The organism is Vibrio sp. JPW-9-11-11 (assembly GCF_013369335.1).
Classification (GTDB): Bacteria; Pseudomonadota; Gammaproteobacteria; order Enterobacterales; family Vibrionaceae; genus Vibrio.
The window spans coordinates 689,693-805,035 of record NZ_SZQJ01000005.1; the positions used below are offsets into that span (position 1 = coordinate 689,693).

General features: G+C 47.0%; 99 protein-coding genes and 2 tRNA genes (1 of these 101 cut by a window edge). 28 read left to right on the forward strand and 73 right to left on the reverse strand.

What is annotated here, in order from left to right; all coding sequences use genetic code 11:
• On the forward strand, positions 1-2,068 hold the 3' portion of the coding sequence (locus FCU94_RS08825; RefSeq protein ID WP_176288167.1) for an error-prone DNA polymerase. It extends 1,004 nt beyond the left edge of the window; only the last 2,068 of its 3,072 coding nucleotides appear in the window; its start codon lies beyond the left edge, outside the window; its stop codon occupies positions 2,066-2,068.
• Positions 2,069-2,108: 40 nt separating this feature from the next.
• Here FCU94_RS08825 and FCU94_RS08830 read toward each other — a convergent pair whose 3' ends face one another.
• Together FCU94_RS08830 and mlc are read right to left on the reverse strand one after the other, a co-directional pair.
• Positions 2,109-3,053 carry a chemotaxis protein CheV gene (locus tag FCU94_RS08830; RefSeq protein ID WP_176288168.1) on the reverse strand — a complete coding sequence of 315 codons (945 nt, stop codon included), beginning with the start codon at positions 3,051-3,053 and terminating at the stop codon, positions 2,109-2,111.
• A 133-nt stretch (positions 3,054-3,186) separates the two neighbouring features.
• Positions 3,187-4,404: a sugar metabolism global transcriptional regulator Mlc gene (mlc, locus tag FCU94_RS08835; protein ID WP_176288169.1), complete on the reverse strand. Its 1,218-nt coding sequence runs from the start codon at positions 4,402-4,404 to the stop codon at positions 3,187-3,189.
• A 343-nt stretch (positions 4,405-4,747) separates the two neighbouring features.
• Between mlc and pyk the strand changes: the two genes are divergently transcribed.
• Positions 4,748-6,190, forward strand: a complete 1,443-nt coding sequence (gene pyk, locus FCU94_RS08840) for a pyruvate kinase (RefSeq protein WP_176288170.1) — start codon at positions 4,748-4,750, stop codon at positions 6,188-6,190.
• 53 nt (positions 6,191-6,243) lie between these two features.
• Here the strand turns inward: pyk and FCU94_RS08845 are convergent, their stop codons facing one another.
• Together FCU94_RS08845 and cydH are read right to left on the reverse strand one after the other, a co-directional pair.
• Positions 6,244-7,398: a patatin-like phospholipase family protein gene (locus FCU94_RS08845; protein WP_176288171.1), complete on the reverse strand. Its 1,155-nt coding sequence runs from the start codon at positions 7,396-7,398 to the stop codon at positions 6,244-6,246.
• A gap of 8 nt (positions 7,399-7,406) precedes the next feature.
• Positions 7,407-7,499 carry a cytochrome bd-I oxidase subunit CydH gene (cydH, locus tag FCU94_RS08850; RefSeq protein WP_176288172.1) on the reverse strand — a complete coding sequence of 31 codons (93 nt, stop codon included), beginning with the start codon at positions 7,497-7,499 and terminating at the stop codon, positions 7,407-7,409.
• Between the two features lie 129 nt (positions 7,500-7,628).
• On the opposite strand from cydH, the gene FCU94_RS08855 reads away from it, so the two are divergent.
• Positions 7,629-8,222, forward strand: a complete 594-nt coding sequence (locus FCU94_RS08855; RefSeq protein ID WP_176288173.1) for a porin family protein — start codon at positions 7,629-7,631, stop codon at positions 8,220-8,222.
• Between the two features lie 37 nt (positions 8,223-8,259).
• On the opposite strand, the gene FCU94_RS08860 is transcribed toward FCU94_RS08855, so the two are convergent.
• The 15 genes from FCU94_RS08860 to yceD all read right to left on the reverse strand — a co-directional run bounded on the left by FCU94_RS08860 (position 8,260) and on the right by yceD (position 21,336).
• The gene (locus tag FCU94_RS08860) at positions 8,260-8,664 is read right to left on the reverse strand and encodes a hypothetical protein (RefSeq protein WP_176288174.1); all 405 of its coding nucleotides are present in this window, start codon (positions 8,662-8,664) and stop codon (positions 8,260-8,262) included.
• Between the two features lie 152 nt (positions 8,665-8,816).
• Positions 8,817-10,247, reverse strand: a complete 1,431-nt coding sequence (ptsG, locus tag FCU94_RS08865; protein WP_176288175.1) for a PTS glucose transporter subunit IIBC — start codon at positions 10,245-10,247, stop codon at positions 8,817-8,819.
• A 443-nt stretch (positions 10,248-10,690) separates the two neighbouring features.
• Positions 10,691-11,458, reverse strand: coding sequence for a TatD family hydrolase (locus FCU94_RS08870; RefSeq protein ID WP_176288176.1), 768 nt, complete (start codon positions 11,456-11,458; stop codon positions 10,691-10,693).
• Entirely contained in the window at positions 11,449-12,411 is a 963-nt protein-coding gene (gene holB / locus FCU94_RS08875) for a DNA polymerase III subunit delta' (protein WP_176288177.1), read from the reverse strand. The genes FCU94_RS08870 and holB overlap by 10 nt, the downstream gene beginning before the upstream one ends.
• A 3-nt stretch (positions 12,412-12,414) precedes the next feature.
• Positions 12,415-13,044 carry a dTMP kinase gene (gene tmk, locus FCU94_RS08880; protein WP_176288178.1) on the reverse strand — a complete coding sequence of 210 codons (630 nt, stop codon included), beginning with the start codon at positions 13,042-13,044 and terminating at the stop codon, positions 12,415-12,417.
• On the reverse strand, positions 13,041-14,057 hold the full coding sequence (gene mltG, locus FCU94_RS08885) for an endolytic transglycosylase MltG (RefSeq protein ID WP_176288179.1): 1,017 nt from the start codon (positions 14,055-14,057) through the stop codon (positions 13,041-13,043). Before mltG ends, tmk begins: the two co-directional genes overlap by 4 nt.
• Positions 14,054-14,857: an aminodeoxychorismate lyase gene (pabC, locus tag FCU94_RS08890; protein WP_176288180.1), complete on the reverse strand. Its 804-nt coding sequence runs from the start codon at positions 14,855-14,857 to the stop codon at positions 14,054-14,056. Before pabC ends, mltG begins: the two co-directional genes overlap by 4 nt.
• A 106-nt stretch (positions 14,858-14,963) precedes the next feature.
• A complete protein-coding gene (gene fabF, locus FCU94_RS08895) occupies positions 14,964-16,205 on the reverse strand; it encodes a beta-ketoacyl-ACP synthase II (RefSeq protein WP_176288181.1) in 1,242 nt (413 codons plus the stop codon).
• A 90-nt stretch (positions 16,206-16,295) separates the two neighbouring features.
• The gene (gene acpP / locus FCU94_RS08900) at positions 16,296-16,529 is read right to left on the reverse strand and encodes an acyl carrier protein (RefSeq protein WP_004406112.1); all 234 of its coding nucleotides are present in this window, start codon (positions 16,527-16,529) and stop codon (positions 16,296-16,298) included.
• A gap of 304 nt (positions 16,530-16,833) precedes the next feature.
• Complete coding sequence (gene fabG, locus FCU94_RS08905; protein WP_176288364.1) at positions 16,834-17,568, reverse strand: 3-oxoacyl-ACP reductase FabG; 735 nt, start codon at positions 17,566-17,568, stop codon at positions 16,834-16,836.
• 22 nt (positions 17,569-17,590) lie between these two features.
• Positions 17,591-18,514 carry an ACP S-malonyltransferase gene (gene fabD / locus FCU94_RS08910; protein ID WP_176288182.1) on the reverse strand — a complete coding sequence of 308 codons (924 nt, stop codon included), beginning with the start codon at positions 18,512-18,514 and terminating at the stop codon, positions 17,591-17,593.
• Between the two features lie 74 nt (positions 18,515-18,588).
• Positions 18,589-19,569, reverse strand: a complete 981-nt coding sequence (locus tag FCU94_RS08915) for a beta-ketoacyl-ACP synthase III (RefSeq protein WP_176288183.1) — start codon at positions 19,567-19,569, stop codon at positions 18,589-18,591.
• A 5-nt stretch (positions 19,570-19,574) separates the two neighbouring features.
• Complete coding sequence (gene plsX / locus FCU94_RS08920) at positions 19,575-20,600, reverse strand: phosphate acyltransferase PlsX (protein WP_176288184.1); 1,026 nt, start codon at positions 20,598-20,600, stop codon at positions 19,575-19,577.
• Positions 20,601-20,609: 9 nt separating this feature from the next.
• Positions 20,610-20,780, reverse strand: a complete 171-nt coding sequence (gene rpmF, locus FCU94_RS08925; protein ID WP_004414666.1) for a 50S ribosomal protein L32 — start codon at positions 20,778-20,780, stop codon at positions 20,610-20,612.
• 31 nt (positions 20,781-20,811) lie between these two features.
• Positions 20,812-21,336 (reverse strand): 23S rRNA accumulation protein YceD, encoded by a 525-nt coding sequence (gene yceD, locus FCU94_RS08930; RefSeq protein WP_176288185.1) that lies wholly within the window; start codon positions 21,334-21,336, stop codon positions 20,812-20,814.
• A 148-nt stretch (positions 21,337-21,484) separates the two neighbouring features.
• Here yceD and FCU94_RS08935 point away from each other — a divergent pair, with 148 nt between their 5' ends.
• On the forward strand, positions 21,485-22,066 hold the full coding sequence (locus tag FCU94_RS08935) for a Maf family protein (protein ID WP_176288186.1): 582 nt from the start codon (positions 21,485-21,487) through the stop codon (positions 22,064-22,066).
• A 134-nt stretch (positions 22,067-22,200) separates the two neighbouring features.
• On the opposite strand, the gene rluC is transcribed toward FCU94_RS08935, so the two are convergent.
• The gene (gene rluC, locus FCU94_RS08940; protein ID WP_176288187.1) at positions 22,201-23,145 is read right to left on the reverse strand and encodes a 23S rRNA pseudouridine(955/2504/2580) synthase RluC; all 945 of its coding nucleotides are present in this window, start codon (positions 23,143-23,145) and stop codon (positions 22,201-22,203) included.
• A gap of 573 nt (positions 23,146-23,718) precedes the next feature.
• Between rluC and rne the strand changes: the two genes are divergently transcribed.
• Entirely contained in the window at positions 23,719-26,703 is a 2,985-nt protein-coding gene (gene rne / locus FCU94_RS08945) for a ribonuclease E (RefSeq protein WP_176288188.1), read from the forward strand.
• 291 nt (positions 26,704-26,994) lie between these two features.
• Positions 26,995-28,554 (forward strand): SulP family inorganic anion transporter, encoded by a 1,560-nt coding sequence (locus tag FCU94_RS08950; protein ID WP_176288189.1) that lies wholly within the window; start codon positions 26,995-26,997, stop codon positions 28,552-28,554.
• A gap of 48 nt (positions 28,555-28,602) precedes the next feature.
• Here the strand turns inward: FCU94_RS08950 and rnd are convergent, their stop codons facing one another.
• The 8 genes from rnd to FCU94_RS08990 form a co-directional block, all read right to left on the reverse strand.
• Complete coding sequence (gene rnd, locus FCU94_RS08955) at positions 28,603-29,718, reverse strand: ribonuclease D (protein ID WP_176288190.1); 1,116 nt, start codon at positions 29,716-29,718, stop codon at positions 28,603-28,605.
• Between the two features lie 99 nt (positions 29,719-29,817).
• On the reverse strand, positions 29,818-31,515 hold the full coding sequence (gene fadD, locus FCU94_RS08960) for a long-chain-fatty-acid--CoA ligase FadD (protein ID WP_176288191.1): 1,698 nt from the start codon (positions 31,513-31,515) through the stop codon (positions 29,818-29,820).
• Between the two features lie 113 nt (positions 31,516-31,628).
• Positions 31,629-32,483 carry an alpha/beta fold hydrolase gene (locus FCU94_RS08965; protein WP_176288192.1) on the reverse strand — a complete coding sequence of 285 codons (855 nt, stop codon included), beginning with the start codon at positions 32,481-32,483 and terminating at the stop codon, positions 31,629-31,631.
• Positions 32,480-33,034, reverse strand: coding sequence for a Slp family lipoprotein (locus FCU94_RS08970; protein ID WP_176288193.1), 555 nt, complete (start codon positions 33,032-33,034; stop codon positions 32,480-32,482). The genes FCU94_RS08965 and FCU94_RS08970 overlap by 4 nt, the downstream gene beginning before the upstream one ends.
• 19 nt (positions 33,035-33,053) lie before the next feature.
• Positions 33,054-33,356: a chromosome partitioning protein ParA gene (locus FCU94_RS08975; RefSeq protein WP_176288194.1), complete on the reverse strand. Its 303-nt coding sequence runs from the start codon at positions 33,354-33,356 to the stop codon at positions 33,054-33,056.
• Positions 33,357-33,382: 26 nt separating this feature from the next.
• Positions 33,383-34,084 (reverse strand): tRNA (adenosine(37)-N6)-threonylcarbamoyltransferase complex dimerization subunit type 1 TsaB, encoded by a 702-nt coding sequence (tsaB, locus tag FCU94_RS08980; protein WP_176288195.1) that lies wholly within the window; start codon positions 34,082-34,084, stop codon positions 33,383-33,385.
• 26 nt (positions 34,085-34,110) lie between these two features.
• On the reverse strand, positions 34,111-36,018 hold the full coding sequence (locus tag FCU94_RS08985) for an ATP-dependent DNA helicase (protein WP_176288196.1): 1,908 nt from the start codon (positions 36,016-36,018) through the stop codon (positions 34,111-34,113).
• 93 nt (positions 36,019-36,111) lie between these two features.
• Positions 36,112-36,315 carry a hypothetical protein gene (locus FCU94_RS08990; protein WP_176288197.1) on the reverse strand — a complete coding sequence of 68 codons (204 nt, stop codon included), beginning with the start codon at positions 36,313-36,315 and terminating at the stop codon, positions 36,112-36,114.
• 198 nt (positions 36,316-36,513) lie between these two features.
• On the opposite strand from FCU94_RS08990, the gene purU reads away from it, so the two are divergent.
• Positions 36,514-37,347, forward strand: a complete 834-nt coding sequence (gene purU, locus FCU94_RS08995) for a formyltetrahydrofolate deformylase (protein WP_176288198.1) — start codon at positions 36,514-36,516, stop codon at positions 37,345-37,347.
• Positions 37,348-37,402: 55 nt separating this feature from the next.
• Here the strand turns inward: purU and FCU94_RS09000 are convergent, their stop codons facing one another.
• Positions 37,403-39,415 carry an NADPH-dependent 2,4-dienoyl-CoA reductase gene (locus FCU94_RS09000; RefSeq protein WP_176288199.1) on the reverse strand — a complete coding sequence of 671 codons (2,013 nt, stop codon included), beginning with the start codon at positions 39,413-39,415 and terminating at the stop codon, positions 37,403-37,405.
• 201 nt (positions 39,416-39,616) lie between these two features.
• Here FCU94_RS09000 and sppA point away from each other — a divergent pair, with 201 nt between their 5' ends.
• Both sppA and ansA read left to right on the forward strand, forming a co-directional pair.
• On the forward strand, positions 39,617-41,467 hold the full coding sequence (gene sppA, locus FCU94_RS09005) for a signal peptide peptidase SppA (protein ID WP_176288200.1): 1,851 nt from the start codon (positions 39,617-39,619) through the stop codon (positions 41,465-41,467).
• A 143-nt stretch (positions 41,468-41,610) separates the two neighbouring features.
• Positions 41,611-42,627: an asparaginase gene (ansA, locus tag FCU94_RS09010; RefSeq protein WP_176288201.1), complete on the forward strand. Its 1,017-nt coding sequence runs from the start codon at positions 41,611-41,613 to the stop codon at positions 42,625-42,627.
• Positions 42,628-42,704: 77 nt separating this feature from the next.
• Here the strand turns inward: ansA and FCU94_RS09015 are convergent, their stop codons facing one another.
• The 6 genes from FCU94_RS09015 to FCU94_RS09040 form a co-directional block, all read right to left on the reverse strand.
• Positions 42,705-44,213, reverse strand: a complete 1,509-nt coding sequence (locus tag FCU94_RS09015; protein ID WP_176288202.1) for a M28 family metallopeptidase — start codon at positions 44,211-44,213, stop codon at positions 42,705-42,707.
• Between the two features lie 181 nt (positions 44,214-44,394).
• On the reverse strand, positions 44,395-45,831 hold the full coding sequence (locus FCU94_RS09020) for a serine protease (RefSeq protein ID WP_176288203.1): 1,437 nt from the start codon (positions 45,829-45,831) through the stop codon (positions 44,395-44,397).
• A gap of 188 nt (positions 45,832-46,019) precedes the next feature.
• The gene (serS, locus tag FCU94_RS09025) at positions 46,020-47,327 is read right to left on the reverse strand and encodes a serine--tRNA ligase (RefSeq protein WP_176288204.1); all 1,308 of its coding nucleotides are present in this window, start codon (positions 47,325-47,327) and stop codon (positions 46,020-46,022) included.
• A 95-nt stretch (positions 47,328-47,422) separates the two neighbouring features.
• Positions 47,423-48,769 carry a replication-associated recombination protein A gene (locus tag FCU94_RS09030; RefSeq protein WP_176288205.1) on the reverse strand — a complete coding sequence of 449 codons (1,347 nt, stop codon included), beginning with the start codon at positions 48,767-48,769 and terminating at the stop codon, positions 47,423-47,425.
• Between the two features lie 2 nt (positions 48,770-48,771).
• Positions 48,772-49,368, reverse strand: coding sequence for an outer membrane lipoprotein chaperone LolA (lolA, locus tag FCU94_RS09035; protein ID WP_176288206.1), 597 nt, complete (start codon positions 49,366-49,368; stop codon positions 48,772-48,774).
• 84 nt (positions 49,369-49,452) lie between these two features.
• Positions 49,453-50,067: an SEC-C metal-binding domain-containing protein gene (locus FCU94_RS09040; protein WP_176288207.1), complete on the reverse strand. Its 615-nt coding sequence runs from the start codon at positions 50,065-50,067 to the stop codon at positions 49,453-49,455.
• Positions 50,068-50,308: 241 nt separating this feature from the next.
• Here FCU94_RS09040 and dusC point away from each other — a divergent pair, with 241 nt between their 5' ends.
• The gene (gene dusC / locus FCU94_RS09045) at positions 50,309-51,262 is read left to right on the forward strand and encodes a tRNA dihydrouridine(16) synthase DusC (RefSeq protein WP_176288208.1); all 954 of its coding nucleotides are present in this window, start codon (positions 50,309-50,311) and stop codon (positions 51,260-51,262) included.
• Here dusC and FCU94_RS09050 read toward each other — a convergent pair.
• The 6 genes from FCU94_RS09050 to cysB form a co-directional block, all read right to left on the reverse strand.
• A complete protein-coding gene (locus FCU94_RS09050) occupies positions 51,259-52,719 on the reverse strand; it encodes a GGDEF domain-containing protein (protein WP_369597239.1) in 1,461 nt (486 codons plus the stop codon). The genes dusC and FCU94_RS09050 overlap by 4 nt on opposite strands.
• Positions 52,720-52,838: 119 nt before the next feature.
• Entirely contained in the window at positions 52,839-53,633 is a 795-nt protein-coding gene (locus FCU94_RS09055) for an ABC transporter ATP-binding protein (RefSeq protein ID WP_176288209.1), read from the reverse strand.
• Entirely contained in the window at positions 53,630-54,574 is a 945-nt protein-coding gene (locus tag FCU94_RS09060) for an ABC transporter permease (protein ID WP_176288210.1), read from the reverse strand. Before FCU94_RS09060 ends, FCU94_RS09055 begins: the two co-directional genes overlap by 4 nt.
• Positions 54,575-54,638: 64 nt before the next feature.
• Positions 54,639-55,604, reverse strand: coding sequence for an ABC transporter substrate-binding protein (locus tag FCU94_RS09065; RefSeq protein WP_176288211.1), 966 nt, complete (start codon positions 55,602-55,604; stop codon positions 54,639-54,641).
• Positions 55,605-55,792: 188 nt separating this feature from the next.
• Positions 55,793-56,986 carry a methyltransferase gene (locus FCU94_RS09070; protein ID WP_176288212.1) on the reverse strand — a complete coding sequence of 398 codons (1,194 nt, stop codon included), beginning with the start codon at positions 56,984-56,986 and terminating at the stop codon, positions 55,793-55,795.
• A gap of 51 nt (positions 56,987-57,037) precedes the next feature.
• Complete coding sequence (cysB, locus tag FCU94_RS09075) at positions 57,038-58,012, reverse strand: HTH-type transcriptional regulator CysB (RefSeq protein WP_176288213.1); 975 nt, start codon at positions 58,010-58,012, stop codon at positions 57,038-57,040.
• A 297-nt stretch (positions 58,013-58,309) separates the two neighbouring features.
• On the opposite strand from cysB, the gene FCU94_RS09080 reads away from it, so the two are divergent.
• Together FCU94_RS09080 and miaE are read left to right on the forward strand one after the other, a co-directional pair.
• A complete protein-coding gene (locus FCU94_RS09080; RefSeq protein ID WP_176288214.1) occupies positions 58,310-59,074 on the forward strand; it encodes a DNA repair protein in 765 nt (254 codons plus the stop codon).
• 71 nt (positions 59,075-59,145) lie between these two features.
• The gene (gene miaE / locus FCU94_RS09085; protein ID WP_176288215.1) at positions 59,146-59,928 is read left to right on the forward strand and encodes a tRNA isopentenyl-2-thiomethyl-A-37 hydroxylase MiaE; all 783 of its coding nucleotides are present in this window, start codon (positions 59,146-59,148) and stop codon (positions 59,926-59,928) included.
• Between the two features lie 86 nt (positions 59,929-60,014).
• Here miaE and pyrF read toward each other — a convergent pair whose 3' ends face one another.
• From pyrF to tig, 13 genes are all read right to left on the reverse strand, one after another.
• Positions 60,015-60,713, reverse strand: a complete 699-nt coding sequence (gene pyrF / locus FCU94_RS09090) for an orotidine-5'-phosphate decarboxylase (protein ID WP_176288216.1) — start codon at positions 60,711-60,713, stop codon at positions 60,015-60,017.
• Between the two features lie 89 nt (positions 60,714-60,802).
• Positions 60,803-61,972 carry a lipopolysaccharide assembly protein LapB gene (lapB, locus tag FCU94_RS09095; RefSeq protein WP_176288217.1) on the reverse strand — a complete coding sequence of 390 codons (1,170 nt, stop codon included), beginning with the start codon at positions 61,970-61,972 and terminating at the stop codon, positions 60,803-60,805.
• A 28-nt stretch (positions 61,973-62,000) separates the two neighbouring features.
• On the reverse strand, positions 62,001-62,279 hold the full coding sequence (locus FCU94_RS09100) for a LapA family protein (protein WP_176288218.1): 279 nt from the start codon (positions 62,277-62,279) through the stop codon (positions 62,001-62,003).
• A gap of 141 nt (positions 62,280-62,420) precedes the next feature.
• Positions 62,421-62,702 carry an integration host factor subunit beta gene (ihfB, locus tag FCU94_RS09105; RefSeq protein ID WP_176288219.1) on the reverse strand — a complete coding sequence of 94 codons (282 nt, stop codon included), beginning with the start codon at positions 62,700-62,702 and terminating at the stop codon, positions 62,421-62,423.
• A 212-nt stretch (positions 62,703-62,914) separates the two neighbouring features.
• Entirely contained in the window at positions 62,915-64,585 is a 1,671-nt protein-coding gene (gene rpsA / locus FCU94_RS09110) for a 30S ribosomal protein S1 (protein WP_176288220.1), read from the reverse strand.
• Positions 64,586-64,688: 103 nt separating this feature from the next.
• On the reverse strand, positions 64,689-65,369 hold the full coding sequence (gene cmk / locus FCU94_RS09115; protein WP_176288221.1) for a (d)CMP kinase: 681 nt from the start codon (positions 65,367-65,369) through the stop codon (positions 64,689-64,691).
• Between the two features lie 141 nt (positions 65,370-65,510).
• Entirely contained in the window at positions 65,511-65,804 is a 294-nt protein-coding gene (locus FCU94_RS09120; RefSeq protein ID WP_176288222.1) for a ComEA family DNA-binding protein, read from the reverse strand.
• A 137-nt stretch (positions 65,805-65,941) separates the two neighbouring features.
• Positions 65,942-67,798, reverse strand: a complete 1,857-nt coding sequence (gene ppiD, locus FCU94_RS09125) for a peptidylprolyl isomerase (RefSeq protein WP_176288223.1) — start codon at positions 67,796-67,798, stop codon at positions 65,942-65,944.
• Between the two features lie 173 nt (positions 67,799-67,971).
• Complete coding sequence (locus tag FCU94_RS09130; protein ID WP_004414742.1) at positions 67,972-68,244, reverse strand: HU family DNA-binding protein; 273 nt, start codon at positions 68,242-68,244, stop codon at positions 67,972-67,974.
• A 193-nt stretch (positions 68,245-68,437) separates the two neighbouring features.
• Positions 68,438-70,789 (reverse strand): endopeptidase La, encoded by a 2,352-nt coding sequence (lon, locus tag FCU94_RS09135; protein WP_176288224.1) that lies wholly within the window; start codon positions 70,787-70,789, stop codon positions 68,438-68,440.
• 129 nt (positions 70,790-70,918) lie between these two features.
• On the reverse strand, positions 70,919-72,202 hold the full coding sequence (gene clpX / locus FCU94_RS09140) for an ATP-dependent protease ATP-binding subunit ClpX (protein WP_176288225.1): 1,284 nt from the start codon (positions 72,200-72,202) through the stop codon (positions 70,919-70,921).
• Positions 72,203-72,267: 65 nt separating this feature from the next.
• Positions 72,268-72,894, reverse strand: coding sequence for an ATP-dependent Clp endopeptidase proteolytic subunit ClpP (clpP, locus tag FCU94_RS09145; protein WP_045975254.1), 627 nt, complete (start codon positions 72,892-72,894; stop codon positions 72,268-72,270).
• Between the two features lie 102 nt (positions 72,895-72,996).
• Positions 72,997-74,304 (reverse strand): trigger factor, encoded by a 1,308-nt coding sequence (gene tig, locus FCU94_RS09150; RefSeq protein ID WP_176288226.1) that lies wholly within the window; start codon positions 74,302-74,304, stop codon positions 72,997-72,999.
• A 500-nt stretch (positions 74,305-74,804) separates the two neighbouring features.
• Between tig and FCU94_RS09155 the strand changes: the two genes are divergently transcribed.
• From FCU94_RS09155 to FCU94_RS09170, 4 genes are all read left to right on the forward strand, one after another.
• The gene (locus tag FCU94_RS09155; protein WP_176288227.1) at positions 74,805-76,586 is read left to right on the forward strand and encodes a sensor histidine kinase; all 1,782 of its coding nucleotides are present in this window, start codon (positions 74,805-74,807) and stop codon (positions 76,584-76,586) included.
• 18 nt (positions 76,587-76,604) lie between these two features.
• Positions 76,605-77,948: a sigma-54-dependent transcriptional regulator gene (locus tag FCU94_RS09160; protein WP_176288228.1), complete on the forward strand. Its 1,344-nt coding sequence runs from the start codon at positions 76,605-76,607 to the stop codon at positions 77,946-77,948.
• A gap of 155 nt (positions 77,949-78,103) precedes the next feature.
• Positions 78,104-79,681, forward strand: a complete 1,578-nt coding sequence (locus tag FCU94_RS09165) for a tetrathionate reductase family octaheme c-type cytochrome (protein ID WP_176288229.1) — start codon at positions 78,104-78,106, stop codon at positions 79,679-79,681.
• The gene (locus FCU94_RS09170) at positions 79,681-80,283 is read left to right on the forward strand and encodes a cytochrome b/b6 domain-containing protein (protein ID WP_176288230.1); all 603 of its coding nucleotides are present in this window, start codon (positions 79,681-79,683) and stop codon (positions 80,281-80,283) included. The genes FCU94_RS09165 and FCU94_RS09170 overlap by 1 nt, the downstream gene beginning before the upstream one ends.
• A 67-nt stretch (positions 80,284-80,350) precedes the next feature.
• Here FCU94_RS09170 and FCU94_RS09175 read toward each other — a convergent pair whose 3' ends face one another.
• The 10 genes from FCU94_RS09175 to FCU94_RS09220 form a co-directional block, all read right to left on the reverse strand.
• Entirely contained in the window at positions 80,351-81,712 is a 1,362-nt protein-coding gene (locus tag FCU94_RS09175) for a TRAP transporter large permease (protein WP_176288231.1), read from the reverse strand.
• Positions 81,713-81,715: 3 nt separating this feature from the next.
• Positions 81,716-82,384 (reverse strand): TRAP transporter small permease, encoded by a 669-nt coding sequence (locus FCU94_RS09180; protein ID WP_176288232.1) that lies wholly within the window; start codon positions 82,382-82,384, stop codon positions 81,716-81,718.
• 105 nt (positions 82,385-82,489) lie between these two features.
• On the reverse strand, positions 82,490-83,485 hold the full coding sequence (locus tag FCU94_RS09185; RefSeq protein WP_176288233.1) for a TRAP transporter substrate-binding protein: 996 nt from the start codon (positions 83,483-83,485) through the stop codon (positions 82,490-82,492).
• Between the two features lie 411 nt (positions 83,486-83,896).
• Positions 83,897-85,012 (reverse strand): ABC transporter ATP-binding protein, encoded by a 1,116-nt coding sequence (locus FCU94_RS09190; RefSeq protein WP_176288234.1) that lies wholly within the window; start codon positions 85,010-85,012, stop codon positions 83,897-83,899.
• Between the two features lie 5 nt (positions 85,013-85,017).
• Positions 85,018-85,875 carry a carbohydrate ABC transporter permease gene (locus tag FCU94_RS09195; protein WP_176288235.1) on the reverse strand — a complete coding sequence of 286 codons (858 nt, stop codon included), beginning with the start codon at positions 85,873-85,875 and terminating at the stop codon, positions 85,018-85,020.
• The gene (locus FCU94_RS09200) at positions 85,872-86,795 is read right to left on the reverse strand and encodes a carbohydrate ABC transporter permease (protein ID WP_176288236.1); all 924 of its coding nucleotides are present in this window, start codon (positions 86,793-86,795) and stop codon (positions 85,872-85,874) included. Before FCU94_RS09200 ends, FCU94_RS09195 begins: the two co-directional genes overlap by 4 nt.
• Before the next feature lie 112 nt (positions 86,796-86,907).
• A complete protein-coding gene (locus tag FCU94_RS09205) occupies positions 86,908-88,155 on the reverse strand; it encodes an ABC transporter substrate-binding protein (protein ID WP_176288237.1) in 1,248 nt (415 codons plus the stop codon).
• 143 nt (positions 88,156-88,298) lie between these two features.
• The gene (locus FCU94_RS09210; RefSeq protein WP_176288238.1) at positions 88,299-89,759 is read right to left on the reverse strand and encodes an ATP-binding protein; all 1,461 of its coding nucleotides are present in this window, start codon (positions 89,757-89,759) and stop codon (positions 88,299-88,301) included.
• The gene (locus tag FCU94_RS09215) at positions 89,752-90,474 is read right to left on the reverse strand and encodes a response regulator (protein WP_176288239.1); all 723 of its coding nucleotides are present in this window, start codon (positions 90,472-90,474) and stop codon (positions 89,752-89,754) included. Before FCU94_RS09215 ends, FCU94_RS09210 begins: the two co-directional genes overlap by 8 nt.
• A gap of 133 nt (positions 90,475-90,607) precedes the next feature.
• Complete coding sequence (locus tag FCU94_RS09220; protein WP_441351738.1) at positions 90,608-92,080, reverse strand: protein adenylyltransferase SelO; 1,473 nt, start codon at positions 92,078-92,080, stop codon at positions 90,608-90,610.
• Positions 92,081-92,526: 446 nt separating this feature from the next.
• On the opposite strand from FCU94_RS09220, the gene FCU94_RS09225 reads away from it, so the two are divergent.
• Positions 92,527-94,524: a methyl-accepting chemotaxis protein gene (locus tag FCU94_RS09225; RefSeq protein WP_176288241.1), complete on the forward strand. Its 1,998-nt coding sequence runs from the start codon at positions 92,527-92,529 to the stop codon at positions 94,522-94,524.
• 47 nt (positions 94,525-94,571) lie between these two features.
• Here the strand turns inward: FCU94_RS09225 and FCU94_RS09230 are convergent, their stop codons facing one another.
• Positions 94,572-95,183: a DUF2913 family protein gene (locus FCU94_RS09230; RefSeq protein WP_176288242.1), complete on the reverse strand. Its 612-nt coding sequence runs from the start codon at positions 95,181-95,183 to the stop codon at positions 94,572-94,574.
• A 313-nt stretch (positions 95,184-95,496) separates the two neighbouring features.
• On the opposite strand from FCU94_RS09230, the gene FCU94_RS09235 reads away from it, so the two are divergent.
• Positions 95,497-96,357 (forward strand): helix-turn-helix domain-containing protein, encoded by an 861-nt coding sequence (locus tag FCU94_RS09235; protein ID WP_176288243.1) that lies wholly within the window; start codon positions 95,497-95,499, stop codon positions 96,355-96,357.
• Positions 96,358-96,383: 26 nt separating this feature from the next.
• On the opposite strand, the gene FCU94_RS09240 is transcribed toward FCU94_RS09235, so the two are convergent.
• On the reverse strand, positions 96,384-97,625 hold the full coding sequence (locus FCU94_RS09240; protein WP_176288244.1) for an alpha-L-fucosidase: 1,242 nt from the start codon (positions 97,623-97,625) through the stop codon (positions 96,384-96,386).
• A gap of 235 nt (positions 97,626-97,860) precedes the next feature.
• Positions 97,861-97,937, reverse strand: a tRNA-Arg gene (locus FCU94_RS09245).
• A gap of 202 nt (positions 97,938-98,139) precedes the next feature.
• Here FCU94_RS09245 and folD point away from each other — a divergent pair.
• On the forward strand, positions 98,140-99,003 hold the full coding sequence (folD, locus tag FCU94_RS09250) for a bifunctional methylenetetrahydrofolate dehydrogenase/methenyltetrahydrofolate cyclohydrolase FolD (RefSeq protein ID WP_176288245.1): 864 nt from the start codon (positions 98,140-98,142) through the stop codon (positions 99,001-99,003).
• 80 nt (positions 99,004-99,083) lie between these two features.
• On the opposite strand, the gene FCU94_RS09255 is transcribed toward folD, so the two are convergent.
• The gene (locus FCU94_RS09255) at positions 99,084-100,055 is read right to left on the reverse strand and encodes a lytic murein transglycosylase (RefSeq protein WP_176288246.1); all 972 of its coding nucleotides are present in this window, start codon (positions 100,053-100,055) and stop codon (positions 99,084-99,086) included.
• 45 nt (positions 100,056-100,100) lie between these two features.
• Positions 100,101-100,388 (reverse strand): YcgL domain-containing protein, encoded by a 288-nt coding sequence (locus FCU94_RS09260; RefSeq protein WP_176288247.1) that lies wholly within the window; start codon positions 100,386-100,388, stop codon positions 100,101-100,103.
• Positions 100,389-100,549: 161 nt separating this feature from the next.
• On the opposite strand from FCU94_RS09260, the gene minC reads away from it, so the two are divergent.
• Genes minC through minE form a run of 3 tightly spaced genes read left to right on the forward strand, consistent with a single transcriptional unit; the run spans position 100,550 to position 102,315 of the window.
• Positions 100,550-101,212, forward strand: coding sequence for a septum site-determining protein MinC (minC, locus tag FCU94_RS09265; protein ID WP_176288248.1), 663 nt, complete (start codon positions 100,550-100,552; stop codon positions 101,210-101,212).
• A 20-nt stretch (positions 101,213-101,232) separates the two neighbouring features.
• Positions 101,233-102,045 (forward strand): septum site-determining protein MinD, encoded by an 813-nt coding sequence (minD, locus tag FCU94_RS09270; protein ID WP_176288249.1) that lies wholly within the window; start codon positions 101,233-101,235, stop codon positions 102,043-102,045.
• Positions 102,046-102,051: 6 nt separating this feature from the next.
• Complete coding sequence (gene minE / locus FCU94_RS09275; RefSeq protein ID WP_176288250.1) at positions 102,052-102,315, forward strand: cell division topological specificity factor MinE; 264 nt, start codon at positions 102,052-102,054, stop codon at positions 102,313-102,315.
• A gap of 314 nt (positions 102,316-102,629) precedes the next feature.
• Here the strand turns inward: minE and adhE are convergent, their stop codons facing one another.
• On the reverse strand, positions 102,630-105,329 hold the full coding sequence (gene adhE / locus FCU94_RS09280) for a bifunctional acetaldehyde-CoA/alcohol dehydrogenase (protein ID WP_176288251.1): 2,700 nt from the start codon (positions 105,327-105,329) through the stop codon (positions 102,630-102,632).
• 632 nt (positions 105,330-105,961) lie between these two features.
• On the opposite strand from adhE, the gene FCU94_RS09285 reads away from it, so the two are divergent.
• Both FCU94_RS09285 and FCU94_RS09290 read left to right on the forward strand, forming a co-directional pair.
• Entirely contained in the window at positions 105,962-106,600 is a 639-nt protein-coding gene (locus FCU94_RS09285; protein WP_176288252.1) for a YchE family NAAT transporter, read from the forward strand.
• 50 nt (positions 106,601-106,650) lie between these two features.
• Positions 106,651-107,499, forward strand: a complete 849-nt coding sequence (locus FCU94_RS09290; protein WP_176288253.1) for an ion transporter — start codon at positions 106,651-106,653, stop codon at positions 107,497-107,499.
• 67 nt (positions 107,500-107,566) lie between these two features.
• Here FCU94_RS09290 and asd read toward each other — a convergent pair whose 3' ends face one another.
• Positions 107,567-108,682, reverse strand: coding sequence for an aspartate-semialdehyde dehydrogenase (gene asd, locus FCU94_RS09295; protein ID WP_176288254.1), 1,116 nt, complete (start codon positions 108,680-108,682; stop codon positions 107,567-107,569).
• A gap of 430 nt (positions 108,683-109,112) precedes the next feature.
• On the opposite strand from asd, the gene nhaC reads away from it, so the two are divergent.
• On the forward strand, positions 109,113-110,549 hold the full coding sequence (gene nhaC / locus FCU94_RS09300) for a Na+/H+ antiporter NhaC (protein WP_176288255.1): 1,437 nt from the start codon (positions 109,113-109,115) through the stop codon (positions 110,547-110,549).
• 36 nt (positions 110,550-110,585) lie between these two features.
• Here the strand turns inward: nhaC and FCU94_RS09305 are convergent, their stop codons facing one another.
• Together FCU94_RS09305 and yejK are read right to left on the reverse strand one after the other, a co-directional pair.
• Positions 110,586-111,788, reverse strand: coding sequence for an Hpt domain-containing protein (locus FCU94_RS09305; RefSeq protein ID WP_176288256.1), 1,203 nt, complete (start codon positions 111,786-111,788; stop codon positions 110,586-110,588).
• 103 nt (positions 111,789-111,891) lie between these two features.
• Positions 111,892-112,893: a nucleoid-associated protein YejK gene (gene yejK, locus FCU94_RS09310; RefSeq protein WP_176288257.1), complete on the reverse strand. Its 1,002-nt coding sequence runs from the start codon at positions 112,891-112,893 to the stop codon at positions 111,892-111,894.
• Positions 112,894-112,977: 84 nt separating this feature from the next.
• On the opposite strand from yejK, the gene FCU94_RS09315 reads away from it, so the two are divergent.
• From FCU94_RS09315 to FCU94_RS09325, 3 genes are all read left to right on the forward strand, one after another.
• Positions 112,978-113,202: a YejL family protein gene (locus tag FCU94_RS09315; protein WP_176288258.1), complete on the forward strand. Its 225-nt coding sequence runs from the start codon at positions 112,978-112,980 to the stop codon at positions 113,200-113,202.
• Positions 113,203-113,230: 28 nt separating this feature from the next.
• Positions 113,231-115,036, forward strand: a complete 1,806-nt coding sequence (locus FCU94_RS09320) for a DUF3413 domain-containing protein (RefSeq protein ID WP_176288259.1) — start codon at positions 113,231-113,233, stop codon at positions 115,034-115,036.
• A 54-nt stretch (positions 115,037-115,090) separates the two neighbouring features.
• Positions 115,091-115,167 (forward strand) — tRNA-Pro (locus FCU94_RS09325).
• The last annotated feature ends 176 nt before the right edge of the window (positions 115,168-115,343 follow it).

Consider the following 115,343-nt stretch of genomic DNA (forward strand, 5'->3'; position numbering starts at 1 on the left):
CAATTCTGTGGTGTGCTATTGCCTTGAAATTACCTCTGTCGATCCAAGACAAATTTCAGTGTTATTCGAACGCTTTATTAGCAAGGAACGCGATGAGCCGCCCGATATTGATGTCGATTTTGAGCATGAACGCCGCGAAGAAGTGATTCAATATATCTACCAAAAATACGGCCGAGAGAGAGCGGCTCTAGCCGCGACGGTGATTTCGTATCGCTTCAAAAGTGCCGTACGCGATGTCGGCAAAGCGCTTGGCATCGAAGAGAGTCAACTCGACTATTTTATTAAAAATGTGAACCGCCGCGACCGTACGCAAGGCTGGCAGTCGCAAATCGTGCAACTCGGGCTTGAGCCAGATTCACTCAAAGGTGAACAATTTATCCACCTGGTTGATGAATTACTCGGCTTTCCTCGTCACCTTTCTCAACATGTAGGGGGCTTTGTTATTGCCGCTGGGCCACTCTACGAGCTGGTCCCAATCGAGAACGCCGCAATGGCTGACCGGACAGTGATCCAATGGGACAAAGACGACTTAGAAGCGCTCAAGCTCCTCAAAGTTGATGTGTTGGCCCTAGGAATGCTCACTGCGATTCGTAAATGTTTTGCTTTGATCGCGCACCACCACCAGCGCTCGCTCTCCATTGCCGATATTACCCGCCTGCAAGACGATCCTAAGGTTTATCGCATGATTCAACAGGCCGATACCGTGGGGGTGTTTCAGATTGAGTCGCGCGCTCAGATGAGCATGCTACCGAGACTCAAGCCCAAAACCTACTATGACTTAGTGGTGCAAATTGCCATTGTTCGCCCAGGTCCGATTCAAGGCGATATGGTGCATCCGTTTTTAAAACGTCGTGATGGTATTGAGCCTGTCACCTACCCTTCTAAGGAAGTCGAACAGGTGCTTGAGCGCACTATGGGCGTGCCTATTTTTCAAGAGCAAGTAATAAAACTGGCGATGGTTGCCGCTGGCTTTAGCGGAGGTGAGGCAGATCAATTACGCCGGGCGATGGCGGCTTGGAAAAAAAACGGCGATCTAGTCAAGTTCAAGACCAAACTGATCGACGGTATGCTCAGTCGCGGTTATCAATTAGATTTTGCCGAGCGTATTTTTGACCAGATTCTCGGTTTTGGTGAATATGGCTTTCCTGAAAGTCATTCAGCCTCCTTTGCGGTGCTTGCCTACTGCTCTGCATGGTTAAAGTATTACTATCCTCATATCTTTTACACCTCGTTACTGAATAGCCTCCCTATGGGGTTTTACAGCGCATCACAACTCATCCAAGATGCGCAGCGTCATAAGGTCTCTATCCTGCCCATTTGTGTCAACGCATCAGGCTACCACCACCAAGTAGTAGGCGAACCAGGTCAATGGTCGATTCGACTTGGTCTTCGCCAAATTAAAGGGTTAAGCCAGCAGAGCGCCAAACAGCTGCTGCGAGCTCGTCAGGGTGGAGCATTTCAGCACATCAACCAGCTCAAGCAATGCGGTCTAACACGTCGAGATATTGAGCTGCTAGCCTCAGCGAATGCAATGCATAGTTTCAGCGACAATCGTTACCAAACCCGCTGGGCAATGATGGACACGCTCTCAGAGTTACCGTTATTTCAGCAGCTTGAAGAGACGCCACAACCAGCGCTTCGCCCGCCAAGCGAAAGCCAGACTCTCCTAGAAGATTATGCCTCAACCGGCCTCTCACTCGCCAAGCACCCCATTACATTACTGGATGAAGCGGGTATGCTCGGCCGTTTTACCCGGTTACGAGACTTAGCCCAGCAGCGCGATAAAGCTTTGGTGACGGTCACCGGCGTAGTCACCGGCAAACAATCTCCTGGCACCGCTGCCGGAGTGACCTTTTTTACTCTCGAAGACGATACCGGAAATATTAATGTTGTAGTTTGGAAAGCGACCGCTCGCGCGCAGAAAGAGGCTTATCTGACCGCGAAAATATTGCAAGTAAAAGGGATTTTGGAGAAAGAAGGCGAAGTACAACACGTGATTGCCGGACGACTTGTCGACATAAGCGATAAACTGCATGGACTGACTAGTAAATCGAGAGATTTCCATTAATAAAAAAGAGAGCCGAAGCTCTCTTTAGAATCTAACCCTGTTAGCTGAGCACATCTCTCAATCTATCTTGTGCGACCTCGACCAAGAGATCTGGCTGGAACTTGGAAATAAATCGATCACAGCCGACTTTCTTCACCATGGCTTCATTAAAACTACCACTGAGTGAAGTATTGAGAGTGACAAACAGATCTTTCATTCTTGGATCGCTACGAACTTCATGGGTCAGCTTGTAGCCATCCATTTCCGGCATTTCAGCGTCAGTGATCATCAGCAGCAAGTCCTCGACCACATTTTTTCCTTCGTCACACCAAGATTTGAGTAACTTGAGCGCTTCAAGACCATCTTCACATTCAATAATGTTCAAACCAAGTTGGGAAAGTGTTCCACGTACTTGAGCACGCGCCGTAGACGAGTCATCGACGATTAGGACATTACGCCCCACCATTTCATTGACAAGATCTTGGTCCAATACCCCTTCAGAAATTGAAATGTCATAATCGATAATTTGTGCCAACACCTTTTCGACATCAATTATTTCGACGATCTCACTTTGTTTCCCGTCTTTGACTTGAGTGATCGCGGTCAGGTAGTTGGCGCGTCCGGCCGTTTTCGGCGGCGGCTGAATTTCGGTCCATGCGGTATTGACGATATTTCGCACTTGACCAACCAAGAACCCCTGAATAGTGCGGTTATATTCAGTGATGATGAGGTTTTCTTCCTGATTTTCTAACCGGGAAGGTGGGAAACCAATCGCCGCACGCAAATCAATGATAGGCACCGATACTCCACGCAACGAAGCCACTCCGGTAATGTGATGGTGCGAGCCAGGCATCTTAGTCAGTGGCGGAACTTTAATCACTTCGCGGACTTTAAACACGTTAATCGCGAATAGTTGTCTGCTGTTGAGGCTGAATAACAACAACTCTAGGCGGTTTTCACCCACCAAATTTGTTCGTTGGTCGACGGTATTTAAAACTCCAGACATACTATTTCTCAACCAGTGTAGATATAACAAAAATAGTCTATCGCAAGACTAAGATAAAAAAATAAACCCATATATCGTTTAAGATTATATGGGTTTATTGCAAAGATAAAGGAGAGCTACTGCTAAGAAAGCATTATCCTTCGATAACCTTCATTAATAGCAAGCCATCGTAGAGTGCTTGTTTAATCAAAGCAGCGCCTGGCATTGTCGCCTGTTTATAAAAACGAGACTCAACCAGCTCTAAATCTTGATGATAAACAGGCAGACTCTGCTCTTCGATACAGGTTTGAATCGCAGGATAGAGGATCGCTTTCGCTTGGTTGATGACCCCGCCGATAAGCACTTTCTCAGGGTTAAATAGATTGATCACTATCGCAATCGCTGAGCCTAAATAGCGGCCAAGCTTTTCTACCACGTCGACAGCCAAAGGATCGCCATTCGCGGCGGCTTCACAAATATCCTCAACCGAAATTTCTTCAATTTCAGCCAACGATGAGGGCTCGCCTTGCGCGATACGCTCACTGACTTCATTGCGGATCGCCTGTGAACTGGCGACGGTTTCTAGACAGCCTCGGTTACCACAGTGACAGAGCTTACCGTTCGGGTCGATTTGAATATGCCCAAGTTCACCGATGTTACCGTGACGCCCTTGTAAAACGCGGCCATCGAGCACAATGCCTGCACCTAAACCATGGTGTATTGAGATCAAGACCGAGTTTTCGTTTTCTTGTGAATGTCCAAACAACTTTTCGGCCAGCGCCCATGCTCGGGTGTCATTGGCAATAAAAACCGGTAAGCCAGTGGCTTTATAGATTTCAGGCCCTAAGTGTAAATTCTCAACATTATAGTGCGGCATCTGTAATACCACGCCCTGTTCCGAATTCACCAAACCTGGCAGAGTAATCGCAATACTGGTAACGCGATCGAGCTGATCAGAATAGGTTTGAAAAAATTCATCAATCTCATGCAGAAGGCGTGCTAGTACGTCGTCTTGGTCTACTTCGTGAATATCGATTTTCGTGTCGATCAACACATCGCCACCAAGTTCGTGCAGTGCGATGGTGAGGTAACCACGCCCTAAGCGCATAGAGAGAAACTGCCAGCCTTCGTTATTGACTTGTAAGCCAACCGCTGGTCGGCCACGACTGGTCGCCTCTTGCACCGTCGTTTCGTGGATCAGGTGCGCCTCGATGAGCTCACGAGTGATTTTGGTGATACTCGCCGGGGCAAGCTCACTTTGCTTCGAGAGATCTATTCGAGAAATAGGACCTTTTTGATCAATGAGTTTATATACACGGCCAGCATTGACCTGCTTGATGTGATCAATATGGCCAGGTTGAGCCATGTACATAGAGTGCTCCGAATATCAATAACCTGGTAATTTTTTTACTTTGCGAAGTAATTGTGAAGAGCTTTGATGAATCGCCGTGACAAGGGTCACGTATAAACATGTTTGTTTGTGTTCCGAATCAAATAGCGGACGCTTAGTCACAAATCACATTGTATTTTTTTGCGTAAATAATTATGTCTCAAATCACGCTTCTCACGCTTAAACAGCGCTCATCGGCCATTTACAAAACGAGATGCGAACGCGGGTATATACTTAAGCGTATCGACACGTTTCACTCGCTAGACAACACGGTGTACGTCGGAGCGCGACTGACACTGCGCAGATTCATATCAAGGAGAACCGAATGACTGCCATCCAAAGAAGAACAAAAATTGTTTCAACACTTGGGCCTTCAACCGACAAACCGGGTGTACTTGAATCTATTCTCGAAGCTGGCGTGAACGTCGTACGCATGAACTTTTCCCACGGCACAGCCGACGATCATCGCCAGCGTGCCACTCGCGTGCGCAATATCGCCGCTAAGCTCGGCACACATGTGGCTATTTTGGGCGACCTTCAAGGGCCTAAAATTCGTGTATCAACCTTTAAGGAAGGCAAAGTACAACTCAACATCGGCGACATTTTTACCCTAGACAGTGCATTACCCGCAGGACAAGGAGATAAAGATGCGGTCGGCCTCGACTATAAAGCGCTACCAGACGACGTTTCAACAGGCGATATCCTGCTGCTCGATGATGGACGCGTGCAGCTTCAAGTCGTGGGTGTCAGCGGCAGTCAAGTTAGGACAAAAGTAACCATTGGTGGTGCGTTATCTAATAATAAAGGCATCAACAAAAAAGGCGGCGGCCTCTCAGCCGAAGCACTCACCGAAAAAGATAAGCTCGACATAAAACTCGCCGCCGAGTTGAAAGTCGATTATTTGGCCGTCTCCTTCCCACGCAATGGCGAAGATATGAAATACGCCCGCCGCCTAGCAACCGATGCTGGTTTACAAGCCCGTCTAGTGGCTAAAGTTGAGCGCGCCGAAACCGTCGCGACCCCTGAAAATATTGATGACATTATTCTTGCCTCTGATGCCGTTATGGTGGCACGAGGCGATCTTGGAGTCGAGATCGGCGATCCGGAGTTAATTGGCGTCCAAAAACAACTGATCCGCCGAGCTCGTTCACTCAACCGTACTGTGATCACAGCGACTCAAATGATGGAGTCGATGATGGAAAACCCCATGCCGACACGCGCCGAGGTTATGGATGTAGCCAATGCGGTACTCGACGGCACAGACGCGGTTATGCTGTCGGGGGAAACCGCCGCGGGTAAATACCCGCTCGAAACCGTACGTTCCATGGCTGAGGTGTGCTTAGGCGCTGAGAAAATGGCCGCGATCAACCGCTCTGGTTATCGAATGGACTCGGTATTTGAAACTGGTGAAGAAACCATTGCGATGTCGACGATGTTTGCAGCCAATCATATGCGCGGCGTAAAAGGCATAGTCACACTCACAGAGTCGGGACGCACCGCACTAATGATGTCGCGTCTCAGCTCTGGTCTTCCTATTTTTGCTCTATCACGCAACGAAAGCACTTTGAATCTCTCTGCGCTCTATCGCGGGGTATTTCCAGTCTTTTTCCACGACAAATCGGACACAGGGCTTGCGACGGCGCAAGCGGCTGTCGCCACACTCAAACAGCGTGGGTTACTTGATGACGGAGACTTAGTCATCATTACTCAAGGGGATGTGATGGACGTGGTGGGCTCAACCAACTGTATGCGGATACTTGCCGCCTAATGACCGCCATAACTCGTCCAAAATAAAGGGAGCCGTCGCTCCCTTTTTGCTGACTACCAGTCGTGGGTCATCAACACTGGCGGAGGCGCACACTGAGAGAAGACGTCGACAAAACGATACCCGGCATCAAGACCAAGCTGATAATCGTGCAGTAAATCGGCCTTGTCACTCATGAGAGAGCTAGATTTCAGTGCCTGTTCGGGACGAATCTGAATAATGTAACAATCATCTGGCGGCGAATTTAGGAAATCTTGAGTCAAGGAATAGGTTTGATAATGGACCATCAACATATCCGCTAAAGTAGAATCAAATTTGTCACCCAGCAGATGGCTCAGGCGGTATATTTCATCAGCGCCAAATAACCAACGCCCTCCGTTCAGTGACTCCACTTTACTGCCTTGACTCTTCTGTTGAACCGCTCGTTGCATCTGGTAGTTAAAAAAAGCCCCCCAATCCTGCTTCCATTGGCCAATTTTCTCTTGCCACTGCTCCTGGATCACATTGAACGAATCTCGTAACCAGGTCACAGGAGGCTCTTGATTGACCTCGACAGTTCCTGTTGCCAAGTCGTGCCCTTCAGTACGGATGACAACAATACAGCGCGCTTCACGTCGCCATGCTTCCTGTACTGGGATAGAAGCGGAGACACCACCATCGACATACTCGCCATGCGAAAAGCGAACTGGCTCGGCGTACAGGCGTGGTATGGCGCACGTTGCGACCAACACCTGTTTCCAATCTTGCTCCAACATCGGCAAATAGTGATCATGCAATCGAGTGGTATCCGTGACTGCCGCGAAAGCCTGACGACCCTCCAGCATTTTCCGTCCCATATCAATGTCGAGGCGGTAGGGGTAATCGCTGATCTTATCCAACGCCCAATCTAAACCAAGGAACTGCTTACGCCTGATATAACGGAATAATTGAAAGAACTTGGGATCAGTCGTCAAATCGAGAATAAACGAACGGCCGATACCGCGTTGACGGCATAGAAAAGCGCATAAATTAAGTGCACCTGCTGAGGTGCCATAGAAAGAGTGAAAAGGGTCAAAGTTAGAAAGGAGAAACGCATCAAGTACGCCTGCGGTAAAAATACCCCGCTGGCCACCCCCTTGAGCGACTAGAGCATTTTTTCCGCCAGTGTACTTCTTCAGACGTTCAGTATCGAGTTGTACAGCAGCGTCGCTAATAACACCGCAGTTTTTCATACGATTACCTAGGCTGAGATGACCGCGGTAATGGCAAAACCAAGGATTACCGCAAAAGCGGTTGCTGTGATAACAAGTGCAAACTTAAGGTCGTTATTCATAATGCTCTCCTTTTATGTAACAAAGTAATAACATCAGCGTGAGGCATCTTCAATATATAGCCTTTTTTCGTGCGAAATTATCGCGTTAGCGTCACAATTAACAACATGTTTACCGCTGGAGATCTTAAGATGAACAGGTTCACTCAGCTATCAATAGTGTTGGCTATGCCGATTATTCAGCCAGCAATGAGTGCTGAGCTCTATCTGACGCCTTGGTTCGGTTACACCGTCGGCGGTAGCGTCGAAGATCAAGGTCAAAATGAGTTTGATTTGCAAGGTTCACAAGGCTTGGCTTTATCTATCGAACGTTCGTTTGAAACCGGCAGAGTTGGACTGTTTTACGCCGGACAACATACCGATGTCGAGCAGCTAAATTCGAATGCTTCGATGCATTACTTTCATTTTCAAAGCAGTGTCTACTATCCAATACAAGATAAGTTCAACTCTTATCTAGGTATTGGCCTCGGCGGCTCTTATATCGAAGCGCACTGGGTAAGTAAAGAGTTAGGGTTTTCGTCAAGCATCTTTGGCGGCTTCGAGTACCAAATTAATGATACTCTTGCGCTAAACTCCCAGCTGCGCTGGTTAGGTACTGTCGTCGACAACGATACTAGCGGTGCTTGCAACCTGTCAGCCAACGGTGGCGACTCGTGCATTGTGAAGTTTAAAACCGATTGGATGAATCAATTTTCTGCCAATATCGGGCTAACCCTTCGCTTTTAAGAGTTAACGTTTAGATGGAGCCGAAATAGGTGGGGCGCTAGAAAGAGTAGATTACTCCGAAAGCTGCCCCGATTTGCAATTCTGGACCGCGATACAAGTTAAGCTCCGGATGCAATTGCCCATAAATTCGCCAGCCTTGACTCATATTCCAGTTAAGTCCTAACGGAACACGTGCGCCAAACGCCTTTCCTTCCCATTCACCCCACGCTCCTGCACCGGCATACCAAGTGAAAGGGGTCTGGGTATCAAACTGGCCTCGAGTGAAAATGTAATCAAACGCACCGCCATCATTACCCAGTGTGAAACGGTATTGGCTGTCGAGTTCAGCAACCGCACTCAAACCTTGATCTAGCGCCATGCCCAACGAAATATCGGGTGATTGCTGAGCCAATACACTGCTGCTCGCAACGATACTTAGGATGACACTCAACGGCTTAATCATGACTCTGGTTCCTATGAATAATAAACAGCACCAAATTATCCTGATATCCCAAATTACCATGTCATCAATAAGTCAACAGCAAGAAAAACGACCATCAATAAACGCCAAAAAGGAGGCCGAAGCCTCCTTTCAATAGAATGAGTAGGTGGGAATTAACCGTGGTTACGGATCCACTCATCCATTTCAGTTTTTAAGTTATCAGACTTAGTACCGAAAATCGCCTGAACACCACCTGATACAACCACCACGCCTGCTGCGCCAAGTTGTTTCAGTTTGGCTTGGTCAACGTCAGCGGTTTCAGCGACAGAGACACGAAGACGAGTGATACATGCGTCTAGACCAGTGATATTTGCTTTGCCGCCAAATGCTGCAACCAGTTCACCTGCCATGTCAGAACCCGAAGTCGCAGCCGCTTCTTCCGTTTCATCTTCGCGACCTGGTGTTTTCAGATCCATCGCCTTAATTACTGCGCGGAATACCACGTAGTAAACCACAGCGTAAACAAGACCTAGGCCAACCATCAGTACCATGTTTTGCGCATTACCTGAAAGAACAGTGAAGTCGATTAGGCCGTGCGAGAAAGAAGTACCGTGTACAATGCCAAGCGCGTTAGTTAGGAAGAACGCAGAACCCGCTAGTAGCGCGTGTAGAGCGTAAAGCACAGGAGCTACGAATAGGAATGAGAATTCGATTGGCTCAGTGATACCTGTTAGGAACGAAGTCAGTGCCGCAGATGCCATGATACCCATTACTTTGGCGCGGTTTTCTGGCTTAGCAGAATGAGCGATAGCAATAGCAGCAGCTGGTAGACCAAACATCTTGAACATGTAACCGCCTGCAAGTTGACCGAAGCCGTTGCCTGCAGCGCGAGACGCATCGTCTGCTGATAGGTAACAAGTTAGGACACCGTTTAACGCCTCACCGTTAGCATTTACACAAGAACCCGCTTCAAAGAAGAAAGGTACGTTCCAGATGTGGTGTAGACCGAATGGGATCAGTGAACGCTCAACAACGCCGTAGATAGCAAACGCAAGTTGTGGGTTTTGATCTGCCGCCCAGTGAGAGAAAGACGAGATCGCGCCGCCGATTGGTGGCCATACTACTGAAAGCAAGATACCAAGACCGATCGCCGCAAAACCAGTGATGATTGGCACTGCACGCTTACCAGCGAAGAAGCCAAGGTACTCTGGAAGTTGGATTTTGAAGAAACGGTTGAATGCCCAAGCAGCCAAACCACCGACAAGGATACCACCTAGGACACCAGTGTCGATTTTTTCAACACCCATGACACCTGCCATAACGCCTAGCGTTGCAGTCATGATACCGTAACCAACGATAGCAGCAAGACCTGCTACGCCGTCGTTATTGGTAAAGCCAAGTGCTACACCAACTGCAAACAGCAGTGACATTTGACCGAACACTGAACCACCGGCTTGTTCCATTAGGTTAGAAACAATTTCTGGAATGAAGCCAAGGTCGGCAGCACCGACACCAAGTAGGATACCCGCAACAGGAAGTACTGATACTGGAAGCATCAGAGACTTACCTACCTTTTGCAGGTTTGCAAAAAGGTTCTTAAACATGTTTATGCTCCTGATAAGTTATAAGAATTATTGGGTTCTAACGGCACACCCCCGTAGCCTATAATGTTAGCACCCAAAGAAAATGTAACCACATATGACAGTATATTTTCTGCCTCTAAATATATATTGCGTAGAATCGAACTTTCTAGCTAGTTACGAAATTTAGTTTCAAACTAATAGATAGATCACAATACAACTCCAACTGTGAAATGCTTTTCATTGCATTAAACTAATGATTTTATTGATATTAATATTCTTATCGATTAATTTTGATGGGTAAATAAAATAGGCTGGGTTGTTATTTTATGTAACAAACTTACATTCATCGTTTTTTTGCTCTCAACTTCAACAAATTTAGTAAACAACCGCTATTTTTTGACTTACAGTGATTTTGAACACAAAAAAAAGGAGCAATTGCTCCTTTTCTACCCAGAAGTCATTTTCTATCTCAAAAAAAGATTTCTAAAGTTTTCGCTGGTTTTCTGCCCGACCTCGTGTAAAGAACATCCTTTGAGCTGAGCAATATAGGCTGCGACCTCAACTACATAGGCAGGTTGATTTTGTTTCCCACGGTGAGGTACGGGAGCTAGATAAGGCGAATCGGTTTCAATCAACAGGCGCTCAAGCGGTAGAGACTTGACGACTTCCTTTAGCTCTGTTGCTTGCCTAAAAGTCACAATACCGGAGATTGAAATATAGAAGCCCAGTTCCATCGCGGCTTGAGCAAACGGCAAATCTTCGGTAAAGCAATGAATCACTCCACCGCAGCGTTGGGCCTGACCACTGCGTAAAATGTCGAGCGTATCTTCACGCGCATTACGAGTGTGGATGATCAAAGGCTTGTTCAGTTTTACCGCTAACTCGACGTGTTGCTCGAAGCGTAATCTCTGTAACTCCGCAGTTTCAGGCTGATAGTGATAATCGAGGCCTGTTTCTCCTATCGCCACGACCCGTGGGTGCGACGCATATTCTTTAAGGGTGTCCAATGCAAAGTCACTGTCGACGTCGAGCGGATGAACACCGCATGACGCATAGACATTGTCATACGGCTCGATCATGTCCAGCATATTGGGAAAAGAGTCTAAGGTTACCCCAACTGAGAGCAACTCCGTCACGTTTGCCGCTTTCGCTTTGGCAATGACATCATTTACGTCGTGGTGAAGTTCTTGGTAGTCGAGTTTGTCTAGATGACAGTGAGAATCTACGAACATGTGTCCCCGTGAAAGTTAAATAACCAATCTAAGATTAGCAGCTCTGCATTTAACCCGGTGTGCAACCGAAGCTGCTCTAATAAGGTAAGCAGTGCCTGTGATTGAGAGTATAGTCGTTGATAGTCGAGCGAGTGGCAAAGAGTCTGTGCTCCCGGCGTGAAAAACGGCATCATTAACCCATGGTGTGCTTTCTGCGCATCGGTCAGCAAATACCACAGCCACTGAAGTTGCTTAACAGGGTCGCTCGCTAGGCTTTTGGCAAGTTTCAAAGCATCTCCACGTTGCTGGCACCAATCGAGAAGTTGAGACTCTAATTTTTGGTACTGGCTCATGTGGTCTTGTTGAATAAATTCCAACGTCGAGATCGGGGCATTGCCATTAATATGCGCCGCGTATGCAGGTACTGGGCCTTCTACCTGCTCACTTAACCAACTCGCCACTGACTCAGACTCGGGTGCCGTTAAGTGCCACTGCTGACATCGGCTAGTAATGGTCGGTAACAAACCATTCGAACGATGGCTGACTAATAAGAACAAGCAACTGGCAGCGGGTTCTTCGAGCGTTTTCAATAACGCATTGGCCGCCGACTCGTTCATCGCTTCGGCGGGCTCGATAACAAACAGCCTCAATCCAGATAGTTGTGACGACTCCTGCGCTAAACGATTACACTGTCGAATCTGCTCGACCGTGATCGCTTTGCCCTCTTTCTCTGGTTGTACGAGATGGAAGTCGGGATGACTCGCCGAGGTCATAAGCTGGCAACCATGACAAAAACCGCACGCCTCTGCAGGATAGTTTTGACACATCACCGCACGACTGAAATGCGTCACCAGTTGCTCGGAGCCCATGCCTTGCTCTGCGATCAGTAGCGAGGCATTGGCAAAGCGTTCAGCCTCTAAGCTCGCCTGCCACTCTTGCCATAGTGGTTTAAGCCAAGGATACAACTCACTCATTATTTACCCATTTAACCATTGACGAATCACTTGTCGAATATCGTCTGCAACTTGTTCAATCGACTGCTCCGCATTGACCACGACAATCGAGTTGTCTTCATTCGCGAGTTCAAGATAGCGATCACGCGTGCGGTCAAAAAAGCTCATGTCCATTTTTTCAATTCGATCGAGTTCGCCTCGCCCTCGAGCACGCTCTAACCCAACTCGAGGATCAAGATCTAGGTAAATGGTTAAGTCGGGCTTAAATTTGCCCAGCGTGGTGTGCTTTAGCGCCAGCATAGTCTCGCGTGGAATTTCTCGCCCCCCGCCTTGATAAGCTTGTGAAGACAAATCGTGGCGATCTCCGACGACCCAAACACCATTTGCCAATGCGGGTTTGATAACGTTCTCTACGAGCTGAACCCGTGCGGCGTACATCAACAGTAGTTCGGTCATGTCTTGCAGTTGTTCACCTTCATGCTCTTGCTTGACAAGTGTACGTAATTGTTCGGCCAATGCCGTACCACCAGGCTCGCGAGTGTGCTTAATCTTCTCAATTCCCGCTTGGCGTAAGGTGTCTAATACTGCGTTGATAGCGGTGCTTTTCCCCGCGCCCTCGAGGCCTTCGATAACGATAAATTGTGCGTTTTTCATTGATTACTTCTTAATGCTTTAAGGTAGGAGCGAACCGCTCGATTGTGCTCGGCCAATGTTTTAGAAAACACGTGTCCACCATTGCCGCTCGCGACAAAATAGAGATAGCGACTCTGCTCTGGATTAACCGCTGCCATAATCGAGGCCTCTCCGGGCATAGCGATTGGCGTTGGTGGTAGCCCGAAAATCGTGTACGTATTATAAGGGGTTGGGGTGCGCAAGTCCTTTTTACGGATATTGCCGTCGTACTTATCTCCCATCCCGTAAATCACCGTCGGGTCTGTTTGCAGGCGCATGCGTTTATTCAAACGGTTAACGAATACTGAAGCAACACGCTCACGCTCTGACTCCACTGCCGTTTCCTTCTCGATAATTGACGCGAGAATCAGTGCTTCATAAGGCGACTTGAGCGGCAGGTCTTGTTGACGCTCTGCCCAGTGCTTATCTAACACGCTTTGTAACTTGTCGTTTGCACGCTCAAGGATATCAAGATCCGATGTGCCAAATGTATAATGATAGGTTTCTGCCAGAAATAGTCCTTCCAACTTCTGTTGCTCTAAAGCCAGCTTTTGACCTATTTCCGCTTCGCTTAAGCCTTGCAGTTCATGCTGTAAATAAGGAGCACTGGCCAGGATCTCTAGCCACTCCTTAAAAGTTGACCCTTCGACAAAGGTAATCGCAAATTGGTGCTCTTTGCCCTGTTTAAACTGCTCTAGAGCCTCATTGAGTTGAATCCCAGGTTGCAATAAATAAGTCCCGGCGCGCAATTGGGTTAATTCTGGATAAAAGCGACGCACAAGTTTGACCCAGTCACTCGAACCAAGCCACTCTGCTTGCGTCAAGTTAACTAGCACGCGGTTAAAGCTGGTCCCCGGCTCAATAGTGAAAATTTGCTCCTGATCGAGCTGAAGAGGTTGAGTTACATACTGCTCAACTTGTTTGGCGACATAGGAGTAGCCAGCCGTAAGCATCACGGCAACAAAGAGCAACAAGAGAGCGATTTTTTTTATCACGACGCGATCATCTCCTGGATTCGTGTTGTTATTGTTCCAATTTCAAAACTTTTCTTACCTACTTGGCATATCGGCGCGACGCCAAGTAAGCTATTGACCATAAACACCTCATCGGCGTTCATCATTTCAGGTAGCTGATAATCATCCACACATACTGGAATGCCAAGCTGTTGTGCGATATCGAACACCAGCCTACGCATCACCCCGGCGACTCCACAACGGCTGAGATCTGGAGTACACAAGGTACGATTATTGAGCCAAAATAGATTGGCCATCGTGGTTTCGATGACACGGCCATCAAGATCAAGGGCTATACCGTCAGCCAATCCTAGCTGATCCATCTCGGCTTTTAGTATCACCTGCTCCAGGCGGTTATTGTGCTTGTGGCCTGCTAATAGAGGGTTATGGCCTAACCGAGTGCTACACAACCCGATAACCACTCCCTGTCGCCTCCATTGCTCATAATGAACAGGGTAGGTAAAGTCGCTAATGGTAACATTGGGTGACGTTACATGAGTAGGACTATAACCTCTCCCACCTTCACCACGGCTTATGTGTAGCTTTAGACCTGCTTTCGACACTGGCTGCGCCGCACTGAGTAACCATTGATGCACTAAAGGCCAGTCGGGTTCAGGAATCTTAAGCACCTTTAAGCAAGCGTTCATACGTTCTATATGCAACGGCCAGTGTTCAATCTCACCATCGCGCGTCAACATAGTGGTAAAACAACCATCACCATATTGAAACGAACGATCGGTTAAACCAATAGAATCAGCTGGAACACCATTAAGTAGCATCATACTTCCTTACGCCTTAGCTCCGTGAACAACCACAGAGGCTATTAAATAACAAAACGGCTTAATGCCAAAGCAGTAAGCCGTTTTTTATCTTGCTGATGAAGTCTGGTTAAATCTTCTTGAATACGAGCGAGCCGTTAGTACCACCAAAACCGAATGAGTTACAGATAGCGTATTCCATCGATACCTCTTTCGCAGTGTGCGGGACCAGATCGATACCTAACCCTTCTTCTGGATTGTCCAGGTTAATTGTCGGCGGAACGATTTGATCAACCAAAGACATCACCGTAATAATCGCTTCAACCGAGCCTGCAGCACCCAGTAAGTGACCTGTCATCGACTTAGTTGAAGAGACTTTAACTTGCTTCGCCCCTTCTTCACCCAAAGCACGTTTTACGCCTTTGATTTCAGCCACATCGCCTGCAGGTGTTGAAGTACCATGGGCATTCACGTAACCAACTTGGGTACCAGTGATAGCTGCATCACGCATCGCCGCTTCCATCGCCAGAGCACCACCAGAGCCATCTTCTGATGGAGAGGTCATGTGGTAAGCGTCACCAGACATGCCAAAGCCAACCAGTTCAGCGTAAATCTTCGCGCCACGCGCTTTAGCGTGTTCGTATTCTTCCAGAACCATCATGCCAGCGCCATCGCCTAGAACGAAACCGTCGCGGTCTTTGTCCCAAGGACGCGACGCTTTTTGCGGATCATCGTTACGAGTCGATAGTGCTTTCGCGGCGCCAAATCCCGCCATACCGAGTGGTGTAGACGCTTTTTCAGCACCACCTGCAACCATAGCGTCTGCATCACCGTAAGCGATCATACGCGCCGCATGGCCGATGTTATGCAGACCTGTCGTACACGCCGTCGAGATCGCGATATTTGGACCGCGGAGACCACGCATAATAGATAAGTTACCTGCAACCATATTGACAATAGTTGAGGGGACGAAGAATGGGCTCACTTTACGCGGGCCTTTTTCAACCAGCGCAGTATGGCCAGTTTCGATAAGATCAAGGCCACCAATGCCTGAACCGATTGCCACACCAACTCGTGCGGCATTTTCTTCGTTAATTTGTAGACCTGAGTCATCTAGAGCTTGAATACCTGCCGCGATACCGTACTGGATAAATAAATCCATTTTACGCGCATCTTTTTTGGACATGTATTCAGTACAATCAAAGTCTTTAACTAAGCCTGCAAAGCGAGTAGAGAAATTTTCGGTGTCAAAATGCTCGATATTCACGATACCACTTTGACCAGCTAGCAGGGCTTTCCAAGATGATTCTACAGTGTTGCCTACCGGTGACAACATACCCATGCCAGTGACAACAACACGACGCTTGGACACGATTTTATTCTCCGGAAATGAAATGATTCTATGGAAGGATAGAAGGGTTTAAAAGAACACAGGCGGCCAGAAGGCCGCCTGGGAGAGATATTACTGAGCGCTGTTTACGTAGTCGATTGCAGCTTGAACAGTAGTGATTTTCTCAGCTTCTTCGTCTGGAATCTCAGTGTCAAATTCTTCTTCTAGAGCCATTACTAGTTCAACAGTGTCTAGAGAATCAGCACCTAGATCATCAACGAATGAAGCTTCGTTTTTAACTTCAGCTTCGTCTACACCTAGCTGTTCAACAATGATTTTCTTTACGCGTTCTTCGATGTTGCTCATTTTTCTTTTCCTTTACAGATTTCGCTCAATGCGATGATTCCGTAGTTTATTAGAACTACTGAAAGTTGCAAGAGGGACCTTGCTGGTCAAACCACAATTTTAGCGATTTTAACCGAAATTCAATACATTTTTGACTTAAATCATGCACAAATGTTGCGCATTTCTCTGTCAATTATCACAAACTATAGGTTATTTTTATGACAATAAATAGCCCAGTCCGCGACATTATGGGGAAATTCGCTGCAGTTGCAGAAATTTGAGTGAAAACTAATGAAAAAGTTCACCATTTCTGCACAAAAGCGATTTACACCATGTACATACCGCCATTTACATGCAAAGTTTCACCGGTAATGTACGCCGCTTCTGGAGAAGCGAGGAACACAACCGCAGAGGCAATCTCACGTGGATCACCTAAACGACCCGAAGGTACGTTAGCTAACGTTGCCGCACGTTGCTCATCATTCAGCGCTTTCGTCATATCCGTTTCGATAAAACCAGGTGCCACAGTGTTTACTGTTACACCGCGAGAAGCCACTTCGCGGGCCATTGATTTAGTAAAACCGATCACGCCCGCTTTCGCTGCTGCGTAGTTAGCTTGACCTGCGTTACCCATGGTTCCCACAACAGAGCCAACGTTAATGATGCGACCTGCACGTTTTTTCATCATGCCACGCAACACCGCTTTTGACATGCGGAAAATCGGCGTAAGGTTAGTATCAATGATGTCATTCCACTCATCATCTTTCATACGCATTAGAAGGTTATCGCGTGTGATACCTGCGTTGTTCACTAGGATATCGATAGCGCCAAACTCATCGTTGATGGTTTTTAGCGTCGCTTCGATTGACTCAACGTCTGTTACGTTCAGTGCAAGACCTTTACCATTCTCGCCTAAGTACTCACTGATCGCAGTAGCACCGCCTTCTGATGTCGCAGTACCAATTACTGTCGCGCCGCGTTCTACAAGAAGCTCAGCGATAGCACGGCCAATGCCGCGGCTTGCGCCAGTGACTAAGGCAATTTTGCCTTCCAGATTCATCATGATTGTTGTTCCTTAAAGTTTACTTAGCCGCATCTAGTGAAGTGATGTCGTTCACTGCCGCGCCACTTAGTGTCTTCACAATACGTTTAGTTAGGCCAGTGAGTACTTTTCCTGGGCCAAGCTCTAATAGTTTTTCAACGCCTTGCTCGCTCATTAGCTGAACGCTCTCAGTCCAACGAACTGGGCTGTATAGTTGACGTACTAGTGCATCTTTAATTTTTGCAGGGTCTGTTTCAGCAGCAACGTCTACGTTGTTGATTACAGGCAGCTGAGGTGTATTGAACTGAATCTCTTCAAGTGCAATCGCAAGCTTGTCAGCCGCTGGCTTCATTAGCGCACAGTGAGACGGCACAGAAACAGGCAGTGGCAGAGCACGCTTCGCGCCCGCTTCTTTACACAATGCACCCGCACGCTCTACTGCGTCTTTGCTACCCGCGATAACCACTTGGCCTGGCGAGTTGAAGTTAACTGGAGACACAACATCACCCTGTGCGGCGTCTTCACACGCTTTCGCAATCGCGTCATCGCCAAGACCGATGATTGCATACATTGCGCCCGTACCTGCAGGTACCGCTTCTTGCATTAGGCGACCACGTAGTTCTACCAGTTTGATCGCTTGTTTAAAGTCGATAACGCCAGCACAAACCAATGCTGAATACTCACCGAGGCTGTGACCTGCTAGGTTTGCTGGTTGTTCTAGACCTAGCTCTTGCCATACACGCCAAATAGCAACAGAAGATGCAAGCAGAGCAGGTTGAGTGCGGAATGTTTGGTTTAGATCTTCTGCTGGGCCGTTTTGAACCAATGCCCAAAGATCGTAGCCTAGTGCGTCAGACGCTTCCGCAAAAGTTTGTTTAACGACTTCATACTGTTCGCCTAGCTCTGCAAGCATACCTACAGCTTGTGAGCCTTGACCTGGAAATACGATAGCAAACTTGCTCATAGTTTTTTCCTTTAACCAAAGTAAGAAAGAAAAGATGCCTAAAAAGGCACCTTAATTTAAATGTGTTGCTGGGGTTAGAACTTAACCAGTGCAGAGCCCCAGGTAAACCCGCCACCAAATGCTTCAAGAAGCAATGTTTGGCCACGTTTGATTCGACCATCACGTACGGCTTCATCTAGTGCAGTTGGTACAGTCGCTGCCGACGTATTACCGTGTTTATCAAGGGTTATCACCACTTGATCGAGCGACATTGACAGCTTTTTCGCTGTCGCAGAGATGATCCGATAATTCGCTTGATGTGGCACTAACCAGTCCAACTCAGACTTGTCCATACCATTTTCTTTCAGTGTTTCTGTTACAAGACGGGATAGCTGTGTCACCGCGACTTTGAACACTTCATTGCCAGCCATATGCAGCCAACTATTGATATCTTCGTTGTGTTCAAAGCTGCCCGCCTGATCGTCAACGCGATGAGGGTGTTTAAGGCTAAGCAAATCACCAAATCGGCCATCGGCATTGATGGTTGTAGAGAGAATGCCTGGTTCTTCGCTGGCACCTAAGACAACCGCCCCTGCAGCATCGCCAAATAAAATGATCGTCGAACGGTCATTAGGATCACAAGTTTTAGACAATGCGTCTGAACCGATCACCAATACATTTTTACAATGACCGGTCTTGATGTATTGATCGGCAACAGATAAAGCATAAACGAATCCCGAACATGCCGCCGCCATATCAAATGCCGGGCAATGCTTGATTCCAAGCAGCGCTTGAACTTGACATGCCGCGGACGGGAACGCGTGAGAACCACTCGTGGTTGCAACCAGAATCATGTCGATATCGTCTTTATCGATACCAGCCATTTCAATCGCATGTTTTGCCGCGATATAGCCCATGTCGGCAACTGTCTCGTTCTCAGCAGCGATACGACGTTCTTTAATACCCGTGCGAGCGACAATCCACTCGTCACTAGTATCTACCGTTTTCTCTAGGTCTGCGTTGGTACGCACCTGAGATGGCAGGTAGCTGCCAGTACCTAAAATTTTGCTATACATGAAGACTAATAATGCCTCTCGAGTAAAACCGCTTCCAAACGATCACTAATACGGGTGGGTACTTGTCGTTTGACCTCATGCAGTGCTTCACCAATCGCGTTGATGACTGCGTCTACATCAGCACTTCCGTGGCTTTTTATGACAATGCCGCGCAATCCTAGCAAACTTGCACCATTATACTGGTCGGGGTTCAATGTTTTTAGCTCATTAAATAACCCAGAAAATAATTTTCTTGCAATCCAGCCCTTTATCGAAGAAGCCATCATGCTCGATTTCATCTTTTCAATAAAGAGCTGAGCCGTACCTTCGCAAGCTTTTAAACAGACATTGCCCACAAAACCATCACAAACAACCACATCTGCGGCATCGTGGAGTAATTGATTACCTTCAATATAGCCAACAAAGTTGACTGACTGGGTCTGAGATAGCATTTCTGCGCAGCGTTTGACTAGGTCGTTGCCTTTGATTTCTTCAGCACCAATATTGAGAATCGCCACACGAGGAGCTCTTTGCAAATACTGCTCAGCCAGAGCGCTGCCCATTACCGCAAACTGAAACAGAGAGTCCGCATCACTCGAAACATTTGCCCCTAAATCCAGCATCCATGTCCGCCCGCCAGCAGCGGTAGGTAAGGCAGAAATCAACGCCGGGCGTTCGATACCAGGTAGCAATTTTAATTTAAAACGAGACAGCGCCATCAATGCGCCTGTATTACCGCAGCTCACACAAGCATCTGCTTGGTTATCTGCCACCATTTCAATAGCGGTCCCCATGGAGCTACCATGACTGTTTCTAAGTGCGAGAGAAGGTTTTTCGGAGTTGGATATCACTCGGTCAGTATGTTCAATACTCAGCCGAGCATCTGGCTGATAACCAAGGGAGGATAATTGAGTCGTGATCGCGTTTTGATCACCAATTAGGGTCACTTTTAGCTCTGGGAAATGCGACAGTGCCTGCACGGCGGCAGGCACTGTGACGCGAGGACCGAAGTCCCCGCCCATTGCATCAAGTGCAACGGTTATATTATGCAAAGGTCAACCTTACTTGTTGATAACCTTTTTGCCACGGTAGTAACCTTCAGCAGTTACGTTGTGACGTAGGTGAGTTTCACCTGAAGTTGCGTCTACAGATAGTGCAGCTGTAGTTAGGGCATCGTGTGAACGACGCATACCACGCATTGAACGTGATTTCTTGCTCTTTTGTACGGCCATTGACCCTACTCCTATGTAAGTCGTTAAAGAATTACTTCTTTAAGCTTTTTAAAACATCAAATGGATTCGGCTTGTCTTCCACAATTTCTTCTGGGATCTCACCAAACACCATATTATCTGAATCAACGCTACAATCCGCTTCGTCATGCATTGCAATTTGAGGCAAGTTTAGAATGAACTCGTCTTCAACTAACTGTATTAGGTCTACTTCACCGTACTCGTTCAGATCTACCAAATCGTACTCTTCCGGTGCTTCCTCTTCAGTCTTCTCGCCGCGGTACGGCGTGTAGGTGAATTGGACATCGCACTCGTGTGCGAAAACCTCATTACAGCGTTGACACTCTAAATCGACTACGATGTTAGCTTTACCAGAGATAACAACGAGTCGCTGCTCATCTAAGTCAAATGACAATGACACTTGAGCGTCGCGTTTTACGCCTTCGACTGACTCCTCCAAGCGCTTAAAGAGACTAACTTGAATAATACCTTCAAAGTCGAGTCGCTTCTGAGCAGCGCGTGCGGGATCAACCGTTCGCGGTATTTTTACCTTTTGCATAGGGCGCGAATTCTATCTTCCAAATCGTTTATAGTCAAAGAAAAAGGGCAAAAAGTTGTACTTTTTTTCCTTATCAGCGAGAGAGCTAGTATCACAACCATAATATCGATTAAGCTCACACTAACCCGCCGTTAGATTGTAAATTAAAATGCCAAATTACCAACTAGTTTTAGCTTCTACCTCACCATACCGCAGACAACTGCTCAATAAACTGGCAATGGAGTTCGTGACTGCATCACCCGAATTTGATGAGACGCCTTTAGAAAATGAAAGCCCAGTTGAACTGGTAACCCGTCTCGCCAAGGGTAAAGCGCAGTCGTGCCCAGTTTCAAAACCCAGTTTAGTCATAGGTAGTGATCAAGTTTGCGTGATCAACAATAAAATTATCGGTAAACCTCACACGCGCGAAAAGGCCATCGAGCAGCTCACGCAGCAAAGCGGTCAGCCGATCGAATTTTATACCGGCTTAGCGCTGTATAATTCGCACACAAATGAAACTGAGGTAAAAGTCGATACTTTTACGGTGCATTTTCGTCATCTGACACACAAACAAATCACCAATTACGTCGATAAAGAACAGCCGTTTTTTTGCGCGGGCAGCTTCAAAAGTGAAGGGTTAGGTATCGCCCTATTAGAACGACTGGAAGGTAAAGATCCGAACACTTTGGTAGGTCTGCCGTTAATTGACCTAATTGACATGCTAGAAGCACAAGGGGTTGAGGTGCTTTGACTGAGTAGACTAGCTAACCGACTTTCGTCGTCTTTTTTACCGCGAAAAGCCAGCACGTTGAGTAACTCTTGAGGCGAGTCGAGAACCTAAAGGGGTTCCTGACTCGCTCACTCATCACACCAAGGAATGATGCTTTATAGCTGACGCAACCCTGCCAAAGCCTTTTCTAACTTTGGTTCCATCGGCGCATTGATTTCCATCCACTCATCATTGGCTGGATGCTGAAACTTGATGTTAGCGGCGTGGAGAAATAATCGGTCAAGCCCCACTTTTGCGGTGTAGGCGTCAAAGCGACGGTCACCGTAACGATCGTCCCAGGCAATCGGATGACCGGTATATTGAGTATGAACACGAATCTGATGTGTCCGGCCAGTGATTGGGCTAGCCTGGATTAAGGTCGCGTCAGCAAACTTTTCCAGAATTTTAAAACGAGTTTCTGACGCTTTTCCTTTCGGGTTAACACGAACAATACTGTTCACTTCGTTTTTCAGCAGCGGCGCGTCCACTTTTTTGCAACTCGCTTTCCACTCCCCCATTACCAAAGCAAAGTAATATTTTTGTACTGTCTTCTCACGAAACTGCGCTTGCAGATGACGCAGCGCAGAACGCTTCTTGGCAACCAACAGGATACCCGAAGTATCCCGGTCGATACGATGGACAAGCTCCAAAAAACGTGCCTGTGGCCTGAGCGCACGAAGCGCTTCAATTGCGCCAAACTTCAAACCGCTGCCACCATGTACGGCAGTGCCCGAGGGTTTATTGAGCACCAACATATGATCATCTTCATAGATAATCATATGTTCTAGTTCTGCGACTTTGTTGAGTTTGGTACTTGGCGCAACTTCGTCTGCTTTTTCTTCTATGGTCACTGGAGGGATTCTGACCAAGTCACCTGCTTTTAGTTTGTACTCGGCTTTAATCCGCTTCTTATTTACACGTACTTCACCTTTACGCAAAATACGGTAAACCATACTTTTTGGGATGCTTTTCAATTGGTTGCGTAAGAAATTATCAATACGCTGACCTGCCATATCTTCGTCGATGTCGACAAACTGGACTTTTGTTCTAATTTCACTCATGCATTTATTCTAACATTCAAAGGTGCGCACAATCACATTTTATGCGCAACAAATTGGAAAATCGGCTTATAAGAATGGTTTGCAAATCCGCTACGAATAAAAATCCATCAATTTTCTTACAAATCTCAAAAACATCTCCAATTAAACCTATAAAACAGTCACTTATAAAAAATAAAATCGGCTTTTTTAGCGATTTATTATAAAGCAGATTGCTGAGTTTAATGGGTGCTGCTATAGTTCACACCTGCAATATATGATTTGGTTGCATTTTAAACAAACCATCTCATATCAGAGCATGAAATCGAGTAGCCCGTTAATTTAACAAAATGCAGCACACGGCGTAAGACATTTTCACAATTAACACTCTTATCGTCCTACTCATCGCTCATCATGTTGAGTGTTTACCGCCACTAATGCGGCTCACAAGCGACACGAGAAACGCTTGTGAGACTGAAGTGCCCGAGAGCATCCCTCCAGCCGGGAGGCTGCACAGATTAAGCCATGGGATCAGGCACCATGACAGCGATAACAACGATAAGAACCAAAAACAAAGAATGACAACGAGATTTATCAATGAAAAGAATGTTAATTAACGCAACTCAAAAAGAAGAGTTGCGTGTTGCTTTGGTTGATGGTCAGCGCTTATATGATTTAGATATCGAAAGCCCTGGTCACGAATCAAAGAAAGCAAATATCTACAAAGGACGTATCACTCGCATCGAACCAAGCCTAGAAGCGGCTTTTGTTGACTACGGTGCAGAAAGACACGGTTTCCTCCCTCTCAAAGAAATTGCCCGCGAATACTTCCCTGAAGGTTATACTTACCAAGGCCGTCCAAGCATCAAAGAAGTGCTTACGGAAGGTCAAGAAGTCATCGTACAAGTTGAAAAAGAAGAACGTGGCAGCAAGGGCGCAGCTCTGACCACATTCATCTCACTTGCAGGCAGTTACCTCGTTCTGATGCCAAACAACCCTCGTGCCGGTGGTATTTCACGCCGCATCGAAGGTGATGAGCGAACTCAACTTAAAGCGGCACTGAGCACCCTTGAACTGCCACAAGGCATGGGTTTAATTGTGCGCACAGCTGGCGTTGGTAAGAGTGCTGAAGAGCTTGAATGGGATTTAAACGTACTGATCAATCACTGGGGTGCGATCAAGCAAGCGTCAGACGCCAATGCAGCGCCTTTCTTGATTCACCAAGAAAGTAACGTCATCGTTCGCGCGATTCGTGACTATCTACGCCGTGATATTGGTGAAATCCTTATTGATAGCAACACGATTTACGAGCGTGCTCTTGACCACATCCGTCTGGTTCGTCCTGACTTCGTCAATCGAGTCAAGAAGTACGACGGTGAAGTGCCGCTATTTAGTCACTACCAAATCGAAAGCCAGATTGAGTCCGCTTTCCAACGTGAAGTTCGTCTTCCTTCTGGTGGTTCAATCGTGATTGATCCAACAGAGGCACTGACTTCTATCGATATCAACTCAGCTCGCGCAACCAAAGGCGGCGATATCGAAGAGACAGCACTCAATACCAACCTTGAAGCGGCAGAAGAAATTGCACGTCAATTGCGTCTGCGCGACTTAGGCGGTCTGGTCGTTATCGACTTTATCGATATGACACCAGTGCGTCACCAACGCGAAGTTGAAAATCGCTTGCGTGACTCAGTAAGAATGGATCGCGCTCGCGTTCAAATTGGCCGAATTTCTCGTTTTGGTCTGCTTGAAATGTCGCGTCAGCGCTTGAGCCCATCTCTCGCTGAGGCCAGCCATCATATCTGTCCTCGCTGTACAGGCACAGGTGTGGTTCGTGATAACGAATCACTCGCATTGTCGGTATTACGCTTGATTGAAGAAGAAGCACTGAAAGACAACACCGCGCAAGTCGTTGCGGTTGTTCCTGTACCCATTGCCTCTTACCTGCTTAACGAAAAACGTCGTTCAGTTAATCACATTGAACGTATTCAAGAAGTTAAGATCACGGTCGTACCGAATTCAGAAATGGAAACGCCTCATTTTGACGTTATCCGTGTCAGAGATGGTGAGCAGTTCGATCTTCTCTCTTACCTATTGCCACAGAAACTAGAGGCAATGAAAGAGGCTGAAGGCAAAGAGCCATTAGAAAACGAGGCGAAACCGAAAAAGATTGAAGAGCCAGCTCTGAAAGGGTTCGCTGCGCCATCGCAATCAGCGCCAGCGCCAAGTGCTCCGGCAACGCCAAAAGCGGTTGAGAAAAAGCCGAAAGTGGTTGAATCTCAAGGTTCACAACCTGGCTTAATGAGTCGCTTCTTCAAAGCATTAGGTAGCTTCCTGTTTGGGTCTTCAAAAGAAGAAGAGAAACAAGAAGAACAGCAACCTAAAGAGCGCCGCGAAGGCAACCGCAACAATCGCAATCGTCGTAATCGCAATGACAACCGTCGCCGCAATAATCGTGATAATCGAAACGAGAACCGTGACGATAAACGCGATAATAAGCGCAAGCACGCACGTGATGAAGCGTCTAACGAAGCGAAGCCAAACGAACGTAAGCAACAAAACCGTAAGCCTAAGCAAGATCGTCGTAATAAACGTGATGAAGTAAAGGCAAGCAAAGTTGCTGAAGAAGGGTTAAAACTAGCCGCCGACGCACAACAGAGCGACAAGCCAGATACGCGCAAGGAACGTTCGGAAGAGAAAGCCGCCAAAGTGAAAGAGCGTCGTCAACGTCGCAAGCTTTCCAAACAAGTTCGCGTCAAGGACCAAGCCGCTCAAGCTAACGCTGATGAAAAAGCGAAACAAGTTGCAACAGAAGCAAAGGCAGAATCTTCCGAAGAGAAAGCCGTTGAGACTGTCGAAGAGGGGACAGAGGAACAGCCTAAACAACGTCGTAACCGTCGCTCTCCTCGTCATCTGCGTGCAAGTGGTCAACGTCGCCGTCGCGGTCGTGATCGTCGCCCTAACCCATTCCGCCTACGTAAAGGTGGTGTAGCTTCTCCAGAGATGGCAATGGGTAAAGTAATGCCAAGCTACGGGATTACTAAACCAACGCACAAACCGAAGAAACAAGAAACTGCAGCGCAAGCGACCTCGACTCAAGTGACACTTGGTGGATTCGCCTGCCCAGAGATGGCGATGGGTAAAGTGATCATTCGTCGTGAGCAACCTGTTATTGAAGCACAGGTAGCACCCACTATAGAACAACCGAAAGTCGAAGCTTCAGTCATTGAAACGCCTGTTGAAAGCAAAACGACTCGTGTTGATTCAGTACAGGTTGAAGAACCAGCCAAAGTGGTGACTGAAGAAGTAGCAGTTGACTCAGTTAATACTGAAGCTTCTATCGAGATACCAGAAGCGAAGGCGCACCAGCGTCAGGTCGCTGAGGATAATACTGAGATAGTCGTTCCAGCATTCAAAGGTCACGCGTGTGCGCCTATGGCAAAAGCACCAGGTTCATCAGAGCTAAAAGAGATCACTGTGAACGCAGCACCTCTTCGCACTGAACGTTACCAAGCAAAAGGTGCAGGAAGCCAAGTGGCTCGTAACCAAGCGGGCGCGGCTATGACCAAACCTCAGTTCTAATGAGCCTTTAAGTGAAAAAAGCCTCTACCTCGGTAGAGGTTTTTTTTATCTGTAGCACCGCGACTCAATCAACAGATAAGTGATAGCAACGCTTTCACTGTGATTGATTCATCACAAATATTGTTCAAAACTTGTATCAATCTTGAACTTAATCACACTTTTCGGTAGCATGCGCCGTCTCGATCTGAATTGCTATATTTAGTCTACCCTGCTCTTTTACATTGCATTCTGCCCTTTGGCGACTAAATACCATTCAGAACTCTTTTAAACTCTTAGCCAAACTGAGCAAATATGTTTGAATTTCCTCAATTTTCTAAACACTCTGTTAAGAACGACCTTCTTTCGGGTCTGACCGTAGCCCTAGCGTTAGTACCAGAAGCCGTCGCATTCGCTTTTGTTGCTGGTGTCGACCCTATGGTTGGTCTTTACGCCGCATTTATCGTTGGTCTGGTCACATCTATCTTCGGTGGTCGACCTGGTATGATTTCAGGCGCAACGGGAGCGATGGCCGTCGTAATGGTGTCGTTGGTTGCCATGCACGGAGTGCAATACTTGTTTGCTGCAGTGTTACTCGCAGGTATCTTGCAAGTCGCTGCTGGCCTATTCAAGCTTGGTAAATTTATCCGTATTGTCCCGCATCCGGTAATGATTGGTTTCGTTAACGGGTTGGCGATTGTTATCTTCCTTGCTCAGCTTGGCCAATTCAAAGCCCCCGACATCAATGGCATGCTAACTTGGCTTCCACAAGACCAAATGATGTTAATGCTTGGGTTAGTCGCACTCACCATGGCAATCATTCACTTCTTGCCTAAGTTTACTACCGCGGTACCTTCATCACTGGTTGCGATTGTGACCGTCACGGCACTCGTTGTTGGGCTGGATCTCGAAACCCGCACCGTTGTGGATTTCTTACGTACTATGTCGGGTAATGAAGCGGCTACCCTAGCAGGTTCACTGCCTACATTCACAATTCCGGCCGTTCCACTGACACTTGAAACGCTGCAGATTATTTTGCCTTATGCAATTATCCTAGCCGCTATTGGTTTGATTGAATCTCTACTGACTTTGACGGTTCTTGATGAGATGACCAACACCCGCGGGCAATCTAACCGTGAATGTATCGGTCAGGGCATGGCGAACATGACCTGCTCTGTATTTGGAGCTATGGGTGGTTGTGCGATGATTGGTCAGTCCATGATCAACGTTAACTCTGGTGGTCGTGGTCGCCTGTCTGGAATCGTTGCCGCCGTCGCCTTGTTGATGTTTATCTTGTTTGCATCTTCTCTCATCGAGATGATCCCACTGGCAGCTCTAGTCGGTGTAATGTTTATGGTCGTGATTGGTACCTTTGAATGGGCGACTTTCAAGCTAGCACGCCGTGTTCCTAAACAAGATTTCTTTGTGATTGTTTTAGTGACCGTGGTAACAGTACTCACCGACTTAGCCATTGCCGTATTTGTGGGGGTTATCGCTTCTGCCTTAATGTTTGCTTGGCAGCACGCGAAGCATATCTACGCGGATACACGTATCAACGACGAAGGCTCTAAAGAGTACAAAATTCATGGCCCCGTATTCTTTGGCTCTGTTGCTAACTTCCTAGAGATTTTTGACGCTCATGGCGATCCACAAGATATCATTGTTGATTTTGCTGACTCTCGCGTTACCGACCACTCTGCGATTGAAGCGATTGAAACCTTGGCTGAACGCTACACTGCGCAAGGTAAGACACTGCACTTGCGCCATCTAAGCCAAGACTGCCGTAAGCTACTAGATAAAGCAGGCAGTTTAGTCGAGATTAACGTTAAAGAAGACCCAAGCTATAAAGTCGCGACAGACGTATTGGCAGGCTAAGCAATCACGTAAACAGAAAAAGGGCTTCCTAGTGGAAGCCCTTTTTTATCACAATAGTTTATTGAGTTTTTCACCCATCAGATCCAAACGCCACCCTTGCATCACATCTGGGAGTTTGGCCGGATCCCTATCTTTTTTCCACACCCAACTGATCAACTGATTCAGTTGCTTTTTCGAAGCCAGAAACTCTGTGGCCAAGCCGCTCGCTTGAGAGGCTTTCTTGACTTCATCTTTCAGTACTTTAAAGACCTGCTTGTATCCAGGAAGATCCATCAGACGCTCAATCTTATCTGGGTAATCGTCCACCGATGTCATTTTAGCGGATTTAACCAAAGCGATAATACGTGTACTGTGACGCTGAACAGCACGCAGATCCATGCCTTCCTGTTCCATCGCCTGACGGCTTTGAATCCCTTTTTTGGCGATGGTTAATAGATCATTTTCTTTGAAGACGAAGTTCAGTGCGAGATCACGACGCAGCGCCTCTTTCAAACGCCAACTAGCCAGCGGTTTTAGTATAGCCAGCTCTCTTGGTTTGAGCTGCCACGCCCCCTTTATGTCCAGGTAAGCATTCTCAGGGTGGTTTTGTTTAATGCGTTTACTCGCTAACAAATCGCTCTCTTGCTGAGCAGCTTGCCACCAGCCCGCTTGAGTGACTTTTTCATGCAATTGCTGGTACAAAGGCTCAAGGTAGTACACGTCTGCCGCTGCGTACTCTAACTGCTTTTGTGATAATGGCCTAGCTAGCCAGTCAGTTCTTGATTCGCTCTTGTCCAGCTCAACACCAAGGTACTCTTCGACCAGAGCAGCAAAGCCCGTCGATAAGCCATGACCAAGGAATGCAGCGATGAGCTGAGTATCTACCATCGGATATGGTAAACAGCCAAAGCTATTGTGAAACACTTCCAAATCTTCACCGCATGCGTGCAATACTTTGAGTACCGAAGTGTCTTGCAACAATTGCTTAAACGCACTCATGTCTTGAATCACTGTCGGGTCAATCAAGCTGAGCTCTTGGCCGTCAAATAACTGAATAAGCCCCAATTGCGGGTAGTAAGTACGGGTACGAACAAACTCAGTGTCTAACATCACGACATCCGCTTGACGAGCACGAGCGATAACACTGTTCAGTTGTTCCGATTCGGTAATAATTTGATAATTCACTAACTTCTCACTATGAGCGATTTGGGCATTAGATAAAAAATGCCGACTTGTTAGCCGGCATTCTATCACTATTCCTACCCAGTTGTTGAACGAACTTGATTAAGCTTGCTCTGCTGGCTTGGCTAGGTTGGCGTCGTTTTCTTCACGTAACACACGGCGCAAAATTTTACCGACATTGGTTTTTGGTAAATCCTCTCTAAACTCAACTAATTTGGGCACCTTGTAGCCCGTTAAGTGCTGACGGCAGTGAGCGATCACTTCATCTTTAGTCAAGCTTGGGTCACGTTTCACCACATACACCTTAACCACCTCACCCGATACTGGGTGTTCTTGGCCAATCGCGGCGACTTCTAGCACCTTGCCGTGCAAGGCGACCACATCTTCAATTTCGTTCGGGTAAACGTTGAAACCAGAAACGAGGATCATATCTTTTTTGCGGTCAACAATATGAATCAAGCCTTCCTCATCAAACTTCACGATGTCCCCTGTCGATAACCATCCTTCGGCGTTAATCACCTCTTTAGTCGCTTCTGGGCGTTGCCAGTAGCCTTGCATCACCTGCGGGCCACGAACTTGTAACTCTCCGACTTCAGTATTGGCTAGTGGCTGCCCCTCATCATCGACGATACGCACTTCGGTTGACGGGACAGGCAGACCAATCGCTCCGGTATAGTCTGTGAGATCATAAGGGTTGCCAGTCACCAGCGGAGAACACTCCGTTAAACCGTAACCTTCAAGTAGATGGATACCGGTAGTTTTTTTCCATTGCTCCGCGACCGCTCGTTGCACAGCCATCCCTCCGCCAACTGCGAGTTTGAGGTTAGCGAAGTTTAGTTCGTGGAAGTCTTCGTTGTTAACCAAAGCATTAAACAAGGTGTTCACCCCAGTAATCGCGGTAAACGGATACTTTTGTAACTCCTTAACGAAGCCAGGAATATCCCGAGGGTTAGTAATGAGTAAGTTCTGGCCGCCCATTTCGATAAACAGTAAGCAGTTTACCGTTAACGCAAAAACGTGATAGAGCGGCAGTGCCGTCACGACCAACTCTCGACCTTCAGACAACACGGGCCCATATGCGCCCTTCGCTTGCAGAACGTTAGCAATCATATTGCGGTGAGTCAGGATCGCCCCTTTTGCGACACCAGTCGTACCGCCAGTATATTGCAAGAAGGCAATATCATCGCCCGACATAAAGGGTTTCACGTATTGTAAGCGTCGGCCTTTGTGCAACGCCTGACGCATAGAAATCGCGCCCGGAAGGTCGTACTTCGGCACCATGCCTTTCACATACTTAACCACAAAATCGACTAAGGTGCCTTTCGCGCGTGGCAGCATTTGACCCAGACTGGTCAGTACCACGTGCTTCACTGGCGTGTTGTCGACGATCTGCTCAAGCGTACTAGCGAAATTAGATACGATAACGATAGCCGTAGCATCAGCATCGTTAAGCTGATGTTCGAGCTCGCGCGGCGTATACAAAGGGTTCACATTGACCGCAATCAGCCCCGCACGCAGCACGCCAAACAGGGCCACCGGGTATTGAAGAAGGTTAGGCATCATTAACGCAACGCGGTCACCCTTCTTTAGTTTGAGTTCGTTTTGTAAATAAGCAGCAAAAGCACGACTGCGCTCTTCCAGTTTACGGAAAGTCATTACCGAGCCCATATTCATAAATGCAGGCTGGTCAGCGTACTTGTGTACCGACTGTTCAAACATCTCAACTAAAGATGGGTATTGATCTGGGTTGATGCGCTCAGGCACATCACTTGGATAACGCGATAACCAAGGTTTATCCACGGTGAAACTCCTCGAAATTAACTGGCTGTCATCGACGTGAAAAGCTCTATTTTTATAACTCGACTATTACAGCACAGGGCGGCACTTTGAGCACGAAACACTCAAACACTTGTTTAAATTTTGTTAACTAAGCCAAAAATTAGGTTAGATACTCTAGAAGGGGACTGCAGGTGGCAGTGATGTCCGCCATTGACCCGAACAATTTGGGTACAACTTGGCACATCTACTTGGATTGACTGTAAATATTCAAAACCCTGTTCACCAAGAATGGTCAGTTGAGGGCACTCTACCCGTTGACGAAAGCTCTCTGCATGCTGAAACGACATTCGATACAATGACTGACTTTGCAACTTGCTGTCATGACGCCATTGCCAGCCGTTCTCTCGTTGAACGATGCCACGCTGAACGATAGGAGCAATTAAATCTACGTCGATTTGGTTCACTTTCGCGCGCCGTTGCAGCGCATCTTGTAGTGAGTTCATCGCTCGCACAGGTTTGCGACGAATTCTTTGACGACTTAACACTCCCTCACGTAAACGCGAGACAGTGAGATCACTGCTTTCAGCTAACGGTCCGTATCCTTCTATCTGAACGAGTCCACTGACTTGCTCAGGAAAGGCGGCACTATAGCAACTTGCAATCAAAGCACCAAGCGAATGACCTACCAACACCAGTCTGTTTGGCGATAAGTTAGCCAAAAGTTGGTAAACATCATCAATATAGTCGTGAAATGGGTAAAAATTGTGGCTATCTTTATGGCTAGACAGGCCATGCCCGGGTAAATCGATTGCGCAAAGGTGTAGATCGGGCGCGAGTGCATGTAGCTTAGCCATTAACGTCGTAAAGCTGGCCGCGTTATCTAACCAGCCATGGAGGAATAATAATGTGGTCTCACAATCCACGCTGCCGTACTCAAGTGCTGCAACATAGCCGGTCCCAAGTGAATACCGATTCTCAACTGGCTTCATTTGACTTCTTTAATAACCTTGCCGTGAGTGTTGTTCAAATTTGAACGCCGACAGTGGAGCCCAAAACAGGGTTCGAGATAACTGTGAGTTTCATGCACTATCACGCGCTCTTCAATACGCCATAAATGGAAGCCCGTCACGTTCATGACCGGAAAGTCATATTGATATTGCCCGACTAAACCTTGTTCGCGCCCTTGGCTATTACCAATGAATGAAATCAAGCGGCCTGGCGCCAGCGTCACCGGATCAGCAAATCCATCAATGTAAGCGACAAAACGCCCTTGTGGCTCTTGATTGATATCTGGTTTTCCTGCTGAACTTATAGGGAGGTTCACCACCTCGACCCGAGTGCGTTGTTGCAGGTTGGCAACACTGGCCACCACGCCGCCCAAGCGGACTTGATTGGATGCTTCAGTATTGGCTTGCCAAACCGAGTATTCGGTAATCAGATCGGGATTATCAGACTTGAGAGGGTCTGGAAGGCTACTGCACCCGGCGAGCATAATAAGCGCAGCGGACAAGAGAATACTGTTGAAAAGAGGCTTGTACATGAGAGTGTGAACTATCGATTTAGATGTAAATATCGACACCGAGCATCTGGGAAAGTTCATCACGTTTGGCTTGATTGAGTACATCCATATACTCCTGCATGGCTTTGCGCCCACGCCCTTCGGGCAAGTCATACTGCACCTGCGCTTGATGCAGTTCAGACTCGCTCACATGACGAATAGAATGGGCAACCGCGTTTGCCACCTTGCTGGGTTGGCTAACCGGTGTTTTATCTTGGGATTGATTGGCTTGATTCTTTTTACTGGCCTTGTTTGCGCGATTGGGGCCAGGAATCGAAGCAGGTAATCCGTTAATTGAAACCATACTGTCCGCTTTTGGTTAAGGGTATATTATTCACGACCCGGCAACTTTTTCCACGCGACCGTATCACGCAGATAAACAGGGCTCGCTTGCTCGACATCGACCGTATTGCCATTAATAAACTCGACGCGAGCCAACTGGACGATGTCTTGTGCATCAGGAAACAACACCTCACTCGGCTGAGTCTCAAATGCAACGCCTTCAAGCTCATCAGAATAGGCTTGCCAGCCAGTGCCCACTCGGTACCAAGATAGCGTATCAGCTTGACTGTTTTGTGCCACCAACTGAGGAGGCATCACACACTCTTCGTCTTGTGCCGCCCAACTGCCATCTTCTTGACGCACATAACGAGCCCAATACACTTCACTCATTCGCGCATCAATGGCTGTTGCGACCTGCTCTGCACCATGCAGACGGTATGCTCCTTGTGCCATCGCGGCTAACGTTGAGACGCCAATCATGGGTAAATCAGCACCAAACGCTAAACCTTGTGCAATACCAATGCCAATACGCACACCAGTGAAACTACCAGGGCCACGGCCAAAGGCTAATGCGTCAAGCTCAGCGAGCGTTAATCCTGCCTCTTTGAGTACTTCATCCACCATAGGTAGAACTTTTTTGGTATGGTCACGCGGCGCAACTTCGCTGCGCACATAGACTTTGTCGTCGACTAAAAGCGCGACCGAACAGTTTTCGGTCGCCGTATCTAGAGCAAGAATCTTTGCACTCATTGGGATCTCTAATTTTTGATGGGTCATTAATGTTCAAGGAATTCTTGTACCACAGCCAAATCTCTTGTGCGTGGTATCGGTGGCAAACTCGCCAAGAAAACACCGCCGTATTCACGGGTGACTAAACGGTTGTCACAAATGATCAACGCGCCTTTGTCCTTTTTATCACGAATCAGTCGCCCAACGCCTTGTTTTAAGGTGATCACAGCATCTGGGATCTGCACTTGAGCGAATGGGTCGCCCCCTTTTAGCTGGCAATCTTCAATCCTTGCTTTGAGTAAAGGGTCGTCAGGCGCTGTAAACGGCAGTTTGTCGATGATAACACAGCTAAGGGCGTCACCTCTAACATCGATCCCCTCCCAAAACGCTCCAGTCGCGACCAAGAGCGCATTGCCTAGCTCCATAAACTCTGCCAACGTTTTCTGTTTGCTGGTTTCACCTTGCATCAAAACCGGAATATTCAGTGTTTGACGAAAGCGTTCACCAAGCTCCTTCATCATGCTGTGAGAGGTACACAAAAAGAAACAGCGCCCCTGGTTTTTCTCAATCACAGGGCTAAGCATGGACACAAGCTTATTGGCCATTCCTGGGTTATTGGGCTCGGGCAAATATCTAGGCACACACAATCGCGCTTGGCTTTGATAGTCAAACGGACTCGGTAGTGACATTTGAGCTTGTGGCTTGAGTCCAAGACGCGAAGTAAAGTGACCAAAGTCATTGTTGACCGCTAACGTTGCCGAGGTGAAAATCCACGCGCCTTGCTTGAGCTCAATCTGCTCATGAAACTTGTCTGCCACACTAAGCGGGGTAATATGCAGGCTAAAATGCCTCGGCGTGGTGTCGTACCAGTACGAGTAACCGGTAATCGATACATCGCACACTCTATCTAGTCTTGCCTTGATGGTGTTTGCGCGCTCAAAGGCGCTATCGAGCAATTGACTACGGCCGAGCGCTAGTTTAAGCACTTCAATCACAAACTCTAGGGCTTCTTCAAGCCTGCGCAACTCACGTCCTATCGAGGGAGACGTTAAAGCCTCGCGCCAGTTGCCGCGAAACCCTGGTTCACCAAGAACAATTCTCAGATCCATAGCGGTTTGCAGTAGCTTCTCACCTGCTTTTTGCAACTGACGCATATCTTTCGCTTCGGTCCGATAGGCGATCTCAATGTCTTTGCTTAGCTCTTGTATTTGACGACTCGACAGCGACTGACCAAAGTATTGACTGGCAATGTCGGGGAGCTGGTGGGCCTCATCAAAAATGAACACTTCGGCTTCTGGAATTAACTCACCAAAACCGGTCTCTTTTATCGCTAAATCGGCCAAAAATAAGTGGTGGTTAACCACGACGACGTCTGCGTCCATGGCCTTTTTCCGCGCTTTTAGCACGAAGCAATCTTGATAACTGGGACACTCTTTACCCAAGCAATTATCATTAGTAGAGGTGATGGTGGGAATAACCGGGCTGTCTTCAGCAATCGCATCGCACTCGCCCAAGTCACCGCTTTTGGTTTCAGACACCCAACTCCGTACTTTAACTAGTTGACTCAATAACGTTGGATCAGCGCTCTGATTATGGCTCTCAACCATCTGGCGACTCAACCTATCCAAACACAAGTAGTTAGCTCGCCCCTTGAGCAATGCGACCTGACCATAAAAGCCTAGCGCGTCAGTCATCAAAGGTAAGTCGCGATGAAACAATTGCTCTTGTAGGTTTTTCGACCCGGTACTAATGATTATTTTTTTGCCACTAAGTAGCGCTGGCACTAGGTAAGCAAATGTTTTTCCGGTTCCGGTTCCGGCCTCGACAACGACTTGGGTCTGCTCTTTAATCGCTTTGGCGACCGATTCTGCCATATCGACTTGCGCCTGACGCGGCTGGAAACCTGCAATGGCTTTGCCCAGCGCGCCTTGCGCTGAAAAGGTCTTTGAGATCATGGGGCTGTATAAGTTGGGACAAGAAAGGGGTAATTATGGCAGTTTTCACACAGCGGCGCGAATAGGATTTTCGCGCCGCTGTGAGCGAAGAGGTTAACGTTTATTGAGATACCGGTTGAGCCAAGCGGGGCCTGAGAAACCGTCTTGATCCGTGTCTGTCATCGCGCGAGCGGCTTCACTAGGAGACGCTTTGTTCTCCCACATTTGATCGAGAATGTCCTCATCTAATTCTTTGCCACCAGTGAGAGCGCTCACACGCTCACCATATAACTTACGGGCTAATAGCTCTTTATCCATAAATACCACCTAGAAACACGCTAAACAGAGCAACAACTTCAATCAAATCGCTGAGCCAAACGGTTAACTCAGATTATTTGTTGAAACCATTTCAATATTAGTTTAATTGTAGCTTCAATAATGCGGGTGAGCTCACCGTTCGGGTTACCCCAAAAAATTCATCATACGAAAAAAATAATTCACGGAAGTTTTAATAAAATGGAAAAGAAAACACTATTGACACACTGTACAGACGCACCGGGATTGATTTCAAAGATCACCAACATCTGTTACAAACACCAACTCAACATCATCCACAACAACGAGTTTGTCGACAACACCAGTGGCCATTTCTTCATGCGCACCGAGCTAGAAGGCTACTTCAACGATGACACATTACTTGCCGACTTAGATCAAGCGTTACCGCAAGGCGCCAAGCGCACACTCAAAGGGTCTGACCGTAAACGAATCGTTATCTTAGTCACCAAAGAAGCCCACTGTTTAGGCGATATACTGATGAAGAACTATGACGGCAGTCTAGATGTTGAGATCGCAGCCGTGGTGGGCAACTACGACACCTTGCAAAGCCTGACCGAAAGGTTTGATATTCCTTACCATCATGTGTCACATGAAGGACTCAATCGTGAGGAGCACGAAAAAGAGATGCTCAAAGTGATTGACCAATATCAAGCAGACTACCTGGTACTTGCGAAGTACATGCGCGTACTAACACCTTCTTTTGTCGAGAAATATCACCATAAGATCATCAACATTCACCACAGTTTCCTACCTGCATTTATCGGTGCCAAACCGTATCAACAAGCGTATGAACGTGGCGTCAAAATCATCGGCGCAACCGCCCATTTCGTGACCAACGATCTCGACGAAGGCCCGATCATCAAACAAGATGTGATTCCTGTAGACCACAACTTTAGCGCCCAAGATATGGCGCAAGCAGGACGCGATGTCGAGAAGAACGTGCTCAGTAAAGCGCTCAACAAAGTACTCAATGACCATGTATTTGTTTACGGGAACAAGACCGTCATTCTCTAATCGCATCGATTAAAAAGGCCTCCACGTTGGAGGCCTTTGTTTCATTTCCATGTGGCTAGAGTTTTACCGCCAACTCAACGCCCTGCTTGATGGCCCGCACAGCGTCAAGTTCTCCGGCGTAATCCGCCCCGCCTATCACGTGTAGCTTGTCGCCCAGCAGATGCCATTGGTCTTCAAACGGCCTTACCGACTCTTGCCCAGCACAGATAACCACGCTATCGGCCTCTAGCAATTGCTGTTTGTTGTCGAGGCTAATGTGCAAACCCCGCTCATCAATTTTATCGTAGCTCACGCCCCCTAACAGGTGCACACCGCGCTTTTCTAGAGTACGTTTGTGAATCCAGCCTGTGGTTTTACCGGGTCCTTTACCCACTCGCCCTTTACGGCGCTGCAACACCCATACTGTTTTATCACTCACTGAGTCAGGATACGGATAAAGGCCGCCTGGGTGGGCAATCTCTTTGTCGATACCCCATTCATGTAGCCAGTCGTCAAGATTGTGCCCAGCGGGTTCGGTTAGCATGGTTGCGACATCGACACCAATGCCCCCCGCACCCACAATCGCTACCTTGTCACCCACAAAAGTCTTCTCTTTAATTAGCGTTTGGTAATCGACCACTTTTTCTGGTGTGTCGATACCTGGAATAGCCACTTTACGCGGCTCAACCCCCGAAGCCATCACCACTTCATCATATTCCGCCAGCAAGTCATAATTAGCGTCAGTTTCTAAATGCAGCTTAACGCCAGTCTCATCGATGCGATTGGCAAAATAACGAATCGTTTCTCTAAACTCCTCTTTACCAGGAATCTGCATCGCCAAACGGAACTGACCGCCAATACGGTCATTGCGCTCGAACAAGTCCACATCATGGCCTCTCTCCGCCAGAGTGGTGGCACAAGCCAGGCCAGCAGGCCCAGCACCGACCACCGCGATGTTTTTCTTCACTTCAGCAGGGGTAACAACCAGTTCGGTTTCGCGACACGCCAACGGGTTTACCAAACACCCTGCACGCTTACCCTTGAACACATTGTCTAGACAAGCTTGATTACACCCAATACAAGTGTTGATCATCTGCGACTGATCCTGCTCAGCTTTAATAACGAAATGCGGGTCGGCTAAGAAAGGACGAGCCATGGATACCATATCGGCTTGACCACTCGCCAAGATTTTTTCGGCTTCTTCTGGGGTATTAATTCGATTACACGTAACGATGGGAACGTTGACATGCGGACGAACTTTGTCGGTGACCCAAGTAAACGCGCCGCGAGGCACTTGGGTCGCGATGGTCGGAATACGAGCCTCATGCCAGCCGATCCCAGTATTAATGATAGTAACGCCTGCTTTTTCTAGCTCCTTAGCGAGTGTCACCACTTCGTCAAATGTACTGCCTTCTTCGACTAAGTCGAGCATAGAGAGACGGAAGATGATGATAAAATCTCTGCCTGCCGCTTGACGAATTGCCTTAACCACCTCCAAAGGAAAGCGGATTCGGTTTTCGTAACTGCCACCCCATTCGTCGTAACGGGTATTGGTACGCTTACAAATAAACTGGTTGAGCAAGTAACCTTCAGAGCCCATCACTTCTACCCCATCGTAGCCCGCTTGCTGGGCAAGAGTGGCACTGTTGGCAAACGCTTCGATGGTGTTGTTGATTTGACGCGTGCTCATTTCACTCGGTGCAAAACGCGCGATCGGAGCTTTAATCGACGAAGCGCTTTGTGCGAAGGGATGCATGGCATAACGACCCGCATGCAACAATTGAAGTGCAATTTTACCGCCATGCTTATGGACAGCTTGTGTAACGACTTGATGCGCTTTGGCGTGTTTAGGCTTGCTAAACTCGGCACTGAATGGGTGTAAGCGACCGCGTAGATTCGGAGAAAAGCCGCCTGTGACAATTAAGCCCACACCACCTTTGGCGCGCTCTTCATAGAAAGCCGCCAGCTTTCCTAGCCCCTCTTTATGCTCTTCAAGACCGGTATGCATTGACCCCATCAACACTCGATTACGTAATTGAGTAAATCCAAGGTCCAATGGTTTAAGTAGATTTGGGTACATGGCAGACATCACTAAACTCTTTTTTATTATCGTGGTCTGACCAGAATAAAATCAACGTAATTAAAAATCAAACAACCGTTTACATTTTTGTAACACCGATCAATCTCCGGTTGTTTGGGTATACGAGTTTAAGTAGGATGTAACTTATCTGAATTTATAAGGTCTTACAGCGAATAAGCCTTTAACTGCGGCAAACGCAGCGGAGACACAATGAAAAATATGTTTAAGTTTATCGGCATGCTGTTCAAAGGAGTTTGGAAACTACTCTCCTTTATCCGTGTGGCGCTCGTCAATTTGGTTTTTCTGGCGAGTATCGCCGCTATCTACTTTATCTACACCAGTGCCGATACGCCGGTGCCTACCGTGTCAACTAAATCGGCGCTTATTCTCAATATCACAGGTCCGATTGTCGAGCAGTCGAGTTATGTGAATCCGATGGACTCTGTCACCGGGTCGCTATTTGGTCAAGACTTACCAAAAGAGAACGTTTTGTTCGATATCGTCGACACCATTCGTCACGCTAAACAAGACGACAACATCAGCGGTATTGTCTTAGCGCTGCGAGATATGCCCGAGACCAACCTAACTAAGCTGCGTTATATCGCCAAAGCGCTGAACGAGTTTAAGGCGACGGGTAAGCCTATCTACGCGCTTGGTGATATGTACAACCAGAGTCAGTATTATCTCGCAAGTTACGCCGACAAAATCTACTTAGCGCCCGATGGTGCCGTGATGCTCAAAGGGTATAGTGCGTACTCTCTCTATTACAAAACCTTGCTAGAAAACTTAGACGTCAATACGCACGTATTCCGTGTCGGCACATACAAGTCTGCGATTGAGCCTTTTGTGCGTGACGATATGTCGAACGCCGCTAAAGAGTCTGCCTCACGCTGGTTAGGACAATTGTGGGGCGCATACATCGACGACGTAGCCGCCAATAGACAGCTGCAACCTGACGCCTTAACGCCCGACATGGATGAGTTCCTCACTCTACTGAAACAAAACAACGGCGATTTAGCCGCCCTATCGCTCAATGTCGGCCTTGTCGATGCGCTCGCGACGCGCCAGCAAGTCCGCAAAGAGCTGGTTGAAGTGTTTGGCAGTAATGGCGAAGACAGTTACAACTACGTCGATTACTACGAATATCAAACTACCATGGTGCCAAAACTGAAACTCGCCAGTGATGATATCGCTGTCGTGGTCGCCAGTGGTGCGATCATGGATGGCTCTCAGCCACGTGGGACTGTGGGTGGCGATACGGTGGCCGCTTTGCTGCGCCAAGCACGCACCGACAATAACGTCAAAGCGGTCGTTCTCAGAGTCGATAGCCCTGGCGGCAGCGCGTTTGCTTCAGAAGTAATTCGCAATGAAATCGATGCGTTGAAAGCAGCAGGCAAACCCGTGGTCGCCTCCATGTCTAGCTTGGCGGCCTCCGGCGGTTACTGGATTTCGATGAGCGCTGATAGCATCGTCGCGCAGCCAACAACCTTAACTGGCTCGATTGGTATCTTCAGTGTGATCACGACGTTTGAAAAAGGATTAAATAAACTCGGGATCTACACCGATGGTGTCGGCACCTCGCCATTCTCAGACGTCGGCCTGACCACAGGCCTATCAGAAGGCGCCTCGCAAGCGTTTCAAATGGGGATTGAGCACGGTTACCAACGCTTTATTAGCTTAGTCGGTCAATCGCGAAATATGTCTTTAGACCAAGTTGACGACGTTGCACAAGGCCGTGTTTGGACCGGACAAGACGCGCTGAAGTTTGGCCTGGTCGACAAGATTGGAGATTTTGACGACGCCGTATCCCTCGCTGCAGAGCTTGCCAGCCTTGAAGACTATAACTTGTACTGGGTTGAAGAGCCGCTGTCGCCTGCACAGCAGTTTATCCAAGACTTTATCAATCAAGTTCAGGTCAAGCTTGGGGTGGACGTTAGCTCGTACCTACCTCCTTCGCTGGCGCCACTGGCGCATCAAGTTCTGGCTGATGCCGACCTATTGCAAAGCTTTAACGACCCTAAAGGCCATTATGCCTTTTGTCTCAACTGCCAAATGCAATAGTCGTACTTAAATTCAGCGCTTAGCGCTTATGTTAAGTGACAAATACGAGGGGGGATTCCTGTGCGAGATCCCCCTTTTTATTGGCTTCGATTAAGCTATAATCCCTCGCTCTGTTCCCCCTACACAACAACTGGTTTCAAGCAATGGCAAGAAAACATATTTATATCGCCTACACAGGCGGTACCATTGGGATGCAAAAATCCCATGATCACGGCTATGTTCCAGTCGCTGGCTTCATGGAAAAACAGCTCGCGAGCATGCCAGAGTTCCATCGGCCGGAAATGCCGGAATTTACCATTCATGAGTACGATCCTCTGATCGACTCGTCCGATATGACACCCGCCGATTGGCAGCAAATTGCTGATGACATTCGTGATAATTACCACAACTACGACGGTTTCGTTATCTTGCATGGCACCGATACCATGGCTTACACCGCCTCTGCTCTGTCATTTATGCTGGAGAACCTCGGTAAACCGGTCATTGTAACTGGCTCACAAATTCCTCTTGCCGAGCTGCGCTCGGATGGCCAAGCCAATTTACTCAATGCCCTACATATTGCCGCTAATTACCCCATTAACGAAGTGACGCTGTTCTTCAACAATAAGTTAATGCGCGGTAACCGCAGCACTAAATCGCACGCCGATGGTTTTAACGCTTTTACTTCGCCAAACCTACCGCCACTGCTGGAAGCAGGCATCAACATCCAAATTAGCAGCGATGTGCGAGTAGACGAAAAACCACAAGGCGAGTTCAAAGTGCACGACATCACACCACAACCGATTGGTGTGATCACCATGTACCCTGGCATTTCGCATGAAGTGATTCGTAACACCTTACTGCAACCCGTCAACGCCATGATTCTATTGACCTTTGGCGTGGGCAATGCCCCGCAAAACCCAGAACTGTTGGCGCATCTAAAAGATGCATCACAGCGGGGTGTGATTGTAGTTAACCTGACTCAGTGCTTGGCCGGAAAAGTCAATATGGGTGGCTACGCTACCGGCTGTGCATTAGCCGAAGCTGGGGTAATCAGCGGTTACGATATGACGCCTGAAGCGGCGCTGGCCAAACTGCATTATTTGCTCAGCCAAGGCTTAAGCTATGAGCAAGTAAAAGTAAAAATGCAGCAAGTGTTGCGCGGTGAGATGAGCATTTAAAACCTGCAGTTAGCTAGAGAGGAACCTCTCAACCACTAGACGCGATTCAATGAGGCGGCCAAGTTGGCCGCCTTTTTTTAGTTAGACGAGGCGGTCAAAGTGACATCACTGTATGTTGAATACGCATCAAGCATCACGTAATAGGTCCCCGTTTGAGCTTGATCAAGACGACATGTCTCTGTATTCCCGTTACGATAAGGCCTGCAGTCCCAGTTGGATTTTGTTGCTGGCGAACCATACTTCACGTACAGATCAACGTCCCCACTTCCTCCTTGTGTCGTAATAGTAAGATCTTTGACGTCGTTCAACTCGAACGTATAACTCTGCTGACTAGAACGCGCCCCTGAGAGCCCAGCTTTGGGAACGCCATCCACAAGCGCGTTATCATTCGGATCGTCAATCGCATTGGCCATTTCAACCACATAAGACAAGCCCAGCTTGGTAAACTTCACAGCGTGAGCACCTGTTGGGTCGGAGTTTTCCAATGTGTCTTGCGACGTGTGAATGTTGGGGTTGTAGTCGTTAAACTTGGACTCAAATGGCATCGCTGCTGAATAACCCACTTTGTGCCAAGACGCATGGTCAGAGCAAGCGTAACCACATTGGTCATAGCCATAAGTCAACTCGGGAATGTATTCATCAATTAGGCTTGCTAAAAATTGAGTTAGATTGCTGTCGGTGTAATCTGTAATAAATACAATGTCTTCTGTTGAACCTTGGTAGTTAGTCATATCCAATTGAAGAACAGAGACAACGTTTTTCCCCTCTGATTTGTAGCGATTCGCTATATCTTGAGAGCCTCTTAAACCAACTTCTTCAGCGGCATAGGCCATAAAAGCAACGGAACGTTTGGGCTGAAAGTTGTTTTCTGATAAAACACGAATCAGTTCACTGACGCTGGCGATCCCAGAGGCGTCATCATCCGCACCAGGCGCTATAGACTGTTCGTTGGTACGCGAACCAATTGTTGAATCTAAATGGCCCCCTACCACGACCCATTCATCAGGTTTCTCAGTACCCTCAATGGTTAACACTACCGATTTTTGATTGTAGCCGCTGTGAGCAATCTGCTCTACGTTGGCTTGAGCCATACCAGAAGTCAAACTACGCCACTCATTCGCAATCCAGTCCGAAGCTTGTGCGCCCGATGTAGTGGTGTAAAAGCGGTTGTTGAAACTGGTTAAGGAACGAATGGTGTTGGTTAGCTGACTAGCACTAACATAGGGTAACCATGTATTAAGCGTTGTCTGCTGGGTAAGCTTAGGTATCGAAAATTGAGAAAGGCTTTGTGGCATGACACTAGCGGCCATCGCACTTTGTGCCGATGCGTGAACCATGTAACCACCACAGCGATGATGCTCTTCATGCATATTATGCGAAAGCTGTGCAAGTTCCTCGACGTTAACTTCGCCGACCCATACATCACCACTACTTGCTAGTGATTGAGGCAGCACCGATTGGGCTCCCGATTTGGAAACCGTTTGAGCGGCATCAGCGCCAATCGATATCCAGACCTTATCTTCTGCATAGGCATTGTTATATGCGGACATTAAAGCGATTGCCAACAACGTTTTGGTATATTTCATTATCCTCTCCATGGGGTTATAAGCCCTTACAAGTTAGAATAATTATTCCAATAACGAGAATTATTCGTTTTACATCAAGGTGTATCTAAAATTTGTCATTAAGTCATCAATAACAAACTATATAGAATATAATCAAGGAGATAAGTGGTCAGAAAACGAGATCGTTCTCTGACCATTTCGGTTAGTTTCTTGTCGCGCTGAGCTCTACACCTGAAAAGCTATTGTAGGCTCTCAACATAATGTACAAGTCTTGATTTGAGGCTATTGCGGTGCAGGATTCATTGTTACCTGAACGATACGGTCGGCAATCGAACTCGCCCGTTGTCGGCTGTGAACCAGAACGAACATATAAATCCGCATCCCCCGCACCTGAGCTTATGGAGACCGTAATCGGCGTGCTTCTATGTTCCGCTTTCAAAACCAGCATGGTCTGTTCGCCTTTAGCGAGCGATAAATCACTTATCGTTTGACCTGGGGTTAGCTCTTGAATCGCTGGCGGCGTTTGATCTATAGACCCGTCAGGTAAAGTGTTATTAAAGAACGTCGCGACTTGTGGCCAGATTTTACTGATTTTTACCCCTTGATTTTCGCAGCCGCCGAAGTGATGCAGTGCAATCGCTTTGTTGTCGGAGGTATTAAGCACCGGCGAGCCAGAAGAGCCGCCTATCGTGTCACACAAATAACCAGTGTCTGTATTTGAGCCACGGCCATTCGCTGAAGCGACATCAATTTGACATAACCCAGAGCCATTTTTGTCACTTTCAATCGCCAGCTCTTTAGGGTTACCCGCACCATGTTGAGGAATATAAATACCCTGCCCATATACCGGTTCGCTTGCATCAAGCCCCAAATAACCAAATGACTCTATCTTTCCAAAGTCATCAACTGAGAAGAGTGTGTAGTCGAGGGTATAGTCAGTACTAAACAGCTCATTGCCCATCACCTTAACCGTGGCCGACAGTGAACCATTGCAGGTGCTACGCTGATAGTTGAACCATACTTCGGTCTGCTTTAATTCTGATTCAGTACTCACACAGTGATTATTGGTAAACAGCTTGTTGTCCGGACCTACACGCCAAGCTGTACATAAGCTTCGGCCGTTAATCAGCAACCTAGCAACAGGGCTTGACCAAGCCACTTTCTCTGGGTAGGAATCTTGCCAACATGCTACGTCCTTGCGCTCATTGATGCCACATGTAGAGAGCGACGAGACGCTATCCTCAAACACAGCGCTATCTTCATCTCCTGCGGTGTAAAAATCTATGTGGAACCGCCCTATTTCACCTTTTGAGTTCGGCGTAAGTTCAATATCGACACTCTCACCAAATATTGATTGCGCGTACCAATTGGTCTGGCTTTCTGTATAGATCACGCTTTCATGCCCATCTGCAGAGCGTAATGTTAAAGCGCTGCCTTTGGGTAACACCAGTGATGCAAAATGAAGCTTAATGAACTGAGCGCCTTTATACTCGACACGGTGTGTTGAACGCTCAGACTGTATCGACGACAAGTCAACTTTCACTTCCTTTGCAATAACAGGAAGCTGAGTTTGTGAGTAGGCAACGGGTGTTAAGAGAAAAATTGAAGCCAAGCCAATATAACGTAGTAAGTTTTTCATTGTGTTTCCTTTTGTAATTAAGGTTCCATAAAAACTTACGCACTAAACACAAATATGCAAACAAGTTCATATCAGTGTTTGAGTAAAGCATTCTTGACAGGGCGTGAACTGTTCTATTAAATCAATAAGTTAAAAAAAAGGCGACTCGTTGAGTCGCCTTTTATCTATGCTTCAAACACGCGATTCGATTAACCGATGTGCGTTGCGCCGCCCATGTACTTCTGAAGTACTTCAGGGATTGCGATGCGGCCATCTGCTTCTTGGTTGTTCTCTAGAATAGCGACCATTGTACGACCAACTGCTAGACCAGAGCCGTTTAGCGTGTGTACTAGCTCAGGTTTCTTCTCGCCTTTACGACGGAAACGCGCTTGCATACGACGAGCTTGGAAATCCCACATGTTTGAACAAGATGAGATCTCACGGTAAGTCTCTTGCGCTGGAACCCAAACTTCTAGGTCGTAAGTCTTACGTGCACCGAAGCCCATGTCGCCTGTACATAGCACCACTTTGCGGTAAGGAAGCTCTAGAAGTTGTAGCACCTTCTCAGCGTGACCAGTGAGCTCTTCTAGTGCGTCCATTGAATCTTCTGGACGAGTGATTTGTACTAGCTCAACTTTGTCGAATTGGTGCATACGAATCAAACCACGAGTATCACGGCCGTAAGAGCCTGCTTCAGAACGGAAACATGGCGTGTGAGCGGTCATCTTAAGTGGTAGGTCCGCTTCGTCAGAGATCGTATCACGCACCATGTTAGTTACTGGCACTTCAGCAGTCGGAATAAGAGAGAGTTTACGCGGCTCTTCGTCGTTGACTTTCTCTTCTAATGGCTCAGTGTGGAACAGGTCTTTACCAAATTTTGGTAGCTGACCTGTACCAAATAGGCTGTCAGAGTTCACTAGGTACGGTACGTACATTTCTGAGTAACCGTGCTCTTCAGTGTGAAGGTCTAGCATGAACTGGGCAATTGCACGGTGTAGACGAGCAAATTGACCTTTCATCACGATGAAACGTGCACCAGTGATTTTAGTCGCGCTCGCGAAATCAAGACCGCCACCCATTTCACCCAGATCAACGTGATCTTTAAGTTCGAAGTCATAAGTTTTTGGCTCACCCCAACGAGAAATCTCTACGTTGTCTTCTTCATCTTTACCGTCTGGTACATCGTCAGCAGGTAGGTTTGGCACCGATAGCGTGATCTCTTCAAGCTTTGCCATTACTGCATCAAGTTCCACTTTTTTCGCGTCTAGATCGCTACCAAGTGTACCTATTTGCTTCTTAATCTCTTCTGCGCCTTCTTTGTCGCCAGCCGCCATTTTTTGGCCGATCTGTTTGGAGATGGAGTTACGCGTGGATTGTAAATTTTCAACTTCTACTTGAATCGACTTACGTTGCTCTTCAAGTGTACGGATTGTCTCTACGTCTAGCTTAAAGCCGCGACGTGCTAGTTTTGCAGCTGTTTCATCCAGCTCTGTACGAAGTAATTTAGAATCCAGCATTGTTAATCCTATGCTTTTTAGTGGTGAAATCGCACTCAACCAAAGAGCTTGAGCGCTAAAAGTGTTAACTGGATAAATGTATCTAAAATGGCCGCTTATTCATAGCGCTTTTGTGGGCTTTTTGCGTCTAAACTAGCCAAGTAATCTAACTTTTCGCCAATTTTCGTTTCTAAGCCTCGGTTGGTCGGTTGGTAATAGCGAGTCTCGGCCATTTCTGGGGGAAGATACTGCTCACCAGCGGCGTATGCGCCGGGCTCATCATGCGCATAACGATATTCAGCACCATAGCCAAGGTCTTTCATCAACGAGGTCGGTGCGTTACGCAAATGCGGCGGCACTTCGTATTCAGGCAGATTGTGAGCGTCGCGCAGAGCTTGCTTCCAAGCGGTATAGACAGCGTTGCTCTTTGGCGCGCAAGCAAGATAAACAATGGCTTGAGCAATGGCTCTTTCTCCCTCAGCGGGACCAACGCGAGTAAAACAATCCCAGGCAGACAATGCCACTTGCATGGCTCTCGGGTCCGCATTGCCTACATCTTCAGAGGCAATGGCGAGTAAACGCCTAGCGATATAAAGCGGGTCACAGCCAGCCGCAATCATTCGCGCCGACCAGTAAAGGGCGGCATCTGGGTTAGAACCGCGAATCGACTTATGGACTGCAGAGATTAAGTCGTACCAAATATCGCCTTTGTTATCGAAGCGAGAGACTTTCTCACCAGCGACCTCTGCAAGTAGTGGTAAGGTAATCACCTTGACACCTTGGGCGTCTTCTTCCGCCATATCGTAGAGTAGTTCAAGATAATTAAGCGACATCCGCGCGTCACCATTGACTAACTCTGAAAGCCTATCGAGGACCCCTTCAGCAAAAGATGCTTCAACCTTACCTAAGCCTCGTTGTTCATCATTGATCGCTTGTTGCAGTGCCAAACCAATATCTTGCTGAGAGAGCGAGGTGAGTTTGTACACGCGGGCGCGTGACAGCAATGCGTTATTGAGCTCAAAGGATGGGTTTTCTGTGGTGGCACCAATGAAGGTCACGGTGCCATCTTCGATATGAGGAAGAAAGGCATCTTGCTGCGATTTGTTGAAGCGATGGACCTCATCCACAAACAAAATTGTGCGGCGCCCCGCTAACTTGTTCTCGCGTGCTTTTTCAATTGCGGCTCGAATCTCTTTGACGCCAGAAGTGACAGCAGATACACGTTCAACTTCTGCGTTGGCGTAGTTTGCAGCCACTTCAGCCAGTGTCGTTTTCCCTGTGCCTGGTGGCCCCCATAAAATCATGGAGTGAACATGACCCGCTTCCAACGCTCGTCGCAGCGGTTTACCGACGCCGAGAATATGCTGTTGACCAATATATTGGTCGAGCGTTTCTGGGCGCATTTTAGCAGCTAAGGGACGAAAGTCTTCGTCCCCTGAAAAATCAAATGAGAAATTACTCACTTCTAATTCCTTTGGTCATCAACCTCGACACCTTGTGGAATGGCAAAGGTGAAACGCTCGGCTTTCGGTTTGTTCAAATCAATGTTGGCGAACTCGAACGCACTCTGCTGGCCGTCTTGTTCAATCACACTAAACCCTTTCACTGCGCCTTTTGCGTCTATCTCGAGCTTAAATTGACCTTGATTTGAGTCTACAGCGGTGGGGACAAGCGTAAACACATCGTCCTGTTGAGATACATTGTAGTTCTCCCAGTCACTCGCGCGATTTCGAGTCAATAAAACGAACGGCGTTTGCTCAGTCGCTTGCTCTTGCCAATAGATGCTGACTTGTTCGATAAACGGGCTGTAATACCAAAGGCTTGTACCATCTGAGACCAGCACGTTTTCATCTGGAAATGTGGTTGTCCAACGAAACAAGCTCGGGCGAGAAATTTCCACCGTGCCCTCGCCTTCCATTACCAGCTCGCCATCAGGGCTTATTACCTGCTGCGTAAAGTCAGCACTAAAACCTTCTGTTTGTTGCAAACGTTGATTTAGTTCGTCTTTTGGCGCTGCCAATACAGAAAAACTCATAAATAGTAATGCGGCCAATTTTTTCATCAATCTTTTGTCCTATAGAGTCGCAATAACTCTCTTTATATTCGTGTTTCGAACTTGGTTTGACCGAAAAAAGTTAACTTTGTTCTATTTTCCACAGCACTGCTTGAACTTTTTACCGCTACCACACAAGCATGGGTCGTTACGTCCCAACTGTTTGTACGGATTGACACTTTGCGACTTAGCGCCAACCATGGCTTCGTCGGCGGCTTGCGCGACTTCAATGATCATAAGATCAAGTTGGTCAATAAAATCTTCCAATGACGGCGGTGTTACAATGCCCGCTTCTCGCATTTGAGCCTGAGCCTGCTCTTCATCAATCGCCAGCATAAACGAAGTCAATAAAGCTTGCAGCATGCGCAGTGTCCCATCGCCGATTTGCACTTCTTGCCACTGCTCTTCTACTGTTGGCCAGAGCGTCATAAAGCCCTCTGCCATATCAGCTAGCTGCTCTCTCTTTGAAGCCTCGTCAAGTAGTCCGAGTAGAGAGTACTCATTCGCCTTCAAATACGTGTACTGCTGGGTAATGTGCGCTTCAATCGGCGTTTTCACGTGACTCGCGTTGGCAGAAAACACGTTTTCCAACCACGCTTCCGGTGCTAGAGGCTGCGTTGCCATGTTGGCAGCAAGGGTTAACCCTTCGACAAAATAAGGAGACTCATTAGTGAATGAATCTGGCAGTGTCAGTAATTGATAGGTCATTATTCATTTCTAGTGTTTAACTGATAACCCTTGCATTATAACCCCATCCAAGGCTTGAGGTCACTGCAAGACTCCCCTAGCCTCAAGCCTGCACCTTTTGGTCATTACAGCGTCATAGTTTCAGCGAGTTGTTGAAAGTTAAAACTCGCCTTCTCGTTCCCAATCGCGCAATCTTATCAAAGCAGTGACTTTTGTATCACTTGCCACTAAAATCACGCCTCCATAAATAGAGGCGTTTTTTATGCGATTAGTTCTTGGCCCGATGGAGGGCGTGTTGGATCATTTGATGCGTGAGATCTTAACCGACATCAATGATTATGATTTGTGCGTCACTGAGTTTGTTCGAGTGGTCGATCAGCTCTTGCCTGATCATGTCTTCCATCGCCTTTGCCCAGAGCTATTGCAAGGTTCTCAAACCAAATCGGGCGTCCCTGTTCATGTTCAACTGCTTGGCCAAGACCCTATTTGGATGGCAGAAAATGCCATTAAAGCGGCAGAATTGGGGGCAAAAGGCGTTGATCTTAACTTTGGCTGCCCTGCGAAACTCGTCAATAAAAGCAAAGGTGGTGCAGCCCTTTTGCAACATCCAGAGCTGATTCATCAAGTCGTCAAAGCATGCCGTGAAGCAGTGCCAAGCCATATTCCGGTGACAGCCAAAATTCGCCTTGGCTGGGACAACCCAGAAGACTGCTTCGAGATTGTCGACGCAATAGAAAAAGCAGGCGCCAATGAGTTGACCGTCCATGCGCGTACCAAAGCAGGCGGCTACAAAGCAAGCGAAATTAAGTGGGAGTACATCGGGCAACTTCGCGAGCGTTTCACGATTCCACTGATTGCCAACGGTGAAATTTGGAATTACGAAGATGGTCAAGCCTGTATCGAAACAACGGGCGTAGATTCTTTGATGGTATGCCGCGGTGCGTTCAATGTTCCCAACCTTGGAAATGTGGTTAAACACGACCACGCGATTATGCCTTGGTCCGAGGTGGTCGAGTTGCTGCTTGTATATTCTCAGTATGAAATGAAAGGCGATAAGGGCCTTTACTACCCGAACCGAGTTAAACAGTGGTTCTCTTACTTACGCCAACAATACCCTCAAGCGGCAGATTTGTTTCGCGAGATCCGTACCTTTAATAAGGCAGCGCCAATCGTTGAGCATATAACACGCTATCGTGACGCGTTAGCCACCCACTAAAACACTATCTGGTTTTTGCCATGGGTTTTCGCATAGTAGAGCTTTTCGTCGGCAGCTTTAAACAGTCGTTCAAAGCTGGGAGGAGTGTCGCCGTTCACAATCTCAACGCCACCAGAAATGGTAAAGCCCGACTCGAGTACCTGTGTCGAGTCATCTCGCACGGCGTTTAGTACTCGCTGTAAGCCGAGTTTGAGCGGTTCAATATCGCTACTGGTCATAAAAATAACGAACTCTTCACCACCAATCCGCGCGGCCGCATCACTATTACGAATGCAGCGACTGACTTTATCGGCCATGTAGATAATGACTTGATCGCCCACGTCGTGACCATAGGTATCGTTGATCGCCTTAAAATTATCGATATCAAATACCGCCAGCGCTAAATAGTCATCTCGCGCAACTTTGTCGAGGTAGCTTTCTAATCCCCGTCGGTTGAGCAACCCTGTCATTGGGTCTTTCGCTGCCAACTGTTTGAAGTGATGTCGCTCCGCTCGCATGTTGATAATGATCAACAAGGTCACGCTAAAAACATAAACAAACGCAGCAACTAATAAACCATAGCGTTGTAAATAGAAGAAGTTGAATAGTTCGCTTTTTACATCAGGGCGATAATATAGACGGTAGTGACCCGCGAGCCCTTCAATATTTAAAGGCTCGATACGTATCGCCGTTTCAGGAGGAGATTGGTCAGCAAGGTTATAGAGCCCGATCTCCCCAACCAAGCGCTGTTGACTCTGCAACAGGCCATGATAGGAAAGATCGAGTGATAACATACCTTGATGTTCACCCTGATTAAACACGGGCATGGACAAGCTCATCACCATGTCGCTACTCGACGCCATCGGTACTGGGGCATTGATAGTAATCAAATCCCTATTTTGCGCCGTGATCTGCCAAAACGGCCGGGCTTTAATGGTGTCAAGTAACTCTGAGGTAATGCTTTTAGCATACGTATCTGGGGACGACATCACGTACCCTTCACTATCGATATAGTGAATACCGAGTAAAAAGCTGTCTATATCGTGAAGAAAAGAGAGCAAAGGCGCCAAAGAGACTTGACTGGATGCTCGCTGATATAGAGCGCTGTCAGGGTCGCACAACTCGACGCCGCCGACCAACATATAGTTAATATCGATAGCGGGTATCGCGCCTTTACCCTCCGCTCGGAGCAAAGCATCTATCGGCCACATTTGGCACAGCTCATCGTCCACTTTGCGATTATGATCCACCAACCAGATAAAATTCGGTTTAGAGTAATTTGAAAAGCTATAGTCAATGGCTGAAAGAACTTTGGTGGTCCGTGCTAGCGCTCGATGCACCCGGCCGTACTCGTCATCGATTTCTCTGCCTACTGCGTCGAAGTAATTTTTTGCCGTGAGCGCAACAATTAATAACGAGACAACCAGAGGCATCAAAAACACGTACGCTAAACTAAAATGCCGAGTTACTTGCATCATCACCCTTAAAAGAGAAAAAGCCTATCGCTCACCGATTCAGCAATAGGCTTAGTTACAATATCATGGTCCATTATGTCACAAAGTGACCGTAACACATCGGCCATTACCTGGTGGCGCGATCAATTTAACAACAAGCTGTCATCCGCTAGCTCTTCACCACGCACTTTGGAGAACATTTCTAGTAAATCAGGTACTTGCATATTAGCGCGCTGAACACCATCAACATCGAGTACGATCTCTCCTTGATGGAGCATAACGGTACGATCGCCACAAGCTAACGCGTCTTTCATCGAGTGAGTGACCATCATGACCGTCAAGTTGAACTCAGCCACGATTTTTTTGGTCAAATCGATGATAAACGCCGCCATACGTGGGTCTAGTGCAGCGGTGTGCTCATCTAATAACAAAAGTTTGCTGTCAGATAAGGTTGCCATGACCAAACTCACTGCTTGACGCTGTCCACCCGAGAGTAAACCAATACTGTCGCTGAGCCTATCCTCAAGACCTAGTCCAAGAATACTAATACGTTCTTGAAACAGCTTACGTCGTTGACTCGACAAAGATAAACTCCAACCTCGAGACTTACCACGCATATAAGCCAACGCCATATTTTCTTCTATGGTCAAATCGCCACAAGTTCCCGCTAACGGATCTTGAAATACGCGCGCGCATTGCTTCGCACGCTGATCGACAGATTGCTTAGTCACATCGAGTTCGTCGATGATAACTTTTCCGCCCACCATCGGCGTCTCTCCGGTTACCGCCCCTAGCAGGGTGGACTTACCGGCACCATTTGAGCCAATTACCGTTAAAAACTGGTGTTCTGGCACCTCTAACGTGACTCCACGTAACGCTCGGTTTTCTAAAATAGTCCCTGGATTAAACGTCACTTGAATATCTTCTAAACGGATCATGCGGTCTCTCCTGACTCACTCGACTGCTTCTGTGGACCTTTACCTTGAGCAGGAGCACTACGCTTTTTTGCTTTTAGGTTTCCTTTAATTTTGGGCGCGATCAAGGCGATAGCCACCAGCACAGCCGTCACTAGATTGAGATCGGAGGCTTGCAAGCCAAACATACCTGTACTGAGCGCGAATGCCACCGCCAGACGATACAACACCGAGCCAACGATCACCGCCAACACTGCGACCCAAATCTTCCGTCCTGGGATGAGCGTTTGTCCTAAAATGACCGCAGCGAGACCCACGACTATGGTCCCCACCCCAGATGTCACATCGGCAAAACTGTTGGTTTGCGCAAATAACGCGCCAGCAAAGCCAACAAAGCCGTTCGATAACGCTAAACCAAAATAGGTATAAAATGCGGTGCTCGCCCCCTGAGCTGAAACCATACGCGCATTTACGCCAGTAGCCCGCAAGCCGAGTCCAAAATCACTGTTCAAAAGACGGACAACCAACCATGCAGACACCAACACTAGTAACCCAACAATCAAAGGACGAATGAGCATAGGATCGCCGACAGTTTCAAACGGCGTTAAGATGGTTTCTTCGCCAAGGAGGGCCAAATTGGGGCGGCCCATAATACGGATATTGATGGAAAAAGCTGCAATCATGGTCAGAATCGACGCTAGCAAATGCAATATGCCACAGCGAACCGCGAGAAACGCCGTTACCCAGCCAGTAGCCGCGCCGGCAATGACAGCCATGAAGGTTGCCAACCAAGGATTGATTCCGGCAACGATAGCGGTAGCCGCTACCGCAGCCCCCATAGGGAAACTGCCATCAACACTTAAATCGGGAAAATCAAGCACGCGAAAGGTTAAATAGACGCCAAGAGCAACCAGACCATACAGCAAACCGATCTCTAACGCGCCAAAGAAAGCAAAAGCAGACATAACTACTCCCTAACTGTGAACAACATAGCCCCAAGCCGAACAGAGTTCGGCTTGGGGCGGGAGATTATTTAACGCTCGTCGCGCGATCGAGAACGGATTGAGGGATAGCAATACCAAGTTTCATTGCTGCACTGCTATTAACGACCAAATCAGACCCTTTGGCGACCTTAACATCTAGACTACCTGGCTCGGTGCCTTCGATGATAGCCGCTACGTAGTCGGCTGTTTGCACACCGACTTGGTAGTAATCAAAACCTAAGCTGGCAATGGCTCCTTTGTCAACGTAAGAAGTCGCACCTCCAAGCACGGGGGTTTTTGCCTGATTTGCGGCAACGATCATGCCTTCAATTGCGCTCGCGACCGTATTGTCAGTGGGGGCGTAAATCACATCAGATTTCGCTGCAATCGCTTGAGTAGCAGACTGGACGTCTGCGCTCTTAAGCGCGGTCGCTTCGACGACTTCTATCCCTTGCTCTTGAGCGCTTTGCTTGAGAAGTTCGACCAAAGTCACCGCGTTAGCTTCACCCGGGTTAAACACCACACCAATAGACTGCACATCCGGCATGATTTCCTTAATCAACTCAACATGTTGACTCACTGGAGAGAGATCCGACAGACCGGTCACGTTTTTTCCGGGCTGCTGCATTGTTTTGACCAACTTGGCCCCAACAGGGTCGGTGACCGCAGTGAACACGACTGGAATTGAACGAGTCGCGGAAACTAAAGCTTGTGCAGTGGGTGTCGCAATACCGACTAGAACATCCGGCTTTTCACCGACGAACTGGCGCGCAATCTGAACCGCTATCGCTGGGTTTCCTTGCGCCGTTTTGTAATCAAACTCAAGGTTTTTGCCCTGCTCATAACCCTTTGCTTTTAAACCATCGAGCAAACCTTGACGAGCAGCATCCAGCGCGGGATGTTCGACAATCTGCGATACAGCTACTTTGGCGGTTTTGGCCATAATACTCGTTGAAGAGAGTAACGTGACACCTGCGAGTACGGCGGTGGCTATAACTTTTCCTGCTTTCATCTTAACTCCTTGATGTAATACCCATTCCTTTGAGTGACTTTGGTCAGGTATAAGCAAATTGATGTGGTGTTTTAATCATCATTATCACTGCACATTTTGTGTGCATAACAAATATTATTACCAGTTAGCTGTACAAAAGAAAAGCAGGTTTTAACATCAAAGTAACAAAAAGAGAGACTGGTGACTGTTTAACCTTTCACCGCGTGGATCAGTATGTTACGTGGAGTCGCGTCGCGTGAGCAAAACTCAGACAGTGAAACGCGATAGCCGGCGCGCTCCAAGTAGAGTGCTTTGTCCAACACCAACCAAAGCTCTAGCGCTCGACGAAAAGGTTGCTGAACCAAACTAAGCCGTTCCATGTGCCAATAGCGCTCAATGCCCTTTTGATGGTAATGGTCATAGTCAACCTCAGGTAAAAACCAGCCTTTTTGCTCACAAGCCCATCGACAAAACGCTTTAAAACCTTGAGATAGCTGTGATTTTTTAATACTCGGCATGGGTTGGTAATCCGTCTGACCCAAGGACTCACGCAATAAAACATCCAGCCCCAACCGATAGCTCATCTCATCGATGCGGTGGCGTTTGACTCGCTCTCCCCCAGTGACGGTTTCTTGCAGAGGAATCCTGAGCTCTTGTTTGGTCAAACGCAATCTCGATAGCTGTCCAACTTCAGAAAGTGCTTGGTATTGGTCATCGTTAATCAGGTGATAACAGCAGGGGGAGAAAGTGATCGCAGGCAATTGGTGCTGCACCGAGTGCTGGATCAACGCCACGTGTAAATCACCACAAGCATGAAGAGCCACGGCATGTTGATGTGGACGAAACACTGCACTCGCCTGCGGTGAAAAAGCATCCCCCTGAACAAAGTGCATCGGGAGGTCGAGTCTATCAGCCTCGTTCTGTCCGGTTTGACACAAGGTCGCCTGAAACTCAAAACTAGTGACAGGCTGGCGGGTTTGGCTGGCCAGCACTCGTCCCAAGAATCCTTTGCCAGAGCACCACTCCAACCACTCATTTCCATGATGATCATGGAGCAAAGCTTCACCAATTGCACAAATTTGTTCAAGTTTACGCCCTGGAACCCCACTATCGAGCCCACGAGGCAAAGTCAGCGCCTGCTTAGGACTCGGAGACAGGTGTGTCCAGTGACAGACTCGCGTCAATTGGGGTAGGAAGCTCGTCAACGCCTCGATGAGCTGGTGCGTATTTTGTTTGTAGTATTCAATTTGATTTTCACTTAGACAAGCTAACCAGTCACATAACGGTGCATCATGCTCTTGCCATGGAAAAGGATTCTGTTGGCTAACAAAGAATGGTTCGAATCGCCAGTAGGCTTGGTTATCGAGTAAAAACTGATTGAGTGCTTGGAACTGATTGAGCATGACTTCCCCCCTGAGCGTAGTGTAGAGGGAAGTCAATCAAGATGGTAGCGGTTAACGCACTGGCAAGTCGATATCCTTAAACATCTCTTCAATCTCAGCATTAGATTTAAGAGATAAGGCCTGTTCAACCACAGGTCGAGTTAAATGCGGAGCAAATCGCTCCATAAAATCAAACATGTAAGAGCGCAAGAAGGTACCACGTCTAAAACCAATACTCGTCGTGCTCGCACCAAAGATATGACTAGCATCAATCGCCACTAAATCAGTATCTTGTTCTTGGTCGATCGCCATACTTGCAATAACACCAACCCCAATTCCCATCCTAACATACGTTTTAATAACGTCAGCATCGGTGGCGGTAAACACGACTCTTGGCGTCAGACCGTATTTATTGAACGCGGTATCTAGCTCTGAGCGCCCCGTAAATCCAAAGACGTAAGTCACCAAAGGATAAGACGCCAAATCTTGAATCGACACCTGCTCTTTTTGCGCGAGTGGGTGGTGTTTCGGTACGACGATTGATCGGTTCCAGTGGTAGCATGGCAACATGATGGCGTCTTGATACAGGTGCAATGCCTCGGTGGCGATAGCGAAATTTGCCGTTCCTTTAGCAATCGCCTCCGACATCTGTGAAGGCGTGCCTTGGTGCATATGCAAAGAAACCTTCGGATATCGCGCAGTAAACCCTTTGATGACGTCTGGTAATGCATAGCGCGCCTGAGTATGAGTGGTAGAAATATTAAGCGTTCCCATTTCTGGATGGGTGTGTTCTCCGGCGACCGCTTTGATGCTCTCAACTCGAGCAAGGATCTCTTGCGAGATACGAATAATGTCCTGACCTGCTCCCGTCACTTGAGTCAAATGCTTGCCACTGCGTTCAAAAATTTGAATACCCAACTCATCTTCAAGCAAACGAACCTGCTTGCTGATCCCCGGCTGCGAGGTGTACAAGCTTTCCGCAGTAGCGGACACATTCAAGTTATGGTTGACGACCTCAACAATATACTTCAATTGTTGTAATTTCATTCTTGACCTCGTAATCCCTTATCAACGCCATACAGCGAGCAGACATAGTTTATAATATTTAGTTATAACGTCTCTATGGTCAAATTGATAGTCCAATCGCATTTAGGCTCCAGAAAAGCGAAGGACTTTTCCCTTGAGTGATGTTTTTGCAATCAATTACTCAGAAAAAGCGTTGTATTGCTGTTTTTGATTAATAAAATTGATCTGTTAGGCGATAATACAAATTAGGTGCAGGGACTTTTACTAATCATGTATGCTAACCTGCTAACCATTAAGAAAACATAAGATACGGAATTTATGAATATTGGGTTAATCATAGCTTTAGTTGCCATCTTACTCGTCTTGGTTCTTGGCTATAACATTATGCTGCAGTATAAAGTTAAAGCGGAAACCGCTCGCAAGCAGGAAAGCTCGCGCTATCTACAAATCATCGATGCGACTGAAGAACTGATCGGTCATGCACACCACCTACCCTTCAGTAAAGAGCTGTTAGTCTGCCTTAACACCCGTATCTTGGATGCTTTGCAGAACATGTATGAGCTAGATCCAAAGAATAAACAGCTTGAGCAGCGCGTCATTAACATGAAACAGCAGATCAAACAGCTCAACGACAATCATCAAGGCAACGAAAGTACTACTTTTAAAGTCCCTAGCAGTGACAAACAAGCGATTGTGATGCTGAAGTTAGTTAAACGCTTAAGAGACACTATTCGCAGCGAACACAATAAGGGACGTTTTGAGACCCAGGCCTATGTGGCAGAGAATGCCCGTTTGGAGACAATACAGATTCGTATCAACATCGAAAACGTGATCAAACGTTCAAATGATGCAATCGTTCGTGGTCAACCTGGCACAGCTATCCAATTGCTTAAAAAAGGCCTAGATGCCTTATCAACCAAAAACGATAGCTACTCCAACCAAGCACGCGAGAAGCTACAAACCATGTATGACGAGTTGGAATCTAAACGTCAGTCCAAAAACGCAGAAGATTTGCATCAGATTGAAGAGGACCAACGTAAAAACGATATGGATGAACTCTTCGGTGAAAAGAAAAAGTGGTAATATAGCCGCCCAATATATTCATACAAAGGTCGCGTTTGCGGCCTTTTGTTTTTAATCTCGTTATAACCACCATGATTGAACTTAAACAATACCAAACACTACTCGACCCGATAAATCAGTTTCTCCATTGCACAACCCCTGATGAGTGGGTTGTCGAGGCTGCTAAAGCGGAAAACCTCAATGTTATCCTCATCGATCATTTACTTTGCGAGCTGAAAGCTGGCCAATCAGCGATGTACTTGATTCGTAAGTACGCGGTGGATAAAGCCAGTGCCCATAGTTTATTAGACTGGTTCAAGCCGTATGAGGATTTTGCCTATCGCAAGACAGGGAACTTGCAAACACTCAAAGGCAAGAGCAGCATTTCTAAAACGATTATGGCTAAATCTGACTCGCCTTACAGTCAAGATCTCATCGATAAAATGGTATTGCTAATAAAAGAAGAACTGCATCATTTTTACCAAGTGCTTGAAATTATGGAGCAGCGAGGCATCGCTTATGAGCCTGTGCAAGCGAGTCGGTACGCGAAAGGGTTGATTAGTCATATGGCGACCCATGAGCCACAGACCTTAATTGATAAGCTCATTATCGGTGCCTACATTGAGGCTCGATCGTGTGAGCGCTTCGCTAAATTGGCCCCTAATATGGACGATGATATCGCCAAATTTTATATTTCGTTGTTACGCTCTGAAGCTCGACACTATCAAGACTATCTCACTCTAGCAGAGGAAATCGCAGGTGAAGAGATCACGGAACGAATTGATTACTTCGGCCGATTAGAAGCCGAACTAATATCATCGCCAGATTCTGACTTTAAGTTCCACAGTGGTGTCCCAGTTGAAGCTAGAAGCTAGAAGCTAGAAGCTAGAAGCTAGAAGCTAGAAATATTAAGAAGTTGATGTTTAAAGCATCAACCTCTTTCACTTTTAAAAACCGAAAATTAAACATTCAGTGTTGCGTTTATTTCGGCCAGAATCGCTGCTGGGTCAGTCGCTTGAGTAATCGGGCGACCAATAACCAAGTAATCTGAACCCGCTTGAACCGCATCAACAGGCGTCATAATACGCTTCTGGTCACCTACCGCGGCGCCTGCAGGGCGAATGCCTGGAGTGACAAGCTTAAACTCTTTACCGAGCTCACTCTTGAGCATAGAAGCTTCTTGCGCTGAACATACCACACCATCTAGACCCGCGTTCTTAGTCAGGCTCGCCAGACGAATCACTTGCTCTTGTGGTGCTAGATCTAGCCCAATACCAGCCAAATCGCTCTGCTCCATACTGGTCAATACCGTTACGCCGATAAGTAGCGGACGATCTTGTCCATAAGGCTCTAGAATCTCACGCGACGCAGCCATCATACGCTCACCACCACTCGCGTGTACATTCACCATCCAAACGCCCATTTCTGCCGCTGCCCGGACCGCTTTAGAACAGGTATTCGGAATATCGTGGAACTTAAGGTCAAGGAATACGGAGAAACCACGTTTGTGTAGCTCTTTAACGAAATCAGGACCAAATAGCGTGAACATCTCTTTACCTACTTTTAAGCGGCAAGAGCTCGGGTCAATTCTATCAACAAAAGCGAGTGCGTCTGCCTGGTTATCATAATCCAGTGCAACAATAACTTTTTGGTCGGTCATTTCATCTCCTAACTTACTTTAAACAAATCGAAAAAAAGCAGCGGGATCGCCGCTGCCATTTGCTATGGGATATACCCTGTCTTGTAAAATCATTCGCCATCCAATCCACGAATTGGCTTAATTGTTCCCCACCCTTTACAGGAAGGACAATGCCAATACATTGAATGGGTCGAGAAACCACATTTACGGCATCGATAATGGGGTTTGACTTTGAGCTGCTCTCCCACTAGCTTCTGTAGCGTTCCCAAGCTTGCTTTCGCTCGCCCTTCTTCCGCTTCCGCAAGATGATAGTCCATCAAGCGATAAAAGCCTTTCATCGTCGGGTTCTTAACCAATTGACGAGTCAGCAATTCTTGAGCCGCACCTACCCCATCATGCTTAGCTACCATCTGAGCGAGCATTAATTCTGCCGATACGCCCACTTTACTGACGATGCACTGGCGTAAAAAATTGAGCAGTTCGTCTTCTTGATCAAGATGGTGGTAACACTCGGCCAATGTCGGCAGTACTTCGCTAACAAAATCGCTATCTTGCTCAAGTACTTGCTCCATATATTTAATCGTATTTTGGTAATCTTCAGAGTCGAGATAGAGCTTTCCGAGCGCAATACTTGCACGAACACACTTAGGATCTTCAGCTAGCGCTCGCTTAAAGTGTTGTATCGCCACGCTGTCGTTGCCGTCTGCTTTTTCTTGCATCGCCAGTTCACACCAAAAGTGCGCAATACTCGTGCGCATGCGTTTACGCCCCATCTTCACCAGCAAACTGGCATAATGGATGGCTTTACTCCACTCTCGAGTTTGCTGGTAAATGGCGACGAGTTGCTGCAAGGCCGCTTCTTTGTGATCTGGCTCTTCGACTAACTGTTCAAAAATCCTCTCGGCTCGGTCTAAAAAACCTGAAGCCATATAATCTTTAGCTAGTTGTTGCAAAGCGATATTCTTCTGATCGATAGTCAAACCAGAACGAGAAATGAGATTTTGGTGGATACGAATCGCACGATCGACTTCGCCTCGTGACCGGAAAAGATTACCAAGTGCTAGGTGAGTATCGATGGTTTCATTGTCGACTTGTAGCAATTCTATGAAGTGATCGACAGCTTTGTCAGATTGATCAGACAATAGCAGGTTTAACCCCGTTACATATTGTCGCGAAATCTGATGGGACTGTTTCTGCTTGTCTTGCTGGGCACTTCGATTACCCATATACCAGCCGTATGCAGCGGCAATTGGCAATAACAAGAAGAGAATTTCTAACATCGAGTAATAGCCTACCTAAATACGCCTGTTAAGCTTTACCTTGAGTTGGTTCACTTGTTGGAGGAGAAAGTTTATTGATTTGCTTCTTGAGTTTTCGCACTTGAAGTTGAGACTTAAGGTGTAAGCTGCCAAATATTAACCAAGCAACAGCGAAACCAGCGATAAACACGCCACCAAGCAAAGTCGACAAATGGAAGTCACCCTGTGCGAGCAGGTAGTTAAACGTCACCACGGCTTGGTTTTGAGAGCCTAGAGCCAAAGCAACTAAAAATAGGGCCAGTACAAGAACGATTTTTATAATTTTCATAGTCCATCACCTAAGATAAATTCCGCCGTTACGATTATGCAGGAAAAGCGCTAAACAAACCATGGTTATATCGGTTATTAGGATGATAAAAAAGCGGCATACTTAGAGTATGCCGCTTTTTTATCAATATTTTAAAGCTAGTTAACCGAGATTAACGCGCTCACGTAATTCTTTGCCAGGTTTGAAATGAGGAACAAACTTGCCTTCAAGTTCCACTTTTTCGCCCGTCTTGGGATTACGACCCACTCGAGGCTCTCGATAGTGTAAAGAGAAGCTACCGAAACCACGAATCTCGATTCTGTCACCATCCTCTAGTGTTGACGCCATATGCTCTAAAATATCTTTTACAGCATCTTCTATCTCTTTTGCAGAAAGGTGCGTCTGTTCAGCACAGAGTCTTTCGATCAATTCAGACTTAGTCATAGTTGCCCTCATAGAGTAATTTATCACTTATTATAGTAAGTAATACCAGTTCCAACAAACACTTGCTTTAAATATTAGACAAAATTTGACCAACATGTGCAAAGAAAAAAGGCTTTTTTCACAATAGTTTGTAGAGATTGGTATTACTACTCACTCAAACTGGAAACATAAAAAAGGAGCCTTGCGGCTCCTTTTTCTTAAAAGCGAATAAATTACTCGCCTTTAGCTGCTTTGAAAGCGTCCGCCATAGCGTTACCGAATGAAGCATCGTCTGCTTTGTTCAGTGAAGCCATTGCTTCTTGCTCTTCAGCTTCGTCTTTAGCTTTGATAGATAGGTTGATTACGCGGTTCTTACGGTCTACACCTGTGAACTTAGCTTCAACACTGTCACCAGCGCTTAGGATTAGAGAAGCGTCTTCTACGCGGTCACGAGAAACTTCAGAAGCGCGGATGTAACCTTCTACGCCTTCTTCAAGCTCGATAGTTGCGCCTTTCGCGTCTACTGCAGTTACAGTACCGTTAACTAGAGCACCTTTCTTGTTGTCTGCAACGTAAGCATTGAATGGGTCGTTTTCCATTTGCTTAACGCCTAGAGAAATACGCTCACGCTCTGCGTCTACTGCTAGAACAACTGCTGAGATCTCGTCGCCTTTCTTGTACTCGCGTACTGCTTCTTCGCCAGCAACATTCCAAGAAATGTCAGATAGGTGAACTAGACCGTCGATGCCGCCTTCTAGACCGATGAAGATACCGAAGTCAGTGATAGACTTGATCTTACCAGTTACTTTGTCGCCTTTAGCTTGCGCTTCAGCGAAAGACTGCCATGGGTTAGCTTTACACTGTTTCAGACCTAGAGAGATACGACGACGCTCTTCGTCGATTTCAAGAACCATAACCTCAACTTCGTCGCCAACATTAACAACTTTAGATGGGTGGATGTTCTTGTTAGTCCAATCCATTTCAGAAACGTGTACTAGACCTTCAACGCCTTCTTCGATTTCAACGAAACAGCCGTAGTCAGTTAGGTTAGTAACACGACCAGATAGTTTGTGGCCTTCTGGGTAACGCTTAGCGATTGCTACCCATGGATCTTCGCCTAGTTGCTTAAGACCTAGTGATACGCGAGTACGCTCACGATCGAACTTAAGAACTTTAACTTGGATCTCATCACCAACGTTTACGATCTCAGATGGGTGCTTAACACGCTTCCAAGCCATATCAGTGATGTGTAGTAGGCCGTCTACGCCACCTAGGTCTACGAACGCACCGTAGTCAGTAAGGTTCTTAACGATACCTTTAACTTCTGCGCCTTCTTGTAGACTTTCTAGAAGCTCATCACGCTCAACGCTGTTCTCAGACTCGATTACTGCACGACGAGATACAACTACGTTGTTGCGCTTCTGGTCAAGTTTAATAACTTTGAACTCTAGCTCTTTGTTTTCTAGGTGAGCAGTGTCACGGATAGGACGTACGTCAACTAGTGAACCAGGAAGGAAAGCACGGATACCGTTTAGTTCAACAGTGAAACCGCCTTTAACTTTACCGTTGATGATACCAACAACAGTTTCAGCTTCTTCGTAAGCCTTCTCAAGTACGATCCAAGCTTCGTGACGCTTAGCTTTCTCACGAGAAAGTTGAGTTTCACCGAAACCATCTTCAACAGCGTCTAGAGCAACGTCTACTTCAGCACCAACTTCAACTTCAAGTTCGCCAGCAGCGTTCTTGAACTGTTCAGCAGGGATAGCAGATTCAGACTTAAGACCAGCGTCAACAAGAACGAAACCGTTCTCGATAGCTACTACAGTACCTTTAACGATGCTGCCTTGTTGGAATTCTGTTTCGTTTAGAAACTCTTCAAAGAGTTGAGCAAAAGATTCAGTCATTTAATTAATCTTCAATAAATTAAACGTCCACGGGTATCCTACCGCGTGGGGTTATTAAATTCGCCGGTCATCATCCTTGCGACCAACGCTCTGACCTAGCCGCCTATGCGACTAGCTTAGATTCGATATATTGTAGTGCCTTTTCCACCACTTCGTCGATACTCATCGTGGTAGAATCTAGCAATAGCGCATCCTCAGCGGGGCGTAAAGGCGCCACTGGGCGGTTACGATCTCGGTCGTCACGCTCTTGGATCTCGCTCAAAAGGTCGTCAAATTTAACATCTAACCCCTTGCCTTGCAACTGTTTCAATCGGCGATTCGCTCGCTCTTCAGCGCTGGCATCGAGGAAAATTTTCGCCTCGGCTTGTGGAAAAACGATCGTCCCCATGTCGCGACCGTCAGCCACTAACCCGCGCCCTTCTGCAAACGCTCGTTGACGTCGCAAGAGCGCTTCTCGCACTCGAGGTAAAGCGGCTACTTTTGACGCTGCCATACCGGTTTCTTCTTTGCGTAGCTCGCCCGACACGTCTTCACCTTCTAAGATAACTTTCACTAAGTCACCTTCAGCGATAAATTGGACATCTAAATGAGTCGCTAACGGCACAAGCGCATCTTCAGACTCTAAATCAACACCGTGATGAATCGCGGCTAGTGCCAGCACTCGATAGATAGCACCAGAGTCTAATAAGTGAAAACCTAGCTTTTTGGCTAGCAGCATACAAAGCGTACCTTTACCGGCACCACTTGGTCCATCAACGGTTACCACCGGTGTATGAGACGACATGTTTTACTCCAGGTTAGTTGCTGGTCTAGGCTTAACAACCTGACCTTGTTCGGCGAGAAATTATAGAGGTAAACGGAAAGAGGTTCTAGGCGGGATCGAAACGAAATAGAAAAAAGAGTGCCTTGACACTCTTTTACGGGACTACAGCTGGATTCGGCTGCGATTCTTCTCTACGGTTACAAGGCCAATGCCTTTCACAGACGTTAAACTTTCTGCGCTAGTAAAATCGCCGTGTTGTTCGCGATAAGTCACGATCGCTTGAGCCTTTTTTAAACCAATGCCTTGTAGTAAGTCAGCGATCTCTTCCGCACTGGCCTGGTTAATGTTAACAGTGATCTCTATCCCTTCATATTTTGCGTTGGTGGTTTCCTGTTGAGCGAAAACGGTTGGCGCAAGACAAAGTAGAGCAAGGGTCAAAAGTAGTTGTTTTATCATCACATGTTCCTATTTGGTGTTAAGTCCTTTGAGCCTAAACCGATTGACGAAACAGAAAACCTATCAGTCATAAAAACAAAACGGACTGCCTAAGCAGTCCGTTGTGACACATATATCAGTTACATCTGGAGCAATACTTAGTTCACGACGTAATACTCGATATCTGTTGTTTTACGCAAAATACTGACCAATCCAGACAAATCCTGCTGCGCATTAACTTGCGTGATCTGAGAGCCGATCTGCTGGTTGTATTGTGGGTCAAACTCTGAAGCTACATTAACAAGCTCCACGATAACAATGTCCCCATTGATATCTTTAGCCTGAGCGTATTGCGCTTGCTCTTGAGTGGGTTTTGCCATCGAGAATACTACATCGGCTAACGGCGAACTGCGGTCGAGCGTTTCAGTGTCAGAAAAAGCAAGACCATTGTCGTTCAGTGATGACTTTTCACCTTGTTTTAGATCTGCTATTAGCGTCTGTGCGAGTTCAATCGCCGCCTGTTCACCCTTGACGTTTGAAAGAGCTTGCGTGACTTGATCACGAACTTCAGCAAGTGGAAGCACAGTTTCATCGCGGCTTTCTTCAACACGAACGACGATAACGTGTTCTGGCGCAACCTCGATCACTTCTGAGTTCAAACCATCTTCTTTAACTTCAGGACTGGTAATCGCTTGCATAACAGCAGGCGTTTTCAGTAGCTCGGGGGCATCAATTTGAGAGATGAAATCTGTGGTTTGAATCTTGGCATCAATCGCTTGTGCAGAGTCATCAAGAGAATCAGGGTACTCAAACGCGACTCGCTCTAGTTCGCTCTGCAACTCATAGAATTTGTCGACCGCTTGTTGGTCTTCAAGTTCTTGTTTAATGTCGTTTACCACCTCTTGATAAGGCTTAACAACCGAGTCTTTTAGTTCATCAAGCTTAATGATGTGATAACCAAAGTCAGACTTTACTAACCCCGTCGTATCACCGACGTTTTCCAGCGCGAACGCCGCTTCTTCAAACGCAGGATCCATCACATCGCGCTCAATCCAACCTAGAGCGCCACCTTCTGATGCACTACCAAAGTCGTCTGACTTTTCTTGCGCCAGAGTGGCAAAGTCAGCGCCTGATGTCAGTTCATCTAAAATAGCTTGCGCTTTGGCTTCATCATCACCTTCAACCAAGATATGGCTAACACGACGTTGCTCGTCTGAAGAGTACTTATCTAAGTTCTCCTGATAGTACTGCTGAGCCTCCTCGTCGGAAATGGACAGGCTTTGCTTGAGTTGCTGCGCTGACAATTCAACATACGCGACTTTTACTTGCTCTGGGCGAGTATAGCGTTCAGCATTTTGCTGATAAAACTCTTCGATTTCTTGCTCAGAAAGCTCTGCTTGCGCGGCAAAGTCAGCCAAAGAGAGCGTGATCTTGTTGATATCGCGAGTTTGAGTCAGTAGTTTGCTTTGTGTTTCAACTTCACCAGGAAGAGAAAAATCACTCGCTTGAATCGCGGTCAGAAGCTGATTGCGCACTAAATCGCGACGAAGGTATTCAGCAAAGCTTTCTGCTGAAAAACCCGCACGGCGCAAAGCAGACTGATAAATTTCTTGATCAAACTGCCCATCGACTTGGAACTGAGGCATATCGAGAATCATTTTTCGCACTTGAGCGTCGCTGACACGAAGCCCCAGTGATTCAGCATGCTGCTCGATCAACAAATCATCAACCATACGATCGAGTACCGACTTGCGGAAAGACTCAACATAGCTTGGATCGGCAAGCAGATTAGCGAAGTAATCACCAAGCTGTGCTTGCATACGATTACGTTCATTCTGGTAAGCTTGCTCGAACTCACCACGACCAATCTCAACATTGCCTACTTTTGCTGCCGAATTGTTTGAGCCACCGACAATGTAGCTACCAACACCAGCAAAAACAAAAGACAGGATGATAAGCCCTAGGATAATTTTAACCGCGATGCTATTCACGCCTTCGCGTAATCGGTCCATCATACTTAAACTACTCTCCGCTTATACAACTCACATGAGCGCTATCGCTCGCTAGCTGTACATTACTAAATTAAAATCTGGATAACGCGATAATATCAGAAAAAGAAATGCGCATCAGTATGATGCGCATAATTTAAAAAGGTTCGAAAAAATACGCCTAAGTGGCGATTTTTTGATTAGTTGCAGGAATCTTTTAGTGCTTTACCTGCTTTGAACGCTGGTACTTTTGCTTCAGCGATTTGGATCTCTTCACCCGTCTTAGGGTTACGACCTGTACGAGCTGCTCGAGTACGAACGCTGAAAGTACCAAAGCCAACTAGAGCAACTTGGTCACCAGATTGAAGCGTATCGCCCACTGCTTCGATAAATGCGTCTAGAGCACGACCCGCAGAAGCTTTCGATAGATCTGCATTTTCTGCGATTTTTTCTACTAATTGTGTTTTATTCACTGTGATTCCCCTTTGCGCCACCTGGTTATTTTTTTATAGGTAGCTATACGTTCCATTTCGTTTCAAATTAGCGACAAACCCTTGTCATACAAGGCTTGAAGCTATAGTCGCTAACGTTAGCGCCCAAAAAAAACGCTGACAAGCCTTTTTGTGCTTATCAGCGTAATCTTTTACTTATTTTTGCTGCACATCACTATTTTTCGACGGCAAACTCAACACCTGACGGATCTTTTTCTAACGCCACTTTCAGTACATCGTCAATCCAACGCACGGGAATGACCTTGAGATCGGCAATAACATTGTCAGGAATCTCTTCCAAATCACGCTCATTGTCTTTTGGAATCAACACCGTTTTAATACCACCACGATGCGCTGCAAGTAGCTTCTCTTTTAGGCCACCAATAGGTAATACCTCACCGCGAAGTGTGATTTCACCGGTCATTGCTACATCCGCTTTTACTGGATTACCCGTGAGGCTAGAAACCAACGCTGTGCACATAGCGATACCCGCACTTGGGCCATCTTTAGGTGTCGCCCCTTCTGGTACGTGAACGTGAATATCACGCTTCTCGTAAAAGTCAGAGTTAATACCGAGCTTCTCAGCACGAGAACGTACAACCGTCATCGCCGCTTGAATCGACTCTTGCATCACGTCACCCAAAGAACCCGTTTGGGTCAGCTTGCCTTTCCCCGGCATCGCTTGCGTCTCGATTGTCAGCAAGTCGCCACCGACTTCAGTCCAAGCAAGACCCGTGACTTGGCCAATACGGTTGCTGTCTTCAGCTTTGCCGTAATCATGACGTTGAACACCAAGATATTCCTTTAGGTTGTCCATCGTCACGGTGACTTTCTTAAGCTCACTATCAAGCAAGATGTTCTTCACCGCTTTACGACAAATCTTCGAAATTTCACGCTCTAGGCTACGAACACCAGCTTCACGAGTATAGTAACGAATAATACCGATTATCGCCGAATCTTCGATCTCAATCTCACCCGTTTTCAAGCCGTTGCGCTTAATTTGCTTATCGACTAAATGACGCTTAGCGATATTGAGTTTTTCATCTTCGGTGTAGCCTGACAGACGGATCACTTCCATACGGTCAAGCAGCGGACCGGGAATGTTCATCGAGTTAGACGTCGCGACAAACATTACGTCAGATAAATCGTAATCCACTTCCAAATAATGGTCGTTAAAGGCGTTGTTCTGCTCTGGGTCAAGGACTTCAAGCAGCGCTGACGATGGATCGCCACGCATATCCGAAGACATCTTGTCGATTTCATCAAGCAAGAACAGTGGGTTTTTCACCCCCACCTTAGACATTTTTTGGATTAATTTGCCCGGCATCGAACCAATATAAGTACGACGATGGCCACGAATTTCGGCTTCGTCACGAACGCCGCCTAGCGCCATACGTGTGTATTGACGCCCGGTTGCAGCTGCAATTGAGCGACCAAGTGAGGTTTTACCCACGCCAGGAGGCCCCACTAGGCAAAGAATAGGGCCCTTGAGCTTGTTAATACGATTTTGCACTGCGAGGTATTCTAGAATGCGTTCTTTAACGCGCTCTAAACCATAATGGTCTTCGTTAAGTACTTCTTCAGCCTTGGCTAAATTCTTTTTGACCTTAGAACGTTTGTTCCAAGGCACACCCAACATCCAATCGATATAACCGCGCACTACCGTTGCTTCAGCCGACATTGGCGACATCATTTTCAGCTTCTGCAGTTCTTGTTCGGTTTTCTCACGCGCTTCTTTAGGCATCTTGGCATCGACGATTTTTTGCTGAAGCGCTTCAAACTCGTCAACACCATCTTCGCTTTCACCTAGCTCTTTCTGAATCGCTTTCATCTGCTCGTTCAGATAGTACTCGCGCTGCGATTTTTCCATCTGTTTTTTAACGCGTGTACGGATGCGTTTCTCGACCTGCAGCAAGTCTATTTCAGACTCCATCTGCCCCATCAAGAACTCGAGACGTTCAGTCACATCCAGCAACTCAAGTACAGTTTGCTTATCGGCCAACTTGAGAGGCATATGCGCAGCAATGGTATCGGCTAAGCGTGCTGCTTCATCGATACCATTGAGCGAAGTCAGTACCTCTGGTGGAATCTTCTTATTGAGTTTTATAAAACCTTCAAACTGATTGATGGCGCTGCGCACAATGACTTCTTGCTCGCGCTCATCAAGCTCAGAGGTCGTTAAGTACTGAGCCTCAGCGTAGAAGAAGTCATTTTCAATAAAGTGATTAATCTTGGCGCGCTGCTGGCCTTCGACTAACACTTTAACTGTGCCGTCGGGTAATTTGAGCAATTGTAGGATGGTCGCAACGGTACCCACTTCAAACATATCCGCCTGAGTTGGCTCATCAGTATCCGCTTCTTTTTGCGCTACTAATAACACTTGCTTGTTGTTGTCCATCGCTGCCTCAAGACAAGCGATGGATTTTTCACGGCCAACAAACAAAGGAATTACCATATGCGGGTAAACGACTACATCTCTTAGAGGTAGTACGGGGATCTCGATACGTTCGGAACGTTCCAAGTTCATATGATTCTCTCTTCCGCTTAGTCTTATGAGCAGTATATGGGGGCTAATTGGTTGGATTCAATGGAAGAATAAAAAAAAGGGAGTAATTGATTACCCCCTTTCTATTCGGTTCTAAATCTGTGGTTTAGATTAAGACTCAGCGCCAGCAGCTTGATTGTCTGAGTTGCTGTAAATCAACAATGGATCAGATTCACCTTTAATCACCGACTCATCAATCACGACCTTGCTTACGTCGTCCATTGAAGGCAGCTCATACATGGTTTCAAGTAGCACGCCCTCTAGAATCGAACGCAGGCCACGAGCTCCTGTTTTACGCTCCATCGCTTTCTTCGCAATAGCACGCAGAGCATCTTCACGGAACTCAAGCTCAGCATTTTCGAGCTCGAACAGAGCCGCATATTGCTTAGTCAATGCGTTCTTCGGTTCACATAGAATCTGAATCAACGCATCTTCGTCTAGCTCAGTCAGCGTCGTGGTCACTGGTAAACGACCAATAAACTCAGGAATCAGACCGTACTTAACTAAGTCTTCGGGTTCTACTTGAGTAAAGAGCTCGCCGACGGTTTTGGTTTCATCTTTTGAGCGCACTTCCGCGCCAAAGCCAATCCCTGTCCCGGTGGCTACACGCTGTTCAATCACTTTATCTAGGCCGGCAAAGGCACCGCCACAGATAAACAAGATCTTCGACGTGTCAACTTGAAGGAACTCTTGTTGAGGATGCTTACGACCACCTTGTGGCGGTACAGAAGCAACTGTGCCTTCTATTAACTTCAATAGCGCTTGCTGAACACCTTCGCCCGATACATCACGAGTAATTGAAGGGTTTTCTGCTTTACGAGAGATCTTGTCGATCTCATCGATGTACACAATACCACGCTCTGCTTTAGCGACGTCGTAATCACATTTTTGCAGCAACTTCTGAATGATATTTTCAACATCTTCACCTACGTAGCCCGCTTCAGTCAGCGTGGTGGCATCGGCCATGGTGAATGGTACATCGAGGAAACGAGCGAGCGTCTCGGCGAGTAGAGTTTTACCGCTACCTGTCGGGCCAATTAGCAAGATGTTACTTTTACCAAGTTCAACACCTTCGCTCGTTGTATCTCCATTTCGTAAACGCTTATAGTGGTTATAAACGGCTACTGCTAGCACTTTTTTCGCGTAATCTTGTCCGATCACGTAGTCATCAAGGTGTTCGCGAATCTCGCGCGGCACGGGTAGTGCTTCTGATTGCTTCTTCGGTAGAACATCTTTAATTTCTTCACGGATGATGTCGTTACATAGATCGACACATTCGTCACAAATATAGACTGACGGACCAGCGATTAGCTTGCGAACTTCGTGCTGGCTTTTGCCGCAGAAAGAGCAGTAAAGAAGCTTACTACTACCGCTCTCTTTGCTTTTATCTGTCATTCGCTAACCTCTTAGCCTTTACTGATATGAATTGAGTGTATATCAAGATACCCCAATCTTGCTAGTTATTCGCCGCGATGAGTAAGAACTGCATCGACAAGGCCATACTCTACAGCTTGCTCTGCCGCCATAAAGTTATCGCGATCGGTATCGCGTTCAATCACTTCCAAAGGCTGACCAGTATGTTCAGCAAGAAGTTTGTTTAGTTTTTGCTTAATTGTAAGGATTTCCTGAGCGTGGATCTGAATATCCGACGCTTGACCTTGGAAACCACCTAACGGCTGATGAATCATCACGCGTGAGTTTGGCAACACGTAGCGCTTACCTGGCGCGCCACCTGCAAGCAAGAAAGCGCCCATTGAGCACGCTTGGCCCATACATACCGTGCTCACATTCGGTTTGATAAACTGCATGGTGTCATAAATTGACATACCCGCAGTGACGCTACCACCTGGAGAATTAATGTAAAGGAAGATGTCTTTATCAGGGTTTTCCGACTCAAGGAAAAGCAACTGTGCCACCACAAGGTTAGCCATGTGGTCTTCCACTTGACCGGTTAGGAATATGACACGTTCTTTAAGCAAACGAGAGTAAATGTCGTAAGAACGTTCGCCTCGGGAAGTCTGCTCAACCACCATGGGTACCAGCGCGTCTAAAATTGGCGACATTGCATTTTTTTCTTGGTAGCTCATATTGTTATGTCCCTAAAATAAATGGCCCGGATGAAGTATTTCATACGGACCATTGTTAGCAGAATAGTTAACGCGAAGTCAACCTTCTAAGCACTATATTGCTTATTGTGCAGCTGGCTGCTGGTTCATTAGCTCGTTAAAGCTCACTTCTTTTTCAGTCACCTGAGCTTTAGCAATGATAGCGTCAATTGCTTGCTCTTCTAGAGCAACGTTGCGCATGTTGTTCATCATTTGCTCGTTTTGCTCGTAGTAAGCAACCACTTCTGCTGGATCTTCGTAAGCAGTCGCCATCTCTTCGATAAGCGCCTTCACTTTCTCGTCGTCTGCTTTTAGCTCTTCAGACTTGATCACTTCACCAAGTAGAAGGCCAACAACTACGCGACGTTTAGCTTGCTCTTCGAACAACTCACGTGGAAGCTGCTCTGCTGCTTCAGGGTTACCGCCAAAACGCTGAGCCGCTTGCTGACGTAGTGTACCAATTTCTTGGTCAACCAATGCCGCTGGTACGTCGATGTCGTTCTCTTTCACAAGGCCGTCAAGCGCTTGCTCTTTGATGCGGTTCTTCACCGCTTGCTTAAGTTCACGCTCCATGTTTTTGCGTACTTCAGCTTTCAGTGCATCGATGCCGCCTTCTGCAACACCAAACTTAGCAACGAACTCATCGTTCAGCTCAGGTAGTTCACGCGCTTCAACTTTGTTTAGTTTGATCGCAAACTTGGCTGCTTTACCTTTTAGGTTTTCAGCGTGGTAGTCTTCTGGGAAAGTCACATCGATTTCGAATTCCATACCAGCAGTCTTACCTGCGATACCGTCTTCAAAACCAGGAATCATGCGACCTGCGCCCATTTCTAGTGGGAAGTTTTCAGCTTTACCGCCTTCGAACTCTTCACCGTCGATAGAACCGACGAAATCGATAGTCGCGCGCTTGCCTTCTTCCGCTGCTTCTTCAACTTCAGTCCAAGTTGCCTGCTGCTTACGTAGCGTATCGATCATCTCTTCAACGTCTGCATCTTTTACTTCAGTTGTTGGCTTTTCAACAGAGATGCTTTCTAGGCCTTTCAGCTCAACTTCTGGGTAAACTTCAAAAGTTGCAGTGAACACTAGATCTGCGCCTTCTTTGTTCTCTACTGGAGCAAATGTAGGCGCGCCTGCTGGGTTGATTTTTTCTTTTACGATCGCTTCGATGAAGTGACGTTGCATCACTTCGCCCATCACATCTTGACGTACTGCTTTGCCGTACATCTTCGCAACCATTTTTAGAGGCACTTTGCCTTTACGGAAACCATCGAAACGACGGTTTTTTGCGATGTTGCGTAGTTCCGCTGTTACAGCATCTTCGATGTTTGCAGCAGGAACAGTAATGTTTAGACGGCGTTCTAGGCCTTCTAGCGTTTCAACAGTAACTTGCATTATTCATTAACCTCAAAACTGGCTCAGATTACTGAGCTTATGTGCCCACTCTGTCGAGGGACCCATCCTTGTTTGTACTCTATGAGTACTCTTCATAAATCGAGTATCGGCCGCCGAGCATTTTCAGTGGCCGGACTAATCAGCGATATCTTCGCAACGTTTGAGTCGTAAAAGGTATCTCCGATTAGCCTCAGGATTAAAAATTTAGACGCAGCATTCTACCGAGCTGATCGATAGCTGTCGAGCCGAACCCTAAGATCGCTCCGTGATAATCCTAAAAACTCACTTAACTGCTAAAAAAAACACCAATCTAGTATTCTTTGTTCTCAGAAATGGGGACATTAATGCCTTTTTCAAGAGAAAATAACGTTTTTTTTGAGTTTAAAGATAAAAGTCGATCTAAGTCCGGTTTTATCCCTCAAATTGCTAATATCACTAAACACATTTGTAACAAAACCCTTTACGCTATAGCGAGTTAAACAGGGAGTTCAGGGATAGAGATGTTAACGTTTCGACGCAGTAAGTTTTCTCTGCTGGTGCTGTACGTTTTTGTGGTTATTGGGGGCTCCAGTTGGTTTTGGCAAGCAAGCGAAAGCCGCCAGTTCGCCAATCACAAAGAGCAACTAGAGCGTTTTGCCGAATATATTTCGAGCAAGCTCGATAAATACGCACATTTGCCACAACTGATCGCTCAAGACCCTTCTCTAATAGCCGCCTTACAGGCACCACATAACACTGCCCAAATAGAACTGACCAACCGTTACTTGGAAGAGGTCAATCAGATCATTCAGTCAACCGACGCTTACCTACTTGACGAGTTCGGAAACACTATCGCCTCAAGCAACTGGAACTTAGAGCGCTCATTTATCGGTCGTAATTATGCTTGGCGCCCATATTTTTCAAACGCGGTTCAAGGCCAACCGAGCCAATATTTCGCTCTGGGATCTAGCTCGAAACAACGCGGCTACTACTTTTCCTACCCCGTGACTTACGCCGCTGAGGTCATAGGTGTCATTGTGATCAAAACTGATTTGACCGCTATCGAGGCCAATTGGCAAAATCGAACCAATATTTTTGTCGCAACGGATTCACACAACGTGATATTTATGTCGAGTAACGACGAATGGCTGTTCAAAAGTCTCACCACTCTTTCAGAGGTGCAGCGTTTAGCCATTCTTAATAGTCGCCAATACCTCGATAAGCCGATACGTTCGATGAACCTAACTGGCGACCTCTCCAAGGAGCATAGTGAACTGCGAAATCTCAATACCTCAGGGTTTGAGAATGACTATTTGCTGTCGTCGCGTGCTTTAACGAAACACGATTTAACCCTGAGGGTGTTAACCTCCAAATCCATCTTGGTTTGGAACTCGCTCAGTTTCGCCCTTGTTACTAGCTTGCTGTTCGTTATAGCCTACCTTTCCTTACAACTGGGCTACCATCGCCAATTAAAGCAACGTCAGTTTGAGCAGCTTCAGTCAGAAGCAAGGCAGAAGCTCGAATTTCAAGTAATGGAGAGAACCTCAGAGCTGCAAGCCGAAATTCACGAGCGAGTCAAAACTGAACAGGCGCTGCGCCAAACTCAGAACGAGCTGATTCAAACCGCCAAGTTGGCCGTGCTGGGCCAAATGTCTGCCAGTATCAGTCATGAGCTCAATAACCCACTCGCCGCAATTCGCAGCTTTGCTGACAACGCCAAGCGCTTTCTCGCCAGACAGAGTTATGAACGAGTGGATGACAACCTGTCGCGTATTTCTTCGCTTACAGACCGCATGGCCAAGATAAGTAACCAGTTACGCTCATTTGCAAAAAAGAGCGACAGCAACGAAGTCAGCTTACTCGCAATCGAACCGCTGATCCTTGCCGCCAAAGAACTGCTCGCGCCGCAGTTTAAGGCGAAAATGACCGAACTGACACTGGCGATCGAGCCCTCACTGCCTCAGGTTGAACTTAACCCAATTCAATTTGAGCAAGTCTTGATCAATTTAATCACTAACGCGCTGCAAGCGGTTGCTGAACAAGACAACAAACACGTCATGATTTCAACCCATATCGACCAACAGTGGCTGTCTATATACGTCGATGACAATGGCCCTGGCATCCCGTTTGACCAGCGTGCGCAACTGTTTGAACCCTTCTATACCACTAAGAAAAATGGCTTAGGTTTAGGGCTGTCAATCTCTCAACAAATCATGCAAGCGATGAACGGCCGCCTGCAAGTCAGTGAATCTCCGCTTGGCGGTGCGCGTTTTATTATTTCCTTAGCGTTAAAACAAGAATAGAGGCCACAAGGAATCCCCATGTATGACGTAATATTTATCGATGATGAGAGCGATATTCGCCTCGCTATTGAACAAAGCTTTGAACTCGAAGAGATATCGGCACGATTTTTCGCGAGTGCCGAAGACGCCTTATTGGCCATCAAATCCGACGGTCTACCGAAAGTGGTGGTAACAGATATTTGTCTGCCTGGTCTTTCCGGGGAAAATATTTTGTCGAGCATTTTGCATCAAGACCCGGATATTCCCGTGATCCTAATTACCGGCCATGGCGACATTTCGATGGCCGTTAATGCGCTGCGCAATGGTGCCTACGACTTCATCGAAAAGCCCTTTCCTATCGACCGTTTGATTGACACCACTCGCCGCGCTCTTGATAAACGCGAACTCACTATAGAAAACCAGGAACTCAAACGCAGCTTAAAAGCCAGTCAGGCGCTTGGGCCGCGAATTATCGGCGATACCCCATCTATTCAACAGCTACGTGACACCATAGTCCACATTGCCGATACCCATGCGGATATTCTACTGTTCGGTGAAACGGGGACAGGTAAAGAGTTGTTCGCCCGCTCCATCCACGAACAGAGTCCGAGGCGCGACAACAACTTTGTGGCTATCAACTGCGGCGCCGTGCCTGAAAACCTGATTGAGAGCGAACTTTATGGTCACGAAAAAGGCGCATTTACCGGCGCAGAGAGTCAGCGCATAGGTAAATTTGAACACGCAAATGGCGGTACTCTGTTTTTAGATGAAATTGAATCGATGCCTATGCAAGCGCAGATCCGTCTGTTGCGCGTACTGCAAGAGCGAGTGATTGAGCGAGTCGGCTCCAATGAGCTAGTGCCAATTGATATTCGTGTGATTGCGGCGACCAAAGTCGACTTAAAACAGGCATCCAGTGAAGGCAACTTTCGTGAAGATCTTTACTACCGACTCAATGTTGTCACCCTCGATTTACCGCCGCTTAGGCAACGTAAAGAGGATATCCCTACCCTGTTTCACCACTTTTTACTGGTAGCGGCTTCCCGTTATGGCAAATCGGCACCAGCTATTGAGTCAAAGCAAATTCATCAACTTATGAGCCATGATTGGCCCGGTAATGTTCGCGAACTAAGAAATGCGGCTGAGCGCTTTGTACTGCTTGGCAGGCTATCCCAATTTGGTTCAGAAGATGCTGTTAGCGTCAATAAGGAACTCGGTTTAGCCCAACAAGTTGCTGAGTTCGAAAAAAGTCTGATTGAACAGTCACTCAATCAAAATGAAGGTAGCATTAAGAAGACGATGGATCATTTGCAACTGGCGCGTAAAACCCTGTACGACAAAATGCAGAAATACGACCTAAACAAAGATAACTACAAAAGCTAACTCACACCTTAAATTTGAACTATATCTCATATTTATAGTTATTTTTGACACCGATTGATTAAGCTCAATTAACCACTCATTTTTTGTGGACATCATCGCCATGCTCACTATATTAGCAATATCTAATCAATAAAAAGCTTAATTAAGGTGTTTATATGAAAAGGATATTGCTTCTCACCTTGAGTATTGTGCTTGCTGGCATATGGCCCTCAACCAGCCTTCTTGCACAGTCAACGGCTGAACACTCTGCCTTTGAGCAACTTCAAGGTCCTTTTAAGTCAGGCCCTGAAGTCACAGCAGCCTGCCTTGACTGCCATACCGAAGCAGCTCATCAAATCCAACAAACCACTCACTGGACGTGGGCTTTTGATGTTGGGCTCGAGGACAAAATTGTTGGCAAGAAAAATGTCATCAACAATTTTTGTATCTCTACCGCATCAAACGAACTACGATGTACCAGTTGCCATGTTGGCTACGGATGGAAAGACAGTAGTTTCGATCATTCAAAACAAGACAACGTCGACTGCTTAGTTTGTCATGACAATTCTGGTCAGTACTCGAAATTCCCAACAGATGCAGGTCACCCAAACTATGTGGCAAAAGAGTGGCCAAAAGGATCGGGAAAAATGCGCCCGCCGGTCAATCTAACCAAAGCGGCACAAAGTGTTGGCGACCCATCGCGAGAGACCTGTGGATCCTGCCACTTCTACGGAGGTGGCGGCGATGGTGTGAAACATGGCGATATGGACTCAAGCTTAGCTAAACCAAGTTATGACCTAGATGTTCATATGTCGAGTGAAGGCGCCAATTTTGCCTGTCAGGACTGCCATACCACTAGTGGACACCAAACTGCAGGTTCACGTTACCTTGTCAATGCAAAAGACCTCGATGGTATTGATTTTCCCGGCCATGGAGACCAAAACCGCGCTTCATGTGAGTCATGTCATGGGCTTGAACCTCATCAAGAGGGTCGTCTCGCCAATCGACTCAATGAACACGTCAGTAGCATCGCCTGTTCTACATGCCACGTACCAGAATATGCCCGAGAAAGGAAAACCAAAACAGCTTGGGACTGGTCCACAGCTGGAGATAAATCTCGACCAACCGCTAAAGATGATGAAGGCTACGTTACCTATACCGCCAAAAAAGGTGACTTTGTATGGGAAAGAAACGTAACGCCTGACTACGCCTGCTTCAACGGACAAATGAGTTACACCACTATTGGTGAACAAGTACAGCCCAACGAGCAAGGTATCGTTGAGTTGACCAAGCCTCAAGGCAACTGTGGAGACGAAGATAGTCGAGTGTGGCCATTTAAGATTATGCGTAGCACTCAACCTTATGATCCGGCGAACCAAATCATGGTGACACCTCACCTGTTTGGTAAAGACAACAACGCCTATTGGAAAACTTATGACTGGGATAAAGCAGCAGTGGCGGGGATGAAGGCTGCGGGTAGTAGCTATAGTGGCGAGATGACGTTTGTCGATAGCGAATATCACTTTCCAATCGTACATATGGTAGCACCAAAAGACCAAGCTCTTGAATGCGCTGCATGTCACGCTGAGAATGGACGATTGACGAAACTGTCTGGTTTCTATATCCCATCACAAACCTCAATACCTTGGCTAGACAACATTGGCTGGCTAGTCGTCCTTGTTACTCTGTTTGGCGTGATTGGTCATTCTCTTATGCGATTGAAAGGAACTTCACCTGACCAAGGAGATTCGTAATGAAAGTGATTATCTATAAGCGATTCGAACGCTTCTGGCATTGGGCACAAGCATTGCTGATGATGGCAATGCTAGTCACTGGATTTGAAATCCATGGGTCATTCAGCTTGTTAGGTTTCGGTCAAGCTGTGTTGTGGCATGAGTACTGTGCCTTTGCTCTAATGACATTATGGGTATTTGCCATATTCTGGCATTTCACTACTGGTGAGTGGCGGCAATACATTCCCACCACAGACAAACTCGAAAAAGTTATTAACTTCTACCGTCGAGGGATCTTTATTGGTGAACCTCATCCATTTCATCCAACAGCAGAAATTAAACTCAACCCGCTACAGCGATTTGCCTATTTGGGCTGGAAGTTGATCATGGCACCACTTATCTGGGTCACAGGATTATTGCTACTATTCTATCCCCAGTGGGAAAGCCTTGGACTTGGTGGGTTATCCCTTGGCTGGGTCGCAACTCTACATATTGTCGCCGCATTCATGATCTTAGCGTTCCTAATTGGCCACGTTTATATGACCACGACTGGCGAAACGCCAACGGCTCATATCAAAACGATGCTGCGTGGTTATGAAATAAAAGATCACAGTAATCGCTAACCAACAAAAGAAAACCCCAGGGCAATCCAATTCCCCTGGGGTTTTCTTTCCATAATGAAACTTCAAACTATTTAGTAATAATCTCAGGCCCCATAAGCATGGTCGGCAACCAAGTTGATACCCAAGGTACGTAAGTCACGATAATCAGGAACAGGAACATCACGGCCACCCATGGCAGCGCGGCTTTGACCACCTGCATCATCGACATCTTCGCGACCCCTGCGGTGACAAACAAGTTGAGACCGACTGGCGGTGTGATCATACCTATCTCCATGTTCACCACCATCATGATACCTAGGTGAATTGGGTCGATACCCAGCGCGATAGCGATCGGGAACACCAATGGGGCGACGATGATCAACAGGCCCGATGGCTCCATAAACTGCCCACCAATCAGCAGCAACACGTTGACCACAATCAGGAAGGTGATCGGACCAAGCCCTGCCGACAACATGGACTCAGTAATCATTTGCGGAATGCGCTCTTCGGTCAGTACGTGTTTAAGGATCAACGCGTTGGCAATAATGAACAGCAGCATAATCGTCAGCTTGCCCGCTTCATACAAGGTGTGCTTGGTGTCTTTATGGAAGAAGGCCTCAACCAGTTTCACGAGCGCAGGTCTAGTATTGTTTTTATCCGCAAATGGGCCCATGTCCTTATAAACAAAATTGGCAATGAAGAAAGAGTAGATCGCGGCGACCGCTGCCGCTTCGGTTGGCGTAAAGATACCACCGTAGATACCCCCCAAGATAATCACCACCAGCAGCAGACCCCAACTGGCGTCTTTTGCCGAGTCGAACATCTCCTTCCAACCGACAAACGGCTGTTTGGGAAGATTTTTTACTCGAGCGGCAATGTAGATGGCAATCATCAGCATCACGCCGGCCAAAAGACCAGGAATAACGCCGCCCAAGAACATGCGCCCCACAGAGACATCCGTTGCGGCTGCATACACCACCATCACGATGGAAGGCGGGATCAAAATGCCCAACGTCCCGGCGTTACAAATCACCCCGGCCGCAAAGTCTTTCGAGTAGCCGTTTTTGATCATCCCAGCGATAACAATACTACCAATCGCCACTACAGTCGCTGGAGAAGACCCCGACAAAGCAGCAAACATCATACATGCCACAACCGAGGCCATCGCTAAACCGCCGCGGAACCAGCCGACCATCGCAATCGCAAATCGAATAATGCGCTTCGCGACTCCGCCGGTCGACATAAAGCTCGAGGCTAGGATAAAGAACGGTATCGCCAATAGCGTATAGTGCCCGGCAAAGGCATTAAATAGGGTTTGCGCCACCGACGCCAACGACGCATCGGAATGAATTATTAAGAACAGGACACTCGAGAGGCCCAATGATATCGCGATCGGCACACCAATCAGCATAAAGCCGATCACCATGATAAAGAGAAATAGAATATCCATGGCTTAGCTCTCCTTGCCGTTGTTGTTATTTTTCGGCTCCATCGCCTCGCCCGCGTCTTTGAGCTCCTCTTTCAATGCTTCAAGATCTTCTTCAGCTTCATGGCCAGCAATCAGGCGATCTAACTTGCCTGTGGCAATCTGAACCGTGACCTGGGCAAAACGAAACGTCATCAGTGCCATACCAATCGGAAGCGCCATATAAGGAATAAAACGCGGAAGCTTCTCGTAGCGTTCTCCTTCGTTTAACCAGTCAGAGAGGAACTGAAATATCTCTGGCATCGGAATGTCGTCGGTTTCATACCAAGCGCGCTCGGTGGCAAATGGGTACCAGTAGTTCCATGAGCCAATCAGCAGCAAAATTGAGAAAGTCAGACAGCAAGCGGCGGCGGCCAATGCGTACACTTTGCGCATTTTTTCCGGCGCAAGGTTGATCACCACATCCACACCTATGTGGAAGTGTTTTTTCACGCCGTATGATGCGCCGACGAGCACCATCCACGCGAACATAAATACGGTTAACTCCAACGCCCAAAGGATGTTGTCGTTGAAGACATAGCGAAATACGACGTTGGCAAATGTGAGCAAGGTCATTGCTCCCAAGAAAAACGCGATCAGAGTTTCCTCAATTGCGTCTGTCACTTGACCGATCTTGGCAAAAATAGACTGTTCCATAGATTTCTTCACTTTATCGCAGATAAAAGAAAGGCCCTCCTCCCGATAAGAGGGCCAACAGTTAGGGGATGCTTATAGTTATTGTTGGAGTATTACTTGATGTAACTACTGGTTGGACGCGAGCGCCGCCTCAATTAAGTCAGAACCAATGTCTTTCTCAAACTTCTTCCAGACCGGCTGAAGGGCGGTAACCCACTCTTGACGCTGCTCAGGCGTTAATGTGCGAACCACGCCACCTGCTTCGATAATGTTGTTTTTATTCGCTAGGTTTACTTTGGTCGACTCTGAGTTACGCTGCTCTGTCACCTCTTGGATGATGGTGCTCAACTGACGACGTTGATCTTCAGGCAAGCCTTTCCAGAAATCTTTTGACGTAACAACTAGGTAATCAAGAATACCGTGGTTAGTTTCAGTAATACCGTCTTGAACTTCGAAGAATTTTTTACCGTAGATATTCGACCAAGTGTTCTCCTGACCATCGATAACTTTAGTTTGCAAGCCACCGTATACTTCTTTGAAAGACATTTTTTGCGGGTTTGACCCCAATTGCTCAAACTGTGCAACCAGCACGTCTGAGGCTTGAACACGGAACTTTAGGCCTTTTGCATCTTCAGGAGAGATAAGCGGTTTGTTCGCCGACATCTGCTTCATACCATTGTGCCAAAACGCCAGACCTTGAAGGCCACGGCGGCGCATCGCGTTTTTCAGCTTCTCACCCGCTTCCGAGTTTTGGAAACGGTCAACAGCAGCGACATCTTCAAATAGGAACGGCAAATCGAAGATACGGTATTTTTTAGTGAACTTTTCAAATTTAGATAAAGAAGGGGCAGCCAGTTGCACGTCACCGTTGAGCAGTGCTTCAAGCACTTTGTCATCATCGTAAAGCGTTGAGTTCGGGAAAACCTGCATACACATTGTTCCGTTCATCTCATCATTTACGCGCTGTTCAAGTAATGAAGCCGCGATACCTTTAGGGTGTTTGTCTGTGTTGGTCACGTGACTAAACTTAATCACTGTCTCTCCTGGATCACAGTTCGCCGCGGCGTTAAAACTGGTCACGGAAAGAATGGCAGCAGATAGTAGGGTCAATGGCTTAAGCATTATTATTCTCCTTGTTAAATGAACAACCCCATCACTGGGTGTTGATATTTATATAAGGGCAATAACTAAGCCAAGTTTAGAAAAAGACAGTTAATTTATGAAAATCAATATCTTGCATAACCCTCAACATCAGCCCAACCGACTCACTTCACACTATGCACGATAAATGGGTGGAAATCCCCCCACCTCCAATCTGCAAATGGGTAATTTTACACATATATAACATACGCCGAATTTACAAAACAAATGGCAGCCATAAGGCTGCCATTTTCGTTACTCGAGATAAGGTGAGTAATAAGGAGACGTGATTACCCGCCTAAACTCACTATCGCATGAGACTTAATTCATGCATTAATTTAAGGATAGTCGCTCGGCCTGATTTTACTAATAAAATTATCAACAAAATCTTAATCAACGAAAATCAATTCTTTGCTCGCTTTGAGCATCAAAAAACACCGCCTTCGACAAGTCAAAATGCAGCGGCGCGATTTGCCCTGCGGTGACGTCAAACTCTGGGGAGAGTCGACAAGCCACCTCTTGCTCGTTGACTTTGATCATCGCAATCGTATCTGGACCGGTGGGTTCGAGAACCTCCAGCATCAAATCCAATTTAGTGGTCGCGCTAGAGTCACTATTTTCACTGTCGGTAATATGCTCGGGACGTAAACCTATCACGATCTCTTTGCCATCTTGCTCACGCATCGAAGCAGGCAAATTAATATGATGTTCCTGACCATTGCCCCCAGTGACTTTAATTACCGGCTGATCTTGGTCATTGAGATCGACCATAGTTTTAATAAAGTTCATCGATGGTGACCCCATAAAACCTGCTACAAACATATTGTTCGGCGTATTGTAGATCTCTTGCGGCGTCCCTAGCTGCTGAAGTTCTCCGTCTTTCATTACCGCAATTCGATCAGCCAACGTCATCGCTTCAATCTGATCATGCGTCACATAGACAATGGTGGTATTGAGTTGTTGGTGAAGACGTTTGATTTGATGGCGCATTTCAACTCGCAACTTAGCATCGAGGTTTGATAGCGGCTCGTCAAACAGATACAACTTAGGACGACGGGCTAATGCGCGCCCCATCGCCACGCGCTGGCGTTGACCACCGGAGAGTTGCGAGGGCTTGCGATCAAGCAGGTGGTCAATTTGTAGCATCGAAGCGACACGTTGTACCTCTGCATCGATATCGGCTTGCGGCATTTTGCGAATTTTAAGGCCAAATTCGATGTTACCTCGTACCGTCATGTTCGGGTACAGCGCGTAAGACTGAAACACCATAGCGATATCTCGGTCTTTCGGTTCGACATTCGACACATCATGACCATCAATCACGATTTCACCGTCGCTAATCCCCTCAAGACCCGCAATCGTGTTCATCAGCGTCGACTTTCCACAGCCTGACGGACCAACCAAAATCAAAAACTCTCCAGAATCGATGCTGATATCGATCCCTTTCAATGTTTCTTGCTCCGCTTTGGGATAGGTTTTACGGATCTGTTTGAGTTCAAGTGTTGCCATGATAATTATCCTTTTACCGATCCAGCCGTTAGGCCGCGAACAAAGTATTTTCCTGCTAAAACATAAACTAATAGAGTAGGCAGAGCCGCAATAATGGCTGCAGCCATATCGACGTTATACTCTTTCACCCCAGTACTGGTGTTGACCAAGTTATTCAGCGCCACTGTAATAGGCTGAGTTTCTGATCCCGAGTACACCACCCCAAACAGGAAGTCATTCCAAATCGCTGTGAACTGCCAAATGACGGTCACCATGATGATGGGCGTAGAGATTGGCAGTAAAATTTTAAAGAAAATGGTGAAAAAGCCAGCCCCGTCGAGTTTGGCTGCTTTGACCAGCTCGTCGGGAATACTGATATAGAAGTTACGGAAAAACAGCGTGGTAAAGGCCATACCGTAGATCACATGCACAATCACCAATCCTGCGGTTGTGTTGGCTAAACCTAGCTTCCCTAACACTGTCGCCATAGGTAGCAGCACCACTTGAAACGGGATAAAGCAACCAAACAACAGTAAGCTAAAAAACAAATTTGACCCACGGAACTGCCATTTGGTCACAACGTAACCATTAAAAGCCCCCAGTAGCGTTGAGATTGCGACAGCCGGAATCACCATTTGAAACGAATTCCAGAAGTAGCCTTTTACCCCTTCACATTTAACACCAGTACACGCACTGTCCCATGCTTTAAACCAGGCATCGAATACCCACTCAGTGGGCAGGCTCATCAAGTTACCCGCTTTAATATCAGGTAAAGTTTTAAACGAGGTAATCACCATCACAAACAGTGGCATCAGATAGACCAAGCAGAAAAAAGCCAACGCCGAGTATATAAACAGCCGAGAGAAGTTAATGCTCGCCATCATGATTTTTTCTCCCTTAATTCTGAATACAAGTAAGGCACCAAAATGGCCAAGATTCCGGCGAGCATCATCATCGCACTGGCGGCGCCTAATCCAATTTGACCACGCGTAAAGGAATGCGCGTACATAAACAGGGCCGGTAGATCAGAAGAGTAGCCAGGGCCCCCTGCGGTCATAGCGGTGACAAGATCGAAGCTCTTGATCGCAATGTGAGAGGTAATGATCACCGCGCTAAAAAACACCGGGCGCAAACACGGCATAATGATGCGCCAGTAAATAGACGGCAAACTCGCACCATCGATTTGCGCCGCTTTGATGATCGAGGAATCAATGCCGCGTAAACCCGCTAAGAACATCGCCATCACAAATCCAGACGACTGCCACACCGCCGCGATAACTAAGGTGTACACCGCCATATCCGAATTGACTAACCAATCGAACTTGAACTGGGTAAAGCCCCAGTCTTGCATCAGTTTTTCGATGCCCAAGCCCGGGTTGAGTATCCACTTCCAAGCGGTACCGGTTACGATGAACGACAGCGCCATCGGATACAGGTAAATGGTGCGAATTGCGCCTTCTTGGCGAATATTCTGGTCCAGTAAAATAGCCAACCCAACGCCGAGGCCAATCGCCACCAGCATAAAGAGCAGACCAAAAATGCCGAGGTTGGAAATAGAGGTGAGCCAACGGTCATTTTCCATCAGTTTTTGATATTGCGCGAAGCCGACAAAATTGAAACTGGGTAGAAAACGCGAGTTGGTCATTGAAAGCGCCGCCGTCCAAAAAATGTAGCCATAAATACAGACCACAGTCACCAGAACGGTCGGGGCAAGAACGATTTTTGGTAACCAATGCTGAAGCCTATCGGCTAAGCTCGGCTTAGCTCGTGACTTACTTGGGTACCGTTTTGCAACGTGCTCCATAACGAATCCTTACGTCTAACAACCTAATCTTGTTGATTAAGCCTTAAAGGAAAGGGCGTGCAGGCTCCCCACAAGCCTGTACGCCCTTTGGGGTGTGACTAGTGATAGCCGATTAAATGGCCGCTTTTACCGCTTTGGCCAATTTCTCTGCTGCTTGTTTTGGATCCGCGTCGTTATCGTTGAAGAAGTTGGTCACCACATCATAAATCGCGCCTTGTGCGTAGCTAGTGGTAGACAGGCCGTGCGCCATACTTGGTACCAAATCGCCTGATGTCGCACTCGCTTTAAAGGTCGCCATTGAGTCAAGTGCGCACTGGTCGAACTTAGCCATATCCATGTCTAGGCGCACTGGGATTGACCCTTTGTTGAGGTTGAACACCTCTTGGAACTCTTTAGTCAAAATCGTGCGAGCTAAGTCTTGCTGCGCTTTTTGATTGTCGGCATTGCTGAGTTCAAAGAAGGCAAAGCTATCGATGTTAAAGGTGAACTGACCTGCCGTGCCCGGCGCTGGCGCACAGATATAGTCTTTCCCTGGTACTTTGCCCGCTGCGGTGAACTCACCTTTGGCCCAGTCGCCCATGATCTGCATGGCCGCTTCACCATTGATCACCATAGAAGTCGCGACATTCCAATCACGGCCCGGAGAGTTGGCGTCGATGTAATCACGCATTTTCTTAAACTTAGTGAATACTTCGACCATTTTGTCACCCGCTAGTACGTCCATATCTAGGTCAACAAAAGCTTTGTTGTAGTCTTCACTACCCAACACATCGAGTGCGACGGCTTCAAACACGGTCGCGTCTTGCCAAGGCTGACCACCATGCGCTAGAGGAACAAATCCAGCCGCTTTAATTTTCTCTGCCGCGGCAAAGAACTCATCTAGTGTTGTTGGTAGTGCGACACCCGCTTTGTTGAGCACCTCTGGGTTGGCCCATAACCAGTTAACGCGGTGAACGTTGACTGGCACAGCCACGTATTCATCATCAAACTTCATGACTTTGGTCACCACCGAAGGCAGGATATCGTCCCACTTCTCTTGCTTAGCCGTGCTATCAAGTGAGGTAAGGAAGCCAAGCCCGCCCCACTCTTGAATGTCGTGACCTTTGATTTGTGCTGCTGACGGTGGATTACCCGACACGGCGCGGGTTTTGAGTACAGTCATTGCAGATTCGCCGCCGCCACCAGCAACCGCAAAATCTTTCCATGTGTGATTTTGCTGCTCAAGCATTTGTTTCAGAACAGCGGCTGATTTCGCTTCACCACCTGCCGTCCACCAGTGAAGCACTTCGACTTCCCCCGCGTTGGCGAAGTTGGCAGCAGACAAAAGAGAGAGGGTAAGTAGGGTTTTATTTAGTTTCATTATTATCTTCCATGTATCGGATTAGACAGTAAGGCCGACAACTGACTGGCCCTAAACGTTCTTGCTTGAACTAAGCTGAGTCTATCCAACTGGAAAATTTTGATTGAAACAAAGGGTAAACACAATGTAACACAAGCGTTACATTACACTTCAAGTGTCGGTGGAACAAAGACTTGCGCGCGAAGACCACTAATTGGCAAGTTATCAATAATGAGATCTCCACCATGTCCGTGTAAGATATTTCGGCATATACCCAACCCCAAACCGTGCCCTTTATCGTCGTTGGTCAGTCGGTAGTAGGGTTCAAATACCGCTTCGAGCTTGTCCTGAGGAATCCCCGGTCCGCAGTCACAGATAGTGATCGTCGCCCACTCATCTGTGATATTCACCGTAATGTCTGCGCGTTGACCATATTTGACTGCATTATCGACCAAATTACCTATCACACGTTTAATAGCCAATGGCTTAGCAACGATGGGCTCTATCGGCTGTGGAGTAAATGTAACCAATGTTCGCTGTTGGTTATAAGGTTCAATGACACTCAAAATCATCTCGTTGAGGTCGATGTAAGCGTTGTTTTCATGCAAGTCGGTGTCACGTACGCATTGCAGCGCGCCCTTGACCATCATTTCGAGTTCATCAAGATCGCGATTAAACTTTTCGCGCTTGGTATCGCTCTCGAGTAACTCTGCACGCAGCCTTAATCGAGTGATCGGGGTTTTCAAATCGTGGGATATGGCGGAAAACAGATGCTCCCGGTCGGCAACGTAGCGACGTATACGCTGCTGCATTCGGTTGAACGCGCGCGTCGCCGTCACCAACTCACTCGCTCCTTCTTCTTGGATCGGTGTTTGATCGATATCCATGCTCATTTCATTGGCCGCTTTGGCCAATCTTTTGAGAGGCTTGACTTGGCGGCGGACCAGTAGATAGGTGAGAAACAGCAAAATCGTGGTCGAAAAGATCAAAAAGAGTACCTGCTCTCGACCTATCAGAGTGTCGTCCAACGTGACATAGGGTGCGGGCAGTAAGGCGGCGATATAGAGCCACTCTTCACTGGCAAGTTCGATTTGTACCACAAGGATCGGAGGGTCGATCGGGTTTAACGTCAGAGTATGGTGCGCCCAAGAACGAGGCAAATCACTGAGATAAATATCGTTTTTAAGCAAACGCAAGTTCTCCGGTAGCGAAAAATCCACATTAATGGTTTGCGCTTTAGGAATTTTCCGCAACAGCACCTCTTGTATCGCTTCGATAGACGCCAGTTTCAGCGGAGTGTCTTTTATCGGCTCAACCACCAACTGTTCTTTATTAAACGATACGAAAAAGCGTGTTCCGCCCATGTTGCGGATTTGGTCGAGCACGATATGCCGATAGTTAACCGGCAATGACTGGAAAAAATTGACGGTCGAAGCAAACATGTTAGCCATACTCTGTGAAGCATCACGAATACCAGCCAGTTCTTTGTGTTTCGACTCGGTGTACCAGATAGATGTCGCGACCCCTTGAGCTAGGATAACGGCGAATAGGGTCAAACCCAGAGTACGGCTAACCAGAGAGTTAAACTTGAACGAACGAACAAGGCGCCACCCGCGTTTACTCATAAGTTACAGGCACCGATAGCACATAACCATTGCCGCGCATGGTTTTGATGTAGTGCGGGTACTTTGCGCTGTCGCCGAGACGCTGTCGTAGACGGCTAAGCTGCACATCGATACCTCGCTCAAAAGGCAGAGCCTCGCGACCACGGGTCGCAAAAGAGATCGTATCACGGTCAAGCACCTCGTTGGGTCTCTGCAGGAACAGCATCAATAGCGCAAAATCGCTACCCGATAGATCGTGGGATTGCTCACTGTCGAGGTGGGTAATACGGTGGGCCAAGGTGTCGAGGCGCCAATCACCAAACACTATCGACTTAGCGCTGTCGCTCGTCGACGACTCTTCTATTCCACTGTTGACGCGCCTAAGAACCGCTTTGATGCGCGCATTCAAATGGCGCGGGTTAAACGGCTTAGCGATGTAGTCGTCGGCACCGATTTCTAAACCAATGATTTGGTCGGTATCATCCGATACTGCCGTCAACATAATGATCGGCACTGAGGAGCTACGGCGAACGTACTGACAAAGTGCAAAGCCGTCTTCACCAGGTAACATCACATCAAGCAAAATCAGGTCTGGATAACCGTGCTTATCGAGGTGTTGCTTCATCTCCACGCCATCATTCACGGCCGAGACGCTATAACCTTGTTTCGTCAGATATTCTTCCAACAACTCACAAATTTCTTGATCATCATCGACTACCAGAATTTTCGCTGACATATCTCCATCCATTTCAGCAAGTGAACCGTATCACTCGCGAGTTTAATCCCTTATAAAATCGATTCTTATTGATTAATTGCCAGAATTTGAACCCCTCGCGGATTCATCTCACATCTTGTTAACAAAACTCGCATTAGGAGGAGCAACTGATCACCATCTTTTTGCCCCATTGAGGCGGCAAGTTGGCATAGGCTTCCCTATCTGGGTGCTCATCAAACGGCTTAGATAACAGTGTGGCCAACCGCGCAACTTCACTAAAGTCACCCTGCTCCGCTTTGTCGATAGCGGTTTGGGCCAAATAGTTACGCAAAACGTACTTGGGATTCACTTGGCGCATCTGAACACAACGCTGTTCGGTAGTTAGGTTTTGTCCATGCTTATCCGTTTCCCGTTCACAGCGCGCCAAATACAGCGTTAACCACTGACGTGCAGGCTCGCGATCGATAAACAGATCGAGCACCGCCGGCAAACCTTTAATATCGATTGAAGCGAGCTCTCGCAAAAAGCGGCTGTAATCAACGCTCTGCTGATGGAGCAGTTCAAATAGGGACGAGAACAGTTGCGTGTCGTTGGGTTGTTGGCTGGTTAGGCCCAACTTAGCTCGCATTAGCTGGCTAAAACGTCGCGCCAACAGCACTTCGAACTGGGCTAACGACTGTTCGAGATCGTCTCGTTCAATCAGCGGTGAGAGACTATGCGCCAAGGCGGATAGGTTCCACAATGCGATACGAGGCTGCTGGTCAAACGCGTAGCGACCTTGATAATCCGAATGGTTGCAGATGTAGCCCGGTTCATAATCATCCATAAAACCAAACGGACCATAATCAAACGTCTCGCCGAGAATCGACATATTGTCAGTATTCATCACACCATGCGCAAAACCGTACGCTTGCCAATAAGCGACCATCTCTGCGGTGCGCGCGACGATCTCTGTAAACATAGCGGCATAAGGCTGCTCTTGCTTGGCGCAAGTAGGCAAGTACCACTCAATCACTTTATCAGCGAGGAGTTGCAACGACTCAATCTGATTGGTGTAAAAGAAGTGTTCAAAATGCCCAAAACGTATATGCGTCCGTGCGACTCTTAGTAGCAGCGCACCTTGCTCTTGCTTTTCTCGATAAACCGGAGTGTCACTGACCAACATCCCCAGAGCACGTGTCGTCGGGATACCCAGCGCGGCCATCGCTTCGCTGCACAGATACTCACGAATTGTCGAACGCAGTACGGCACGTCCATCACCCATTCGAGAGTACGGTGTCAGGCCTGCTCCCTTTAAGTGCAAATCAAAAAAGTCATCTTGAATAGAGCGTATTTCCCCGAGCAAAAGACCGCGGCCATCCCCTAGCTCTGGGTTATAGACGCCAAACTGGTGCCCGGCGTATTTCATGGCGAGTGGAGAAGAGCCATCAAACAGCAATTCTCCACTTAGCTGTTGCTTTAACCGCCCTTCCGGCGCTGAAGATGGCAGACCAAAATGCTGTGCCAACTCTGAATTCCAAGCGACCCAACGCGTTTGCGTCAAAGGTTGTGGGGAAACACACGAATAGAAGTTATGAGGAAGTTGGGCAAAGCGATGGTAGAGAGACAAAGACATGCAATGTGACAAACCGTTAACCAAATGAATCCCTTGACGCTAGCACACTCAGCGAGTGTGCGCTAGCTATCGGGCGGTTAAACATTCTATATAATGTAAGTATTTACTTTCGAAATAACCGTTAAGATAAAAGGGTTAAAACAATTAAAGAAAAGCAAATATAGTAATGATAGTCAGCAATGAGAACAGGCAAGTGCGGCTGATCACTCCGAAGTTTGAATGTACAATCATTTCTTGATGCTGCATAGGCGACCCCTCCTTTGTTACATAGTCATTACAATATGATGAACTTTCCGCAACTTCTCAATCGCTAATTTGATGAATTTTTTATGACATAACGCAGATTATTGAACTTGCCTTTCATATAAACACACGCACTATTCATCTGGTATCACATAAAAATATACAGATTCGTCTATGCTTTAAGCACTCTAAATACCACACTCAGGAGACTCGCTATGCAGACAATAATGAAACGGTTTTCGCTGTATCACATTGTTATGCTTTTAGCCGGTATACCGTTAGCGCTTGCACTGAGCATGGCTGTGGAGCTATCACTCCATCAAAACAACGCGCTTTCTCAGGCGAGTAAAGACCAAGAAGCCATTGAACTCACCTTGCTTTACGACAACCTCGCTCACAACCTTGCAGTAGAACGAGGCCTCACTGCCGGCGTACTCGGCAGCAAAGGAGCGGCCGAACAGATCACCAAACTCCAGCAGCAACGCCTCAAAGCCGACCAACATATTGCCGCATTCAAGCAGTTCACGCCCACCTACTTAGACAGCACGTTGATCACTCAACTCAAACAAGCCGTCAACCACGAGCTAAATCAATTGAGTCAGATTCGCTCACAAGTCGATCAGCTAGCCCCACAGCGCTCTCCGTTTGCTTACTACTCAAACCTCAATCAGTTAGCGATCGATAACGCTTCATTGCTGGTATCTGGGGTGGCCAATGCTGAAACGACCAGGCTAGGTAATTCACTCATTGCAATCATGGTAATCAAAGAGCGCGCTGGTCAAGTACGCGGTGCGCTCAACGGGGCCTTCGCCCGTCGTAGTTCGTCCATTGGTCAATACACGGCCATAGAGGATTACCTCAGTTCAGGCCAATACAGTGAACGTATAGCGACGATGACGATGCCTAGTACCTACCTCAACGCACTACAACAAGCCAAAAACAGTTCCACCTGGCAGCAGGTCGAGCAGGTGCAACGGCAATATTTAGAGCAAAAAAATAGCCTTGATAACTTGCGCGGCCCCTCGGCTCTTGAATGGTTTTCTGCCGCAACTGAGCGCATCAAGTTAATCAATACCATTCGTAACAATTTGGTCAAAGAGATGAAAGCGGCGGTGACCACTCAAGCCCAACAAGCGGCTTGGCAAATGGGTTTAGTCATCACGACCAGTCTTTGTTTGGGCGTGGTATTATCGATAGCGCTATTTGCCGCATTGGCAAATCTCAAGCATCGCGTAGGAGATCTTACCCACCAACTGGCCGATATGTCAGAAACCAACAATTTAAACTTAGTTTTGCAATCGGAAGGTAGAAATGAGCTCTCGCACATCGCTAACAGTGTCAATGGCTTAATCACCAGTATCAAAAACCTTTTAATCAAAGTGACGGAGACCAATGATCACAGTAATCAACGTCTCGACCAGATGGTGCAAGGCGCTGACGATCTTGGAGACAGAAGCCGAGCCACTGCGGATAAATGTGATGCGATTGCCACCGCAATGACAGAGTTATCACAATCAAGTCTTGAGATTGCCTCGTCGTCAGAGAGAGCACTCGAAGAGACTCAACAGATGACAAACAAGGTTCTTACTTGCCAGAGCCAAAGCCAAGAGTCTTACAACATCGTTAAGGCGTTGGTCGATCAAATTGAACAAACCCAGTCGTGTATGTTGCAGCTGGAGCAAGATGCCTTGAGCGTCAGCAAGATAGTCGACACCATCAACGGCATTTCCGAACAGACAAACTTACTTGCCCTCAATGCGGCGATAGAAGCAGCGCGAGCAGGTGAACAAGGGCGGGGTTTTGCAGTGGTCTCTTCAGAAGTTCGCGATTTAGCTCAACGCAGTAAAGAAGCCACTGAGCATATCTCACAGCTGTTAACCAACATCAGTAACAATACCCAGACCGCGGTCAATAACATGCATAAAAGCCGAGAGGCGACAGACACCACGTTCAACTCTGTATCAGAGGTGAACCAAAGCGTGTCTCAGTTAGAATTATTGATCGAAACCGTTAATGAGCACATAAACAGCATAGCGAACTCGACCATTGAGCAATCAAAGGCAAGTGAGGCTGTAGATAGAGACGTCGACGTACTCAGTGAAATCGCGCAACATACTGGCGAGCTGGCTGATGGTATGAACCACATTGTCACCAGCTATCGAAAAGAAGTGAGTGAAGTCAACCAGCAGCTTCAAGAGTTCAAACTAGGTTAACGACAGCAGATAAAAAGTGGCTTGGCCGCTTTTTGTCTCTTAAGACACTACTTGCGCAAACCTAAAGAAATGCGTACAAAATCGCCGTCTTCGAACTCGACGTGATGGTCGAACAATGACGAGGAGTAGATGGTTCTGAGAAAGGTGTGTTTCTCGCCGTGAGTACCGCGAAATAACATCGAAATGTCGCTAACTAGGCGATTTCTGTTGTTAAAGTGCGCGTTCAAATCTTGAGACAACACGCAAAGTAAGCAACCTGTGCTATTGTGTGTTAAATCGACAGACTCAGGACTCGATACCAAAACCGTGGTATTGAGTTCTTTCTCTAACATATTGACAAGTAGAAGAAAACTATCAAGGTGTGGCAGTTCATCCCCGACAACGGGTGTCAGCAAGTTAGAGAGCATCCCTTCCATATCAAGACGTTGGGCTCGCGCGTGACCGACCAAGGTGCGCACTTTCTTTTTAAACGGCTTGTATTTCTTGCTATTCGCGGCCTTATTGAGCCATGCGCTAAGAATATCATTGATATCCGAACGTGACTTACGAGACAACGCTCTCGCAGAGTGATTGGTACGCAGATGAAGCAGAGCATGAAGAGCAAGTTCGGCCAACAACGGCTCAAATTCAGGTTTGATTTTGGTATGAATACTGCGCATGTTCTCTGAGGTAAGGTGCCAAGCTGTAGCTTAGTCTATCGGTATTTGAGGACGAATATGCTACCGAAATCCGTTGCGTAAGTACAGTATTCAATCTGTTAGCATATATAGCCAAGTTCCCTAACGCACAACACCACTTTCCGATGTAATCGGAGCCACTCACACCAACGCGTGACGCCTCATCGCGACTCGCCACGTGAATCAAGTCTCTGACCTCATCGGCTTCACAGGTTAAGCAATTCAAAAGTGATGTGAAACGTGCAAAGTGTTATTTTATCAAACCCAAAATGAAACACTATTTTAATAAAGCACCATGAACAACAATATAACAGAGCGTTCTATATATCGACACTATCAACTGGATGGAAACATCCATCGGCTAGGTTGTGGTGAAGTTGCCTGTTCTAATCAACCACTCATTCAACACTTAGATGTCAACACTCTGGATTACAGTTTTAGCATCATTGTTTCGGGATCGTTGTGGTTTAAAGACCAAGCGGGGCAAGTCACTATTCTAAAGAAGGATGATATCTTTCAAAGAAAGCCAGGAGTGCAACATTCGACATGTGTCGTGCCCACGCAAGAGTACCGTGAACAGTTTTGTCTGATGTCAGGCGAGTTATATGCGCATTTCAATCGCATGGGTTTAGTTCCTACTGAGATAACGTTTACATCAGAACATCACCCCGAGAGTACCAAACATTTTACCCAACTCTCCCTCGCCCTACGCAGCGACTCTCCTAATTGGTATAAGAAAGCAATGAATGCCATGCAGAATTGGCTGTTTTTACTCGATTCCCGTAAACGGCTAACTCATGAATCGATCGATAGTTGCAAACAAGCGTTAGCCAAAGAAAAGCTGTTATCAAACTGGAACACCCCCATCCCTCTCATCGCTAAAGATATGGGGTTGAGTTATTCAACATTTCGAAAATGGTTTACCCAAGAGATAGGAATGACGCCAGGTGGATTTAGGAAACTCAGCCGCATAAAACTAGCGTGTGATCTGTTGCTCACCCCCGAACTGTCGATCACTTATGTTTCTGAAGCGCTAGGTTATCCAGATATCTACAGTTTCAGTAAACAGTTTAAGCAAGTGGTGGGTATGACTCCCTCTCTGTTCAGGCAACAACCACAACGAAATCAGCAGAGGCACCTGTCAACAAACAGGTAAACCTCGCTAGAAATACTGCCGACTGGTTACGCATACACTCCAATGGTTTTTAACGTCACTTCTTGGCGAGCAGAGGTTACTTCAATCTTTATTTGTGCCGTTCTAACCGCGGGGAATCGAGCAATTGCTTTATGTCCAATTGACGTTCCTTGATACACTAGAATGTCGCTCCCCCCGGTGTAAGGAGTCACGAAAATACGAAAACTCTCTACCGCTTCCCCAAACTGGGTGTCCTCTTGCAAAACCACACAATCAATCAGTTCAGATTTCGCCAACTGGCATTGCCAAGCATTTTCTGTGCGTGTGAAATCGTTGATCGCAACAAGCGGTGAAGTAAACTTTTCTCGAACCAATTGAGAAAAACCTTCTAGGCTCTCAACTTCTTCTTTTGGAAACAGTCCTAGTCGATCGGGCCCGATATTCAGAAGCATATTTGCCCCACGCCCCACAGAATAATGATAGATACCCAATAGCTCGTCGGGCTGTTTGACTGTATGTGCATTCTTTTCGCTATAGAACCAAGTCGAATCACGCATCATAAAATCACATTCCGCAGGCAGCCATACCCCCTGCTCTGAAACCTTAACGCGATTCTTAGTTTTAATCGAAAAATCAATTTCACTGATAGTATTAAAACACGGACTGGGAGCCAAACCAGCTTCATTGCCCACCCACCGATAGTCAGGGTCGCCCATATTAAATAACAAAATGTTTGGCTGCATAGCACGAATCGCTTTAATAATTCGAAGCCAGTCATAGGTATGATTTTCTGAACCACAGCCATCAAACCATAACATGTCGATTTGACCATAACGCCCGTCAAGCAGTTCCGTCACTTGGTCGATAAAGTAATCATCATATGCTTTTTCATCATCATAAACCGGGCAGCTAATGTCGGCAGGCGAGTAGTACAAACCCACATTGAGATTGTATTTTCGACACGCTTCTACGTACTCTTTCACAACATCACCACGGCCATTTTTCCAAGGTGATGAAGCCACAGAGTAGTCAGTATATTGGCTTGGCCAGTTAGCGAAACCATCATGGTGCTTCGCCACAAAAACCATATACTTCGCCCCAGCCTCCGAGGCAACGTTTACCCACTGCTCACAATCAAGCTGAGTTGGGTTAAACACCTCTGGTGACATCTTGTCTTGACCAAAATCCTCTACACCTTCATAGAAAGTGCGAATACCAAAATGAACGAATATACCAAGCTCCCAGCTTTGGAACTCCAACTGTCTTTGCGTTGGTAGATGGTTATGCATTGCATGTCCTTAAATGTTGACTTGTTTAGAGCAAAATTTAGGGAAAAACCTGTGACAGATAAATGTCAGATATGGCAATCATATTTGTCAGTACTGATATCGTTTGGCAAAGCAAGACGTTTTGTCGCACCACGAAGCGGCCAAGGAAGGTCGTGCTATGCGCGCACTATCACGGCGCCACAGAAACGACAAAGCCCAGACAACTCATAAAGTTATCTGGGCTTTTTAAAATAAATGGCACGCCCTGTAGGATTCGAACCTACGACCACATCCTTAGAAGGGACGTGCTCTATCCAGCTGAGCTAAGGGCGCGCTACAGGGACAGAATTATACGAGTTCAAACTGTTAACACAAGGGCTTTTCTTAACAATCTGATCTGAATGAACAAAAAAAGGCCACAGCAGAATTAATTGACTAAATTTACCACGAAGCAAACGTTTGCTTATAGATGTTAATCAAATAATTTGCGACAATGCGCTGCAAATAAGTCGCCATTCATTGCTTAAGGAAAGTCATGTCAGCTCAAAATATCGATGGAACTCTTATTTCTCAAACGGTACGTTCAGAAGTTGCCGCACGCGTAAAAGCACGTAAAGAATCCGGGCTACGAGCTCCGGGGCTCGCGGTAGTACTCGTCGGTGAAGACGCAGCGTCGCAAGTCTATGTCGGCAGTAAGCGCCGCGCTTGTGAAGAAGTGGGCTTTGTTTCAAAGTCATTTGACTTACCAGCAGACACAACAGAGCAAGCACTGCTGTCTCTTATCGATGAGCTCAACGCCGACGCAGAGATCGATGGCATTCTGGTTCAGCTACCGCTTCCTGCAGGCATAGACGCGACCCAAGTATTAGAGCGTATTCACCCAGAAAAAGATGTCGATGGCTTCCACCCTTATAACGTCGGTCGCCTAGCTCAGCGTATTCCCAAACTGCGCTCTTGTACGCCCAAAGGTATCATTACTCTACTTGATCGTTACAATATTGAACTGCGCGGTAAGCACGCAGTTGTCGTTGGCGCCTCCAATATTGTCGGCCGTCCTATGACGCTTGAATTGCTTCTTGCGGGTTGTACCACCACCACATGCCACCGTTTTACTAAAGATCTGGAAAGCCATGTACGTCAAGCCGATCTCGTGGTCGTGGCGGTGGGTAAACCAAACTTTATTCCAGGCCATTGGATAAAAGAAGGCGCGGTTGTGGTCGATGTGGGTATCAACCGTCTTGAATCAGGTAAGCTCGCAGGTGACGTGGACTACACAAATGCCAAAGAGCGCGCCAGCTTTATCACTCCGGTCCCAGGTGGCGTCGGGCCAATGACGGTCGCTAGCCTAATCGAAAACACCATGTTGGCTTGTGAACAATTCCACACGAAAAAGAAGTAACCGCCACATCCGCCGTCTTTTGTTCCAACAAAACTGGAGCAACAAAAAAGGAGCTCACTTGAGCTCCTTTTTACTTTCATCTACATGGCGATCCGATCAGCCAAATGACTAACGGCGAGCGCAAAGTAATACGAGCGATTCCACTTCATCAACACGTTATAATTGTTGTACACCAAATAGACCCGTCCATTCGTATCATCTGGAGCAATTAACCACGCTTTAATATCGTTATCTAGCCGAGGCAATGGTCGACCGTCGTAACGTGTCACCCCCATTTGACTCCACTCCTGCAAAAACTTACCTTTCTCTTCGCTACGCCCTTGAATACTGGTGTCAAACCCAGTCGGCAACTTGACTTGTCGTCCCCAGGTATAGGTATCATTCCATCCTGACTGGCTCAGGTAATTGGCGGCAGACGCAAACACGTCCGCTTCGCTTTGCCAGATATCTTTCTTACCGTCTCCGTTACCATCTGCAGCGAAGTTCAGAAAAGAGCTAGGCATAAACTGACACTGCCCCATCGCCCCCGCCCAAGAGCCTTTAAAGCGTTCAAACTCGATATGACCTTCTTCAAGAATTTGCAAAGCAGCCATCGTTTCTTTACGGAAGAAAGCTTCTCGGCGGCCGTCATAAGCTAAGGTTGATAGGGCATCAATCACGGGGTAATTACCAGTAAAAGTCCCGAAGTTACTCTCGACGCCCCACAGCGCGACAATAAATCGTGGTTGTACACCGTACCGCTCACCAATACGACTTAGTTCTGCATAGTGATCTTGATAGAGATCTTTGGCTTGTTTGACTTTCCAATCCGGCACCGCGCGCGGGATGTATTCATCCAAAGTAAGGCGCTTTTCCGGTTGGTTTTTGTCTGCTTTAACGGCACGCGGTTTGTGAGTGACATCGGCAAACGCCTGAGTTAACACCCGCTCCGAGATACCATTTTCACGCGCTTGTTGCTTCAACCCTTCGACATATTGGTCAAAGCTCAGCGAGTTGGCATGCACTGAGCAAGAAAAAGTCACACCTAATACGACTGACAGTAGTTTTTTCACCTTGCCCTCCTTGAGCAATAGAATAAGCAATCACAGTTAAGGTTATTATTGTTCAGATTGCTGACGAGCCTGTTTTTGCTCTTTGTATTCATCTAATAAATTTTTTGGTGGAGGGGGAAGTTGTAAAAAGTAGCCATCATCTTTGAGTGACTGTTTCACTTTTTCCACATCCACTTGGGCCAATTTACGCCCGTCCAATTTGACCACCATAACCATAGTCGGTTTGCCAAACATCTGCATTAATGTGTCAGGAACCTGTGAAAAATCATCCTTTTTCGGGATGTATAGGTAGGCACCTTCTTTTTTAGAACTCTTGTAGATTGCACAAAGCATGGGAAGCCTTTAGTCCGTTTATTCAGTGGAACGTTAATGTTTCGCTATTTTTGAGAGCAAAACGGTCAATTGAACGCAAGATAACTTGCTGTGCTTATAATGGGAATATAACATGACACCCCTAGTCGCAAGCAACGCCCTTAAGAGGTTGTAAGTAAAAGATGTCACACTCTCCAGACCTAAAAGGCAGTAGCTTTACTTTGTCAGTTTTGCACCTTTCTGACAATGATGTCGATAAAACTCTTCATTTCCTACAGCAAAAGGTAGAACAGGCACCCGCGTTTTTTGCCCAAGCTCCAGTAGTGATCAATATTGCTCAGGTGGAGGAAGATATTGACTTTGCGAGGCTCAAGCAAGGGATCTCTCAAGCAGGGATGATTCCTGTGGGGGTCACGGGCTGCAAAGATAAACGCACCCAAAACCTCGCGTCACAGGCAAAGTTTGCGGTGATGTCAGCCAGCAAATCGCCGAGCCAAGCGCCTGCGGTCATGGCGCCCACCAAAGTGATTCGTACGCCAGTTCGTTCAGGGCAACAAATCTATGCTAAAGATTGCGATCTGGTGGTACTCAATCACGTTAGCGAAGGCGCTGAAGTGATCGCCGACGGTTCTATCCATATCCACGGTACGCTTCGCGGTCGAGCGATTGCGGGGGCAAATGGTAACCAATCGGCCGTGATTATTTGCAACAAACTCAATGCCGAACTGATGTCGATTGCTGGCCACTATTGGCTAACTGAGCAATTTCCCGAACAGTTCTGGCAACAAAAAATAATGTTCAGTTTGGACAACGACTCGCTTAAATTTGAGTTGTTAACGATTTAGATAAGAATAAGGAACAGATAATGGCACGCGTTATTGTTGTCACCTCAGGTAAAGGCGGTGTGGGTAAAACCACGTCTAGTGCCGCAATCGCTTCTGGTCTCGCGGTAAAAGGAAAAAAAACCGCCGTCATCGACTTTGATATCGGCTTACGTAACCTAGACCTTATCATGGGTTGTGAGCGTCGCGTCGTGTATGACTTTGTCAATGTCATCAATGGTGAAGCAACGCTGAACCAAGCAATGATTAAGGACAAACGCACCGAGAACCTTTTTATTCTCCCAGCCTCACAAACTCGTGACAAAGAAGCCCTTACCAAGGATGGCGTACGTCGAGTACTCGACGAGCTGGATGAAATGGGCTTTGACTTTATTATTTGTGATTCACCAGCAGGTATCGAGCAAGGCGCGCTTATGGCGCTATACTTTGCAGATGAAGCGATTGTCACCACCAACCCAGAGGTGTCGTCAGTGCGAGATTCTGACCGTATCCTCGGTATTCTTGACTCTAAGTCTCGTCGTGCAGAAGAAGGTTTGGAGCCGGTGAAGCAACACCTGCTGCTAACACGCTACAACCCAGCACGCGTCACTCAAGGCGAGATGTTGAGTGTCGAAGATGTGGAAGAGATCTTACATATCGACCTACTGGGCGTTATTCCAGAGAGCCAAGCGGTACTGAATGCATCTAACAAGGGTGTGCCCGTCATCTTTGACGAGCAATCAGACGCAGGAATGGCATACAACGACGCCGTTGAACGCCTGTTAGGACAACAAGTGGACTTTCGCTTCCTGACCGAGCAGAAGAAAGGCATTTTCAAACGACTATTTGGAGGCTAATACGGCATGTCATTACTTGAGTTTTTCCGCCCACAAAAGAAGACCTCGGCCAATTTAGCTAAAGAGCGCTTACAGATCATCGTCGCCGAACGTCGAAGCCAAGGCGACCCTGCACCCTCTTACCTACCGCAGCTTAAGGAAGACATCCTTAAAGTGATCGGCAAGTATGTTGCGGTAGACCCATCCATGGTTGACCTGTCGTTTGAGCACAAGGATGACGATATTTCGGTGCTGGAATTGAACGTCAAATTACCCGACGACGAGAAGTAGCGAGAAGCGAGAAGCGAGAAAAATTTGAAGGGTTGGCACTGAGTGTCAGCCCTTTTCTTTTTCAGCAAATTACACTGTTATTCCAGAGAGAGAGGCACGACCGAGTTGGGACTCTCTCAAAGTTGGTCGTCAGATAACCGAGGTTCCCCACTCACTGCTTCACCTCTCTATGGAATGACAACTTCACCGCCTCTAGAAAGACGAAGTCCGAACTCGCTATATAAAAAAGCCCCAGTCTCTCGACTGGGGCTTGGTCTTTTTCCCGATTTTTTAGGTTTCGTGCTAGCGAAAACCTATCTCAAACGAAGTCTTACTTATGCTTCAGCTTTCGCTTTCTTAGCCTTTGGTGCTTTCGCTGCTTCTTGGTCTGCTTTCTTCTTGATAACTGTAGTACCTTCGAAAGTTTCGCCTTCAACGAACGCTTTACCGTAGTAAGAAGCAAGTAGCACTTCTTTTAGCTCAGTGATTAGTGGGTAACGTGGGTTAGCACCTGTACACTGGTCATCGAACGCTTCAACCGCTAGCTCGTCTAGTTTCGCTACGAAGTCAGCTTCTGCAACACCTGCCGCTTGGATAGACATTGGGATGTCTAGGTTAGCTTTTAGCTCATCCAACCATGCTAGTAGACGTTCAATCTTCTGAGCAGTGCGGTCGCCTTCTTGGCTTAGGCCTAGGTGGTCAGCAACTTCAGCGTAACGACGGCGTGCTTGTGGGCGGTCGTATTGAGAGAACGCAGTTTGCTTAGTTGGGTTGTCGTTAGCGTTGTAACGAACAACGTTAGAGATTAGTAGTGCGTTCGCCAGACCGTGTGGTAGGTGGAACTCAGCACCAATCTTGTGCGCCATAGAGTGACAAACACCTAGGAATGCGTTCGCGAATGCAACACCTGCGATAGTGGCTGCGTTGTGTACTTTCTCACGAGCGATTGGGTCGTTAGCACCGTTCGCGTAGCTTGATGGTAGGTACTCTTTTAGCATCTTAAGTGCTTGTAGAGCCTGACCGTCAGAGTATTCGTTCGCCAGAACAGATACGTAAGCTTCCAGAGCGTGAGTTACTGCATCGTAACCACCGAACGCTGTTAGAGACTTAGGCATGTTCATAACTAGGTTAGCATCAACGATAGCCATGTTTGGCGTGATTTCGTAGTCAGCTAGTGGGTACTTAGCACCAGTCTTGTCGTCAGTAACAACTGCGAATGGAGTAACTTCTGAACCAGTACCTGAAGTTGTAGTGATACATACAAGCTCAGCTTTCTTACCCATTTTAGGGAACTTGTAGATACGTTTACGGATATCCATAAAGCGCATTGCTAGTTCTTCAAAGTGAGTTTCTGGGTGCTCGTACATTACCCACATGATTTTCGCAGCATCCATCGGAGAACCACCACCTAGAGCGATGATAGTGTCTGGTTGGAAGCTCTTCATTGCTTCAGCACCTTTCTCTACTACAGATAGAGTTGGATCCGCTTCTACGTCGAAGAACGTTTGAACTTCCATGCCTTGAGCTTTAAGCAGGCTCACTACGTCATCAGCGTAACCGTTGTTGAATAGGAAACGGTCAGTTACTAGGAATGCGCGTTTCTTACCTTCTAGGTCGCTAAGTGCGATTGGAAGGCTACCACGACGGAAGTAGATAGACTTAGGTAGTTTGTGCCACAACATGTTTTCAGCTCGCTTCGCTACAGTTTTCTTGTTGATTAGGTGCTTAGGACCTACGTTCTCAGAGATAGAGTTACCACCCCATGAACCACAACCTAGAGTTAGAGAAGGTGCTACGTTGAAGTTGTACAGGTCACCGATACCACCGTGAGTAGTAGGGATGTTGATTAGGATACGAGCAGTCTTCATCTTGTCACCGAAGTAACGGATGCGGTCTGCGTTCACGTCTTGGTTAGTGTATAGACCAGACGTGTGACCGATACCACCGATCTCAACCATAGTTACAGCCTGAGCCACTGCGTCTTCGAAGTTGTCAGCACGGAACAGACCTAGCGTTGGAGATAGTTTCTCGTGAGCAAATGCGTCGTCGTAAGATACTTTACCCAGACCTTCACCAACTAGAACTTTAGTGTCTGCTGGAACTTTAACGCCTGCCATTTCAGCGATTGCTGGCGCTGGCTGACCAACGATTTTCGCGTTTAGCGCGCCGTCGATAAGAAGAACTTTACGAACTTTCTCTGCTTCAGCTTTGCTTAGTACGTAAGCTTTGTGAGAAGCGAAACGCTCTTTAACTTCGTCGTATACTTCATCAACTACGATTGCAGCCTGTTCAGAAGCACATACTACGCCGTTATCGAAAGTCTTAGACATTAGGATAGAAGCTACTGCACGTTTGATGTCAGCTGTTTCATCGATAACTACAGGAACGTTACCTGCACCTACACCGATTGCTGGCTTACCAGAAGAGTAAGCTGCTTTAACCATGCCTGGACCACCAGTTGCAAGGATAAGAGCGATGTCATCGTGCTTCATTAGCGCGTTAGAAAGCTCTACAGATGGCTGGTCAATCCAACCGATGATGTCTTTTGGAGCACCTGCTGCTACTGCTGCATCTAGAACAAGTTTAGCTGCGTCGTTAGTAGAGTTCTTCGCACGTGGATGTGGCGAGAAGATGATACCGTTACGAGTCTTCAGAGAGATTAGAGATTTGAAGATTGCAGTAGAAGTCGGGTTAGTAGTTGGTACGATACCACAGATGATGCCTACTGGCTCAGCGATAGTCATCGTACCTAGGTTGTCATCCTCTTCAAGGATGCCACAAGTTTGTTCGTCTTTGTATTTGTTGTAGATAAACTCAGAAGCAAAGTGGTTCTTGATTACTTTATCTTCAACAATACCCATACCAGATTCTTCAACCGCTTGTTGAGCTAGCGGGATACGAGCTTGGTTAGCTGCAAGAGACGCAGCGCGGAAGATCTTGTCTACTTGCTCTTGAGAGTAAGTAGCGAACTCTTCTTGCGCTTTCTTAACGCGAGCGACCATTGCATCTAGTTCAGCCATATTAGTTACAGGCATAGGGATTCTCCTAAAATTAACAAAATATTAAAAACTTTTTAGTAAGAGTGCTGTGCTAGCTGGTTAAGCTACCTAAGCGATTAGCTTTCTTAGTAAATTGCTTTCAGGGCTGAGTATATTATTTCAGGTTGTGAAAAAAATTGACCCAGATCAGTTATGAAAAACTATTTACCCAGTTAGTGGTATCTAAATCGCAAAAAACAGCATAAATACATGAATTTAAAAGATTTAAATCACAAAAGTCATTTGTGCAAAATATCATCATTCGAGCTAAGTTTTTTGAATAACGACAACATCTTGTAAAAAAGTTTCATTTTTTGACTACCAACTTACATGTAGTCCACAAACCTTGTGCTACTGAGGGTATAACCGAGCCACTGTTTCCTCTACCTATACGCACAGTTTTTATCGAAAATGTGCGAATGTTAACGTTTGTGTAAACCGAAACCGCGCCACAGAGCTATTGTACGTAACAAAGTATGTCATTTGTATTTACGCTTTGTTCAAATATAAGATTTTCTCAGTAATGAAATCTGTTTGAAGTTAGTTTTTTTCATTCGTTTGTTAGCATAATTTAGACTATATTTCGCCCATCAACTGTTCCCTGTTTTACCTTTGTTTGGATAACGCAAATGCAAACGTTCGAAGTCGCGATTTTCTTGCAGTTTTTTCTCGGTTTAGTCGCCGCGGTAAACCCTGTGGGTATCATGCCGGTATTTGTCTCTCTGACTGGCCATATGACCCAAGAAGAGAAGAACAAAACCGCAGTAACCGCCAATTTGGCGGTAGCCATCATTCTTGTGGTTTCGCTTATGGCGGGCCAGATGCTGCTTGATATGTTTAGCATTTCACTCGACTCATTTCGCGTTGCCGGTGGTTTGCTGCTATTGAGCATCGCGTTTTCGATGATGAGCGGTAAACTGGGCGAAGACAAACAGAACAAGCAGGAAAAAACCGAATCCATCAGTCGAGAGCAGATCGGGGTGGTACCACTCGCTATGCCGTTGATGGCGGGCCCAGGTGCGATCAGTTCTACGATTGTTTATGGCTCTCGTTATCCGGGGATGTTCGATACGATGGGCATCATCTTCACTATCGTTGTGTTTGCCTTATCTACTTGGCTGCTCTTTCGTTCCGCCCCACTCATCGTGCGTTTCTTGGGACAAACGGGGATCAACGTGATCACCCGTATCATGGGTTTGATTTTGGGTGCGCTCGGCATCGAGTTTATCGCTAACGGCCTGCGTAACCTGTTCCCGGGGTTAGCCTGAGAGCTAATAACTCGCTATGATAGAAGAACTGTTTTATAAGTCCTTCTATCATGTCTAGCGAATCACTGAAAAATCAACTTTATGTCATCATTTTTGGCACTCACACCCGAGCCGGGAAAGCGTTTGATATCGGGTTGATTATCGCCATAATCTCGTCTCTTATCGTGCTGGTCTTAGAGTCGGTGCCCGCCGTTCATGCACAATGGGCCACTGAACTGCGTTACCTCGAGTACACGTTCACCGGACTATTTACTATTGAGTACCTATTGCGCCTCTACTGCTCGCCCAAGCCTGCGGCCTATGCAAGAAGTTTTTACGGCGTAATTGATCTCCTAGCGATACTGCCAACCTACCTTACCCTCTTTTTCCCTTCCGCATCGTTTATGGGTGTGATACGAGCAATTCGAGTGCTACGGATATTTCGCGTACTCAAATTGGTCCGCTACCTACAAGAGTCCAATATTTTACTCCGCTCGCTGTTAATGGCTCGAAGAAAAATCTTCGTCTTTTTCAGCTCTGTGGCAATCCTAGTGATCATTTTTGGTGCCCTGATTTATGTCATTGAAGGGCCAGAGAATGGCTTCACCAGCATACCGTTAAGTATCTATTGGTCCATCGTCACCATTACCACTGTCGGTTATGGTGATCTAGTGCCGCAGACCGCACTGGGCAAAGCCATCGCCTCGATCACAATGCTGATGGGCTACTCAATCATCGCAGTGCCAACGGGTATTATCACCGCCGAGCTCCATCAAGAGATGAACGCGCATAAAAGCCTGGTGCGCTGCCCAAATTGCTCCCGGTCAGGGCACGACTCTGATGCGCTTTACTGCAAACATTGCGGAAGTGAGCTGGCGGATCCAGATAAACGGATTGTGCCCAGCGAGACCAGCGATTAACGGAAAAGAAAAAGGGTTGGCGCTGTGGCCAACCCTTTAATTTATTCAATATCCTAGCGCGAATTAGTTACGCTTTTTCAGCTAAGATAATACGCAACGTACGACGTAATGGCTCTGCGGCTCCCCAAAGTAGCTGGTCGCCAACCGTGAATGCGTTGAGGAAGTCATCGCCCATCGCCATTTTGCGTAGGCGTCCCACTGGTACTGATAACGTCCCAGTAACTTTGGCTGGCGTGAGTTCTTGCGCGGTAATATCGCGATCGTTAGGCACCACTTTAACCCAATCATTGTGGGTAGCGATCATCTCTTCGATCTCATCCATTGGTACGTTCTGCTTTAGCTTAATGGTTAGCGCTTGAGAGTGACAACGCATCGCACCAATACGTACACAGGTGCCGTCAATCGGCACTGGCGCGTCTTGGAAACCTAAAATCTTGTTGGCTTCAACACCTGCTTTCCATTCTTCTTTGCTTTGGCCATTATCGCGCTTAACATCGATCCATGGGATTAATGAGCCCGCTAGCGGGACACCGAACTTATCGGTTGGGAACTCAGCTGAACGCATCGTGTCAGCCACTTTCTTATCAATGTCCAAGATTGAGCTTGATGGATTGGCAAGCTCGCTGCTGACCGAGTCGTTGATCACGCCCATTTGAGAAATCAGCTCGCGCATATTTTGCGCGCCAGCACCTGACGCTGCTTGATACGTCATAGCACTTGTCCATTCCACAAGACCTTTCTCGAACAAGCCACCAAGCCCCATCAACATCAAACTGACCGTACAGTTTCCGCCAACAAAAGTATTGGTGCCACCGTGAATACCTTGTTGAATTTGACTCAAGTTAACTGGGTCTAAAGTGATGATGGAATCTTGTGCCATACGCAGGGTAGAAGCAGCGTCAATCCAATAGCCTTTCCAACCGGCTTGACGAAGCGCTGGATACACTTTCTCCGTGTAACTGCCACCTTGACACGTAATGACCGCGTCTAACTGTTTTAAACTTTCAATATCGAAAGCATCTTGTAGCATGCCTGCATCTTTGCCTAAGTTTGGCGCCGGGATACCGACTTGAGACGTGCTGTAAAATACCGGTTCAATATGGTCGAAATCTTTTTCTTCTACCATACGTTGCATTAACACCGAACCTACCATGCCACGCCAACCGACTAAACCTACTCTCATTCTCAACTCTCCGTGTAATCTTATTCAAAAGGGAATACATCAATATTCATTGTTCGCAGCAAAATCTCAAGGGAAATCGTGTTGAATGGTCATTTTTTCCCCATATAAGACGGTTGAATAGTGGCAAAGTAAACTGTCAAGTCTTGTTAATTTCCAAACAAAAACAAATCAGCATGACACAACAACAAGAAAACCGTGCCACAAACCATTTACAATGCAAAACATTTTATCTCATTAATATTAACCTAAACTGGTGTTTTAATCTGCAAAACAAACACAAAGTAACCCCAAGGCACACATTTTGGACATTTATTCGAAATAATACTCTGTTTAGGATAGAGTGCCCCTATCCTATTAAACGTGTGCATACTCTCATTGCGATCACTCATTTACTTGTATGCACTCGTAACATTCATTAAGAGGCTCCTTTATGACACAACATACCACCCGCCTGCCGAGTCTATTGCAGGTTGTTGTCTCACTCGGATTATTTCTTCTGCTGGCATTCTCCTTCACCGCCAAGTTTGATCTCCCCATTCAACTCGCTCTATATATCGGCTGGTTCATTATCATGGTGCTTGGTATCCGATTAGGCCACCAATACAAGGAACTAGAGAAAGCTGCGCTCAATGGGATCTCCAATGGCCTGGGGGCGGTACTGATCCTGCTCGCCGTTGGTGCCCTTGTCGGTACCTGGATCTCAGGTGGTATTGTTCCAACAATCATCTATTACGGGCTTAAAGCCATTCATCCTTCTATCTTTCTTCTTGCGACCATGATTATCTGCTCACTCACGGCACTGGCCACGGGCACATCTTGGGGCGCTGCAGGTACTGCGGGCATTGCGATGATGGGTATTGGCCAAGGTTTAGGTGTGCCGGCTCCGATTACCGCTGGTGCGGTACTGTCAGGGTGCTACTTCGGCGATAAGATGTCTCCCCTGTCTGACTCTGTGATCTTGGCTTCTTCCATGTCCAATGTTGAGGTGATGGAGCACATCAAAGGGATGCTGCCAATTGCATTAATCAGTTACGTGATAACCGGTATTATGTTTACCGCTTTTGGTTTTCATTACGCTGGCAATGTGGACATGTCACAAGTGCAGTCTGTAATACAAGCGATGGAGCAGCAGTTCTACATCACACCCTACTCTTTTGTGCCTGTGATTATTGTGCTGGGCTTACTCGCGATGCGTATGCCCTCTTTTCCTGTGATTAGTTTTGGCTCACTGCTTGGTATTATCTGGGCGGTAATGATACAAGACGTGAACTTCCTTCAAGCGTTCAATACCGCGTGGGCCCCCTTTGAAATTGAGTCGGGTGTCGGCTTCATTGATTCTATTCTAAACCGTGGCGGTATGTCGTCGATGCTCGGTTCGGTTGCCGTTATTGTGTTTGGTCTAGGTTTTGGCGGACTACTGGATAAAGTGGGTTTGCTCGAAACGATCGCGAAGCTGTTCGAACGACGCGTGCAAAGCGCGGGATCTTTGGCGACCAGCACGATTGGCACAGCTTTCATGGGCAATATATTTGGCTCTGCGATGTATGTTTCTCTGATTCTGACACCGAAGATCTGTGCAAAAAACTATGACCGCTTAGGCTACCAACGTAAAAACTTATCGCGCAACGCTGAGTTCGGCGGCACGTTAACGTCGGGTATGGTGCCTTGGAGCGACAACGGTATTTACATGGCCAGTATTCTGGGCGTCGCGACACTCTCTTACGCGCCATTTATGTGGCTAAGTTTTATCTGTATCTTAGTCACTATCGTTACGTCTTACATGGGCTGGTTTGTCGATAAATGTGAGCCTAGTGCTCCTGCGACGAGTGAAGAGCCTCACGCTGACCTTGCTAAGCAGTCTGCTTAAGTAGTAAGCGCCTCTTATGAGGCGCTTTTCTTTGGACTATGATTGGCGCTGTAAAAACTCCGTCGCCTGTTGGATGGCTCTATCGAGCCGCAATTTAAGCTCTTGCATTGACTCATGCGTTGGTGACTGGCCCGCTTTGATTGCCGATTCAACTTGACTCGCCACATCACGCAGCTTCATCGCGCCAAGATTACCGCCCACGCCTTTCAAACTATGCGCCTTACGTTGCGCTTCTTGTGGTTGGACCGAAAGAAGCTCAGCAATCTTATCTGCATCCCCAGTATGATCTTCAATAAACACTTCCAACAACATACAGACAGATTCCAAATCACCGCTCAATGACTCAAGCATGGCATCAAAATCAATCTCGGTATCCTCATTTATGCCAGTCATGACATGGTTCTCCACTGGTTTTTTTTGCTCTGGCACGCTTTCTTTGTTGTGTGATTCGCCGTCGATAGTTATGTTGGGCGGTCTTGTATGACGAAACATCAGCATTGCCATTAATAAACAGAGCGCGAGTAAACTGATTCCCGCACCCAGTAACACATATTGTGTCAATAACTGATTGAATTTAACACGTAGCGTATTAATTTGCGTATGCACATCATGGTTGTTCAGTTTGTCCAAAATGTACTGACCTTGTGCATAGCTACTCAGAACTCGAGAGACTTGGGCTAAAACCGACTGCAAATCGCTCGCCTGTCGGTCAGAAAGCGCTTCACTCTGAATATAAATTTCATCCAGTTCACGATAAACATCAGGACTGGAATCACTATCGCCAAAAATGGCATCGAGTACGTTGGTAGCTAGACGGAGGTATAACGCCGACACATCAGGCGCAAAGCGATATTTTACTCTCATCTCACGCATAGTTTCGACCAGAGCGAGTAACTGCAAGTTGTTGTCTAGATAGATCTGAGTTTGTTCGATGAAACGGTCGGTGGTAAAGAAAAGTTGTTGAGGCGAAGGAACATACCAACGGTTCTGATAATCGGCTTCAATTTGCAAGCGCAGTGCGTAGACCAATTGCAAGTCAAGGGATTGATCATCCGCTTGTTTGATACGTGAAGGAGTGTCGAGCGAGAAAGCGTCATTCATACCTTGCAGCGCACTGCTAAGTTCATAGAGCTGTTCATTGGTGATAGAGGTCGCACGATAATGCTGAGCGATTAGCACCACGCTAATCAACCACACCAGCAAAATTGCTGCGCCGAGTTTGAGTGTTTTGCCACCCATGCTGTTCCTTATATACAAAATCCCTGTAATACAAGCATATACATTGTGGTCAATAAGTGGAGGACTAACTGCAAAAATGTTGCGTCAGTCCTCACCAGTACGACTATTTGTTGCGAGTCAATTGATCGCGCAAGTTCGGCGGAGTGCCTTTAATGGTTAACGTATCGGTCTCTGGATCGTAAAACACACGCTCGCCCATCAACAAGCTATCAAAACTAATGTTTAGGCCACCACCAGCTCCAACGTACTTAGTCAGTTTGCGTACGGTTGTGCGATCGGCTGGGAAGCTCTCTTCGAGTTGGTAGCCTTGCTCCTGAGTGTAATCGAGAAAGCTGGTGCCATCTTGCGACGCTGGAAGCTCACCCGACAGCTCACGGACTTGAACTTCATCACCACTTTTGATTTGTTCGTTGCAGTAGTCGGCGACCTGCTTCTTGTAGCTGATCGCTTCGTCTTTCTCAAGTTTCGAATCCGCACAAAAATCCTCAACCGCCTGCATTAACACTTGGTTTTGCTGTTTGGTATCCAGTCCCACTTCAGCTTGCAGAAAATCTAGGAAAAAGTCTGCCACTTTGCGTCCAACTCGACCTTTGATGTAAGCCAAGTAACGATTCGACTCTTTGTCGGTCTCGTAACTGGTCAAGTCGATACGAGCGGCAATATCCATCTTGCTCAGATCTAGATAATCAGTTGCGCTGATATCCAACCCCTCCGTCACTTTAAGGCTCTGATTTGAAGGAATAATAGCGACAAAAAGATAGTCGGTAGCCAACGACTGATATTCGGCAATCACCAAAATACCTTCATCGGCGAACGGGTACTTAGCCAGTTCGTCTTTAAGACGGTTGGCGCTTGACTGGGAAAAATCGTAAAAGCTTTGATTTCCTTGACGTAGATCTTGCAACCACTGTTGGAACTCGCTGTCAGACTTAAAGCAACCAAAGCCTTTGCCGGCTTTTGAGTTGAACACACGATGAAGCTCTGCAACAAGGTTTTCAGTGGAGGTATCGTTGGCTAAAGAGTCAGCACGAAAGTTAACAATCAGCTCATCTGCGTCGTTTTTTTGTAACTGATGAAGGATAACGTTAGATAGATGGAGGCTCATGATGAAATTTATCGCTGCGTAGGTTTCAGTTGCGTGGCATTGTAGGTTATCATAAGCCGCTTTACTATCATCATTAGAGTCTTTATGCCGATTACATCTAAATACAGCGACGCAAAAGTAGAACAGATCTTAGCTGAAGTTGCTGCTGTACTTGAAAAACATTCAGTTGGTCCAGATCTTGCGTTAATGATCGCGGGTAATATCGCTACCAATGTCTTAAATCAAGATGTTGCTGCTTCACAACGCAAAGCAATTGCTGAAAAATTCGCACAGGCACTTGTATCTTCTGTTGAAGATAAAAAACACTAACAATAATAACGGATAATAGAACACATACATGGTCGATAACGGAAACACATACGGCGAGCGCGTGTCGCGCCTAGTAGGATGGGGCCATTGGTTTGCCTTCTTCAACATCATCGCGGCAATGCTGATCGGAACCCGTTATATTACTCAGTCACCATGGCCTGAGACGCTGCTTGGTCAGTTCTACTTAGCTGTTTCCTGGGTCGGCCACTTTGGCTTTCTGGTTTTCGCTCTCTATCTGCTAGTTCTGTTTCCGTTAACGTTCATCATACCGTCACGCAAACTCTTCCGGTTGGTGGCGATCTGCTTTGCCACCGTAGGACTAACCGTTTTACTCATCGATACCCAAGCTTATCAAACGGTTAACTTGCACCTGACTCCTGTGGTTTGGGAAGTATTATTCAGTGATGAAAGTTCGACCATCAGCGCCGATCTCCAACACCTGTTCATTGTGCTGCCTCTGATTTTCCTCATCCAACTGGCACTCTCTGAATGGGTATGGCGAAAACAGCGCAAACTGTCGCACAAGCATGTAGGCCGCCCGATTGCTGCACTCTTCTTTGTCAGCTTTATTGCGAGTCACTTGGTCTATGTCTGGGCCGATGCCTACTTCTATAACCCTATTACCGCACAACGCGCCAACTTCCCGCTCTCTTATCCCATGACAGCAAAATCGTTCATGGAACGCCACGGCCTACTTGATCGTGACGAATACCTACAGCGTTTAGAGGAGAGTCAAGACAATACCGAACTGGTTCGTTATCCGTTGGAAAAGATCGAGTTTAACCGCCGAGCAAATCCACTCAATATTCTGATTGTTAGCGTGAACAATTTGCGCAGCGATGTTCTAACACAAGAGTACATGCCCGCAACGTACCAATTTGCCGCTGACAACCAAAACTTCACCAATCACTACAGCTCGAGTAACGACTCCTTCGGTATTTTCGGGTTATTTTACGGCTTACCGAGTAGCTATGCATCGAGCATTAAAACTCAAGGCTCAAAACCAATCCTTGTCGACACACTCCTCGACAAGAACTATCAGTTTGGTCTTTTCAGTGGTGACAATTTTGACGAGCCTTTGTATGGCGAAACCGTGTTCCGTGGCATGAATTTTAACGGTATTGCTTTCAATGACTCTCAATCAACCGACTCGCAAGCCATAGAAGCTTGGTCAACATGGGCCAATGAACAAGGCAATAAGCCGTGGTTCAGCTACATAGAACTAACCACGGTAGACAACTTTAACGCGTACAATAAAACCAAGAACGAACAATCGCCCGAACAAAAACTCAAAGCGGGCTACTTGAAGTCTGTCGCGACTGCTGACGCTGAAGTAGAATCGGTTCTACAACAGATCCAAGCACTGGGTTTGGAAGACAATACGGTTGTGATTATCACTTCAAATCACGCCACCGAATTTAATGAAACGGGCAGCAACAGCTGGGGTTCCAACTCCAACTACAGCCAATACCAACTGAAGGTTCCGATGGTGATCCAGTGGCCAGGAAAAGTGCCCGGAGTCTACCCACATCGAACCAGCCACCTTGATCTTTCAGTTACCTTGTTACAAGACTTACTCGGTGTCTCATCCAACCCTTCTGACTTTAGCAGCGGGCGTAACCTGTTTGACGAACGCCAGCGCCGTTGGATATTAGCAGGTGACTCACGTGAACTGGCGTTAATCACCACCAAAAACACGACTGTGATTGACAAGTTTGGAAACTACAAATTGTATGATTCGAACTATCAACGCCTCAAAGATGAGAACCCAACCTTGCCTGTTTTAATGCAAGGGCTCACTGAACTACAACGTTTTTACGCTAAAAGTAACTAAATCATAGTGTTAGGGGATTGACCCCAGCAGTATTTATGTTTAAATTACGCATATCGGACTGTAGCGCAGCTTGGTAGCGCACCGTCATGGGGTGTCGGGGGTCGGAGGTTCAAATCCTCTCAGTCCGACCATTACACCTAGAATAAAAGAGAGCTTAGGCTCTCTTTTTTTCTATCTGCTGTCCGCGGTGCAAAGTACAAGAAGCAACCACTCAAGCCTTTTTTTGTCAGCCCAACGCTCAATATTAAATCAAACAATATATATAGGGGTTTACAAGTTTTCGTAACCTCTATATTATTCGCGTCAC

Bases quoted from the DNA above. Each gene is read 5' to 3' on its own strand.
- FCU94_RS08830 (WP_176288168.1), bottom strand. From the start codon at position 3,053: ATGTCTGGAGTTTTAAATACCGTCGACCAACGAACAAATTTGGTGGGT.
- mlc (WP_176288169.1), bottom strand. From the start codon at position 4,404: ATGTACATGGCTCAACCTGGCCATATTGATCACATCAAGCAGGTCAAT.
- pyk (WP_176288170.1), top strand. From the start codon at position 4,748: ATGACTGCCATCCAAAGAAGAACAAAAATTGTTTCAACACTTGGGCCT.
- FCU94_RS08845 (WP_176288171.1), bottom strand. From the start codon at position 7,398: ATGAAAAACTGCGGTGTTATTAGCGACGCTGCTGTACAACTCGATACT.
- cydH (WP_176288172.1), bottom strand. From the start codon at position 7,499: ATGAATAACGACCTTAAGTTTGCACTTGTTATCACAGCAACCGCTTTT.
- FCU94_RS08855 (WP_176288173.1), top strand. From the start codon at position 7,629: ATGAACAGGTTCACTCAGCTATCAATAGTGTTGGCTATGCCGATTATT.
- FCU94_RS08860 (WP_176288174.1), bottom strand. From the start codon at position 8,664: ATGATTAAGCCGTTGAGTGTCATCCTAAGTATCGTTGCGAGCAGCAGT.
- ptsG (WP_176288175.1), bottom strand. From the start codon at position 10,247: ATGTTTAAGAACCTTTTTGCAAACCTGCAAAAGGTAGGTAAGTCTCTG.
- FCU94_RS08870 (WP_176288176.1), bottom strand. From the start codon at position 11,458: ATGTTCGTAGATTCTCACTGTCATCTAGACAAACTCGACTACCAAGAA.
- holB (WP_176288177.1), bottom strand. From the start codon at position 12,411: ATGAGTGAGTTGTATCCTTGGCTTAAACCACTATGGCAAGAGTGGCAG.
- tmk (WP_176288178.1), bottom strand. From the start codon at position 13,044: ATGAAAAACGCACAATTTATCGTTATCGAAGGCCTCGAGGGCGCGGGG.
- pabC (WP_176288180.1), bottom strand. From the start codon at position 14,857: ATGATGCTACTTAATGGTGTTCCAGCTGATTCTATTGGTTTAACCGAT.
- acpP (WP_004406112.1), bottom strand. From the start codon at position 16,529: ATGAGCAACATCGAAGAACGCGTAAAGAAAATCATTGTTGAACAGCTA.
- fabG (WP_176288364.1), bottom strand. From the start codon at position 17,568: ATGAATCTGGAAGGCAAAATTGCCTTAGTCACTGGCGCAAGCCGCGGC.
- fabD (WP_176288182.1), bottom strand. From the start codon at position 18,514: ATGAGCAAGTTTGCTATCGTATTTCCAGGTCAAGGCTCACAAGCTGTA.
- FCU94_RS08915 (WP_176288183.1), bottom strand. From the start codon at position 19,569: ATGTATAGCAAAATTTTAGGTACTGGCAGCTACCTGCCATCTCAGGTG.
- rpmF (WP_004414666.1), bottom strand. From the start codon at position 20,780: ATGGCCGTACAAAAGAGCAAGAAATCACGTTCAATGCGTGGTATGCGT.
- yceD (WP_176288185.1), bottom strand. From the start codon at position 21,336: ATGCAAAAGGTAAAAATACCGCGAACGGTTGATCCCGCACGCGCTGCT.
- FCU94_RS08935 (WP_176288186.1), top strand. From the start codon at position 21,485: ATGCCAAATTACCAACTAGTTTTAGCTTCTACCTCACCATACCGCAGA.
- rluC (WP_176288187.1), bottom strand. From the start codon at position 23,145: ATGAGTGAAATTAGAACAAAAGTCCAGTTTGTCGACATCGACGAAGAT.
- rne (WP_176288188.1), top strand. From the start codon at position 23,719: ATGAAAAGAATGTTAATTAACGCAACTCAAAAAGAAGAGTTGCGTGTT.
- FCU94_RS08950 (WP_176288189.1), top strand. From the start codon at position 26,995: ATGTTTGAATTTCCTCAATTTTCTAAACACTCTGTTAAGAACGACCTT.
- FCU94_RS08965 (WP_176288192.1), bottom strand. From the start codon at position 32,483: ATGAAGCCAGTTGAGAATCGGTATTCACTTGGGACCGGCTATGTTGCA.
- FCU94_RS08970 (WP_176288193.1), bottom strand. From the start codon at position 33,034: ATGTACAAGCCTCTTTTCAACAGTATTCTCTTGTCCGCTGCGCTTATT.
- FCU94_RS08975 (WP_176288194.1), bottom strand. From the start codon at position 33,356: ATGGTTTCAATTAACGGATTACCTGCTTCGATTCCTGGCCCCAATCGC.
- tsaB (WP_176288195.1), bottom strand. From the start codon at position 34,084: ATGAGTGCAAAGATTCTTGCTCTAGATACGGCGACCGAAAACTGTTCG.
- FCU94_RS08985 (WP_176288196.1), bottom strand. From the start codon at position 36,018: ATGATCTCAAAGACCTTTTCAGCGCAAGGCGCGCTGGGCAAAGCCATT.
- FCU94_RS08990 (WP_176288197.1), bottom strand. From the start codon at position 36,315: ATGGATAAAGAGCTATTAGCCCGTAAGTTATATGGTGAGCGTGTGAGC.
- purU (WP_176288198.1), top strand. From the start codon at position 36,514: ATGGAAAAGAAAACACTATTGACACACTGTACAGACGCACCGGGATTG.
- FCU94_RS09000 (WP_176288199.1), bottom strand. From the start codon at position 39,415: ATGTCTGCCATGTACCCAAATCTACTTAAACCATTGGACCTTGGATTT.
- sppA (WP_176288200.1), top strand. From the start codon at position 39,617: ATGAAAAATATGTTTAAGTTTATCGGCATGCTGTTCAAAGGAGTTTGG.
- ansA (WP_176288201.1), top strand. From the start codon at position 41,611: ATGGCAAGAAAACATATTTATATCGCCTACACAGGCGGTACCATTGGG.
- FCU94_RS09015 (WP_176288202.1), bottom strand. From the start codon at position 44,213: ATGAAATATACCAAAACGTTGTTGGCAATCGCTTTAATGTCCGCATAT.
- FCU94_RS09020 (WP_176288203.1), bottom strand. From the start codon at position 45,831: ATGAAAAACTTACTACGTTATATTGGCTTGGCTTCAATTTTTCTCTTA.
- serS (WP_176288204.1), bottom strand. From the start codon at position 47,327: ATGCTGGATTCTAAATTACTTCGTACAGAGCTGGATGAAACAGCTGCA.
- lolA (WP_176288206.1), bottom strand. From the start codon at position 49,368: ATGAAAAAATTGGCCGCATTACTATTTATGAGTTTTTCTGTATTGGCA.
- FCU94_RS09040 (WP_176288207.1), bottom strand. From the start codon at position 50,067: ATGACCTATCAATTACTGACACTGCCAGATTCATTCACTAATGAGTCT.
- dusC (WP_176288208.1), top strand. From the start codon at position 50,309: ATGCGATTAGTTCTTGGCCCGATGGAGGGCGTGTTGGATCATTTGATG.
- FCU94_RS09050 (WP_369597239.1), bottom strand. From the start codon at position 52,719: ATGATGCAAGTAACTCGGCATTTTAGTTTAGCGTACGTGTTTTTGATG.
- FCU94_RS09055 (WP_176288209.1), bottom strand. From the start codon at position 53,633: ATGATCCGTTTAGAAGATATTCAAGTGACGTTTAATCCAGGGACTATT.
- FCU94_RS09060 (WP_176288210.1), bottom strand. From the start codon at position 54,574: ATGTCTGCTTTTGCTTTCTTTGGCGCGTTAGAGATCGGTTTGCTGTAT.
- FCU94_RS09065 (WP_176288211.1), bottom strand. From the start codon at position 55,604: ATGAAAGCAGGAAAAGTTATAGCCACCGCCGTACTCGCAGGTGTCACG.
- FCU94_RS09070 (WP_176288212.1), bottom strand. From the start codon at position 56,986: ATGCTCAATCAGTTCCAAGCACTCAATCAGTTTTTACTCGATAACCAA.
- cysB (WP_176288213.1), bottom strand. From the start codon at position 58,012: ATGAAATTACAACAATTGAAGTATATTGTTGAGGTCGTCAACCATAAC.
- FCU94_RS09080 (WP_176288214.1), top strand. From the start codon at position 58,310: ATGAATATTGGGTTAATCATAGCTTTAGTTGCCATCTTACTCGTCTTG.
- miaE (WP_176288215.1), top strand. From the start codon at position 59,146: ATGATTGAACTTAAACAATACCAAACACTACTCGACCCGATAAATCAG.
- pyrF (WP_176288216.1), bottom strand. From the start codon at position 60,713: ATGACCGACCAAAAAGTTATTGTTGCACTGGATTATGATAACCAGGCA.
- lapB (WP_176288217.1), bottom strand. From the start codon at position 61,972: ATGTTAGAAATTCTCTTCTTGTTATTGCCAATTGCCGCTGCATACGGC.
- FCU94_RS09100 (WP_176288218.1), bottom strand. From the start codon at position 62,279: ATGAAAATTATAAAAATCGTTCTTGTACTGGCCCTATTTTTAGTTGCT.
- ihfB (WP_176288219.1), bottom strand. From the start codon at position 62,702: ATGACTAAGTCTGAATTGATCGAAAGACTCTGTGCTGAACAGACGCAC.
- rpsA (WP_176288220.1), bottom strand. From the start codon at position 64,585: ATGACTGAATCTTTTGCTCAACTCTTTGAAGAGTTTCTAAACGAAACA.
- cmk (WP_176288221.1), bottom strand. From the start codon at position 65,369: ATGTCGTCTCATACACCGGTGGTAACCGTTGATGGACCAAGTGGTGCC.
- FCU94_RS09120 (WP_176288222.1), bottom strand. From the start codon at position 65,804: ATGATAAAACAACTACTTTTGACCCTTGCTCTACTTTGTCTTGCGCCA.
- ppiD (WP_176288223.1), bottom strand. From the start codon at position 67,798: ATGATGGACCGATTACGCGAAGGCGTGAATAGCATCGCGGTTAAAATT.
- lon (WP_176288224.1), bottom strand. From the start codon at position 70,789: ATGAACTTGGAACGTTCCGAACGTATCGAGATCCCCGTACTACCTCTA.
- clpX (WP_176288225.1), bottom strand. From the start codon at position 72,202: ATGACAGATAAAAGCAAAGAGAGCGGTAGTAGTAAGCTTCTTTACTGC.
- clpP (WP_045975254.1), bottom strand. From the start codon at position 72,894: ATGAGCTACCAAGAAAAAAATGCAATGTCGCCAATTTTAGACGCGCTG.
- tig (WP_176288226.1), bottom strand. From the start codon at position 74,304: ATGCAAGTTACTGTTGAAACGCTAGAAGGCCTAGAACGCCGTCTAAAC.
- FCU94_RS09155 (WP_176288227.1), top strand. From the start codon at position 74,805: ATGTTAACGTTTCGACGCAGTAAGTTTTCTCTGCTGGTGCTGTACGTT.
- FCU94_RS09160 (WP_176288228.1), top strand. From the start codon at position 76,605: ATGTATGACGTAATATTTATCGATGATGAGAGCGATATTCGCCTCGCT.
- FCU94_RS09165 (WP_176288229.1), top strand. From the start codon at position 78,104: ATGAAAAGGATATTGCTTCTCACCTTGAGTATTGTGCTTGCTGGCATA.
- FCU94_RS09170 (WP_176288230.1), top strand. From the start codon at position 79,681: ATGAAAGTGATTATCTATAAGCGATTCGAACGCTTCTGGCATTGGGCA.
- FCU94_RS09175 (WP_176288231.1), bottom strand. From the start codon at position 81,712: ATGGATATTCTATTTCTCTTTATCATGGTGATCGGCTTTATGCTGATT.
- FCU94_RS09180 (WP_176288232.1), bottom strand. From the start codon at position 82,384: ATGGAACAGTCTATTTTTGCCAAGATCGGTCAAGTGACAGACGCAATT.
- FCU94_RS09185 (WP_176288233.1), bottom strand. From the start codon at position 83,485: ATGCTTAAGCCATTGACCCTACTATCTGCTGCCATTCTTTCCGTGACC.
- FCU94_RS09190 (WP_176288234.1), bottom strand. From the start codon at position 85,012: ATGGCAACACTTGAACTCAAACAGATCCGTAAAACCTATCCCAAAGCG.
- FCU94_RS09195 (WP_176288235.1), bottom strand. From the start codon at position 85,875: ATGATGGCGAGCATTAACTTCTCTCGGCTGTTTATATACTCGGCGTTG.
- FCU94_RS09200 (WP_176288236.1), bottom strand. From the start codon at position 86,795: ATGGAGCACGTTGCAAAACGGTACCCAAGTAAGTCACGAGCTAAGCCG.
- FCU94_RS09205 (WP_176288237.1), bottom strand. From the start codon at position 88,155: ATGAAACTAAATAAAACCCTACTTACCCTCTCTCTTTTGTCTGCTGCC.
- FCU94_RS09210 (WP_176288238.1), bottom strand. From the start codon at position 89,759: ATGAGTAAACGCGGGTGGCGCCTTGTTCGTTCGTTCAAGTTTAACTCT.
- FCU94_RS09215 (WP_176288239.1), bottom strand. From the start codon at position 90,474: ATGTCAGCGAAAATTCTGGTAGTCGATGATGATCAAGAAATTTGTGAG.
- FCU94_RS09225 (WP_176288241.1), top strand. From the start codon at position 92,527: ATGCAGACAATAATGAAACGGTTTTCGCTGTATCACATTGTTATGCTT.
- FCU94_RS09230 (WP_176288242.1), bottom strand. From the start codon at position 95,183: ATGCGCAGTATTCATACCAAAATCAAACCTGAATTTGAGCCGTTGTTG.
- FCU94_RS09235 (WP_176288243.1), top strand. From the start codon at position 95,497: ATGAACAACAATATAACAGAGCGTTCTATATATCGACACTATCAACTG.
- FCU94_RS09240 (WP_176288244.1), bottom strand. From the start codon at position 97,625: ATGCATAACCATCTACCAACGCAAAGACAGTTGGAGTTCCAAAGCTGG.
- folD (WP_176288245.1), top strand. From the start codon at position 98,140: ATGTCAGCTCAAAATATCGATGGAACTCTTATTTCTCAAACGGTACGT.
- FCU94_RS09260 (WP_176288247.1), bottom strand. From the start codon at position 100,388: ATGCTTTGTGCAATCTACAAGAGTTCTAAAAAAGAAGGTGCCTACCTA.
- minC (WP_176288248.1), top strand. From the start codon at position 100,550: ATGTCACACTCTCCAGACCTAAAAGGCAGTAGCTTTACTTTGTCAGTT.
- minD (WP_176288249.1), top strand. From the start codon at position 101,233: ATGGCACGCGTTATTGTTGTCACCTCAGGTAAAGGCGGTGTGGGTAAA.
- minE (WP_176288250.1), top strand. From the start codon at position 102,052: ATGTCATTACTTGAGTTTTTCCGCCCACAAAAGAAGACCTCGGCCAAT.
- adhE (WP_176288251.1), bottom strand. From the start codon at position 105,329: ATGCCTGTAACTAATATGGCTGAACTAGATGCAATGGTCGCTCGCGTT.
- FCU94_RS09285 (WP_176288252.1), top strand. From the start codon at position 105,962: ATGCAAACGTTCGAAGTCGCGATTTTCTTGCAGTTTTTTCTCGGTTTA.
- FCU94_RS09290 (WP_176288253.1), top strand. From the start codon at position 106,651: ATGTCTAGCGAATCACTGAAAAATCAACTTTATGTCATCATTTTTGGC.
- asd (WP_176288254.1), bottom strand. From the start codon at position 108,682: ATGAGAGTAGGTTTAGTCGGTTGGCGTGGCATGGTAGGTTCGGTGTTA.
- nhaC (WP_176288255.1), top strand. From the start codon at position 109,113: ATGACACAACATACCACCCGCCTGCCGAGTCTATTGCAGGTTGTTGTC.
- FCU94_RS09305 (WP_176288256.1), bottom strand. From the start codon at position 111,788: ATGGGTGGCAAAACACTCAAACTCGGCGCAGCAATTTTGCTGGTGTGG.
- yejK (WP_176288257.1), bottom strand. From the start codon at position 112,893: ATGAGCCTCCATCTATCTAACGTTATCCTTCATCAGTTACAAAAAAAC.
- FCU94_RS09315 (WP_176288258.1), top strand. From the start codon at position 112,978: ATGCCGATTACATCTAAATACAGCGACGCAAAAGTAGAACAGATCTTA.
- FCU94_RS09320 (WP_176288259.1), top strand. From the start codon at position 113,231: ATGGTCGATAACGGAAACACATACGGCGAGCGCGTGTCGCGCCTAGTA.